This window comes from Streptomyces sp. NPDC054872, assembly GCF_053610705.1.
Map to the genome: position 1 here is coordinate 342432 of NZ_JBSGYY010000002.1, position 115012 is coordinate 457443.

Annotated in this window: 98 protein-coding genes, 3 tRNA genes and 1 pseudogene (2 of these 102 only partly in view); 59 read left to right on the top strand and 43 right to left on the bottom strand. The window is 70.0% G+C overall.

Translation table 11 applies throughout. The annotated features are described in order from the left end of the window. Together ACWGIH_RS03660 and ACWGIH_RS03665 are read right to left on the bottom strand one after the other, a co-directional pair. Nucleotides 1-858, bottom strand: the 5' portion of a protein-coding gene (locus ACWGIH_RS03660; RefSeq protein WP_453444449.1) for an acyl-CoA dehydrogenase family protein. 390 nt of this gene lie to the left of the window's left edge; 858 of the gene's 1248 nt are visible here — the first part of the coding sequence; it begins with the start codon at nt 856-858; its stop codon lies off the left edge, out of view. 43 nt (nt 859-901) lie between these two features. Next, nucleotides 902-1381: an SCP2 sterol-binding domain-containing protein gene (locus tag ACWGIH_RS03665; protein ID WP_453444451.1), complete on the bottom strand. Its 480-nt coding sequence runs from the start codon at nt 1379-1381 to the stop codon at nt 902-904. 69 nt (nt 1382-1450) lie between these two features. Between ACWGIH_RS03665 and ACWGIH_RS03670 the strand changes: the two genes are divergently transcribed. The 3 genes from ACWGIH_RS03670 to ACWGIH_RS03680 all read left to right on the top strand — a co-directional run bounded on the left by ACWGIH_RS03670 (nt 1451) and on the right by ACWGIH_RS03680 (nt 6279). Then, nucleotides 1451-2176 carry a TetR/AcrR family transcriptional regulator gene (locus ACWGIH_RS03670; RefSeq protein ID WP_453444453.1) on the top strand — a complete coding sequence of 242 codons (726 nt, stop codon included), beginning with the start codon at nt 1451-1453 and terminating at the stop codon, nt 2174-2176. Between the two features lie 175 nt (nt 2177-2351). After that, nucleotides 2352-4274 (top strand): AMP-dependent synthetase/ligase, encoded by a 1923-nt coding sequence (locus tag ACWGIH_RS03675; RefSeq protein WP_453444454.1) that lies wholly within the window; start codon nt 2352-2354, stop codon nt 4272-4274. A gap of 79 nt (nt 4275-4353) precedes the next feature. Next, nucleotides 4354-6279 carry a GMC oxidoreductase gene (locus ACWGIH_RS03680; RefSeq protein ID WP_453444530.1) on the top strand — a complete coding sequence of 642 codons (1926 nt, stop codon included), beginning with the start codon at nt 4354-4356 and terminating at the stop codon, nt 6277-6279. A gap of 432 nt (nt 6280-6711) precedes the next feature. On the opposite strand, the gene ACWGIH_RS03685 is transcribed toward ACWGIH_RS03680, so the two are convergent. From ACWGIH_RS03685 to ACWGIH_RS03705, 5 genes are read right to left on the bottom strand one after another with little or no spacing between them, the layout of a single operon-like run. Next, complete coding sequence (locus ACWGIH_RS03685) at nt 6712-7092, bottom strand: hypothetical protein (RefSeq protein WP_453444455.1); 381 nt, start codon at nt 7090-7092, stop codon at nt 6712-6714. Next, nucleotides 7092-9041: an AAA family ATPase gene (locus ACWGIH_RS03690; protein WP_453444456.1), complete on the bottom strand. Its 1950-nt coding sequence runs from the start codon at nt 9039-9041 to the stop codon at nt 7092-7094. Before ACWGIH_RS03690 ends, ACWGIH_RS03685 begins: the two co-directional genes overlap by 1 nt. After that, a complete protein-coding gene (locus ACWGIH_RS03695) occupies nt 9028-9252 on the bottom strand; it encodes a hypothetical protein (RefSeq protein WP_453444458.1) in 225 nt (74 codons plus the stop codon). The genes ACWGIH_RS03690 and ACWGIH_RS03695 overlap by 14 nt, the downstream gene beginning before the upstream one ends. Continuing rightward, nucleotides 9245-11380 carry a DEAD/DEAH box helicase family protein gene (locus ACWGIH_RS03700; protein WP_453444460.1) on the bottom strand — a complete coding sequence of 712 codons (2136 nt, stop codon included), beginning with the start codon at nt 11378-11380 and terminating at the stop codon, nt 9245-9247. Before ACWGIH_RS03700 ends, ACWGIH_RS03695 begins: the two co-directional genes overlap by 8 nt. After that, nucleotides 11380-12009: a hypothetical protein gene (locus tag ACWGIH_RS03705; RefSeq protein ID WP_453444462.1), complete on the bottom strand. Its 630-nt coding sequence runs from the start codon at nt 12007-12009 to the stop codon at nt 11380-11382. Before ACWGIH_RS03705 ends, ACWGIH_RS03700 begins: the two co-directional genes overlap by 1 nt. Before the next feature lie 180 nt (nt 12010-12189). Here ACWGIH_RS03705 and ACWGIH_RS03710 point away from each other — a divergent pair, with 180 nt between their 5' ends. Both ACWGIH_RS03710 and ACWGIH_RS03715 read left to right on the top strand, forming a co-directional pair. Further along, nucleotides 12190-13302, top strand: a complete 1113-nt coding sequence (locus ACWGIH_RS03710) for a DNA-methyltransferase (protein WP_453444463.1) — start codon at nt 12190-12192, stop codon at nt 13300-13302. Between the two features lie 991 nt (nt 13303-14293). After that, on the top strand, nt 14294-14845 hold the full coding sequence (locus tag ACWGIH_RS03715; RefSeq protein ID WP_453444464.1) for an HD domain-containing protein: 552 nt from the start codon (nt 14294-14296) through the stop codon (nt 14843-14845). On the opposite strand, the gene ACWGIH_RS03720 is transcribed toward ACWGIH_RS03715, so the two are convergent. Further along, on the bottom strand, nt 14846-15316 hold the full coding sequence (locus ACWGIH_RS03720; protein ID WP_453444466.1) for an NUDIX hydrolase: 471 nt from the start codon (nt 15314-15316) through the stop codon (nt 14846-14848). 35 nt (nt 15317-15351) lie between these two features. After that, complete coding sequence (locus ACWGIH_RS03725) at nt 15352-16083, bottom strand: XRE family transcriptional regulator (protein WP_453444468.1); 732 nt, start codon at nt 16081-16083, stop codon at nt 15352-15354. A 168-nt stretch (nt 16084-16251) separates the two neighbouring features. Here ACWGIH_RS03725 and ACWGIH_RS03730 point away from each other — a divergent pair, with 168 nt between their 5' ends. From ACWGIH_RS03730 to ACWGIH_RS03805, 16 genes and pseudogenes are all read left to right on the top strand, one after another. Next, nucleotides 16252-16599 (top strand): SCO3933 family regulatory protein, encoded by a 348-nt coding sequence (locus ACWGIH_RS03730; RefSeq protein WP_453444470.1) that lies wholly within the window; start codon nt 16252-16254, stop codon nt 16597-16599. 6 nt (nt 16600-16605) lie between these two features. After that, complete coding sequence (locus ACWGIH_RS03735) at nt 16606-17958, top strand: FtsK/SpoIIIE domain-containing protein (RefSeq protein WP_453444472.1); 1353 nt, start codon at nt 16606-16608, stop codon at nt 17956-17958. 88 nt (nt 17959-18046) lie between these two features. Beyond that, on the top strand, nt 18047-18322 hold the full coding sequence (locus ACWGIH_RS03740) for a hypothetical protein (RefSeq protein ID WP_453444473.1): 276 nt from the start codon (nt 18047-18049) through the stop codon (nt 18320-18322). Between the two features lie 5 nt (nt 18323-18327). After that, nucleotides 18328-18516 carry a hypothetical protein gene (locus tag ACWGIH_RS03745; RefSeq protein WP_453444475.1) on the top strand — a complete coding sequence of 63 codons (189 nt, stop codon included), beginning with the start codon at nt 18328-18330 and terminating at the stop codon, nt 18514-18516. 3 nt (nt 18517-18519) lie between these two features. Beyond that, nucleotides 18520-18705 (top strand): hypothetical protein, encoded by a 186-nt coding sequence (locus ACWGIH_RS03750; RefSeq protein WP_453444476.1) that lies wholly within the window; start codon nt 18520-18522, stop codon nt 18703-18705. Between the two features lie 73 nt (nt 18706-18778). Further along, the gene (locus ACWGIH_RS03755) at nt 18779-18922 is read left to right on the top strand and encodes a pRL2-8 (protein ID WP_453444531.1); all 144 of its coding nucleotides are present in this window, start codon (nt 18779-18781) and stop codon (nt 18920-18922) included. An 86-nt stretch (nt 18923-19008) separates the two neighbouring features. Continuing rightward, nucleotides 19009-19632 (top strand): DUF2637 domain-containing protein, encoded by a 624-nt coding sequence (locus tag ACWGIH_RS03760; RefSeq protein ID WP_453444477.1) that lies wholly within the window; start codon nt 19009-19011, stop codon nt 19630-19632. Between the two features lie 12 nt (nt 19633-19644). Further along, nucleotides 19645-19800 (top strand): hypothetical protein, encoded by a 156-nt coding sequence (locus ACWGIH_RS03765; RefSeq protein WP_453444478.1) that lies wholly within the window; start codon nt 19645-19647, stop codon nt 19798-19800. Between the two features lie 26 nt (nt 19801-19826). Beyond that, nucleotides 19827-20150, top strand: coding sequence for a SpdD-like protein (locus ACWGIH_RS03770; RefSeq protein ID WP_453444480.1), 324 nt, complete (start codon nt 19827-19829; stop codon nt 20148-20150). 91 nt (nt 20151-20241) lie between these two features. Beyond that, nucleotides 20242-20430 carry a hypothetical protein gene (locus tag ACWGIH_RS03775; RefSeq protein ID WP_453444481.1) on the top strand — a complete coding sequence of 63 codons (189 nt, stop codon included), beginning with the start codon at nt 20242-20244 and terminating at the stop codon, nt 20428-20430. Beyond that, on the top strand, nt 20423-22132 hold the full coding sequence (locus ACWGIH_RS03780) for a DNA cytosine methyltransferase (RefSeq protein WP_453444482.1): 1710 nt from the start codon (nt 20423-20425) through the stop codon (nt 22130-22132). The genes ACWGIH_RS03775 and ACWGIH_RS03780 overlap by 8 nt, the downstream gene beginning before the upstream one ends. Nucleotides 22133-22134: 2 nt before the next feature. Then, entirely contained in the window at nt 22135-22533 is a 399-nt protein-coding gene (locus ACWGIH_RS03785) for a hypothetical protein (RefSeq protein ID WP_453444484.1), read from the top strand. Next, nucleotides 22526-23893: pseudogene (gene repSA, locus ACWGIH_RS03790) on the top strand (replication initiator protein RepSA). The gene ACWGIH_RS03785 and the pseudogene repSA overlap by 8 nt, the downstream one beginning before the upstream one ends. Continuing rightward, entirely contained in the window at nt 23890-24087 is a 198-nt protein-coding gene (locus tag ACWGIH_RS03795; protein ID WP_453444486.1) for a helix-turn-helix transcriptional regulator, read from the top strand. Before repSA ends, ACWGIH_RS03795 begins: the two are co-directional and overlap by 4 nt. Continuing rightward, nucleotides 24087-24353, top strand: coding sequence for a hypothetical protein (locus tag ACWGIH_RS03800; protein WP_453444488.1), 267 nt, complete (start codon nt 24087-24089; stop codon nt 24351-24353). Before ACWGIH_RS03795 ends, ACWGIH_RS03800 begins: the two co-directional genes overlap by 1 nt. Next, a complete protein-coding gene (locus ACWGIH_RS03805; protein ID WP_453444489.1) occupies nt 24328-25524 on the top strand; it encodes a tyrosine-type recombinase/integrase in 1197 nt (398 codons plus the stop codon). Before ACWGIH_RS03800 ends, ACWGIH_RS03805 begins: the two co-directional genes overlap by 26 nt. Before the next feature lie 174 nt (nt 25525-25698). On the opposite strand, the gene ACWGIH_RS03810 is transcribed toward ACWGIH_RS03805, so the two are convergent. Next, a tRNA-Arg gene (locus tag ACWGIH_RS03810) sits at nt 25699-25771 on the bottom strand. Between the two features lie 307 nt (nt 25772-26078). On the opposite strand from ACWGIH_RS03810, the gene ACWGIH_RS03815 reads away from it, so the two are divergent. The 7 genes from ACWGIH_RS03815 to ACWGIH_RS03845 all read left to right on the top strand — a co-directional run bounded on the left by ACWGIH_RS03815 (nt 26079) and on the right by ACWGIH_RS03845 (nt 35227). Further along, entirely contained in the window at nt 26079-27749 is a 1671-nt protein-coding gene (locus tag ACWGIH_RS03815; protein ID WP_453444491.1) for a dynamin family protein, read from the top strand. Nucleotides 27750-27754: 5 nt separating this feature from the next. Beyond that, nucleotides 27755-29698 (top strand): GTPase, encoded by a 1944-nt coding sequence (locus ACWGIH_RS03820; RefSeq protein WP_453444493.1) that lies wholly within the window; start codon nt 27755-27757, stop codon nt 29696-29698. Between the two features lie 199 nt (nt 29699-29897). After that, a complete protein-coding gene (locus ACWGIH_RS03825) occupies nt 29898-30383 on the top strand; it encodes a single-stranded DNA-binding protein (RefSeq protein ID WP_453444494.1) in 486 nt (161 codons plus the stop codon). 423 nt (nt 30384-30806) lie between these two features. Further along, nucleotides 30807-32192, top strand: a complete 1386-nt coding sequence (locus ACWGIH_RS03830) for a Cys-Gln thioester bond-forming surface protein (RefSeq protein ID WP_453444496.1) — start codon at nt 30807-30809, stop codon at nt 32190-32192. 227 nt (nt 32193-32419) lie between these two features. Next, entirely contained in the window at nt 32420-34084 is a 1665-nt protein-coding gene (ettA, locus tag ACWGIH_RS03835) for an energy-dependent translational throttle protein EttA (protein ID WP_453444497.1), read from the top strand. A 13-nt stretch (nt 34085-34097) separates the two neighbouring features. Beyond that, nucleotides 34098-34544 carry an acyl-CoA thioesterase gene (locus ACWGIH_RS03840; RefSeq protein WP_453444499.1) on the top strand — a complete coding sequence of 149 codons (447 nt, stop codon included), beginning with the start codon at nt 34098-34100 and terminating at the stop codon, nt 34542-34544. Further along, entirely contained in the window at nt 34541-35227 is a 687-nt protein-coding gene (locus ACWGIH_RS03845) for a hypothetical protein (RefSeq protein WP_453444501.1), read from the top strand. Before ACWGIH_RS03840 ends, ACWGIH_RS03845 begins: the two co-directional genes overlap by 4 nt. Before the next feature lie 33 nt (nt 35228-35260). Here ACWGIH_RS03845 and ACWGIH_RS03850 read toward each other — a convergent pair whose 3' ends face one another. Beyond that, nucleotides 35261-35674: a globin gene (locus tag ACWGIH_RS03850; protein ID WP_361835995.1), complete on the bottom strand. Its 414-nt coding sequence runs from the start codon at nt 35672-35674 to the stop codon at nt 35261-35263. Between the two features lie 168 nt (nt 35675-35842). On the opposite strand from ACWGIH_RS03850, the gene ACWGIH_RS03855 reads away from it, so the two are divergent. After that, the gene (locus ACWGIH_RS03855; RefSeq protein ID WP_453444502.1) at nt 35843-36817 is read left to right on the top strand and encodes a methyltransferase domain-containing protein; all 975 of its coding nucleotides are present in this window, start codon (nt 35843-35845) and stop codon (nt 36815-36817) included. Between the two features lie 18 nt (nt 36818-36835). Here ACWGIH_RS03855 and ACWGIH_RS03860 read toward each other — a convergent pair whose 3' ends face one another. From ACWGIH_RS03860 to ACWGIH_RS03920, 13 genes are all read right to left on the bottom strand, one after another. Then, on the bottom strand, nt 36836-38113 hold the full coding sequence (locus ACWGIH_RS03860; RefSeq protein WP_453444503.1) for an FHA domain-containing protein: 1278 nt from the start codon (nt 38111-38113) through the stop codon (nt 36836-36838). Between the two features lie 133 nt (nt 38114-38246). After that, nucleotides 38247-39590 carry a VWA domain-containing protein gene (locus tag ACWGIH_RS03865; RefSeq protein WP_453444504.1) on the bottom strand — a complete coding sequence of 448 codons (1344 nt, stop codon included), beginning with the start codon at nt 39588-39590 and terminating at the stop codon, nt 38247-38249. A 92-nt stretch (nt 39591-39682) separates the two neighbouring features. Then, the gene (locus ACWGIH_RS03870) at nt 39683-41062 is read right to left on the bottom strand and encodes a PP2C family protein-serine/threonine phosphatase (protein WP_453444505.1); all 1380 of its coding nucleotides are present in this window, start codon (nt 41060-41062) and stop codon (nt 39683-39685) included. 2 nt (nt 41063-41064) lie between these two features. Continuing rightward, nucleotides 41065-43659: a tetratricopeptide repeat protein gene (locus ACWGIH_RS03875; RefSeq protein ID WP_453444506.1), complete on the bottom strand. Its 2595-nt coding sequence runs from the start codon at nt 43657-43659 to the stop codon at nt 41065-41067. Beyond that, nucleotides 43656-44975: a hypothetical protein gene (locus ACWGIH_RS03880; protein WP_453444508.1), complete on the bottom strand. Its 1320-nt coding sequence runs from the start codon at nt 44973-44975 to the stop codon at nt 43656-43658. The genes ACWGIH_RS03875 and ACWGIH_RS03880 overlap by 4 nt, the downstream gene beginning before the upstream one ends. Before the next feature lie 39 nt (nt 44976-45014). Beyond that, nucleotides 45015-46028 (bottom strand): glutamate ABC transporter substrate-binding protein, encoded by a 1014-nt coding sequence (locus tag ACWGIH_RS03885; protein ID WP_453444509.1) that lies wholly within the window; start codon nt 46026-46028, stop codon nt 45015-45017. 17 nt (nt 46029-46045) lie between these two features. After that, nucleotides 46046-47509 (bottom strand): hypothetical protein, encoded by a 1464-nt coding sequence (locus ACWGIH_RS03890; RefSeq protein ID WP_453444532.1) that lies wholly within the window; start codon nt 47507-47509, stop codon nt 46046-46048. Nucleotides 47510-47794: 285 nt separating this feature from the next. Beyond that, complete coding sequence (locus ACWGIH_RS03895; protein ID WP_453444533.1) at nt 47795-48772, bottom strand: N-acetylglucosamine kinase; 978 nt, start codon at nt 48770-48772, stop codon at nt 47795-47797. A gap of 2 nt (nt 48773-48774) precedes the next feature. Beyond that, complete coding sequence (locus ACWGIH_RS03900) at nt 48775-50040, bottom strand: 6-phospho-beta-glucosidase (protein WP_453444511.1); 1266 nt, start codon at nt 50038-50040, stop codon at nt 48775-48777. An 8-nt stretch (nt 50041-50048) separates the two neighbouring features. Then, nucleotides 50049-50960, bottom strand: a complete 912-nt coding sequence (locus ACWGIH_RS03905; RefSeq protein WP_453444513.1) for a carbohydrate ABC transporter permease — start codon at nt 50958-50960, stop codon at nt 50049-50051. Nucleotides 50961-50966: 6 nt separating this feature from the next. After that, nucleotides 50967-51902 (bottom strand): carbohydrate ABC transporter permease, encoded by a 936-nt coding sequence (locus ACWGIH_RS03910; RefSeq protein WP_453444515.1) that lies wholly within the window; start codon nt 51900-51902, stop codon nt 50967-50969. Between the two features lie 11 nt (nt 51903-51913). After that, the gene (locus tag ACWGIH_RS03915; protein WP_453444517.1) at nt 51914-53254 is read right to left on the bottom strand and encodes an ABC transporter substrate-binding protein; all 1341 of its coding nucleotides are present in this window, start codon (nt 53252-53254) and stop codon (nt 51914-51916) included. A gap of 60 nt (nt 53255-53314) precedes the next feature. After that, entirely contained in the window at nt 53315-54472 is a 1158-nt protein-coding gene (locus ACWGIH_RS03920; protein WP_453444518.1) for an ROK family transcriptional regulator, read from the bottom strand. Between the two features lie 305 nt (nt 54473-54777). Here ACWGIH_RS03920 and ACWGIH_RS03925 point away from each other — a divergent pair, with 305 nt between their 5' ends. Continuing rightward, nucleotides 54778-56709 (top strand): serine/threonine-protein kinase, encoded by a 1932-nt coding sequence (locus tag ACWGIH_RS03925; protein WP_453444520.1) that lies wholly within the window; start codon nt 54778-54780, stop codon nt 56707-56709. Between the two features lie 14 nt (nt 56710-56723). Here the strand turns inward: ACWGIH_RS03925 and ACWGIH_RS03930 are convergent, their stop codons facing one another. Continuing rightward, entirely contained in the window at nt 56724-57806 is a 1083-nt protein-coding gene (locus tag ACWGIH_RS03930) for a mechanosensitive ion channel family protein (protein WP_453444521.1), read from the bottom strand. A 266-nt stretch (nt 57807-58072) separates the two neighbouring features. On the opposite strand from ACWGIH_RS03930, the gene ACWGIH_RS03935 reads away from it, so the two are divergent. After that, nucleotides 58073-58609: an HNH endonuclease gene (locus ACWGIH_RS03935; RefSeq protein ID WP_190080400.1), complete on the top strand. Its 537-nt coding sequence runs from the start codon at nt 58073-58075 to the stop codon at nt 58607-58609. A 66-nt stretch (nt 58610-58675) separates the two neighbouring features. On the opposite strand, the gene ACWGIH_RS03940 is transcribed toward ACWGIH_RS03935, so the two are convergent. Continuing rightward, nucleotides 58676-61639 carry a beta-N-acetylglucosaminidase domain-containing protein gene (locus tag ACWGIH_RS03940; protein ID WP_453444524.1) on the bottom strand — a complete coding sequence of 988 codons (2964 nt, stop codon included), beginning with the start codon at nt 61637-61639 and terminating at the stop codon, nt 58676-58678. Between the two features lie 407 nt (nt 61640-62046). Here ACWGIH_RS03940 and ACWGIH_RS03945 point away from each other — a divergent pair, with 407 nt between their 5' ends. From ACWGIH_RS03945 to ACWGIH_RS03955, 3 genes are all read left to right on the top strand, one after another. Further along, nucleotides 62047-62283: a hypothetical protein gene (locus ACWGIH_RS03945; protein ID WP_160505071.1), complete on the top strand. Its 237-nt coding sequence runs from the start codon at nt 62047-62049 to the stop codon at nt 62281-62283. Between the two features lie 576 nt (nt 62284-62859). Further along, nucleotides 62860-64977 carry a 4-alpha-glucanotransferase gene (malQ, locus tag ACWGIH_RS03950; RefSeq protein WP_453444534.1) on the top strand — a complete coding sequence of 706 codons (2118 nt, stop codon included), beginning with the start codon at nt 62860-62862 and terminating at the stop codon, nt 64975-64977. Nucleotides 64978-64997: 20 nt separating this feature from the next. Next, nucleotides 64998-65237: a hypothetical protein gene (locus tag ACWGIH_RS03955; RefSeq protein ID WP_365816897.1), complete on the top strand. Its 240-nt coding sequence runs from the start codon at nt 64998-65000 to the stop codon at nt 65235-65237. Between the two features lie 92 nt (nt 65238-65329). Here ACWGIH_RS03955 and ACWGIH_RS03960 read toward each other — a convergent pair whose 3' ends face one another. Further along, nucleotides 65330-65941, bottom strand: a complete 612-nt coding sequence (locus ACWGIH_RS03960) for a TetR/AcrR family transcriptional regulator (protein WP_453452581.1) — start codon at nt 65939-65941, stop codon at nt 65330-65332. A gap of 99 nt (nt 65942-66040) precedes the next feature. On the opposite strand from ACWGIH_RS03960, the gene ACWGIH_RS03965 reads away from it, so the two are divergent. The 3 genes from ACWGIH_RS03965 (at nt 66041) to ACWGIH_RS03975 (ending at nt 69653) form a co-directional block, all read left to right on the top strand. Next, nucleotides 66041-67534: an FAD-dependent monooxygenase gene (locus ACWGIH_RS03965; protein WP_453452579.1), complete on the top strand. Its 1494-nt coding sequence runs from the start codon at nt 66041-66043 to the stop codon at nt 67532-67534. A 202-nt stretch (nt 67535-67736) separates the two neighbouring features. Then, a complete protein-coding gene (locus ACWGIH_RS03970) occupies nt 67737-68681 on the top strand; it encodes a DMT family transporter (RefSeq protein ID WP_453452578.1) in 945 nt (314 codons plus the stop codon). A gap of 51 nt (nt 68682-68732) precedes the next feature. Next, nucleotides 68733-69653, top strand: a complete 921-nt coding sequence (locus ACWGIH_RS03975; protein ID WP_453452576.1) for a LysR family transcriptional regulator — start codon at nt 68733-68735, stop codon at nt 69651-69653. A gap of 253 nt (nt 69654-69906) precedes the next feature. On the opposite strand, the gene pepN (ACWGIH_RS03980) is transcribed toward ACWGIH_RS03975, so the two are convergent. After that, a complete protein-coding gene (pepN, locus tag ACWGIH_RS03980; RefSeq protein ID WP_453452574.1) occupies nt 69907-72474 on the bottom strand; it encodes an aminopeptidase N in 2568 nt (855 codons plus the stop codon). 227 nt (nt 72475-72701) lie between these two features. On the opposite strand from pepN (ACWGIH_RS03980), the gene ACWGIH_RS03985 reads away from it, so the two are divergent. Next, entirely contained in the window at nt 72702-73949 is a 1248-nt protein-coding gene (locus ACWGIH_RS03985; protein ID WP_453452572.1) for a flavin-dependent oxidoreductase, read from the top strand. A gap of 177 nt (nt 73950-74126) precedes the next feature. Next, entirely contained in the window at nt 74127-74630 is a 504-nt protein-coding gene (locus ACWGIH_RS03990; RefSeq protein ID WP_453452571.1) for a DUF1203 domain-containing protein, read from the top strand. Here ACWGIH_RS03990 and ACWGIH_RS03995 read toward each other — a convergent pair. Further along, nucleotides 74627-75484 carry a LysR family transcriptional regulator gene (locus ACWGIH_RS03995; protein ID WP_453452569.1) on the bottom strand — a complete coding sequence of 286 codons (858 nt, stop codon included), beginning with the start codon at nt 75482-75484 and terminating at the stop codon, nt 74627-74629. The genes ACWGIH_RS03990 and ACWGIH_RS03995 overlap by 4 nt on opposite strands. Before the next feature lie 89 nt (nt 75485-75573). Here ACWGIH_RS03995 and ACWGIH_RS04000 point away from each other — a divergent pair, with 89 nt between their 5' ends. After that, a complete protein-coding gene (locus tag ACWGIH_RS04000) occupies nt 75574-76818 on the top strand; it encodes an MFS transporter (protein ID WP_453452567.1) in 1245 nt (414 codons plus the stop codon). On the opposite strand, the gene ACWGIH_RS04005 is transcribed toward ACWGIH_RS04000, so the two are convergent. Continuing rightward, on the bottom strand, nt 76808-77824 hold the full coding sequence (locus ACWGIH_RS04005) for an aspartate-semialdehyde dehydrogenase (RefSeq protein ID WP_453452565.1): 1017 nt from the start codon (nt 77822-77824) through the stop codon (nt 76808-76810). The genes ACWGIH_RS04000 and ACWGIH_RS04005 overlap by 11 nt on opposite strands. A gap of 183 nt (nt 77825-78007) precedes the next feature. On the opposite strand from ACWGIH_RS04005, the gene ACWGIH_RS04010 reads away from it, so the two are divergent. Together ACWGIH_RS04010 and ACWGIH_RS04015 are read left to right on the top strand one after the other, a co-directional pair. Further along, nucleotides 78008-78544, top strand: coding sequence for a sigma-70 family RNA polymerase sigma factor (locus ACWGIH_RS04010; protein ID WP_453452563.1), 537 nt, complete (start codon nt 78008-78010; stop codon nt 78542-78544). A 2-nt stretch (nt 78545-78546) separates the two neighbouring features. Further along, nucleotides 78547-79293: a hypothetical protein gene (locus ACWGIH_RS04015; RefSeq protein WP_453452561.1), complete on the top strand. Its 747-nt coding sequence runs from the start codon at nt 78547-78549 to the stop codon at nt 79291-79293. A 75-nt stretch (nt 79294-79368) separates the two neighbouring features. On the opposite strand, the gene ACWGIH_RS04020 is transcribed toward ACWGIH_RS04015, so the two are convergent. Both ACWGIH_RS04020 and ACWGIH_RS04025 read right to left on the bottom strand, forming a co-directional pair. Next, on the bottom strand, nt 79369-82671 hold the full coding sequence (locus tag ACWGIH_RS04020) for a S8 family serine peptidase (RefSeq protein WP_453452340.1): 3303 nt from the start codon (nt 82669-82671) through the stop codon (nt 79369-79371). Between the two features lie 168 nt (nt 82672-82839). Beyond that, nucleotides 82840-83388 (bottom strand): CGNR zinc finger domain-containing protein, encoded by a 549-nt coding sequence (locus tag ACWGIH_RS04025; RefSeq protein ID WP_453452339.1) that lies wholly within the window; start codon nt 83386-83388, stop codon nt 82840-82842. Between the two features lie 127 nt (nt 83389-83515). Between ACWGIH_RS04025 and ACWGIH_RS04030 the strand changes: the two genes are divergently transcribed. The 5 genes from ACWGIH_RS04030 (at nt 83516) to ACWGIH_RS04050 (ending at nt 88763) form a co-directional block, all read left to right on the top strand. Continuing rightward, entirely contained in the window at nt 83516-83968 is a 453-nt protein-coding gene (locus ACWGIH_RS04030) for a VOC family protein (protein WP_453452338.1), read from the top strand. 109 nt (nt 83969-84077) lie between these two features. Further along, entirely contained in the window at nt 84078-84965 is an 888-nt protein-coding gene (locus ACWGIH_RS04035; protein WP_453452337.1) for a pyridoxamine 5'-phosphate oxidase family protein, read from the top strand. A gap of 18 nt (nt 84966-84983) precedes the next feature. Beyond that, entirely contained in the window at nt 84984-85439 is a 456-nt protein-coding gene (locus tag ACWGIH_RS04040) for an NUDIX hydrolase (RefSeq protein WP_453452336.1), read from the top strand. Nucleotides 85440-85685: 246 nt separating this feature from the next. Next, on the top strand, nt 85686-87467 hold the full coding sequence (locus tag ACWGIH_RS04045) for a TIGR03767 family metallophosphoesterase (protein WP_453452335.1): 1782 nt from the start codon (nt 85686-85688) through the stop codon (nt 87465-87467). 114 nt (nt 87468-87581) lie between these two features. Beyond that, nucleotides 87582-88763 (top strand): serine hydrolase domain-containing protein, encoded by a 1182-nt coding sequence (locus ACWGIH_RS04050; protein ID WP_453452334.1) that lies wholly within the window; start codon nt 87582-87584, stop codon nt 88761-88763. Nucleotides 88764-88856: 93 nt separating this feature from the next. Here ACWGIH_RS04050 and ACWGIH_RS04055 read toward each other — a convergent pair whose 3' ends face one another. Together ACWGIH_RS04055 and pepN (ACWGIH_RS04060) are read right to left on the bottom strand one after the other, a co-directional pair. Then, a complete protein-coding gene (locus tag ACWGIH_RS04055) occupies nt 88857-89912 on the bottom strand; it encodes a hypothetical protein (protein WP_453452333.1) in 1056 nt (351 codons plus the stop codon). A 222-nt stretch (nt 89913-90134) separates the two neighbouring features. Beyond that, complete coding sequence (gene pepN, locus ACWGIH_RS04060; protein WP_453452332.1) at nt 90135-92708, bottom strand: aminopeptidase N; 2574 nt, start codon at nt 92706-92708, stop codon at nt 90135-90137. A gap of 163 nt (nt 92709-92871) precedes the next feature. Here pepN (ACWGIH_RS04060) and ACWGIH_RS04065 point away from each other — a divergent pair, with 163 nt between their 5' ends. Next, entirely contained in the window at nt 92872-93528 is a 657-nt protein-coding gene (locus ACWGIH_RS04065; protein WP_453452331.1) for a mycothiol-dependent nitroreductase Rv2466c family protein, read from the top strand. Between the two features lie 353 nt (nt 93529-93881). Here the strand turns inward: ACWGIH_RS04065 and ACWGIH_RS04070 are convergent, their stop codons facing one another. From ACWGIH_RS04070 to ACWGIH_RS04080, 3 genes are all read right to left on the bottom strand, one after another. Beyond that, nucleotides 93882-94532: a superoxide dismutase gene (locus ACWGIH_RS04070; RefSeq protein WP_453452330.1), complete on the bottom strand. Its 651-nt coding sequence runs from the start codon at nt 94530-94532 to the stop codon at nt 93882-93884. Nucleotides 94533-94710: 178 nt separating this feature from the next. Continuing rightward, entirely contained in the window at nt 94711-96165 is a 1455-nt protein-coding gene (locus ACWGIH_RS04075; protein ID WP_453452329.1) for an amino acid permease, read from the bottom strand. A gap of 135 nt (nt 96166-96300) precedes the next feature. Beyond that, nucleotides 96301-97695, bottom strand: coding sequence for an amino acid permease (locus ACWGIH_RS04080; protein WP_453452328.1), 1395 nt, complete (start codon nt 97693-97695; stop codon nt 96301-96303). Between the two features lie 266 nt (nt 97696-97961). On the opposite strand from ACWGIH_RS04080, the gene ACWGIH_RS04085 reads away from it, so the two are divergent. Next, the gene (locus ACWGIH_RS04085) at nt 97962-98540 is read left to right on the top strand and encodes a biotin transporter BioY (RefSeq protein WP_453452327.1); all 579 of its coding nucleotides are present in this window, start codon (nt 97962-97964) and stop codon (nt 98538-98540) included. Here the strand turns inward: ACWGIH_RS04085 and ACWGIH_RS04090 are convergent. Continuing rightward, nucleotides 98530-99861 (bottom strand): FAD-binding oxidoreductase, encoded by a 1332-nt coding sequence (locus ACWGIH_RS04090; protein ID WP_453452326.1) that lies wholly within the window; start codon nt 99859-99861, stop codon nt 98530-98532. The genes ACWGIH_RS04085 and ACWGIH_RS04090 overlap by 11 nt on opposite strands. Before the next feature lie 159 nt (nt 99862-100020). On the opposite strand from ACWGIH_RS04090, the gene ACWGIH_RS04095 reads away from it, so the two are divergent. Then, on the top strand, nt 100021-101067 hold the full coding sequence (locus ACWGIH_RS04095) for a serine/threonine-protein kinase (RefSeq protein ID WP_453452325.1): 1047 nt from the start codon (nt 100021-100023) through the stop codon (nt 101065-101067). On the opposite strand, the gene ACWGIH_RS04100 is transcribed toward ACWGIH_RS04095, so the two are convergent. Beyond that, nucleotides 101064-102545 (bottom strand): amino acid permease, encoded by a 1482-nt coding sequence (locus ACWGIH_RS04100; protein ID WP_453452324.1) that lies wholly within the window; start codon nt 102543-102545, stop codon nt 101064-101066. The two genes, ACWGIH_RS04095 and ACWGIH_RS04100, sit on opposite strands and share 4 nt — an antisense overlap. Nucleotides 102546-102741: 196 nt before the next feature. On the opposite strand from ACWGIH_RS04100, the gene ACWGIH_RS04105 reads away from it, so the two are divergent. Beyond that, nucleotides 102742-103227, top strand: coding sequence for a ribose-5-phosphate isomerase (locus ACWGIH_RS04105; RefSeq protein ID WP_453452323.1), 486 nt, complete (start codon nt 102742-102744; stop codon nt 103225-103227). A 126-nt stretch (nt 103228-103353) separates the two neighbouring features. After that, on the top strand, nt 103354-104190 hold the full coding sequence (locus ACWGIH_RS04110; protein ID WP_453452540.1) for an Fpg/Nei family DNA glycosylase: 837 nt from the start codon (nt 103354-103356) through the stop codon (nt 104188-104190). Between the two features lie 40 nt (nt 104191-104230). On the opposite strand, the gene ACWGIH_RS04115 is transcribed toward ACWGIH_RS04110, so the two are convergent. Further along, a complete protein-coding gene (locus ACWGIH_RS04115) occupies nt 104231-105460 on the bottom strand; it encodes a GNAT family N-acetyltransferase (RefSeq protein ID WP_453452538.1) in 1230 nt (409 codons plus the stop codon). Between the two features lie 129 nt (nt 105461-105589). Here ACWGIH_RS04115 and ACWGIH_RS04120 point away from each other — a divergent pair, with 129 nt between their 5' ends. Beyond that, complete coding sequence (locus tag ACWGIH_RS04120; RefSeq protein WP_453452537.1) at nt 105590-106750, top strand: PP2C family protein-serine/threonine phosphatase; 1161 nt, start codon at nt 105590-105592, stop codon at nt 106748-106750. Here ACWGIH_RS04120 and ACWGIH_RS04125 read toward each other — a convergent pair. Further along, nucleotides 106736-107917: a cation:proton antiporter gene (locus ACWGIH_RS04125; protein WP_453452535.1), complete on the bottom strand. Its 1182-nt coding sequence runs from the start codon at nt 107915-107917 to the stop codon at nt 106736-106738. The genes ACWGIH_RS04120 and ACWGIH_RS04125 overlap by 15 nt on opposite strands. A gap of 327 nt (nt 107918-108244) precedes the next feature. Here ACWGIH_RS04125 and ACWGIH_RS04130 point away from each other — a divergent pair, with 327 nt between their 5' ends. From ACWGIH_RS04130 to ACWGIH_RS04140, 3 genes are all read left to right on the top strand, one after another. Then, nucleotides 108245-109021, top strand: a complete 777-nt coding sequence (locus ACWGIH_RS04130; protein WP_453452542.1) for an ABC transporter ATP-binding protein — start codon at nt 108245-108247, stop codon at nt 109019-109021. A gap of 40 nt (nt 109022-109061) precedes the next feature. Further along, nucleotides 109062-111515, top strand: coding sequence for an FtsX-like permease family protein (locus ACWGIH_RS04135; protein ID WP_453452533.1), 2454 nt, complete (start codon nt 109062-109064; stop codon nt 111513-111515). Between the two features lie 235 nt (nt 111516-111750). Further along, nucleotides 111751-112212 (top strand): HD domain-containing protein, encoded by a 462-nt coding sequence (locus ACWGIH_RS04140; RefSeq protein WP_453452531.1) that lies wholly within the window; start codon nt 111751-111753, stop codon nt 112210-112212. On the opposite strand, the gene ACWGIH_RS04145 is transcribed toward ACWGIH_RS04140, so the two are convergent. Then, the gene (locus ACWGIH_RS04145; RefSeq protein WP_453452530.1) at nt 112209-113471 is read right to left on the bottom strand and encodes an acyltransferase family protein; all 1263 of its coding nucleotides are present in this window, start codon (nt 113469-113471) and stop codon (nt 112209-112211) included. The two genes, ACWGIH_RS04140 and ACWGIH_RS04145, sit on opposite strands and share 4 nt — an antisense overlap. A 630-nt stretch (nt 113472-114101) precedes the next feature. Here ACWGIH_RS04145 and ACWGIH_RS04150 point away from each other — a divergent pair. Next, complete coding sequence (locus ACWGIH_RS04150; protein WP_160505028.1) at nt 114102-114296, top strand: hypothetical protein; 195 nt, start codon at nt 114102-114104, stop codon at nt 114294-114296. A 136-nt stretch (nt 114297-114432) separates the two neighbouring features. Here ACWGIH_RS04150 and ACWGIH_RS04155 read toward each other — a convergent pair. After that, nucleotides 114433-114503: transfer RNA gene (locus tag ACWGIH_RS04155), tRNA-Gly, on the bottom strand. Between the two features lie 156 nt (nt 114504-114659). On the opposite strand from ACWGIH_RS04155, the gene ACWGIH_RS04160 reads away from it, so the two are divergent. Both ACWGIH_RS04160 and tig read left to right on the top strand, forming a co-directional pair. Continuing rightward, nucleotides 114660-114736, top strand: a tRNA-Pro gene (locus tag ACWGIH_RS04160). A 126-nt stretch (nt 114737-114862) separates the two neighbouring features. Then, nucleotides 114863-115012: the 5' portion of a trigger factor gene (gene tig, locus ACWGIH_RS04165; protein ID WP_453452528.1), read on the top strand. It continues 1239 nt past the right edge of the window; only the first 150 of its 1389 coding nucleotides appear in the window; it begins with the start codon at nt 114863-114865; the stop codon falls past the right edge of the window.

The window sequence follows — 115012 nt, forward strand, 5'->3', positions numbered from 1 at the left end:
CCGCGCGATGCCGAGCGCCTGCGCCCCCACCGTCGGGCGGCTCACCTCGAAGGTCGCCATGGCCGCCTGCGCACGGCCTCCGGAACCCCCCTTCGCGCCGCTCCCGGAACCCGCCCCGGCCGCTTCACGGGCGCGCGCGAGCCGGGAGTCGAGACGCTCCTTGCCGCCGAGCAGACAATGCCCGGGCACGCGTACGTCGTCCAGGAAGACATCCGCGGTGTGCGAGGCCCGCAGCCCCAACTTCTTGATCTTCTTGGCGCCTTCGAGACCGCGGGTGCCGGGCGGCACGATGAAGGCCGCCTGCCCCCGCGAGCCCAGTGCCGGATCGACGGAGGCGACCACCACATGGACGTTCGCGATGCCGCCGTTCGTGATCCACGCCTTCTGGCCCGACAGGGTCCACTCGTCGCGTGCCTCGTCGTACGTCGCGCGCGTCCGCATCGCCGACACGTCCGAGCCCGCGTCGGGCTCGGAGACGCAGAACGCCGCCACCTTGGGGTCGTCCTCGTCGCCGAAGCACTGCGGCACCCACTCGGCCAGCTGATCCGGCGTGCCCGCGGAGAAGATCCCGGCCACCGCGAGCGACGTGCCGAACAGGGCCATCCCGATGCCCGCGTCGCCCCAGAACAGCTCCTCGTTGGCGATCTGCAGCGAGAGCCCGCTGGGGTCGCCGAACAGGTCGGCCAGGGACTCGAACCCGTACAGGCCGATCTTCGCGGCCTCCTGGATGACGGGCCAGGGCGTCTCCTCGCGCTCGTCCCACTCGGCGGCCGCCGGCCGCACCACGTCGGCGGCGAAGCCGTGCACCCAGCCGCGCAGATCCCGCTGTCCCTCGGTCAGTTCGAGCGAGAAGGCCATCGTGTGTTCCCTTCCGGAAGTCGGTCGGCTCAGGCTGTGCGGGTCAGGCCTTCGGGATGTCGAAGTAGCGGGTCAGACCGGCGGCGAACGCCACATCGCCCACGATCTTGAGCTTGCGCATCATGAACATCGTCACGGGGCTCGCGTTGCCGGAGACCAGCTTGAGGAACTCGGCGTCGGCCATCACGAGCGTGACGCGCGGCTCGGCCTCCGAGCGGCCCTCGCGGACGGCGCAGGTGCCCTCGGAGATCTCCGTCTCGTAGACCGCCTCGGCCGCCTCGTCGACTCCCGTGACCTTCCAGCGGATCAGCGCCTCGGCGGTCCCCGCGGTCTCCGGCTTGAACTGCCGGCCCATCCGCCCGAACACCTCTTGCAGGACGCGGGCGCGCAGCTCGGGGTCCTGGGCGATCGCGGTGATCTCCTTGCCGGAGAGCCCCTTCACGATCTTCGCGAACTCCTCGGGCGTGACGCTCGCGAAGTCCAGTCCGGCCAGGCCCTCGGGGCCGCCGATGCCGTCCGCCATGGCGATCTCCTTACTCAAGAGTAAACTTACTAAAGGGTAAGGTAGCCCCGAGTCTGGGAGGCTGCAAGGGTGACGGTCAACGGGAGAACTGAGGGACGACGGAAGCGCGTTCCGCGCCAGGAGCGCGAGCAGCAGATCATCGATGTGGCGGTGACGGTCTTCGCCAAGCGCGGCTATCACGCCGCGTCCGTGGACGAGATCGCCGAACTGGCCGGGATCTCCAAGCCGATGGTCTATCTCTATCTCGACTCCAAGGAGGGGCTTTTCCTCGCCTGCCTGCGGCGCGAGGCCGACCGCCTGGTGGCCGCGTTCCAGGGCGCGGCACGGGCCGGTGGCGGGGCACCCGAACTGCGCCTGTATGCCGGCCTTTCGGCGTTCTTCGCCTTCGTCGCCGAGCACCGCGACAGCTGGGTGGTGCTGCACCGCCAGGCCTCGGAACTGAGCGAGGCGATCGCGTCCGCCGTCGCCGACGCGCGGCGTGCGGTGATGGCGGAGGTCGCGGGACTGGTCTGGGACGGCATCGCGCAGAACCCCGGTGGGTCCCAACTGGACGACGAGGACGCCGACTTCGTGGCGCACGCGCTGGTTGGCGCGGCGGACTCGCTCACCGACTGGATGGGCGGCCATCCGGGCCAGTCGCCGGAGGGGGTCACCCTGCGGCTGATGAACATGGTGTGGGTGGGGATGGGCCGGGTCCTCGAGGGCGAGGTGTGGGTGCCGGGGGAGGAGAGGGTGCCGGGGGAGGAGAAGGCGAGGAGTGCGCCAGAACGTCGGCCCGCGCCCTCGGCAGAGTGAACGCCTTTGTCATCAAGGTTTGTCATCAAGGTGAGCGCCGCCCGGTGATTTCTCCGCTGCACGCCCCATTGAACTTTCCCTACGCTTGAGTAAGTTGACCTCCCAGTAAGTACGCACCGCATCACCTCTGCACGACCTCCGCACGTCAGTTGGTAGCCGGGAGCCGGGAGCCGTCATGGGCGTACGCAAAGATCTGAAACGGGCGCAACGCCACCGTGGCCTCGCCGAGCGCGCCACGGTGGCGATCGTCAGGGACGAGCACGGCACCGTGCGCGAGGCGCGCACCGCCCGGCTCGCGGCGAAGCCCACCGCGGGCAGCACCGCCGACATCCCCTTCACCAACGCCGCCGAGGCACCCGGCGCGGTCGTCCTGCGCCGCAAGCGGGGCGACCAGTGGCGTCCGGTCACCGCGGCGGCGTTCGCGCACGAAGTCACCGCCACGGCCAAGGGGCTGATCGCGGCCGGGCTCCAGCCGGGCGGCCGGGTCGCGCTGATGTCCCGTACGCGGTACGAGTGGGCCGTACTGGACTTCGCGATCTGGGCGGCGGGCGGGCAGACCGTGCCCGTGTACGCCACATCGGCGGCGGAACAGATCGAGTGGATCGTGCGGGACTCCGGCGCGACGCTGCTGATCGCGGAGACGGCGGAGAACGTCGCGACGGCCGAGGCGGCGGTCGGGGGCCTCACCGAGCCGCCGCGCCTCCTCTGTGTCGACGAGGGAGCCCTGCGCGAACTGGCCGACGCGGGCGCGGAGTTGTCCGACGAGGAGGTGACCAAGCGCAGGTCCGCCCTCACCCCGGACTCGATCGCCACCATCTGCTACACGTCCGGCACGACCGGCAAGCCCAAGGGCTGCGTCCTGACCCACGCCAACCTGCACGCCGAGGCCGCGAACACCGTCGACCTGCTGCATCCCATCTTCAAGGAGATCACGGGGCAGGTCGCCTCCACACTCCTCTTCCTGCCGCTGGCCCACATCCTCGGCCGCACCATCCAGATCGCCTGCATGCTCGCCCGCATCGAACTCGGCCACTGCCCGAGCATCAAGCCGGACGAACTGCGCCCCGAACTGCGCTCGTTCAGGCCGACGTTCGTCGTCGGCGTCCCGTATCTCTTCGAGAAGATCCACGACACGGGGCGCGCGACCGCGGAGAAGATCGGACGCGGCGCGTCCTTCGACCGGGCCGAGGGGATCGCGGTGCGGTTCGGCGAGGCGTATCTGAACAAGTTCCTGGACAAGAGCGCCCCCGGCCCCTCGATCGGCCTCCGCCTCGGCTGGGCGCTGTACGAACTGCTCGTCTACCGCCGCATCCGCAAGGAGGTCGGCGGCAGGCTGCGCTACGCCATCAGCGGCGGTTCACCCCTCGACCGGCGCCTCAACCTCTTCTTCTACGCCGCCGGGATCATCATCTACGAGGGGTACGGCCTGACGGAGACCACGGCCGCCGCGACCATCACGCCGCCGCTCAGGCCCCGCCCCGGCACGGTGGGCCTTCCGGTGCCCGGCACCGCCGTGCGCATCGCGGACGACGGTGAGGTGCTCATCAAGGGCGGCATCGTCTTCGGCTCGTACTGGAACAACCCGGCCGCTACGGACGCCGTGCTGCGGGACGAGTGGTTCGCCACCGGGGATCTGGGGGCCCTCGACGGCGACGGCTATCTCACGATCACCGGCCGCAAGAAGGACATCATCGTCACGTCCGGGGGCAAGAACGTCTCCCCGGCGATCCTGGAGGACCGGCTGCGCAGCAGGGCGCCGGTCGGGCAGTGCATCGTGGTCGGCGACAACCGTTCGTACGTCGCCGCTCTCATCACGCTGGACCCGGAGGCCGTCGAGCACTGGCTCGCCGTGCGCAAGCGCCCGAAGGACACGCCGCTCGCCGAACTGTGCCGGGACCCGAAGATGATCGCGGAGATCCAGAAGGCCGTGGACTACGCGAACAAGGCGGTGTCGCGGGCGGAGTCCATCCGGAGATTCTCCCTGGTCGAGGGCGAGTTCACCGAGGACAACGGCCTGCTCACGCCGTCCCTGAAGATCAAGCGGCATGCGGTGGTGGCGGCGTACGAGGGCGAGATCGAGGCGCTCTACGGTGAGTGAGGCGCCGCGGGTCTCCGAGGCCCGTCAGGAGGGGCAGGGTTCCGGAGTCCCTCAGGAAGCCCACGACTTCGACGTACTGGTGGTCGGATCAGGCTTCGGCGGTTCAGTGGCCGCCCTGCGCCTGACCGAGAAGGGCTACCGCGTCGGCGTCCTGGAGGCGGGGCGCCGCTTCACCCGCGAAACGCTGCCCACGGACTCCTGGGACCTGCGGAACTATCTGTGGGCCCCGGCCCTCGGTCTCTACGGCCTCCAGCGCATCCACCTCCTGCGCAACGTCATGGTCCTCGCCGGCGCCGGGGTGGGCGGCGGCTCGCTGAACTACGCGAACACCCTCTACGTACCGCCGCCCGCCTTCTTCCGGGACAAGCAGTGGGCGGACATCACCGACTGGCAGGCGGAACTCGCCCCGTACTACGACCAGGCGCGGCGCATGCTCGGCGTACGCCAGAACCCGACCATGACCGAGGCGGACGAACACCTGCGGGCCGCGGCGGACCGGATGGGCGTGGCGGACACCTTCCGGCTGACGCCCGTGGGGGTGTTCTTCGGCGACGGGGTGGATGCGGGGGGTGGTGTCTGCGCGGGCGGGGCGGACGCAGGGGGTGATGTTTCCGCGGGCGGGGCGGCCGCGGGCGGCGCGGCTGCTGGGGTCGGTGGCGGTACCGGCGGCGCCACCGGCTCCGGTCCTTCAACGGCCGGGGAGCGCGCGGAAGTTCCCGACCCGTACTTCGGCGGGGCCGGCCCCGCACGGGCGGCCTGCACCGAGTGCGGATCGTGCATGACGGGCTGCAAGGTCGGCGCCAAGAACACGCTCACCGAGAACTACCTCTACCTGGCCGAGCGGGCGGGCGCGGAGATCCGCGCGATGACGACGGTGGTCTCGGTGCGGGAGGTGGCAGGGGGCCACGAGGTGGTGACCGTCCCCACGACCATGCGCCGCAAGGCCGCACGGCGGGACCGCAAGGGGCGGCGCACCGTCCTGCGCGCCCGCCACGTCGTCCTCGCGGCCGGTACGTACGGGACCCAGACCCTCCTGCACCGCATGAAGGACGACGGCACCCTGCCCCGCATCTCCGACCGGCTCGGCAGGCTCACCCGCACCAACTCCGAGGCCCTGGTGGGCGCGGTGACCTTCCCGCGCCGCTACCGCAAGAAACACGGCGCCGACCGCCCCCTGGACTTCACGCGAGGCGTCGCCATCACCTCGTCGATCCACCCGAATCCCACCACCCACATCGAGAACGTCCGCTACGGCAAGGGCTCCAACCTGATGGCGCTGATCTGCGTCCCGCAGTACAGCCGGAACCTCCCCAAGCCGCTGGCCGCGGTGCTGGCCTTCCTCACGCACCCGGTGCTCGTGGCACGGGTGGCATCGACACACCGCTGGTCGGAGCGCACGATCATCGGCCTCGTGATGCAGACCCACGACAACTCCCTCACCACACGGCTGGGACGCCGCCGCCTGCTGACGGCCGAACAGGGGCACGGCGCGCCCAACCCCGTGCACATCGCGGAGGGCTGGGAGGCGGCCGGCCTGGTGGCGGAGCGCATCAACGGCTTCGCCGGCACGAACCTGGGCGAGCTCCTCAACAAGCCGCTCACGGCGCACTTCCTGGGCGGCTGCCCGATCGGCGCATCGCCGGACGAGGGGGTGATCGACCCGTACCACCGCCTCTACGGCCACCCGGGGATCTCCGTGGTGGACGGCTCGGCGATCTCCGCGAACCTGGGCGTGAACCCGTCGCTCACGATCACGGCCCAGGCGGAGCGGGCCATGGCGCACTGGCCCAACAAGGACGATCCGGACACCCGCCCGCCCCCGGACACGCGGTACGCGCGCGTGCGCGCCGTCCCCCCGAAAACCCCCACGGTCCCGAAGGGCGCCTACGGGGAGCTGCGCCTCCCGGAGCAAGGGGCTTACGCCGCCGCTACCCACCGCCCGCTACGTTGCCCCGACCAGCAAAAAAGGCCCTCCGGGGTGGAGGGCCGACCTGGGCTGGACTGAAGCGCCCCCGGCAGGACTCGAACCTGCGGCCAAGCGCTTGGAAGAGGCTGATTGAGATCACTGTTGTGTCCCCGACGACCTGGAGTTTCTGGGGATCTCAGCGCAAGACCTTGACGGCTTCGACACGTATTCGACCGAGCGGTTCCGAAAGATCGATCGTCTCTGGGCTAGCAGGGTCCCGTGGAGCGGCATGCGTCACCAAGCCACAACGTCAGTCTCATTGTTGTGAAGCAGCCAGCTCATAACGCTTGCGTAGCGTCGACGGCCGCAGAGAACGTGAACATCAAGAAAGGGACTGTGTTCCGAATGCACCTAGTAGTTTCTCTGGGAGCTCGAGGCACGCCGCAGGAAGGCTGTGGCGTGCTCGAATATATTGGGGCATCAGCACCATGGTCTGAGTTACCTGCAGATGGCAGATGACGAAAGTCAGCGTCAGCCGTTCGGTCTGTCGACGAGATCGCCCATGCTGCCGATCTCTCCTGTCGACCAATGTTCGCTGAGTAGAAGCAGCCCTTTGTTCATCAAGATCTCCACGGCCCGGTAAGGCTCCGCGATGACAGCGGGCTCGGGATAGTAGATCTTGACGGTCTCGGCCATTAGACCGTCAGGGTCAAGGCCACCAGTGTCGTAGTTACTCCCGCCGCGCGTACCAGCGGAGCGGTCCAGGTCGACCTGGTTCTCAATCGCATAGGCGAAACCGAGGCGCACTCGGTCCGCCAACTGCGTCTTCTCCGAGATTCCCAGCCAGTGGATCAGGTCAGAGGCGGCCTGCGACGCCTCGATGGTGAGCGAGATGTTCTTGAGATCAGACATCAGACAGCTGCCCTCCGGCGCTCAATAACCGTGTGCTTGGAGCTTCGCCGATCCAACTGGTACTCCGCGACCAGATTGCTGCCTAGCGCCTGGAGCGCAGCGCCTCGATCAAACTCCCCGTCGAACGAGAGGAGGATCACCTGTCGCGCCATTCGTGGCAGAGCCGCGACGACGTGCGCAGTGTTGTCGGTATCCAGGCGACCGAATGGGTAATCCATGACTACTGGCCCTCGTACCGCAGCGCTATCTTGGAGTGCGGCAATCAACGACAAGGCTACAAGGTGCTCGTAGCCCGCCGACCGTCTTACTGTTTCGCCATCCTTGTCAAGGATCTCGAGCCCGTAGCTGTCGGTGATGCGGAGCCCCACGTAGTCGGGTTCGGACGCCAGGACACGAAAGATGTCCGAGGCGTGCCTTTCGACGCGTCGACGAAGCTTCGTTCTGTAGGCATCGATCGAGGCGCTGAACAGATCGCGGAGTCGTTGGGCCACCTGGTCCTTCAGCTCAACGGTGCGGTTGGGGGCCACCTGCTTCCGGAGCCGCCGCTTAAAGTCTTCAATGTCGACTTCCTTCTTGCGGATCAGTTCTCCGAGATCCGCTAGGCGACCTTGATCCCGCTCGATTCTGCTATGACGCTCAAGGCGTTCGTTGGCCAGCGTGCGCACTTGCTCCTCGCTCTGGCCAATCTCGTCAATCTCCTGTCGCAGCTCTGCGATGTCACCGAGCAACTCCTCCTTCTCAAGTCGCACTTGCCGAAGGCCGGCGTCATGTCGTTCGATGAGGCGAACGTCTTGTTGTGCGAGAGTCTGAAGAGTGCGGCGTTTGGCCCGGAGTTGCTCCAAACGGGTCTGTACGTCCTCTTGATGTCCAGTTGATGCGGTTTGCTTGATTCTCTCTGTCAGTTCGGCATGCAAGGTTGATGGGATCTCGCGACGACAGGTCGGGCAGTCGTTTGATGTGTGCAGATGGGTCAGATCTCGCATGGCGGCAGCGGCTTCGCTGAGCTCGGCCTCCGCTATTGATACAGCGCTGTCTACTTCGGCGAGACGTTCGGTTGCGGAACGAGCCAGAACGGCTTTCCATAGGTCTACAGATAGCTCATCAAGGTCGGCTACCGCCTTCTCCTCCCGGGCTTCTACCCCCGAGATCTGCACTACCAGCTGATCGATTTTTCCGAGGATGTGCTGGGCTTTTTGTTGCTCGCGCATCAAGGCATCGAGATCAGCGATTCGACTCTGATCCGCCTCGATTTGGGATTCGATTTCTCCCTGGTCCCTCTGGAGGCGGTCGCGGACTTCTTGGGCCTCCTTGAGGGCTAGGCCCATACGGTTGGTCTCGTCGTTGGCGGCGTACTGCTCGCTCATCTGTTTCGATGCTGCGCGCGAAATTGCTACGGCATCTGCTTTTGCATTGCTGACGATGGGGATCCCGAGGACTCGTTCGATGCTCCGTTCTAGTTCAGTACCCTTTTCGCTCCCAGGATCAAGTAGTTCTTCGTATTGGCGAAGCAGCTCACCGTCGAACAGGAAAAACTGGCTCACCGATTCCGGAGCGATCATTTGGATGATTCTCTTGGAGTCATCCGGAGACAGCACCTCCCCGTCGCGCTGCAAGATGACGGATTCATTCGGTTGCGCGGCCTCGTCGTACCGTCGGATAAGGCGGTAGGGAAGGCCATTTTCGTGGAAGTCCAGTACTGTTTCGAATGCTCCCGCGCCACCTGCCTCCTTCCGAGCCTCCGTGTTTACGAGGCCAGAGGCTTCTTCGGCGCCACTACGGCCATGAATCTCTCCGTATAGCGCGTACCGGAAGGCGTTGTGGAGAGTGGTCTTACCGCGACCGTTAGGTCCGTAGACGATGTAGACCCCACGGTCGCTAGAGAAGGCCATCTCCTGGCGTCCCCGATAAGGTCCGAAGTCCTCGACTGTGAGTCGATCAAGAGTCAACATCAGATACCCCCTCCGTAGATGCCCGTTGGCTGACCCACCGGTTGACGATCTGTTCAGTCCGCTTGCGGGCTTCGCTGTGGTCTTCGGCGAACTGGTGCTGTACCTGAAGGATTTCGCTGACTAGTTCAGGGTCCAGGTCGGGATAGCGTTCTTTCCGGACCTCCTCCACAGTCGCCAGCAAATCTGCTGTCTCCTCGCTCTGATCAGGCATCTACTTCCCCCTCATCGTCCTCAACACCCTCCGGTCGGATCTCATCAAGCTGACTGAGAGACAACCCCATCGATACCCACTTGTCTTCCAGGGTCGAAACGGAACTCTGTGTAATACTCCAACCAGCGAATTGAATTGCCCGTGATAGCTCGCCAACGACTAGAGGCCACGATGGATCATCCCTCTGTGTGGTTTCAGGTAGAACCAATACGTCGATTAGCGTGGCTACGGTCTTGTTAGGGGAGCGGCGAAGGATCCGCCCTCTTCGCTGGATGAATTCGCGGGGATTTCGTGAACTGGCCAAGATTAGGGCATGTGAGGCCGATGGGATATCTACACCCTCATCGAGGCACTTGATCGCTACTATAATCCCACCGCTGATGTCGAAAAGCTTCAGTGTGGCATCTGAGTCCCCGCGCATCTGGCTGTGGTACTCAAGAGAAGGAATCCCGCGGGCTGAGAGCGCCTGCCGCACGAGGGACATTTGGTCCTGGTTATCGCAGTAGATGAGCCACTTTTGATCTTTTTCGGGGCGATAGTGCTCTGTCACGAGGTCGGCAGCTCGCGATACCTTGAGGGCCGCGCCCTTGGCGATACGGGACCGCTCGATGAGCTTACGGTGCAATTGGTCCTGAGTCTGGGGTGCTGCGCCAGATGTGTGGGCCATGGCGTACCGCTGCCGGATTTCGCTGGTCAGGCGGTCCCAACGTTCTTTCTCGTCCTCCGTCAGACTTACCCAGGACGGGTGGTATACGTACGGGGCCAGTACGCCGTCGTCCAGAGCATCTTTCAATGTGTACCGGTGGATAATGCCACCAAAGTAGTTGTCGACCGCAGACGTGCCTTCTGGGTCGTGGGCCCGTTCTGGTGTGGCGCTCAGCCCAAGACGCCAAGGGGTTTCCAGCCACTCGAGGATTGTGCGGAACCGGGGGCTGCCCAATCGATGTGCCTCGTCGGCGATGGTGAACACCTTGCTAGCTACCGGTCGCAGCTGAGCCCGAAATGCAGGGCTGGACGCCGTGTTGAGGACTGCGATCAAGACGTGCTTGCGTCCAGGACGACTGGACTCAACGGCAGCACGGAGTGCACCGCTGCGACTCCAGCGGTCGTGTCCTCCACCTGCCAGCACTGGGCGGGCTCCGAGTAGTTCATGAACCTGCTTCGCCCACTGATCTAGTAGCAGGCGGGAGGGCACGAGGATCAGTGGCGTCAGGTTCTGCTCGAGGGCGAGGCCGGCAGAGTAGAGACCGGTGATTGTCTTGCCGGATCCCGTGGCATGGGCTAGCAGTCCGGAGTGCTCGCGAGTTTCCCATGCACGAACTGCGGCGCGCTGATGCTCGCGGAGTTGGATGCCTCCGAGCGTGAACTCCTCCGGGGGCCGACGGTCGGTGCGCCCTGTGGTGACGTCGCGTAGCAGGGCAGTGAGGTCGGTATCTTCCGCGACATGCTCGAGTTCTTCTCTGATTTCACTAGGGAGGCCGATGACCGTGACGCCAGGGACGACTCCTTCCCAAAGCCGTTCGAAGCGAGCGACGGCATGGCGGGCCCGCTCGGCATCACGGCCGCCCTCCCAGGACGGCCAAACATCGATCGATTCGATGTTGCCATTGGGCGAGAGACCGAGGTAGCTCTCATTGGCAGAGCCACGGAAACCTACGACTTCTCCTTCGGTGTCAGCGAAAAGCCCTACTTTATCGTGGAACATCCTTTTGTTGTTAATGGATGCCTTCGGTGTTACGCGGGCCAACTTGACCTCTAGTCGCCCTGCAGCGACCAGTGCAGCCAGCAGACGGGCGGTGTCGGCGTGAGAAGAGCGAAGAAGCTGTGCGAGTTCTCCTCGCAACTTCATGACGAGCTCAGCGTCGTCACGCACTTCGTATCCGTAAATGAGGCTTTCGGCGTCAGATGTGCTCAGCCTAGGAGAGCACAAAATGCGCATGGAGCCTGAGTTTCCTAGGAAGAAGGTCTCAAGTCCGGACTGAATCAGATGGAACGCTGTTGAGCTGAAGAATCCGGTGATTCGGTGATAGTGGGACGCCTCGCGCAGGCATGGTTCATAGAATTCTTGGGGGATGTCGTCGGTATCTGTAGTGTATTCAGTGCGTAGGCTGCCAAGGTCTCTGAGCATCAGAACAACCCCTCACACATTGTTTCGTTGCTCAGGTCGATTCGCAGGCTAAGTGCCTCCGCGAGCCGATGAGGGCGGGCGGCAACGATCGTCTCGGTCAACTTGCCATGAAGTCTACGAGAGCCGTGTGAGATATCCTTCGCGAGGGCACTCCACACGATTTCAGGCGGAGTTTGGACATTCTTAGAGGATCCAAAGCCGCCGTTCAGGTCGTGTAGGTCGGCGTCCCACAAGATGAACAAATTCCAGTCGGGGTGGTATCCCATGGCTATCGGCCGAATGTCGTCAGTTCGGTCGAACCAGCGCCGCTTTTCCTGTGGAGACGCAGGCCTGCCATCGCGCGTCACACCCACAGATAACTGGATCTTGAACGTCCCCGGCTGACGTTCCGACGGGTGTTGCGTCGCCGTGTAGATGTAGAAGCGGAGCCGTGGGGGCAGCGGCGAGGCCAGATCAAGGACGAGCGGCTTGTGTCTCAGGGCTTCGTCAGGGGGGACCGCATCCACAGCAGGCCCCAGGGCGCGGACGAGCACGCGATGCAAGTAGCCGCTGGTGAAGTTCTTGGCAGGCCGATACCGCTCCTGAAACTCGTCCTCCGGCATCGTGAACCAGCCGGGCGTCGTTGCCACCACGCCTCCCCCTTGTCTGCAACCCTACTGTCCGTCGTCGACCATGTACACGGTCTCAGACGCCACTGACATCGGGCTTGGCTCGAGGGGTTCTGCCTGATCCGAGGTGTCGCAACGGCGCTTAGCGGCCCCGGCGGCCGCTATAGTGTTGAGGGTTGATCGGTTGCGGAGGGGCTCTACATGCAGGACATCCTTAATCGCCTGCGGTCGGGTCGCGTCTGCTACACCACGCCGCACGGCGCGCAGTTCACTGGTGACAGCTTGGAGCTGCTCGGAGAGCTACCGGCGAACAGTGTCGACCTCTTCATGACGAGTCCTCCCTTCCCTCTTCTGCGCAAGAAGGCTTACGGGAACAAGGATCAAGAGGAGTACGTGGCCTGGCTCGTGAAGTTCGCGAAGCTGGCGAAGGATGCACTGAAGCCCACCGGTAGCCTCGTGATCGACATTGGTGGCGCTTACCAGCAAGGCGAACCAGTGAGGTCGCTACATCAGTTCCGTGCGCTGCTCGCGTTTGTTGACGATCTTGGCTACTTTCTCGCTGAAGAATTCTATTGGTACAATCCTTCTAAGCTGCCGTCGCCTATTGAATGGGTAAATAAGCGCAAGTATCGTGCGAAAGATGCCGTCAATACGGTTTGGTGGCTCTCGAAAACCGAGCGCCCAAAGGCTGATGTTGGTAAGGTTCGCGTACCTTACTCCAAATCCATGCAGCAGCTACTGAAGGATCCTGCGGCCTATTATAGGCCAAAGGATAGGCCGTCTCAGCACACTATCGGCAAGGCGTTTGGTGTCGATAACGGCGGTGCGCTTCCTTCTAATTTGCTTGACATTCCTCTCTTGGTTGAGGATCTGCTTGAGATTCCCAATTTGCTTGAGCTTCCTAATAGTCAGTCCAATGATGCATACCTCCGCACATTGAAGGTAATGGGGCAGTCGGGGCATCCTGCTCGATTCCCGATCAAGCTACCCTCGTTCTTCATTAAAATGCTGACCGATCCGGGAGACGTCGTTGTCGACTTCTTTGGAGGGTCGAACACGACTGGTCGAGCTGCGGAAGACCTGGGTAGGAACTGGCTCTCGTTCGAGCTGGACCCCGCATACGCTGCTCTCTCTGCTGTGCGCTTCATGGAGGGCCAGGACCCCAAGGTCATACAGCGAGCCGTGAAGAAGATCGAGAGCGGCACCACGCTTGAGTTGACAGACGTATCCACTGAGCCGAGCAAAGAGGCTGAGGCGCCTGCCAAGCCGAAGGGTAATGCTGCCTCAACTCAGCTGAGTATTGATGCTGACTGAGGAAGCAAATTCCCCGATCTCCTTGTCTCGGCAGTACCAGTAGGGACATAGGCTGACTGAAGGTTTGGGTAACTGCGCCTCCGAATCTGCTCACATCCTGTCGAAATCGCGACTGTCGGTCGCTGAGGGGTCGGGGAGAGAAAGCGGGTGGTCGGTGGAGCGGCTTTGGGCTGGAGCTGCTTTGGGGCGAGGGATCATGGCCCCTTAAGCTGGCCGCGAGTCGGGCAGGTAGTGGACCTGCCCGCTGGTGCTCGACGTGGGGCCATGATCTTCGAGGCTCGCCCCAAAGTGGCTGCCTAAAGCCGCGGGGCCGACCGGATTCTGCCACGACGGGTTTCCCCATCTCTCAAGGGTGTGTCCGCGGTCGGCTGGTGCCCCGTGCGGTGGTCAGCGGGCCATAGGAGCCCGTGAATCTCGGCAGCGTGGGACCGCCGACCAGCGTCACCCCGATCCGGCCTCATCGGTAAACCCAAAGCGTCTTTTCCTGCCCTTTCCGTCCCCGCTCAACCATGCCCCGTGCTGGTCTTTCGCCCCCTTTGTGGGCGCGGGCGGGCGACGGCGCGCGGTTCCGCTGGCGGAGACATGGCGGGGCCGTGCGGCGGCGTCCGCCCGGCGCCGCCGCGCTGTGCGCGGCACTCGATTCCTTGAGATCGATGGATGACTCGTCATCTGTGGCGCGGGCTTGTGGCATTGAGGAGGGCTGGCCTGCGCCTGCGCACGATCAAGTTCGCCTGTGCTCTTTCCCCTTCAGAAGCCGGATCGGGGTGGCGGTGGTCAGCGGCCTGGCGCGGCCAGTGATTCACCGGGGCGCCATTGGCGGATGGGTTGGCAATTTTCCACGAGCAGGAGCGGCACCGGCCGGCGAGCGGAGCGAGCCCTTGATGATGTAGGGAAAGTTTGTCCGCGCTGGCCGATCGGAGACGCGCGAGGTGATCGGGGAGCGTTGATCGCGGGCTGTTGGCCAGCCGGGCGCTCCGCTACGGTGCGAATCATGCCTACTGCACTGGACACGCCTCGGGGTGCTGCGGAGCTGGCCGAGTCTCTGTTGCCTCAGCTCGGGAACCGTTGGCTGCACACTCAGGCCGTTGCAGCTCGCGCCCGGGAGGTGGCTGTTGCTGTGCCGGAGACTGAGCGCGAACTCCTGGAGGCGGCTGCCTGGTTGCACGACGTCGGCTATGCGCCGGAACTGCGTGAGACGGGGTTCCATCCCCTTGATGGTGCTCGGCACCTGGAGGCGCTGGGGGCTCCTGGCAGACTTGTGCGGCTGGTCGCGCATCACTCTGGCGCGGTGTATGAAGCGCAACAGCGCGGACTGGCAGACGAGTTGGCCATGTATGAGCGGGAAGACTCCTCGCTCCTGGATGCCTTGATCTACGCCGACATGACCACGGGGCCTGCGGGACAGGCCTTCGAATTCGACCGTCGCATGGACGAGATCCTCGACCGCTACGAACCGGACAGTGCGGTGCACATCGCGATCACCAAGGCGCGTCCGTATCTGGCGGCCGCTGTCGAGCGCACTCGGGCACGTCTCGGCAAGTGATCAGCCGATGTACGGCGTGGGCAGGTCGGCCAAGCCGTGCTCGATTCGCATCCGCATGGACGGGTGGATGTTCAAGTCGGGCAGTGTGCTCGGTTCGACGAACGCGACTTCCTTGCTCTCGCTGCTCGTGCGGAGTTCGCCGCCGGTGATCCGGGCCGTGAAGCAGATGGAGAACTGTTGGCGCACCTCGCCGTCGTCGTAGGCCATGACGTGGCCTGGGTTGGTGTAGATACCGACCAGTCCCGTGACCTCGACGTCGATGCCGGCCTCTTCCTTGGTCTCTCGTACCGCGGCGTCGGCGGCTGACTCTCCGACCTCGACACCGCCTCCGGGCAGGGCCCACAGGTTGTTGTCCGTCTTGTGGATCAGCAGGACTTCTCCGGCGTCGTTGACGGCGACGGCGACCACTGAGGGGACGATGCTGTTCGCCTTGGGGGCGTTGGGATCATTCACGTAGTCGATGCGGGCCATGGATCCAGCGTCGCACGCTCGGCCGACGAGCAGGTCTACGCAGGACGTCCGTGCTTCCACGCGTAGTCGAAGCTCTTCATGTAGTGCCGGAACGTGCGGCCGCCGGGAAGGTAGCGGAAGTGTAGAACGGGGTTCTGACCGGCGGGAGCTCCGAGTACGTGAGGGTTGACCAACATGTCGTCGTCGAAGCGGTAGATCGAGTTGTAGAGGATCGTGTCGTGCAGGCGGATGTCGAGTCCGGGTGTGGAGGCGACCGCCTTCAGGTAGCTGTGAGTTATCCGGGCTCGCGCTGCCAGGTTCTCGCCGATGCCCTCTTCCTCGCCGCGCTGGCGGATCATCGCTGAGTCCGGGTCGCCCAACAGGATGCGTACCTCCGCACCGGCCCCGGCCTTCTCGGCTAGTTGCTCCGGGAGATCCGGGTTGCTGTCGAAGAGGAACAGGCCCGCGTAGACGAGTACTTCGATGTGGCTCTTCGTGCCTTCGAGCAGGGAAGGCCACAGGGACGTTGGTACGGCGCCACGGTGTGGGTAGAACGTGACGAGCTCTGAGGCGCTTGCGGTTTCGACCTGCTTCTCGATGGTCGGCCAGAGGTAGACCTCGTCGACTCCGAGGAAGCTCGCCGTGGTCCAGCGGTGCCGACGGTGCGGGGTGCGGTCGAGTGTGATCCAGCGTTCTACGCTCTTGGGGTCCACTTCGACGCGTTCGGCCACCGACTGGATCGTCTCGTCTGCTGCTGAAATTGCTGCGCGTAAGCGTTCGTTGGGCATGTCCGCGGTCCTTCCATGAGGTTCGGACGCCTAAGGACGTTTTACTCCTTCCGGAGACGTCCCTCAACGTCCTTCTGGACCGAGATGCGTCCACCCCGTGTCGCGCTTCCCTGATCTGGTCGCCGTACTGGCGAATCTCAACTCGGCGCTAGATCAGTAGGAAAGACGATGCGTCAGATCCCTGTGGACACCGCCGCGATGACGGTGATGTTGATCCAGGAACCGGAGACGAAGGTGAAGAACCGGGAGACCGGTGAGATCGCCACCGACCGGACCTCGGGCAAGACCCTGTACAACGTGAATGTGGCGGTGATCGTGGACGGCCGCCCGGACGCCGTGACGGTCGTGGTCGCCGAGGACGGCCTCCAGCCCGACCTGGTGCCCGGCATGGCGGTGGAGCTGCCCGGTCTGGTGGCGCGCCCGTGGGAGAACGACTTCGGGCACGGCATCAGCTACCGCGCGATCGCGGTCACCGCGAAGAACCTGACCCCGGCCGGCTCGAACGGCAAGGGCTGATGAGTGATGACCGAACTGTTATGGCTCGTCATCGCGTTGGTGGTGCTCGCGCTGATCGCGCGGGCCAAGGCTCCGGCCGTGTACTGGGTCCTGTTCGGTCTGCCGCTCGCGCTGGCGCGGGTGTTCTTCCCTTACCGGCAGACGATGGAAGCCTGTGAGCTGACGGTGACCCCGGCCTGGTGGAAGGTGTTCGCCAAGAAGACCATCAGTGCCGAGGTGGCGCGGCCCCGCATCCCTCGGGTGCACGGCATCCGTCCGACCGCGACCGGCGTGCGGCTGCGGATCAAGCTTCCCGCCGGGCTGATCCCGGAGGACGTGACCAAGGCTGCTGAGCGGCTGCGGCACGCCTGGGCGGTGCACTCGGTGCATGTCGTGGAGGCCAAGCCCGGTTTCGTGTCGGTGCGGCTGATCGCCTTCGACATCCTCGCCAAGGTCCGCATGCCGCGTCGGCTCGCTTCGGGCCCGTTGTCGGCCGTGGTCGCGCTGCGCGAGGACGGACTCCCGTACGTGCGCGACTACCAGGAATCCCCGCACGGCCTTACGCTCGGTGCGACCAAGTCGGGCAAGTCGATGTTCCAGCGCTGCTTGATCAAAGCCCTCGCGCCGTTGCGCGTGGCCCTGGTCGGGATCGATTGCAAGCGCGGAGTCGAGCAGAGCCCCTTCGCGCCCCGGCTGACCGCGCTGGCCACCACCCCCGACGAGGCGGACGGCCTGCTCGATGCCCTGGTCGGTGAGATGGAGGACCGCTTCGACCTGCTCTGCCTGCACCAGGGGATCGCACCGGATACCCCGCTCGAGGACATCACTTCCGACATCTGGGGCTTGCCCGCCACGGTGCGGCCGGTACCGATCGTTGTCCTGGTCGACGAGATCGCCGAACTCTTCCTCGTCGCCTCCAAGGTCGACACCGCACGGCGCGATCGCATGGTCACGCAGTTGGTGCGGCTCGCCCAACTCTCCCGCGCGGTCGGCATCCATCTGGAGATCGCCGGACAGCGCTTCGGCTCGGAGCTGGGCAAGGGAGCGACCGCGCTGCGCGCGCAATTGACCAACCGGGTCACGCATCGCTGCAACGACAAGCAAACCGCCGAAATGGGGCTCGGCGACATCAACGACCTCGCCGTCCAGGCCGCGACCGCGATCGCCTCCGAGCGTGCCGGGATGGCCGTGGCCGGGGACTCCTCCGGTAACTGGACACGGGTCCGTACGCCGAAGACGTCGATCGGTGACGTGGCCGCCGTGTGCCGACAGTTCGCCCACCTCACCCCGGAGATTCCGGCTCTGGCCGCCTACCGGCCCGCCGCGCTACTGCCCGAGTCGGCTCCTGCCACGGAATCGGCCCCGGCTCCCGCGCCTTAGTTCGTAGATCCCGTCTGCGGTCGGCGTGACCGCCTCGCGCCAGATCCCTACCCCTGCCATGTCCGACATCCCGAAGGAAGGCCCGGTCATGAGCCTGTCCGCCTCGTTCCACCCCACCGCCGACACCACGATCCGGTGCCACACCTACGGCACCGAACACGCCCCGATCATCGCCCTCGACGATGCCGGTCAGGTGCTGTGCGTCTCGCTCTTCGACTCCACGTCGACGGCCGACCACCGCGCCTTCACCCGCGACCTGCTCGCCGCCGTGTCCGAGTACGCCGCTGCGGTTGAGGAATGGGCCACTGCCCAGGACGCTCTCGCGACCGACGCCGCTCGCATCGACGTATCGAAGGCGGGCTGATCGTGATGTGCGACTACTGCGACGACTTCAACCGCACCGTGGTGATGCTCGGCGACCTGTGCCTGTACACCGAACGACCCGGCGCCGAACAAGAGTTCGCGGACGTCGTCGGAAGTGCGCTGGCGCTCTCGCTGCCCGAGGACGGCACCTCACCCGGCAATGGGCCTGCTGGCGAGTCCGGTCCGGAGGGGTGAGCCATGGCTGCTCCGCGCCGCAAGAAGCCCCCGTCTGCTCCCGCCGAACCGGCCAAGTGCCCGACCTGCAAGGGCGCCGGAGAGGTCTCCGTCTCCGTCCGCGTCGGACGCAAGCGCGAGACCACCACTGACCAGCAAACCGGCCTGTGCCTGGCCTGCCTGGGCACCGGCGTCGCACCACAGGGCTGAACACCCGAGATCGGCACGAGAGGAGTTCGTGATGAGCCTGTTCGGTAACCCACCGCGCACCGCTGGAAGGACCCTGTCCGTCCCCAAGGGCGAGTGCCCGCAGTGCTGGCGGCACGCCTACGACCCATCGGTGCACCGAGGACTCGGCCCTCGGCAGGACTGCCCGCAGTGCGTTGACCACATGGTCAACGGCTGTCCCGGTATCAATCGTCGCTGACCGCGTCGCCGTGACGGGGCGGTCAGGCTTTCCCGGCCCCGCCCCGCCCGGCGCACACCTCATACCTCTCAAGGAGGTGGCGAGAAGTGAACCGCCAGTTTCACCCGGACGGGGTCTTGGTGCAGGCCGTGATTGCCGGTGCGCTGTCCTTCGCCCACCTGCACGACATCGCTGAAGCGGCCGGGCAGACCGGCTGGAAGGCCTGGGCGTATCCGGTCTCTGTCGACCTGCTCCTTGTGGTCGCGTGGCGACGGCTTCGCACCGGGCGCACGCCGCGTCTGGCGTGGTGTTGGTTCCTGGTCGCCTTGGCCGCCTCTCTCGGTGCGAACGTCGCCACCGCCGGATTCCTCGACCTCGACCACGCTCCCGCGTGGCTGCGGTTCCTGGTCGCCGGCTGGCCCGCGCTCGCCTTCCTCGGCGGCACCCTGCTCGCCCACCAGCCCGAGAACGAATCCCCACACGTGCCGGACCAGGCGCCCGTGGCTCCGGCACCCGCACCGGAACCCCACGTGAGGCTCGATGTGCCCGAGCAGGCACCTGCCCTGCCCGCACGACCGGTGCCCGTGCCCCCGGCTCTGGTGGAACGCGCCCAGAAGATCGCCGACGCCCACCGGTCCGCGACCGGTGACGCGATCGACGCCGACACTCTGCGCGCCCGACTCGGCGTACCCGCCCCGATGGCCGAGTGCCTGGCCGCCCAACTCACCTGAAGGGAAGCGGCTATGGACGTTCCGCTGTGGTTCTTCGTCCTGTGCGTCGGCGTGCTCGGCATCAAGCTCGTCCGCCTGCCCTGGTGGCTGATCGCCGCCCTGCTCCTCGGCGGCTACCTCCTCGCCGCCAGCCCGCTCGCCCCCGTCATCAATCCATTCCTCAACTAGCCCGGTCCGAGAAGGGAGTTCCACCCATGTTCAAGCCCACGATCCCCGTCAACCCTCAGCCCACCGGAGAGACCGTGTCGACCATCACCACTCTCGGCGCCGTCGTGCCCCACGACACCGCTCATCCGGTCTGCGGTTGCCAGCACCACGTCCCGGCCACGGCCCGGCCCTTCGTGCGGCTCACCCCTGGCGCGCTCGCCCTGCTCGTCGGAGGCGGCATCACCGCCGTCCTGGTGGTCGGCGCCGTGCTGGTCTCCATGCTCCTTGCGGTCGCGATCACCGCCGGTGCGCTCGCGGTCGTCGCGCTGGTGGTCCGCTCGATCCTCACCACGGACACCCGCCGCCGCTGACCGGCCCCGGAGCGGTCTCAACCGCCAAGTCTCGCCCGCTCCGGAGCCGTGCCTCCTGCCCGAACCAAGAGATCCGGAAGGAAGAACCATCATGGCCCAGGACAGCCCTGCCCGCGCCCGTATCTGCCGCAACTGCGACGGCTTCGCCTCGGTCAAGGTCACCTTCGGCGGACGCGACGCCAGCGGCAACCGTCGTTTGATCACCGCCCGCTGCCCCGCCTGCCAGGGCACCGGTATTGCTCGCCGTACCGCGCGCATCACGGCGGTGGCCCATGTCTGACCTCACGCCGACCCATGAGTTGCCTGGCATCCGCATCGGCCTGCGCTCACCTGACGACGAGCCGTTCGCCGACTACGTCTGCGGTGGCTGCGGCGCGACCAACCAGGCCACCGGAGTCGAGGACGTGAAGGCGTTGGTGCAGCTGGGAGCGCCATCACGGCCCCGCCCATGCGAAGGGGGCGGTCCGATGATGCGCCGTGCTGCGACGTCCCGCCCGACCTCCATCCACCTTTTCTGCGGCGCGGGCGGGGACTCCGACGGGTTCCGGCGGGCCGGCTTCGACGTCGTCCTCGGCGCCAACCACTGGAACCGCGCAGTCGAGACCCATGCCGCGAACTTCCCCGAGGCCGAACACCTCTGCGTCGACCTCGACCACTACGACATGCGTCGCCTGCCCAAGGCCCGTGTCCTGGTCGGATCACCGATCTGCACCGAGGGGAGCCCCGCCGACGGCGTATCGCGCCCCAAGACCCGCCAGATCCCCGGCCAGTTGGACCTCCTGGAAGAAGGCCCGATGGCTGATGCGGCCTGGGAGCGCACCAGGGCAACCGCCTACGACATCCTGCGCGCCGCCGAGGTACACAACTTCGACGCCGTGATCTGCGAGAACGTGCCGCGCTTCGCGACCGCCTGGCCGCTGTTCTCCTGGTGGCTGCACGGCATGGAGATCCTTGGCTTCCGCCACCAGGTCATCTCGGTCTCCGCCGCCCATGTCGGCGATCCTGTCGACAACCCGCACGCTCCGCAGTGGCGGGACCGGATCTTCATCGTCTTCACCCGCCGCGAGATGCGCGCCCCCGACCTCGACGTCCGCCCGCTTGCCTGGTGCCCCGTATGCGATCAGGACGTAAGCGCGGTGCAGTCCTGGCGCAACGGCCGGAAGATCGGCAAGTACCGGCAACAGTACGACTACCGCTGCCCCCACACTGCCTGCCGCCACCGGCTCGTCGAGCCGTATGTCCGACCGGCCGCCGCCGCAATCAACTGGGCCGACCCCGGCATCCGCATTGCCGACCGCGCCGCGCACGGCCGTGGCCCCCTCGCCGCCTCTACCCTCCGCAAAATCAAGCTGGGACTGGCCAAGCACCGCGTCCCCGCCGTGATCACGGTCAACCACTCCGACCAGGGCGACGGCCGCGCCGTCCCCGCCACCGCTGCGCCCCTGGCGACCCGGACCGTGCGTATCGGTGACGGCGTCGCGATCCCTCCGCTGCTGGTTCCGGCGGGCGGAAGCTGGAACACCGAACCCACCACCGTGGCCACTCCGATGCGGACCCGGACCACCCGCGACAGCGAGGCCCTGTTCGTGCCCGCGCCGTTCATCACGGAGCACCGGGGCGGCGGCTCCACCACCCGCGCGATCAGCGACCCGCTCGGCTCGATCACCGCCGGAGGCAACCATCACGGCCTCGTGACCCCGTACCGCAAGGGCGGCCCGACCACGACAGCCGTGCCGCTGCACACGATCGCCACCCGCGAATCCGCCGGAGTGGTCCTCCGCGCCGACCACACCCTCGACGAGATCGACATCGAGGACTGCTACTTCCGAATGCTTTCCCCGCGCGAGCACCTGCGCGCCCAGCGCTTCACCGACGACTACACCGTCCTCGGCCATGGCGGCGAGCAGACCAAACAGGCGGGCAACGCGGTCCCCGCGAACGTCGCCCAGTGGATCGCCTCCCGGCTGCTGGAAGTGCTGTGACCATGTCGGAAGTCCGCGCGCTGACCCTGTGGCAGCCCTGGGCCTCGTGCATCGCCTACGGCCCGAAACGTATCGAGAACCGGCGCTGGGGGACTGACTTTCGGGGCTGGATCCTCATCCACGCAGGACACACCCTAGACCGCGACGCGTACGAATTCCCTCTGGCCCGGCCCTTCCTCAAACGCCCGCAACCACGGGGCGCCATTCTCGCGGTCGGCCGACTCGTCGACTGCCACCCCGGCGACGGCTACTGCACCCTGTGGTCCGCCCCCGGCCAGTGGCACTGGAAGTTCACCGACATCCGCACCCTGCCCGACCCGCTGCCCTGGCCCGGCGCACGAGGTCTGTGGGCCCCCACCCCACATCTCCTCGCAGCACTACGGGAGGTGGCCCGTGCCTGAGACCGGCACGCTCGACCCGATCGTCTTCACCGATCTCCTGCGGGTTGCCTACGCCCCGGACTTCGACGCATGGCGCGAGCAGATTCGCCGCACCGGAGGCTGCGCCAACCCCATCCACCTGACCGGCTGGACCGTCACCCAAGACAAGACCACCGGCACCGTGCTGCACCACACCGCCTCCGGCGAACAGCCCGGCGGTCGGCTCCGCATCGCCTGCGGCAACCGCCGCGCCACCCGCTGCCCGCCCTGCGCCTACCTCTACGCCGGAGACGCCTACCACCTGGTGCGCGCGGGCCTGTCCGGCGACGACCGCATGAACATCCCCGCCACCGTGCGCGAGCGTCCTCGCGTCTTCGCCACCCTCACCGCGCCTTCCTTCGGCCGGGTCCACAACGTCCCCGACACGGGCTCCGGTCGCTGCCACTGCGGCACCTGCCATCGCGAAGACGATCCCGCCCTCGGCACCCCGCTCGATGTGGAGTCGTACGACTACGCGGGCGCCGTGCTCTTCAACAATCACGCGGGCGAACTGTGGCACCGATTCGTCAACCGCCTGCGCCGCCAACTCGCGTCGGCCGCAGGCCTCACGCAGGTCGCGTTCCGGGAGACGGCCCGGCTGTCGTTCAACAAGGTCGCCGAGTTCCAAAAGCGCGGAGCGATCCACTTCCATGCGGTGATCCGCATCGACGGGCCCGACGGACCGGATACGTCCCCGCCGCCCTGGGCAACCGTCGATCTCCTTGCCGACAGCATCCGAGAAGCCGTGGCCCACCCTTACGTCAGCGTGCAGTTACCCGCTTCTGGTGACCAGCCGGCCCGGCTTCTGCGCTGGGGCAAGAAGCTCGACGTACGGCCCATCACCGCCTTCGGCACCGACGACATCAGCTAAGGCAAGGTCGCCTCCTACGTCGCCAAGTACGCCACCAAAGCCGCCGAGGAGACCGGGGCCCTGGACCGGCGTATCGGTGAACTCGCCGAACTCGACCGCGCCCACGTGCCCGACCACACCTGCCGCCTGATCCGCGCCTGCCACGACCTTGACCCGCTCTACCCCGAACGACGCCTGTGGGCCTGGGCGCACATGCTCGGCTTCCGCGGCCACTTCCTGACCAAGTCCCGCTGCTACTCCTCGACGTTCACGGCACGGCGACAGGTCCGTGCCGACTACCGCGCCCAACAGCAACGTGAAGCCCTCGGCCTGCCCGACCCGGACACCACCCTCGTCCTCGCCGACTGGCGCTACGCCGGCCACGGCCACACTCCCGGCGAATCTGCCCTCGCCGCGAGCATCGCTGAGGACATCCGAGTCAACCGCGAAACCGCTCGCGAAGCCTTATCGAGCGAGGGCTGTACGTCATGACCACAAAGGCACGTTCACGCGCGATGCTCACCCTCGCTGAGGTCTGCGAAGAGCTGCGCATCTCGCGCTCGACCTTCTACGACTGGCGGGCCAAGCGGCGCGCTCCTCGCTGCATCAAGCTCCCGAACGGGGATCTGAGGATCCGGCGCAGCGACTTCGATCTGTGGCTCGACGATCGGGAGGACGCTCGCTGATGGACGGGATGGAGACGACGTACAACGTCAAGGTCTACAAGATCCTGACCTACAAGGGCGCCAAGAAGACCACGTACACCGTGCGTTGGATGGTTGCTGGCAGGCGCTGGCGCCAGCCCTTCGACACGGTCGCGCTCGCTGACGGCTTCCGCTCCGAGCTGATCCAGGCAACGCGCAAGGGGGGAGGCGTTCGTCGTCGCGACCGGGCTCCCGGTGTCCCACCGGTCCAAGTCGGCCGCGATGAGCTGGTACAAGTTCGCCGTTGAGTACGTGTACGCCCGGTGGGCCCAACTCGGCGGCAATAGTCGCAAGAACATGGCCAGGACGCTCATGGCGACGACAATCGCTCTCCTGCGCTCCCAACCGGCGCACATCGACCCGGTGGCCCTGCGCACGGCACTGCGCGAGTGGGCGTTCAACGCGAATCGTCGGCCGGAAGCCCCACGGGACGTGGCGACCATCCTCCGCTGGGTCGAGCGGAACTCGCTGTCGGTCTCGGTCTGGGAGGACCCGGAGCAGGCGGAGGACGTCCTCCGGGCCCTCGACACCCGCCTCGACGGCAAGCAGGCGGCCGCCTGGTCCCGCAAGCGTCACCGTCGCGTCCTCAACGTAGCCATGAAGTACGCCATCCGTCGGCGCATCCTGCGGACCAACCCGCTGCCCAAGGGCCGGGACTCGGGGATGGCCACCACCAGGACCACGGGCGCCGTCGACAAGCGCTCCTTGCTGAACCCTGAGCAGGCGGCGGCACTCCTCGGCTGGATCCGTCGTCGACCGCGGGGAGGTCCTCGGCTGCACGCCTTCTTCGCCACGCTGTACTACTGCGCGCCCCGCCCCGAAGAGGCCGTGGCCATGCGCGTGTCGGACGTCCGGTTACCGGCCGCAGATGACGCCGATCAGTGGTGCGAGTTGCTGATCCACCGGGCGACTCCGGAGGTCGGCAGGCAGTGGACGGACACGGGCGAGATCCACGAAGTACGCGACCTCAAAGGGCGGGCTGAAGGCGATACGCGCACCGTGCCCGGCCACCCTGCCCTGACCCGCATCCTGAGGGCGCACATTGAAGCCGAGGACCTCAAGCCCGGCGATCTCCTTTTCCAGGGCGAGAAGGGCGGCATCCTCGCCGGCTCCGTCATCCGCCGCGCCTGGCGCAGTGCCCGCGCCGCGGTACTCGCCCCGCACGTCTTCGACTCGCCCACCGGCAAGCGCGTGTACGACATCCGGCACACCCGCCTGACCAAGTGGCTCAACGACGGGATCCCGCCCGCACAGGTGGCCGACTGGGCAGGCAACAGCGTGCCCGTGCTGCTCGCCACGTACGCCCGATGTGTCGAAGGTCAACTGCCCGATTTGAAGAAGCGGCTCGAAGCGGCCGGAGATCTCCCCGAGGTCGAGACCGATGACGACACCGACCCGGCTTCCGATCACCGCGACTGATCGCCCCGAAAACTTCGACACGTATTCGACACGGCGACGTGCGGAAACCCGGTGACAGCCGGACGGTACCGGGTCTGTGCACTGATCGGCGGGGAAGCGGCCTGGGCCGCCATGCGTCGCCCAGCGGTCCTCTGACCAGCAAAAAAGCCCTACCGGAGTAGGGCCTTTTGAAGGCGCCCCCGGCAGGACTCGAACCTGCGGCCAAGCGCTTAGAAGGCGCCTGCTCTATCCACTGAGCTACGGGGGCCGGATGGTGGCCGGTGGCCTGGAGCCCGGGTGAGGACGAGCCGTGACCTTGCCGGGGACAAGGATAGGGCTCCCGGGTCCTTGTCCCTGGTGCTTCGCCTCCGCGGCACTATGTGGAGGTTCGGTGAAGCGGTCCTGATAATCGCAGGCAGGTGCGAATCTCGCATCGCTTTTGGCGTCTCACGCCCCGGGTGTTGTGCACTCGTTATGCCTGCGCCCCAGTCGCCCCTTCCATCCCAAGTGTCCGATCGGCGCGCAGGGGTGCCCATATGCTTCAGAAAGCCACCAAAATTGGGCATTCTTCACATGTGGTGACCTTGGACGTACGGCCTCAACTGCTCGACGCACTCTCCGCCCTGCGCGAGCGTGTCGCCGCCGCACGCTTTCCGCTCCCCTTGGCGGGGGCGCCACGCGCGCGTGCCAACCGGAACGAGCTCCTTGCCCAGCTCGACGACTACTTGGTGCCCCGCCTGCGGGCCCCCGAAGCGCCATTGCTCGCCGTGATCGGGGGTTCCACCGGGGCGGGCAAGTCGACCCTGGTGAACTCCCTCGTCGGGCGGCAGGTCAGCGAGGCGGGGGTGCTGCGGCCCACGACCCGTACACCGGTCCTCGTATGCCATCCGGAGGACCATCACTGGTTCGCCGGCATGCGCGTACTGCCCGACCTCACGCGCGTGTGGGTGCCGCGTCCGGAGCCTTCGGCCGGGCGGGACGAGGACGACGACAACGACGACCTGCTGCCGCTCGCGCCCGACGGCGAGCGCGCGCTGCGCATCGAGACCGCGGAGGCCCTGCCCCAGGGGCTCGCCCTCCTGGACGCCCCCGACGTCGACTCGCTCATCTCCGACAACCGCATCCTCGCCGCCGAGCTGATCTCCGCCGCCGACGTCTGGGTCATGGTGACCACCGCGTCCCGGTACGCGGACGCCGTGCCCTGGCATCTGCTGCGTACCGCCAAGGAGCACGACGCGACCCTCGTCACCGTCCTCGACCGGGTGCCGCACCAGCTGGTGGCCGAGGTGTCGCGGCAGTACGGGGCGCTGCTCCTCAAGGCGGGCCTCGGCGACGTGCCGCGCTTCACCGTGCCCGAGCTGCCCGAGTCCACGGGCGGTGGCGGGCTGCTCCCCGCCACCGCCGTCGCGCCGCTGCGAGCCTGGCTCACCCACCGGTCCCAGGAGCCCACGGCCCGCGCGCAGGCCATCGCGCGCACGGCACACGGCGTGATCCAGTCCCTCAACGTGCGGGTCCCGGAACTCGCGGGCGCCGTCGCCATCCAGTACGCGGCCGCACTGCGGCTCACCTCAGCCGTCGACGAGGCCTACGGACACGAGCACGCGCGCGTGCGGGAGCGTCTGCAGTCCGGCGCCGTCCTCGCGGGCGACGCGTTGAAGCGGTGGCGCAGCTATCCGCTGGACTGCGGCGCGGGTGAACTCCTCGACGCCGTCGCCGAGAGCCTGGAGGCGCTGCTGCTCTGCGCGGTGACCGCCGCCGACGAGCGCATCGACGAGGCGTGGCGGCGTGAGCCCGCCGCAGCGGCACCCGGGCTCGGCGACCGTGACCGGTCCGTTCAGAACGCCGAGAACGCCGGAAGCGCCGAGAGCGCCGAGCACCGTATCGGGATGGCCGTACGGCGCTGGCGACGCATCCTGGAGGAGTACGCGGAGGACGAGGTCCGCGGGCTCGACCGCATCGAGAAGAACCTCGTGCCCGACCCCGAAGTGGTGGCCGCCCTGCTCGCCACGGCCCTGCTCGGCGGTGACCGCGGACGCTCGGCGGGAGAGACGCTCGCCGAGCGGATCGGCGCCCAAGGAGCGCTCCGGCTGCGGGACCGGGGCGGACGCCTGCTCGCCACCTACCTGGACAACGTCCTGGACGCGGAGCGCGAACGGCGCCTCGCCCCCCTCGACAGCCTCGACGTGAATCCCGAACCCCAGGCCGACCTGATCGCCGCGCTGTCCGTACTGCAGAAGGAGAGGTGACCGCGGTGACTGCCGTCACTGATCACACCGAGCACGAGCGCGACGAGCCCCCCAAGGAGCCGCCGAACCCCGAGGGCGCCGCCGGGGAGCCCCGTGGTGACTCCGAAGTCGTCTGGGACGACGGGCTGATCGCGCGGCGCGGCGGTGCCACACGAAGCGGCTCCGCCCAGGTGACGAGGGAGGGCGCCGACGCGTACGCCCCCGCGGAAACCCCGTCCGCGGCACCCTCCGGCGCGCCGTCCACTACGCCATCCGGCGCTCCATCCGGTGCTCCTTCCGGTACGTCATCCGGTGCGTCATCCGGTGCGTCGTCCGGTACGTCGTCCGGCGTTTCGACCGCCTACGAAGGGCCCCTGCGCGCCCGGCTCGACGCCCTGCGGGAGCTCGTCGGGCTCTCTCGCACCCGGCTGGACAGCGCCACGCTCGCCGAGGCGGGCAGGGTCCTGGACGAGGCCGCCGCCCGGCGCAGGCTCTCCGGCAGGCACACCGTGGTCGCCATCGCGGGCGCCACGGGGAGCGGCAAGTCGACGCTCTTCAACGCCCTCGCCGGCGTGACGATCTCCGACACGGGCGTCCGCAGGCCCACCACGGCGGCCCCCATCGGGTGCAGCTGGACGGATGGCGCGGCGGGGCTCCTGGACCGGCTCGGCATCCCCGGACGGCTGCGCAGACGCCCGCTCCAGGGACCGGACCTGAACACCCTGGAGGGGCTCGTTCTGATCGACCTGCCCGACCATGACTCGGCGGTCGGGGAGCACCGCGCGCACGTGGACCGCATCCTCGCGCTCGTCGACGCGGTCATCTGGGTCGTCGACCCGGAGAAGTACGCCGACGCGATGCTCCACGAGCGCTATCTGCGGCCCATGGCCGGGCACGCCGAAGTCATGTTCGTCGTGCTCAACCAGGTGGACCGGCTTCCGGGCGACGCCGCCGACCAGGTGCTCGACGACCTGCGACGGCTGCTCGACGAGGACGGCATCGCACTGGGTGAACACGGCGAACCCGGCGCCACCGTGCTCGCCCTGTCCGCGCTGACCGGCGACGGTGTCGGCGAACTCCGTGACTCCCTCGGCCAGTTCACCAAGGAGCGGGGCGCCGCCGCCCGGCGGATCGCGGCCGACCTGGACGCCACCGCCGACCAGCTGTGGCCCGTGTACGCGGCCGGGGCCGGATCGCACGGGCGCGGGGGCCGCACGTGGATCGGGCTCAGCGAGGAGGCGCGCGAGGAGTTCGCCGACCGGCTCGCGGAGGCGGTGGGAGCGGCCGCGGCCGGGCAGGCGGCGGAACGGGCGTGGCGGCGCAACGCGGGCAAGGCGTGCGGAACGCCGTGGCTGCGGCTGTGGCGTTGGTACGAGGCCCAGCGCTCGCCACGGGGCATCGGCTGGCCGGTGGCCCAGGCGCCCGCGGACGAGGAGGCAACGGCTCGCCAGCGTGTCGAGCAGGCGGTGCGCACGGTGGCCGACGAGGCCGCCTGGGGGCTGCCGCAATCCTGGGGGCAGGCGGTGCGGGAGGCCGCGGTGCGCGGCGCGGAGGGGCTGCCCGAGGCCCTCGACGAGCTGACGGTGTCGGCCGGGGTGCCGGAGGGGAAGCCGCCGCGGCCCGGGTGGTGGCCGGTCGCGGTCGTCGCCCAGGCGGCGATGACGCTGCTCCAACTCGTGGGCGGGCTCTGGCTGGTGGCGCAGATCATCGGGGTCGCCGCGCCGAACCTGGGGGTGCCGGTGCTGCTGATGCTGGCCGGCATCGTGGGCGGCCCCTGCGTGGAGTGGGGAAGCCGGATGGCGGCACGGGGGCCCGCGCGGCGCTACGGCCTGGACGCCGAACGGCGGTTGCGGGAGGCAGCCGCCGGGTGCGGGCGTGGGAGGGTCCTGGATCCGGTGGCCGCTGAGGTGCTGCGGTATCTGGAGGTGCGGGAGCAGTACGTGCGGGTGACGGGGGCGGTGGTCGGCTGAGCGGGGGATGCCTCACTGGGACGCCTCACCTGGATCTCTCACCTGGACGTCTCACTCCGTCGGGTGAGGGAGTTTTCCACAACTGCCCGGTAGACCACAGGGCTCAGCGGGGATGCCCCGACCGGTCCACCCTGAGATCGAAGCCGCGGGACCGACCGCCGCGGCGGCGGAAGCAGAGTGGACGAGGGAGGGGTTCGGCATGAACGAGACCTTGGTGACGGTGGTGGGGAACGTCGCGACGACGCCGGTGTTCCGGGAGCTGCCCTCCGGGCCGGTGGCGCGGTTCCGGCTCGCGGTGACGGCGCGTTATTACGACGCGGGGCGCAACGTCTGGGCGGACGGCCACACCAACTTCTTCACGGTGTGGGCGAGGCGCTCGCTCGGCGCGAATGTGCAGGGCTCGCTGACGATCGGCGAACCCGTCATCGTGCAGGGCCGGTTGAGGGTGCGCGACGAGGAACGGGGCGGTCAGCACTGGACGTCGGCGGACATCGACGCGACGACCGTCGGCCACGATCTCTCGCGCGGGACGGCGGCTTTCCGGCGCGTGCTCAAGGCCAATGGGGCACTTACGGATCCTGCGGCGGCGCGCGAGCGGGGACTGAGCCACGATCCCGATCCCGGGCACGGAGCGACGCCCGAGTCGATGCCCGAACCGATGCCTGAGCCCGAGCCGGTGGGGTGATGGGCCGTCAGAGGGTGCGCGACCGATGTGCGGCTTATCGGCGAATGGGGGCCGTTGATTTGTCGATAAGCCTGGTTCTGAAAGGTTGTTGGCGATAACGATTCCGAGTCGGATCGGTTATCGAACGGCAGGACGGGGGACCGTGCTGTGCCGCGTCCCTAGGATGCCGAAGGTAGCTCACGGGGCAGTTGGTAGTGGATGCCACGCAGGTGGCAGGTGATTCTGCCCCTTCAATCTGCTGGCGGGACCACCCCCCTCGACGTGAACGGGTCCCGTCCGGAGGGGAATTCTGTGTCTTTTGCACGTTCAGTGGTTGCGGCGTTCTCGGCGTTCTCGGCGGTCCCGGCACTTTCGCCGCTGACCGGGGGCCGTGCGTGCTCTGCCCCGTCCCGGGGGAGACGGGGCGCCGCGCGTCTCGCCGCGGTGACGCTGGCGACCGGGGCCCTCGCGGCGGGCGCGATAGCCACCGCGGGTCCCGCCGCCGCGGAGGAGGTTCCGCAGCACCAGGGCGGAGCCGTCGCGACGCTGGGCGGGCTCCAGACGTACGACCAGGCCGTCATCCGTGAGAACGGGACGAGCCAGCAGGTGCCCGCCGGGCTCTTCGAGATGTCCGTGGACGGCGGCGGCACCCTGCAGTCGTACTGCGTCGACATCCAGAACCCCACGCAGAAGGACGCGAAGTACCAGGAGACCCCCTGGAGCGGCACTTCGCTGGGCAGTAACAAGGACGCGGGCAGGATTCGCTGGATCCTGCAGAACTCCTACCCGCAGGTGAACGACCTCGCAGCGCTGGCCCACAAGGCGGGTGCCCGGGCGCTCACCGAGCAGGAGGCGGCCGCCGGCACCCAGGTGGCGATCTGGCGCTACTCGGACGGAGCCGAGGTGGACGCGGTCGACCCGCAGGCGGAGAAGCTCGCGGACTACCTCTACAAGAACGCCCGCGGCGCGGCCGAGCCCAGGGCCTCGCTGACCCTCGACCCGCCCGCGGTCTCCGGACGCGCGGGGGAGCGGGTCGGCCCGGTCACCGTGCGGACGGACGCGGACGCCGTGTCCGTGACCCCGCCCGCGGACGCGGCGACCAGCGGCGTGAAGATCATCGGCAAGAACGGCAAGCCGGTCACCTCCGCGGCCAACGGCAGCCAACTGTTCTTCGACATCCCCGAGGACACCCCGGACGGCTCGGCGGCACTCACCGTGCAGGCGTCGACCACGATCCCGGTCGGCCGCGCCTTCGCCTCCGAGACCCGGAGCCAGACGCAGATCCTCGCGGGGTCCAGCGAATCCACGGTCTCCGCGACGGCGAGCGCGACCTGGGCCAAGAAGGGCGCGATACCGGCGCTGTCCGCCGAGAAGAACTGCGCCGAGAGCGGCGTGGACATCACGGCGAGCAACAAGGGCGACCGGCCGTTCACCTTCCGGCTCATGGGCCTCAAGCACACCATCGAGGCCGGTACCTCGCGGACAGTGACGATCCCGCTGCAGGAGGATCAGGCCTACGACTTCACGATCAAGGGCCCGAACGGCTACGAGAAGCGCTTCAAGGGCGTGCTCGACTGCCGTACCGAGGCCAGCGCGATCGGCAACAAGGCGGAGCCGGTGTCGGACCCGAGCCCCGCGTCGGCAGGCGGCACCAGCACGGGCGTCGGCGACCTCGCGGAAACGGGCGGCTCGAGCGCGACCCCGATGATCGCCGGAATAGCGGTCCTGATGGTGGTACTGGGCGCGGCGGCCATGTTCTTCCTCCGCAAGAAGCCGGACCCGACCGGCACCAGCACCAGCACCGGCACGGAACCGTCGACCGAGGCCTGAGCAAGAACCAAGGCGAGCCCCGAAAAGCGAAGCTCAAGACGAGCGCCCGGCAGTCCACGACTACCGGGCGCTCCCCCGTTGCGTGACAGCCAGTACCGGCTCAACTACCCAAGCGGCCGGTGAACGTCCAGGTCACGGCCCCCCAGCCATACTGGTTTCCCCCGGTAGGTGGACGTCAGGCAAGATGGGGTGTATCTGCCCACACACTGATTGCCGGACGGTTTCTCTTGGCTGAGTACATCTACACCATGCGCAAGACGCGCAAGGCGCACGGCGACAAGGTGATTCTTGATGACGTCACCCTGAGCTTCCTGCCTGGCGCCAAGATCGGTGTCGTGGGCCCCAACGGCGCCGGTAAGTCCACGGTGCTGAAGATCATGGCCGGGCTCGAGCAGCCGTCCAACGGTGACGCCTTCCTCTCGCCCGGCTACAGCGTCGGCATCCTCATGCAGGAGCCGCAGCTCGACGAGTCGAAGACGGTCCTGGAGAACGTCCAGGACGGCGCCGCCGAGATCATGGGCAAGCTCAGGCGCTTCAACGAGGTCGCCGAGCTCATGGCGACCGACTACTCCGACGCGCTCATGGAAGAGATGGGCAAGCTCCAGGAGGACCTGGACCACGCCAACGCGTGGGACCTCGACGCCCAGCTCGAGCAGGCCATGGACGCGCTCGGCTGCCCGCCCGGCGACTGGCCCGTCACCACCCTCTCCGGTGGTGAGAAGCGCCGCGTCGCGCTCTGCAAGCTCCTCATCGAGGCGCCCGACCTGCTGCTCCTCGACGAGCCCACCAACCATCTCGACGCTGAGTCGGTGAACTGGCTGGAGCAGCACCTCGCCAAGTACGCCGGTGCTGTCGTCGCGGTCACTCACGACCGGTACTTCCTCGACAACGTCGCCGAGTGGATTCTCGAGCTCGACCGCGGCCGCGCCCACCCCTACGAGGGCAACTACTCCACCTACCTGGAGAAGAAGGCCACGCGTCTCAAGGTCGAGGGCCGCAAGGACGAGAAGCGCGCCAAGCGCCTCAAGGAAGAGCTCGAGTGGGTGCGGTCCAACGCCAAGGGGCGCCAGGCCAAGTCCAAGGCGCGTCTGGCGCGCTACGAGGAGATGGCCGCCGAGGCCGACAAGATGCGGAAGCTGGACTTCGAGGAGATCCAGATTCCGCCGGGCCCGCGGCTGGGTTCGATCGTCGTCGAGGTCGAGAACCTGTCGAAGGCCTTCGGCGACAAGGTGCTCGTCGACGACCTGAGCTTCTCGCTGCCTCGTAACGGCATCGTCGGCATCATCGGTCCGAACGGCGCGGGCAAGACCACGCTGTTCAAGATGATCCAGGGCCTCGAGGAGCCGGACTCCGGCAGCATCAAGATCGGCGACACGGTCAAGGTCAGCTACGTCGACCAGGGCCGCGCCAACATCGACCCGAAGAAGACCCTGTGGGCCGTCGTGAGTGACGAGCTCGACTACATCAATGTCGGTCAGGTCGAGATGCCCTCGCGGGCGTACGTCTCCGCCTTCGGGTTCAAGGGCCCGGACCAGCAGAAGCCGGCCGGTGTGCTCTCCGGTGGTGAGCGCAACCGCCTCAACCTGGCGCTGACCCTCAAGGAGGGCGGCAACCTGCTCCTCCTCGACGAGCCGACGAACGACCTCGACGTCGAGACCCTGTCGTCGCTCGAGAACGCGCTGCTCGAGTTCCCCGGTGCGGCCGTGGTCATCTCCCACGACCGGTGGTTCCTGGACCGAGTCGCCACCCACATCCTCGCCTACGAGGGCGAGTCCAAGTGGTACTGGTTCGAGGGCAACTTCGAGTCGTACGAGAAGAACAAGGTCGAGCGTCTGGGCGCCGACGCGGCCCGTCCGCACCGTGCCACCTACAAGAAGCTCACCCGAGGCTGAGACCGGGACTGACATGAGTCGGCATATTTACAGCTGCCCCCTCCGGTGGTCGGACATGGATGCCTTCGGGCACGTCAACAACGCCGTCTTCCTGCGGTACCTGGAAGAGGCGCGGATCGACTTCATGTTCCGGCTCGCACCCGGGGATGGCAGCCCGTCGTTCGCGGGCGGGTCCGTCGTGGCCCGCCATGAGATCGACTACGTACGGCCGTTGGTCCACCGGCACTCGCCGGTGACCATCGAGTCGTGGGTGACGAAGATAGGCGCGGCCTCGCTCACCATCTCGTACGAGATCAAGGACCCCGAGCAGGTGTACGTGCGGGCCTCGACGATCGTCGTCCCGTTCAACCTGGAGGCGCAGCGCCCGCGGCGGATCACCGCCGAGGAGAAGGCCGTTCTCCTGACCTACATGGACGACGACGGCGATGTCGCCGGGAGTTCGGAGGCGCTCGTCGCATGACGGCGCAGCTGCACTTCGCCGACGCCGGGGAGGCGGGGGACCTCGCCGCCTTCCTGGCCCGGCTCATCCACTACGACAAGGCCGCGGCGGTCCGTCTTCAGGCGGCCGGTGACACGCTCGCCGTGTTCGGCAGGCCGCCGTCGTTCGAGGTGCTCGCCATCCGTACGGCGCGGCTCGCGAAGCCGTACGAGTACGGGATCGAGTCCTCACTCGATGTCACCGTCTCCGCCGGTGAACTCCTCGAATGCGTGGGGGAGTCGGCCCAGTCCGCCGAGTCGGCCGGGGTGGCCTCCGTGCCGCAGGCCGTCACCGGGCCGCCGTGGGCCGGGGTTCTTCCGCCGCGCGGCGGCTGGCAGCCCGAGCCCGGACTTCCGCACGTGGACGCCGTGCGGGGCCTCGTGGCGGCCGCGGTCGCCGAATTCAAGTCCCGCGTCGAGGAGTTGCCGCAGGAGCGGCGGGTCCGGGCCGAGCTCGACCGGCTGGGCCGGGAGATCTGGGCGCGGACCATCGGGGACACGGGCCTGCCCGTGCGGGCCGCGCATGCCGCGCAGGCCCTGGGGTTCCTGCGAGGGGACGCGCTCGACCTGCTGTCCTCCGGACCGTGGCTGCGGCTGCGCACGAACTACGGGTCGATCGCCGTGCGCCGGGCCGGTGTCGGCGGCCTCTCGGTGACGCCGGCCTGAGGGCCGGGCCACCGGAAGAGGCGTGCCGGGCCGTCAGCCCTCGGAGTTGACCATGGACGCCGCCGCGTACGTCAGGTAGTTCCACAGCGTCCGCTCGTGCTCCTCGGAGAGCTTCAGCTCCTCCACGGCGGCACGCATGTGCTTCAGCCAGGCGTCGTGCGCGGCCCTGTCGACGGTGAACGGGGCGTGGCGCATCCGCAGCCGGGGGTGGCCGCGGTTGTCGCTGTACGTGCGGGGGCCGCCCCAGTACTGCATCAGGAACAGCGCGAGGCGCTCCTCGGCAGGGCCCAGGTCCTCCTCGGGGTACATCGGTCGCAGCAGCGGGTCCTCCGCGACCCCCTGGTAGAAGAAGTGCACCAGGCGCCGGAAGGTCTCCTCGCCGCCGACCTGTTCATAGAAGGTCTGCTCCTGAAGCGTGCCGCGCGGGATCTCTATCACACCGTCCATGGTCTCAGACGGGGCGACCGAGGACGGAAGACTTAGGACCGCCCCCTTCCGGGAACGGGCCCGCGGCCTGCGCACCGGGACCGATCTCCTGCGCACCGGGACCGATCTCCTCCGGATCGGTACGTCCTGCCGCTCGCATCGCGGGCCATACCGCAGCACAGTGGCTCTATGGGACCCACAGTCGACCCGCTGATCGCCGCCGAGGCCGGAGCGGCCCTGGTGCGCGAGATCGAGGCAGGCGGCGCCTGGGCGCGGGACCCCGGACTGCGCGCGGCCTTCGAACAGGTCCCGCGGCACCTGTTCGTGCCGTACTACTACGTCACGTCGTCGGGCGGCGGCTACGAGCGCCTCTGGGGCGAGGACCCCGACCCCGGGCGCCGGGCACGCTGGCTGCGCGGCGCCTACGCGGACGCCCCGCTCGCCACCCGCGTACGCGACGGAGAGCTCCTCTCGTCCAGCAGCCAGCCCTCCCTGATGGCGAAGATGCTGGACGAGCTGGATCTGCGGGACGGGGACTGCGACGTCCTGGAGATCGGGGCCGGCACCGGCTACAACGCGGCCCTGCTCGCCCACCGGGTCGGCCAGGAGCACGTCACCACCGTCGACCTGGACCCGGAGATCACCGAGTCCGCACGGCGGCATCTGACGGCCGCCGGATACCACCCGGCCGTGGTCACCGGTGACGGAACCGCGGGGTGCCCCGAGCGTGCCCCGTACGACCGGATCATCGCGACCTGCACCCTGTCCTCGGTGCCGCGGCCCTGGCTGGCCCAGTGCCGTCCCGGCGCGCGCATCCTGGCCCCGCTGGCCACCGGCCTGATCGTCCTCACGGTGCGGGACGCCGAGCACGCCGAGGGCCGCTTCCTGCACACCCCCGCGTACTTCGTGCCGCTGCGGGGCGGCGGCAGAAGGGCCCCGCACGAGCAGCACCTCGGGGGGCTGCCGCGCAAGGCCCTGCAGAACGAGCTCTTCCGCTTCTTGCTGGAGCTGACCGCGGGCAGCCTCGACCCCTACGAGGCCCTCGCCCTGTGGCAGCGCGAGGACCGGCCGGTGCGCGAGCGGTTCGGGGTCACCGTCAGCGGGCCGCACGAGTGGGCCTGGCTGGACGACCCCGAAGGGCCGTACGCCTGGCCACTCGCCTGAACCCTCGGGACGCGTCCCTCAGCTGTGCCGGATCGTGATCGTCGTCCAGGCGCCCACGTGCACCCGGTCGCCGTCCTGGAGCGGCACGGGCACGAACGGCTGGATGGGCTCCTCGCCGTTGTTGACCGTGGTGCCGTTGGTCGAGTTCTGGTCGACGACCGCCCAGCTGCCGTCCGGCTGCTGGACGAGGACCGCGTGCTGGTGCGAGACGCCCGGGTCCTCCGGCGGCACCGACAGGTCGATGTCCGGGGTGTCACCGGTGGAGTGGCGGCGGCGGCCGATGGTGATCTGGTTGCCGGCCAGCGGGCGCTGCTGCTCGGGCGAGTACGCGGGCAGGTTCAGGCCCGACGCCTCGGGGCCGCTGCGGTGCATCATCGCCATGAAGTACTCGCGGTCCGGGCCGATCGTCGCCGACCAGGTGACCGTGCCGGTGCTGGGACCGGGCACCGCCTGATAACCGGGCGGGCCCTGGGGCGCCTGTGTCTGCTGCGGCGGCTGCTGGCCCTGCGACCGGCCCCACTCGCCCTGCTCGGGCGCCTGCGGGGCACCGGGAGCCGGAGAGGACTGAGAGGGCGGCGGGAGCATCCAGTCGTCGTCGCCGCCGAAGGACGGACCGCCGGGACCGGGCTGCTGCGGCTGCGGAGGCGGCGGGGTCCCCGTCTCCTGCGGGAACGCGGGCGGAGCCGGCGGACCCTGCTGCTGGAACGACTGCGGGGGGCGGCCCGACGGGTCGCCGCTGTAGGGCGGCGGGGGAGCCTCGCCGCCGTACGGCGGGGGCGCCTGACCGGACGGGTTGCCGTTGCCGAACGGCGGGATCGGCTCGGCGGGGCGGTTCATCTGCGAGGGCCGCGAGCCCTGGTAGCCGAACGGGTCCTGGCCGGGCTGGGTGCCGTGGGGCTGCCCGCCGGGCGGCTGCTGGAACTGCTGCGCCGGGTTCGGCGCCGGGTTGGGCGCCGGCGGGTGCGGGGCGGCCGGGGTGTACGAGGTGGCCGTGTTCGTCAGGAAGTTCCAGCGGCACTCCTCGCAGAACGGCGCGTTCGCCTCGCGGGGCGTGCGGCACTGCGGGCAGAGCTCGGGCTCGGCGGCCTGGTCCGGCACAGCCGACAGGTGCGAGTGGCCCGGGGCCTGCTGGGGGTATCCGTATCCGGCGTCCTGGCCGGGCCCCGGCGGCGGGTAGCCATAACCGGGCGCGGCCGGGGGCGGCGGGGGCGGGGGTACGGCACCGGCCATGCGGTGACCGCAGACCTCGCACCAGTCGTCGGAACCCGACTGGTGTCCGTTCGGGCAGGTCGGCATGTCGGCGCTTCCCCCTCTCCTTCTCCGGCCCAGAAGGCCGTACGTGCTGCTGTGGGGCTACTGATGGTCCTGCTGCGGAGCTACTGCTGAGTATGGGTGGTGCTACTTCTTCACGCTGCTACTTCTCACGCTGCTACTTCTTCACGCGAACGGTCTTCGTCGACCGCGTCTCGAGAGTCATCTCGTCGGCCTCGGCGACCCTCGCCTTCAATCGAACAGTACCTGCCACGGCATCGACCACGTCGACCACCTTCGAAAGCAGCTTCGCGGTGTCCTCGTTGCCCGAGGCGCTGGCGAGCTGGACGGCACGGCCCAGTTTGGCCGTGGCTCCGTCCATATCTCCCGACTTGCGCGCATCGAGGCCCTGCTGGATCACCTGGGCCAGTTCCGCCTGGCCCGTGTAGTGCGCCACCTGCGGATTGATCGACGTCGATGCGGTCATGTCATCCGTCCACACGGCCCGCACCAGTCCCTGCGAGAGCGTCTGGGCGCTGCCGTCCGGCTGCGGCACGATCAACGAGACACGGGCCGCGAGCATCTCCTGGCCGAGCTCGGCGTTCGGCACCTCGACACAGACGTGGTAATCGCGGGACTCGTCGCCCCAGGACCCGGTGGGATAGTCGCCGGCGCGCGGCCCCGCCTCCGTGCGACGGTCGGTCAACTCCTCGACCGTGGGCGCCACTTGCTTGACGAACTTGATCTCCGCGCCCAGCGGCGTCCACAGCCGCAGGCTGACGTCGGCGACCTCCTTGCCCATCGCCGCCTCCATCATCTGCGTGAAGTCGGCGGCAAGACCCGAGGGGTCGGCGACGATGTCGGCGGTGCCGAGCAGCGCGGAGGCGATGCCGGTGACCTCCTTGACCTCCCAGTCGGTGCCGACACCGCGGGCGTCGCAGGTGAAGCGGCCCGCGCAGGCGTCGAGGGAGGCCTGCAGATCCTCGGGTGACTCGTGTTCGTTGCGGCCGTCCGTCAGCACGATTCCGTGCCGGATGGAGACATCGGCCGAGGCGAGCAGCCGGTCGGCCAGGCGCAGCCAGGTGCCGATCGCCGTGCCGCCGCCCGCGCTGAGCTTGCGCAGGGCCTGCTTGGCCTGCTCCCGGGTGGCCGCGTCCGCGACCGCGAGGCCGCCGTTGCCCGGGTAGACCTCCTTGGCGACATGCGTGCCGCCGATCACCGCGAAGTGGACTCCGTCACGTACGGCGTCGATCGCGGCGGCCGTGGCGTCACGGGCGCCGCGCATCTTCGTCGGCGGGTAGTCCATCGAGCCCGAACAGTCGACCATGATCGCCACGGCCGCGTCCGGGGTCTGCCCCGCCGAGTAGAGGTGCGGGGCGCTCACCGCGGTCCCCACCGTGCCGCCGCCCGTCGAGGTGACCGTGGCGATCGCGTTGACCTCGCGGCCGCCCTCCGGCAGGTACTCGTTCTGATAGACGTCGACCGAGAACTGTGGCACGTTCGACTTCGAGAAATTGGCCATGGATCCCTGCTCCCCCTAGACGTTCCCACCGGCTTCCCCAAGCCGGTGGGTGACAAGTGCGCATGGGCGGCCCCCTGTTCGGGGGGCTTCCACTAGGCCGATCCTGCCCCTTGCGGCACGACACGGAACGGCAGAATCGCCACTGTTACGTTGTCGTGGCCCCCGCCGTCCAGTGCGTGGCCGACCAGGACCTGGGCGCTGTGCAGCGGGCGCTGGGCGGAGTCCACGGGCACGGCCCGTGCCATGTCCTCCACCGCTTCCGCGTAGTTCCAGAGCCCGTCGGTGCATACGACCACTACACCCGCACGGTCCGGCTTGAAGGAAGCGGTGTGCGGCTCGAGTTCGTACGCGTCGGCGCCGAGCCACCCCGTGATGGCGTGTGCGCGCTCGTCCGCGTACGCCTCCGCCTCGTTCATCAGACCCGCCGCCACCATCTGCGCGGCCCACGAGTCGTCCTCGGTGAGGCGGGCGGTCGGGCCGCTGCGGTCGTCGGGGACCCAGTAGGCACGGCTGTCGCCGACCCAGCCGACGACCAGCAGGCCACCGGCGGCGATCGAGCCGACGAGGGTGCACGCGGGGGCGTTCTGGTGCGGGGAGTGCTCCCTGGCCTGAGTGGGCTCGGCGGCAAGGGCGTTGACGGCGTCGGACGCCGCGAGGATCGCGTCGTGCATGGCCTGCTGCGGGTGCGTGCCGCGCGGCAGCGCGGCGAGCAGCGATTCGTTCGCCGCGCGCGAGGCGGCGAGTGAGGCCTCGTCGGGGCGGGTCGCGGACGAGACACCGTCGCAGACGATCGCGACGACGGCGGGGGATCCGTCCGGCAGCGCGGTCGACGAGATGGCGAACGCGTCCTCGTTGCGGTGGTGGCGAAGGCCGCGGTCGCTGACGGCGGCGACCGCGTCGAGCTCCTGCTCCATGTGGTCGCGCTCGCGCGGCTGCGCGTGCCCGCAGTTCTCGCAGTAGCCGTCCGGGTCCACGCGGCCCGAACGGCACGCCACGCAGAGCTTGGTGCCCGCGGCCGGCGTGGGGTCGGGCAGGGCCGTGCGGGGGTCGGCGGGCTCCGGCTGGGCGCCGGGGGCCGGCAGGGGGTACTCGTCCGGCTCGGCGGGGCGGGCCGCGGGGGCGTCCGTGCGAACCTCCCCGGCGTTCGGGGAGAGCGCGCCGCCGGACGACTCGGTGACCGGCAGATCGGTGGGCAGGTGCGCGGGCACCGGCATGTCGGAGCTGTCCACGTCCGGGGCTACGGGCCACTGCGACGACGCGCCGGAGGACGGTGCGCCGGAAGACGGTGCGCCGGAGGTCGGCGCCGGCGACGAGCCGTTCATCGCGACGGTGGGGCGGTCGTCGGACCCGGCCGGCTGCGCCGACAGGTCGTGACCGCACGCGCCGCAGAACAGGTCACCCGCTTCCAGCGGCTCTTCGCAGCCGGGGCACGTGGAACCTGCCCCGGCAGTCTGCTGGTGCATCTGCGACATCTTCACACCCACGTCCGAGGGCGGAAACGGTTGGCCCGCTCCACCAGTTCGATCCTTTCCTCGCCACCCTGTGCGAGCCGGGCAAGCGTTCGGTACGAGCGCTCCAGGCCGAACCGGAGGCCGCGCTCGTCCAGGTCGCTGCCGAGCAGCACGGTCCGCGAGCCGCTCGCCGGTGCAGCGGGTGCTGCCGGCGGGGCGGAAGCGTGACCAGGGTGCCTACCGGAGAGTACCCAGTCCAGCGCGGTGCCGAGGACCTCGGTGGAGAGCCGCTCGCGCCGCACCGCGTCGAGGCCGAAGCCCGCGAGGGCCTCCACCTGGCCCGCAGCGGCCGTCAGATCGTCGAGGAAGAGCGCTCCGGGTGACGGCGCGGTGTCCGACGTCATACGGTGCCGCAGCCTCGCCCGCACCGCCGCGACGCGGGCCGCGGTGTAGTGGATCGAGGCCTCCGGGACCGACTCCAGGGTGTGCACGGCACCGCGCCGGTCGCCCGCGGCGAGCTGCACCCGGGCCAGGCCGAACGCCGCGCTGACATAGCTCGGGTCGGTGGCCCACACGAGGCGGTAGTACTCGGCCGCGTTGTCCAGTTGCTCCAGGACCTCCGCGCAGACGCCCAGGGCCAGCTTGGGGGCGGGCTCGCCGGGGAACGCGTCGTACACCGCGTCGAAGGACAGCGCCGCGCTCTCGTGGTCGCCGGTCGCCAGCGAGGCGACGCCTCGGTACCAGACCACCCGCCAGTCGTCCGGATGCTGTGTCTCCAGCTCGGCCAACGCCCTTGCGGCGGGCTCCGGTTCACCCATGGCGAGGCGGGCACGCAGCCCGCGCAGCCGCAGCTCCACCGAGTCGCTGGGCGCGGCACGCAGCGCGGTGATCAGCTCGGCGGGCGCGGAGGCCATGAGTCCGGCGAGGAATCCGGCGTTCGAGTCGTCCGGGTCGACGCGCGGCACCGGCAGGGCGAGCGCCGTCGCGGGGGCGTCGAGCGGCCGCACGATCCGGGCCGGCGGCGCCGCGGGCGGCACGGGCGGTGCGGCGATCGCCGGGGTGCCGTTGGCCGAGCCCCGGCCGTTGCCCGCCGTCAGCTCGGCGCGCCCCTTGCGTCTCCCCGGGGGCAGCACACGCACCCCGAAGTGCGATACGTCACCCGTCAGTTCGGCGAACAGCTCCGTGTCCGTGACCTTCACCTCGGGCCCGAACAGCGTGGAGAGCGCGGGTCGCGGCCGCCCCGTCTGGAGGGCCACGACCTCTCTCAGGACACCGGTGAGCTGCTCCGCCATCTCCTGCGCCGAGGCGAACCTGCGGGCCGGGTCCGGGTCGGTGGCGCGGACGAGGAGGCGGTAGAACGACTCGTACGTACGGAAGACCTCGATGTTGTCGGGGTCCGGCAGGGAGTCCACGAAGACGTTCGTGTAGCCCTGGAAGTCGAAGGTGAGCACGGCCAGGGTGCGCGCCACCGTGTAGAGGTCGGAGGCCACCGACGGGCCGAGCTCGGCGACTTCGGGGCCCTGGTAGCCGACCGTGCCGTAGATCGCCGACTCTTCGTCGTCCATGCGGCGGACCGCGCCCATGTCGATCAGCTTGAGCTGGTCCTCGGTCTGGATCGCGTTGTCGACCTTGAAGTCGCAGTACAGGAGATTGCGGCTGTGCAGGTGCCCGAGGGCCTCAAGCGCCTCGATGCCGAACGCGCAGGCCTGCTCCACGGGCAGCGGGTCGCGCTTGCCCTGCGCCGTACGGCGTTCGTTGGCGATCTCCTTGAGGGACTTGCCGCCCACGTACTCCATGACGATGTAGCCGTCCATGGAGCCCGTGCGCTGGTCGAGGTGCTCGACGAAGTTGTAGATGCGGACGATGTTGCTGTGCTCGATCTCGGCGAGGAAGCGGCGCTCGGAGATCGCGGCGGCCATCGCGTCCTGGTCACCCGTGTCGAGCAGGCCCTTGAGGACCACCCAGCGGTCGGAGACCGCGCGGTCGACGGCGAGGTAGACCCAGCCGAGACCGCCGTGCGCCAGGCAGCCCACGACCTCGTACTGGCCGTGCACGATGTCCCCGGAGTTCAGCTTCGGCACGAACGAGTACGGGTGGCCGCACTTGGTGCAGAACCCCTCGGTGCGGCCCGGCCGGTCGCCGCGCGCGCGGCCCACCGACGCCCCGCAGTCGGAACGGGAGCAGAACCGCTTCCGCTCGGGAACCTCGGGGTTCTTCTGCACCGCCTGGCGCGGATCGGGGCGCGGCACCTCGGGCACGAGCACCAGACCCACGCCGAGCCTGCTGCGGGCGGACGAGCCGGCGGAGGGTCCTGAGCTGCGCACCGAGACCGAGCGGGACGTGGAGCTGCCGGACAGGGAGCGCGAGAGCCGCCCGGACACCGATCTGCGCGAGGACTGGGACCGCGACGAACGGGACGACGCACGCGAACTGGACCGGGAGCTGCTGCTGCCCGACCCCTTGCCGCCGCCGGTGATGCCGGTCGGGGGAGAGGACACCAGGCCGGTCGGTGAGACGACCGGGGCCAGGCCGCAGGTGTCGCAGTACAGCTCGCCGCCGCCCACGTCCTCGTACGACCCCGTGCATCCGGGTCGCTGGCACTTCTGCTGCTCGCTCATGCTTCCCCCCTCCGGTCGGTGGGACCGCCCTGTTGCGGGACCCTCGATGCGAGGACCTCGGCCGCCGCCTGCTGATAACGGAGCACCGCCTGTTCGGCGACGCGCAGATCGCAGGGCGCGCTCCACAGCATCCGGCGCGCCGCGTCGTACCGCTCGACCAGGAGCGGGTCCTCGGCGTGGCCCAGGCGGGAGACCTTCGCCTTGTAGGCGTCCAGGCGGCCGCGCAGCTCCGCGCGGACCGCGAGGGGCTGGGTGACGGCCGTCAACGACTCGCGGGCGCGCATCAGTTCGTCCTCGGCCTTCTCCTCGAGGGACTCCAGGAGCGGCGAGAGCCGGTGCCACTGGGCGTGTCTGCGGTAGTCGGACGCCATCGCGAGCTGTTCCTGCAGCGCGGTCGAGGGACCGCTGACGGCGGGCACCTCGGACGCCGCGATCTTCGCGAGGACCTCGCCGCGCGCCGAGCGTGCCTCGGCCAGGGTGCGGTCCGCGCGCGAGAGCACGTCACGCAGCCTGCCGAGCCGCAGCTCCGCGTCCTGCCGGACGGTGAGCACCGCGTCGATCTCGCGGCGTACGTCCTCCAGGGCGCGGGCCTCGCGGTCGTACCGCTCGGTGTGCGGACGGCCGCCGCCGGGGGCCGAACTGCCCTTCGCGGGCTGCCAGAAGGCCAGCGGGTCGGACACCACCTGCTCGCGCAGGAGCGTCAGCTCCGACGTGATCCGCTCCAGGTCGTCGCCCGCCGGATGCTCACCCGGGCGGACTCCCACGGAGTGGGCGAGCCGGCGGGTGCGGTGCAGCTCGGCGGCCAGGAGGTCGATCCGGGCGGGCAGCGCGGACCAGACCGCGTCGGCGGCGACGACCATGTCGAGCGAGTGCGCGTACAGGTCGTTCATCCGGGAGACGAGGTCGATGAGCGTGAAGCGCTCGGTGAGCTTGGCGGGTCCGGTGATCGAGGCCGACGGCGCGGGGGCGGCGCCGCCGGCGACGGTGACGCTCTCACCGCGCAGCAGCTCGGTCAGCTCCACCAGATCGTCCCGGTTGGGCCAGCGTCTGCGGGCCCGCACCTCGTGCGCCGCGCGCAGGGCGGCGGCGTACGCGTCGAAGTACGTCCAGAGCAGGGTGATCCGTTGTTCGGTGGACTGCCAGCGCTCCTGTGTGGTGCCGGTGAGACCGGCGCCTTCGAGGAGCCTGCGGCCCGCGTGATCCTGGAGGGCGAGCAGCGAGGTCTCGATCGCCTCGTGCTCTGCGTCGAGGCGCGCCAGCGCACGGTCCACCTCGTCCCGGTCCATCACCGGACCGGGGGGTCCCGCGACGCTCATCGATCACCTCTCCGCTCTGCGTTGCCGTGCATGTCGTGATCAGTCGCTGTACTTCGGCGCGGGCGGCCCCGCCGATGTGCCGAGTGCCGGCTTCAGCCACTGGTCGTAACTCTTCTGCCAGCCGCTCTCGCGGTAGTCCTCGAGGACTTGGTTGACCCGCCGCACCAGGTCGTCCTCACCCTTCTCCGGCTTCTTCATCGCCACGCCGTAGTACTCCGTGTTGAGCGGTGCGTCGCCCTTGAGCTCGACCGTCGGGTCCTGCGCGGCCTGGCTCGCGGCGAGCGCGCTGTCGGTCACGACGGCGTCCACCTCACCGAGCTGGAGCCTTACCAGGCAGTCGAGTTGGTTGGGCACCGTGGTACCGATGTCGGCATCCAGGCCCTTCTTCTTGAGCTCCACCAGCTGGGCGAGTGCCGTGGAGCCCTTCGCGGAGCAGACCTTCTTGCCGTCGAGCGAGTCGTCGAACCCGGTGATGTCCGACGACTTGGGGGCGAGGACCTGCTGGCCGGTCTTGAAGTACGCGGTGGAGAAGGAGACTTCCTTCTCGCGGTCGCAGGTGATCGTCATGGTCCGCACGACCATGTCGACCTGGCCGCTCTGTATCGCCTTCACGCGCTGGTTGGTGGGGATGGCGCGGAAGAGCACGGCGTCGCGGTCGCCGAGTATCTCCTCGGCGATCTTGTGCGCGAGGTCGATGTCGAAGCCTTCGAGCGTCGCCGTCTTCTTGTTCGGGTCGCGGTAGCCCCAGCGGTAGCTGTTCTGGTCGACGCCGACGATGAGCTTCTTGACGGGGCGGTCGCGGATGGCGTCGATCGTCGGGCCGTCCTTGCCGGAGGGGGAGAGGCTCTCCTCCGGGGTCTCGCACTCCTCGGCGCGCGCGGGCGCGGCCGCGGAGGAGCCCCGGGAGGCGGCCTGGCCCTCGCCGTTGCCGGGCCCTGCCGCGCCGCCGGCCTCCGGCAGCACGAGCACGAGGGAGCCCGTGAGCGCGCAGGCCACCGCCATGGCGGCAGCTCCGCCCCAGCCGCGCATCCTCGCCAGTCCTCGCGTACGCATCGTCCGCTCGCCCCCTCTCACCTGTACTCCGACAGCCTGCGGCCGACGCCGAGCACGGCGCCCGCGGCGGCGAGCACCGCGAGCACGGCGGCGCCGACCGGGAGACCGCTCATCGCTCCCTTGCCGTCCTTCGCCGCCTGCTGGAACTCGCCGCGCTCGTGCGTCAGCGCGTCTTCGAGCGCGTCGTCGACATTGTCGAAGCACTCACCGGTGGGCTCGTCGCTCTTGTCACCGACGACCTTGGCGAGCGCTCCCTTGTAGTCGCCCGCGTCGTCGCTGTCCCGCGCGGTCTTGTGCCGGTCCTTCCAGACCGACACGTTGTCCGCGGCCGCCTTGACGGGGTTCTTGCCGGACGTGTCGTCGGCGATGGCCGCGGCCTTGCCGAGCAGACCGCTGTCGGCGCTCCCGAGCTGCTTCATCTGCGCCTGGTAGGCGACGTCGAACTTGTCCTTGATCTCCTTGTCCGCGCCCACCTCGACGGTCTCCGCGCCCCGGCTGACCAGCGTGAGGTTCTCGTTGCTGCGGGCCTTGAGGGAGCTGATGCGGGCGTCGTTCAGGACGTTCAGGGACTCCACGCCGTGGTCGTACGAGTCGTTGAGCCCCGAGCGGGCGAAGGTGTGACCGACGACGAGCCAGAGGAGGACCACCGTGGACGCGGCGGTCGCCGCGACCAGGCCGTGGTTGAACACCCGGTTCGTGCGGCGGTAGTTGCGGCGCTGGGCCCAGAACAGGGCGCCGAGCGCGAGCAGGCCGAGGGCGATGGCGAACCAGGGGTACGGCTTCGCGTCGTCGTAGTCCGCGTTCAGCCGCTGCTTCTCCGCGGTGTAGAGCTGCTCGGCGGCCGGGAGCATCTCGGTCTGCATCTTGTCGTTCGCGTACCGCAGATAGGCGCCGCCGAGGGGCAGGCCCTGGCGGTTGCTCGCGCGGGCACGCTCGATCAGGCCGGTGTACTCGGGGAGCAGCTTGTTCAGCTTGCTCACCGATGCGGCGGCCGACGAGCCCGAGCCGGCGTTCGACGCGGCGTTCGCCAGCTTCTCGGAGGCCCGCTCGATGTCGGCCTTGTACCGGTCGCGCACCGCGGAGGGCTCCTGACCGCCCGCCAGGAAGCCGCTGGAGGCGGCCGTGTTGGCGTCGGCGAGGGAGCGGTAGATGGCGGCGGCGTCGTCGCTCAGCGGCTGGCTGCGGTTCAGGACGCTGTCCGCGGCGGCCGCACGGTCGGACATCTGCCAGGTGGTGATCGCGCCGAACGCCACGACGAGCAGCGCCAGGAAGGCGCCGATGATCCGCAGCTTCCCCGGTTCCGTCGTCGCCGCCGCGCGCAGCCGGTCCCGGCCCTCGACCCACGCGGGCCTGCGGGGCGCCGCGCCCGGCGCGGCCTGCGCGGACGGCGTGAGGTCCGGACGTGCCTGCGGCGGGACGACGGGCACCGTCGGCGCGGCCTGTCCCGGCGGCGCGGCGCTGCCGTTCGGCGGGTATGTCACCTCGACCTCGACCTCCCCCTCGGTCATCGGACGTTCACTTCCGCCCTGCGTGCGCGGTGCGGGAAGAAGTGCACGGCGGCAAGTATCGCCGCAGAGGCCGATATCCGCACAGGTCTTGACTGGATCTTGTTCTGATCACTGCGTCGGGAGACCTGTCCGGATCATGCGAATCCTGTCCGGATCAAGCGAAGATCGCGCACCACCCCTGCCCTTGAATACGCGATTCGGTGCGGATCGGTTCCCTGCCGGGCCGATGAACTCCGGACAGAGGTGCTCGGACGCCCCTCAGGAAGCTCCCGCCTCGTAATGAGCCCGCACGCGCGCGTGCACGTCGGTGGGCGCCCCCACCTGGTCGAGGCCGAGCAGCGCCGCGCCGAGCACGGGGCGGGCGACGACCACTCCGGCCACCGCCTTGGGCGCCCGGTCGGCGAGCAACGACCGCACCCGGTCGTCCAGTTGCGGGTGGCGGGCGGCGAGGACGCTGCCGCCGAGGAGCACCGGGGTCTCCTCGCCGAGCAGGTCGAGGCGCTCCAGGGCCACCGTCGACATGGCGACGACCTCGTCGGCCATCCGGTCCACCAGGGCGCGTGCCACCGCGTCGCCCGCCGCCGCCGTCGCGAAGAGCACCGGCGTCAGCTCGTGCCGCCGTACGGGGGCGATGGAGCCCAGGTGCAGGGCCTCGATCAGCGCGTACATGGAGGGCAGGCCGAAGTGCGCGGGCAGTGTCTCGCGCAGCGCGGTCGCGTCGCCGCGGCCGTCCTCGGCCCGCGCCGCGTACCAGAGGGCCTCCTCGGCCAGGCCGCCACCGCCGCCCCAGTCGCCGGATATCCGGCCGATGGCGGGGAAGCGCGCCGTGCGCCCGTCGGGCAGCATGCCCACGCAGTTGATGCCGGCCCCGCACACCACGGCGACGCCCCGCGGCTCGGCGTCCTCCAGAAGGCCGGCCCGGAGGATGGCGAAGGTGTCGTTGCGCACGTCGACGGAGGATCCCCACGTGCGGCGGCGCAGGGCTGCCGCCAACTCCCGCTCCTCGACCGGGAGATCGGCGTTGGCGAGGCAGGCGGACACATGCCCCACGGAGTCGGTTCCGGCCTCGGCCAGAGCCCGTTTCACCGCCTCCTCCAAGATGTCCACCGCGGTCTCGACCCCTACCTGGGGCGGCTGGAACCCGCCGCCGCGGGCCGCGCCGACGACGGTGCCGTCGGCCGCGATCACCGCGACGTCGGTCTTGCTGTTGCCCGCGTCGATCGCGAGCACGCTCATGCCTACGCCCACGCCAGGTGCTCCCGGTTGTGCGCGATGAGGCTGTCGGTGAGCCGCTCCGCGTACGCGTACTGGCCGACCAGCGGGTGGGCGAGCAGTGCCTTGAACACGCGGTCGCGGTCGCCGTGCAGCGCGGCCCGGAGTGCCAGGTCCTCGTAGCCGGTGACGTTCGCGATGAGCCCCGCGTACAGCGGGTCGAGCTCCGGCACCGGCAGGGGCTTGGCGCCCGTGCCGTCGACCGTGGCCTGCACCTCGATCACGGCGTCGTCCGGCAGGAACGGCAGCGTGCCGTTGTTGACGGTGTTCACCACCTGGTACGGGCTGCCGCCGTTGCCGAGCAGCGAGGCCGCCAGGTCCACGGCCGCCTCCGAGTAGAAGGCGCCGCCGCGCTTGGCGAGCAGCTCCGGCTTCTCGTCAAGGGTCGGGTCGCCGTACATCTTGAGCAACTCCCGCTCCATCTCGGCCACTTCGGCGGCGCGCGACGGCTTGGTCCGCAGCTCCTCCACCACGGCGTCGTGCTGGTAGAAGTAGCGCAGGTAGTACGAGGGCACGACGCCGAGCCGGTCGACGATCTCGCGCGGCATGCGCAGGTCGGCGGCGACCGCGTCCCCGTGCTCGGCGAGCAGCTTGGGCAGGATGTCCTCGCCGCCCGGACCTCCGAGACGTACGCCCGTCTCCCAGGTCAGGTGGTTGAGGCCCACGTGGTCGAGGTGCACCTGGCCCGGCGCCACGTCGAGCAGCTTGGCGAACTTGCGCTGGAAGCCGATCGCCACGTTGCACAGGCCGACCGCCTTGTGGCCGGCCTGGAGCAGCGCCCGCGTCACGATGCCCACGGGGTTGGTGAAGTCGATGATCCAGGCGTTCGGGTTGGTGCGCCGTACGCGCTCCGCGATGTCGAGGACGACCGGGACCGTGCGCAGCGCCTTCGCGAGGCCGCCCGCTCCCGTGGTCTCCTGGCCGACGCAGCCGCACTCCAGGGGCCATGTCTCGTCCTGGTTGCGGGCGGCCTGACCGCCGACGCGCAGCTGGAGCAGGACCGCGTCGGCGTCCGCGACGCCCGCGTCCACGTCGGACGTGGTCACGATGCGGCCGGGGTGCCCCTGCTTGGCGAAGATGCGCCGTGCCAGGCCCCCGACGAGTTCGAGGCGGTCCGCGGCGGGGTCGACGAGGACGAGCTCCTCGATCGGCAGGGAGTCCCTCAACCGTGCGAATCCGTCGATGAGTTCGGGTGTGTAGGTCGACCCTCCGCCGACCACTGCGAGCTTCATATCGGTTCTCAGCCCTTTACTCCGGTGAGGGTGACGCCTTCGACGAAGGCCTTTTGTGCGAAGAAGAAGATGATGATGACCGGCGCCATCACGAGCAGCGTCGCCGCCATGGTCATGTTCCAGTTGACGCTGTGGGCGCTCTTGAAGGATTCCAGGCCGTAACTGAGCGTCCAGGCACCGGGGTTCTGGGCCGCGTAGATCTGCGGCCCGAAGTAGTCGTTCCAGCAGTAGAAGAACTGGAAGAGCGCGATGGCGGCGATGCCGGGCTTGGCCATCGGGACGACGATCTTGACCATCGTGCGGAACTCGCCGCACCCGTCGACCTTGGCCGACTCGATGTACTCCTTGGGAATGGTGAGGAGGAACTGCCGGAGCAGGAAGATCGAGTACGCGTCGCCGAACGCCATCGGGATGATCAGTGGCCACAGCGTGCCCGAGAGGTGGAACTGCTGGGCCCACACCAGATACATCGGGATCACGATGACCTGCGGCGGAAGCATCATCGTGGAGATGACGAGCAGCATCGCGGTGCGCCGGCCGCGGAAGCGGAACTTGGCGAGCGCGTACGCCACGGGGATCGCCGAGCAGACCGTGAAGAGGGTGCCGAGGCCCGCGTACAGGAGCGAGTTGCGCCACCAGTCCAGGAAGCCCGGGGTCTCGAACACGGCCTTGTAGTTGGACCAGTGCCAGGAATCGGGCCACAGGTCGCCGCTCATCGCCTGCGCGTCGCTCATCACCGACGTCAGGAAGACGAAGACGAACGGCAGGACGAAGAGCAGCGCCACGGCTATCGCCACGCTGTGCACGGCGATCCAGTGCAGGGCCCGCTTGCGGCGGGCGCGGGCCGCGGCCGGACCGCGCTGTTTCCCGGTGGCGGCGGGGGCGGGCGTGGTGGGTGCGGTGAGAGTCGTGGTCGTCATGAGTCCTCAGTCCTCCGCCGAGAGCAGCCCGGAGCGCTTGCGCATCAGGAGCAGCGTGACGGCCATGGCGATGGCGAAGAGCACGAGCGAGAGCACGCACGCGGCGCCGGTGTTGAAGTTCTGGAAGCCCATCTGGTAGACGAGCTGGGGGACCGTGAGGGTCGAGTGGTCCGGATAGCCGGGCTGGATCACCGAGCCGGGGCCGATGTTGACACCGGAGGCGACCTTCCCCGCGACCAGGGCCTGCGTGTAGTACTGCATGGTCTGCACGACGCCCGTGACCACCGCGAACATCACGATGGGCGTGATCGCCGGCCAGGTGACGTAGCGGAACTTGGCGAACGCTCCGGCGCCGTCCAGATCCGCGGCCTCGTACTGCTCCTTCGGGACGTCGAGCAGCGCCGCCATGAAGATGACCATGAGGTCGCCGATGCCCCACAGGGAGAGCAGCACGAGCGAGGGTTTGGCGGTGTCCGGGTCGTTGAACCAGTTGGGCCCGGAGATCCCGACCGTGCCCAGGATCTCGTTCACCGGGCCCGTGCCCGGGTTGAGCAGGAAGACGAAGGCGACGGTGGCGGCCACAGGCGGGGCGAGGTACGGGAGGTAGAAGGCGGTGCGGAAGAGCCCGGGGCCCGTCTTGATCTTCGTGATCAGCAGCCCGAGCGAGAGCCCGAAGACCACCCGCAGGGCCACCATGATCACGACCAGCCACAGGGTGTTCCACAGGGCGGGACCGAACAGCGGCATCTGCTCGAACACGTACTTCCAGTTGCGGAGGCCCACGAACGAGGGCTCCTTGATCTGGTTGTAGTGCATGAACGAGAAGTAGACGGTGGCGATCAGCGGGTACGCGAAGAAGACGCTGAAGCCCACGAGCCAGGGGGAGAGGAAACCGAGCGTGCGCAGTCTGCGGCGCGCGGGACGGGAGAGGGTCATGGCCATGGCGGGGGTCCTCAGCTCTTCGACTGGAGGGTGTCGGCGTCGATCTGCTCGTCGAGCTTCTTCAGGCCCTTGCGCAGGTCGCCCACGCGTCCGGCCTCCACGGAGTAGCCGAAGTCCTGCAGCGAGACGACATAGGCGCCGCCGTTGACGGAGGGCGGGAGGGCCTCGCTGTGCTTGTTCTCCAGGATGTCGAAGAAGGTCCGGAACGTCGGATCGGCGTCCAGGTCGGGGGACTTGAGCGCCGCGAACGTGGAGGGCACGTTGTGGATGGCGTTCGCGAAGTTCACGACCTGCTTGGTGTCCGCGGTCAGGAACCGCACCAGTTCCCACGCGGCGTTCTGGTGCTTGCTGCTGTGCGCGATACCGGCGACGGTGCCGGTGATGTAGCCGCGCCCGTAGGTGTCGGCCTGGTCGTCGGGGACCGGCAGCGGGGCCACGCCCCAGTCGAACTTCGCCTTCGCCTCGTCCAGCATCAGGCCGCGCCACTCGCCGTCCAGGTGCATGGCGACCTTGCCGGTCAGGAAGGCGTTCTGGCTGGACATCTCGTCGCCGAAGGTCAGCCGGAACCGCTCCAGGTCGTCGAAGCCGCCCTGTGCGGCGGCGAGTTGCCGGGCGGTCTTGAAGAACTCGTACGTGGCGGGATCGTCCGCGAGCCGCGCGTCGCCGTCGGCGTCGAAGTACTTCGGCCCCCACTGGGCGAAGAGGCGGTCCGGACTGTTCTGGTAGAAGCGGAAGTTGGGCAGATACCCGACCTGCTTGTACGAGTTCCTGCCGCTGCGCACGGTCAGCTTCTCGGAGACCTCTTTGAACTCGGACATCGTGCGCGGAGGCCGCGTGATCCCCGCCTTCTTGTAGGCGTCCTTGTTGTAGTACATGCCGAAGGCGTCGGCGAGCAGCGGCAGGGCGCACTGGTTGCCCCGGTAACTGGTGTAGTCGAGAAGCGTCTTGGGGAAGACCTTCTCCTTGTCCAGACCGGTCTTCTTCATGAACGGGTCGAGGTCCGCCCACATCCCGGAGTCGCAGTACTGGCCCACGTTGTTGGTGGTGAAGGAGGACACCACGTCCGGGGCCTTGTCGCCGCCCGCCCGCAGGGCCTGGTTGACGGTCTCGTCGGAGACGTTGCCGGTGGCCTGCACGTCGATGTTCGGGTGCAGTTTCTCGAAGCGGGCGATGCTGTCGTCGACGGCCTTGACCTCGCCGGGTGTCGACCAGCCGTGCCAGAACTTCAGGGTGACCGGTGCGGTCGGGTCGTCGTTCGCGCTGCCGACGCTCGGGTTGGCGCAGCCGGAGAGCAGGAGACCGGCTGCGGCGAGCGCCGCGGACGCGCAGGTGGGCATGCGCCATCGCGGCATGGCGGACTTCCTTTACGGGGAGGGGAGGTGAGGTGGGGGAGGTGCGGGGGCCGGGCCGGCTCAGGCCGTGTCGAAGACCTGGTCGCGGGCCTGGGTGAGAGCCGAGCGCAGGGCGCCGGTGAGGATCGGGTCGCCGTCGAGTTCACTGATGCGGATCTGCGGGCGGGGGATCGCGAGCCCGGTCAGCTCCTCCTCGACCCGGGCGCGCAGCTTGTCGCCGCCCGCCTGGGCCACCGAGCCGGAGAGCACGACGAGTTCGGGGTCGACGACGGCGACCACGGCGGCGATGCCGGTGGCGATCCGCCGGGCGACCTCACCGAGCGCGGCGTCGTCGGCCATGACCTGCGCCAACGTCGCCCCACCGCCGGTGAGTTCCCGCACGACGTACGCGGAGACGAGGCTCTCGAAGCCGCCACCGCCCCCGCCCCGCGTGTCACCGCGCAGCAGCGGAGCACCCGGCAGCGGCATGTAGCCGATCTCGCCCGCACCGCCGGTCGCGCCGCGCAGCAGGGTGCCGCCGAGCACGATGGCGGCACCGACGCCTTCGTCGAGCCAGGTCAGCACGTAGTTGTCGTGATCCTGGGCGGCGCCCTCGTACTGCTCGGCGACGGCGGCCAGATTCACGTCGTTCTCGATGACGACGGGGGTGCCGAGGACGGCGGCGAGATCGTCGCGCAGCGTCCTCGAGTGCCAGCCCGGCAGGTGCGGTGCGTACCGCAGGGCGCCGGTGTGCGGGTCGATGGCGCCCGGGGTACCGATGACGGCGGCCCGCAGATCCTCGTGCCCGAGCCCCGCCTGGCGCAGGGCGCCGTCGACGGCCTCCGCGACGAGCTGGGCGGTGCGGTGGCGCACGTCCTCGGCGACGGCTTCGGCCTCCACGCGCTCCCTGCCGAGGACGGTGCCCGTGATGTCGGCGACGAGCGCCGTGATCCCGGTGGGGTCGGCGGACAGCGCGGCGACGTGGCCGGCGCCCGGGTCGATCTCGTACAGCAGGGCGTTGGGCCCCGGCCGTCCGCTCAGGCTGCCGGTGGTGTGCACGAGCCCGGCCGCCTCCAGGCGCCCGAGGAGCTGGGAGGTGGTGGGCTTGGACAGCCCGGTCAGCTCGCCGATGCGGGTGCGGGTGAGGGGGCCGTGCGCGACGAGGAGGTCCAGCACGGCCCGGTCGTTCATGGCACGCAGGACGCTCGGGGTGCCCGGAGTGCTGCCCGCTGCTGCCATGACGTCACCTTACTTTTGGCCGGCCGCTAACTGTTAGGAAACTTTCCAATTCGTGAGGACGGTACGACCGGCGCGAAGAGGGCGTCAATAGCGGACGCCTCCGCGGCAACCAAGTCGTTACCTGGCGGGACGGGCGTTGCACAGGGTGCACTTGAGGCGCTCGGCCGGAAGGTCCGCAGCGGGCCGGGAACTCGACCTGACCGCCGCTCAGTTGCGGGGCACCGCGCTTCACCGGAGAGATCTCCGGCGCATATCCTCACGTCTGTTCGACCGACCAGTCAGGACAACCGGGGGACAAGACCACCATGAGCAGTGCGACCGGCGGGGGCCACGCCGACGAGGGTGCCGGGGGCCCCGAGGACACCGAGGGAGGCATCAAGCCGCTCACGGCGGGCGATCCGCCCCGGATAGGGCCCTATCTTTTGCTCGGGCGGCTCGGGGCGGGCGGAATGGGGCGGGTCTACCTCGCCCGTTCCGAGAGCGGCCGCACCGTCGCGGTGAAGGTCGTCCACGAAGAGCACGTCACGAACGCCCAGTTCAGGGCTCGTTTCCGCCGGGAGATCGACGCCGCGCGGCGCGTCGGCGAGCGCTACACCGCGCCCGTACTCGACTCGGACCCGGACGCCGGGCATCCCTGGGTGGCCACGGGGTACGTCCCCGGCCTCTCCCTCGAACAAGTCGTACGCGGCCATGGTCCGCTCCCGGCGGCGTCCGTCCACGCCCTCGCCGACGGCCTGCTGCACGCGCTCCAGGACATCCACACGGCCGGGATCGTCCACCGCGACCTCAAGCCGTCGAACGTGATGCTCACCGTCGACGGCCCCCGCGTCATCGACTTCGGCATCGCCCGCGCCATGCGGACCTCGTCCGTCGAGTCGCTCCTGACCAGCACCGGCATGGTCATCGGCTCGCCGGGCTTCATGGCCCCCGAGCAGATCCGCGGCCAGAGCGCGGGCCCCAGGAGCGACGTGTTCACGCTGGGCTGCGTGCTCACGTACGCGGCCACGGGTGTCCTGCCCTTCGGGCACGGGGTCACCAACCAGCACGCCGTGATGTACCAGATCGTCGAGGCCGAACCCGATCTCGCCAAGGTGCGCGACGACGGACTGCGTACGCTCATCGGCCGCTGCCTGGCCAAGAACCCCGACGAACGTCCGACCGTGGACGAGCTGTTGGCAGACCCGGAGCGGACCCGCCCCTTGCCGGCGGCGTCGTGGCTGCCCGCCGATGTCGTGACGCGCCTCGCCCAGCAGGCGGCCCGGCTCCTGGACGCGGAGGCGGCGGCGCCGGTGCGCGAGGAGGCGCCGCCCGCCGCCGAGGTCCCCGACCGGGAGACGGCGCGGCTGCGCGCGGAGCCGGGCATTCCCGAGGTCGTGGCGGTGGCCGCGTCCGGTGACGCCCCGGCGGGCACCGCCGCCGAGGAGAGCAAGCGGGCCCGGCGCCGCCGCCCGCTGTTGATCGGGCTCCCGGTGGTCGCCGTCCTCTCCGTGGGAGGCGGCACGTTCGTGGTGATGCAGCCGTTCGGCGGCGACAGCGGCGACCAGGCGTCGCCCCCGTCAAGCAGCTCCCCGGCGGCGCCGGGCCAGGACGCGTCCCCCAGCGGCTCAACGGCCGAGGACGGCAAGGGGGACAAGGGCGGCGAGGGCAAGGGCGACGAGAAGGGGGAGAAGGACGAGAACGGCACGGACGGGGCGGACGGCAAGGACGGGGAGAGCGCGGCCGACGGCCGAGGCGGAGAGGACTCCAAGGGCTCCGCAGGCTCCTCGGACAGTGACGCGGGCTCCGGCGAGGGCGGCGGCACGTCACCCGGAGGCTCGTCCGGCAGCGACTCCGACGCGGGCTCGTCGAGCGGCGCGGGCTCGGGTGACTCGGGTTCAGGGTCCGGTTCCGACGGGGGAGGCTCGGACAGCGGGGGCGCCGTCCCGTCGTTCTTCGCCGACACCTGGCGGTTCGGCGGCGACTACAACATCGGTCAGCCGGACAAGGTGACCATTTCCGGGAGCGGCTCCGTCCGCCTGGTCCTCGACCAGCAGACCGCCTGCACGTACGCCGCGAAGGTGACGTCGACGACGAGCCAGGGCAGCCGCATCAACGTCGGGACGGCCAGCTTCGTCGGGAACAGGCCCGCCTACTGCCACCCGACGCTCGACCCCTCGTACTTCACCATCAACGGCAGCGGCATCCAGCACAACGTGGGCCCCTCCCACGGCGAGGGGTACTACTACAAGCGGGCGTGAGGCCCCCGCCGCCGCTACTTCGACAGGTTCGGCGGCGGGGTTATCGGGGAGGCGGCCAGGGACTGCGGGGAGGTCGCCGACGCGTAGGCCGACGGGGCCGCGACGGCTGCCGACGGGTCCGCCGCCGCCTCCTCCATGGCCTGGAGCGGGAGGCCGCCCACGATGCGGATGCCCGCTTCGTCGAAGGCCCGCTTGATGCGCCAGCGCAGCTCGCGCTCCACGCCGAGGGCGTTGCCGGGCATCGTCTTCGCGGAGACGCGTACGACCATCGAGTCGAGCAGGACGCTGTCCAGGCCGAGGACCTCCACCGGGCCCCACAGGCGCTCGTTCCACGGCTCGTCCTTGGCCATGGCCTCGCCGACCTCGACCAGCTTCTCCTTGACCTTCTCCAGGTCCTCGTCCGGGCGGACGGTGACGTCGACGCCCGCCGTGGACCAGCCCTGGCTGAGGTTGCCGATGCGCTTGACCTCGCCGTTGCGGACGTACCAGATCTCGCCGTTGTCGCCGCGCAGCTTGGTCACGCGCAGGCCCACCTCGATGACCTCGCCGGACGCCACGCCCGCGTCGATCGAGTCGCCCACGCCGTACTGGTCCTCCAGGATCATGAAGACACCGGAGAGGAAGTCCGTGACCAGGTTGCGGGCGCCGAAACCGATCGCCACGCCCGCCACACCCGCCGAGGCGAGCAGCGGGGCGAGGTTGATCTGGAATGTGCCGAGAATCATGAGCGCGGCGGTGCCGAGGATCAGGAACGACGCCACCGAGCGCAGCACCGAACCTATGGCCTGCGAGCGCTGGCGGCGGCGCTCCACGTTCACCAGGAGGCCGCCGAGCGCGGTGCCGTTCACGGACTGGGCCGTGCGGTTCATGCGTTCTATGAGCTTGGTGATCGAGCGCCGGATGACCACGCGCAGGACGATGGCCACGGCGACGATCAGCAGGATGCGGAGCCCGATGCCCAGCCACGCCGACCAGTTCTGCTCGACCCAGCTCGCTGCGTTCGTCGCGTGCTCCTGGGCGTCTTCCAGGGTCGGGGGCTTCGGCGTCGGCTTGTCGTCCGGGTCCGTTCCGGCTGCTGACAGGACGGACAGGAACACGGCAGGTACCTCCAGGCATAGCGGCCTGCCCAGGAGATGCACCGGGCAGAGACACCACACTAACGGGGCATTGTGTGTGGATCGTTGTGATGTTCGAGGGAGAGACGGTGCTCACCTGGGGAAGATGAGGGTGTGGTCCATGTGTGGTCGAAAACACTCCGAGCCCGTTACGAGCACATGGTGGCGCTTGGACCAGGCATGAGGGGAGACTGGCTACAGATCGTCCCGGCGCGAGCCACGCGCCGCCGGCGTAATAGGAGGCATCCGTGCCGCACGTCCTGGTCCTCAATGCGTCGTACGAGCCTCTGGGCGTCGTACCGCTCCGCCGCGCGCTCGTCCTCGTCCTGGAGAACAAGGCTCTCTGCCTCGAGGAATCCGGCGCCTTCATGCACAGCGCAACGCGCACTGTCCCCGCACCCAGCGTGGTCCGCCTCAAGCGGTTCGTCCGGGTCCCTTACAGGGGGCCCGTTCCTCTGACCAGGCGGGCGCTCTTCGCCCGCGACGGCGGTCGGTGCATGTACTGCGGTGGCGTCGCAACCAGCGTCGACCACGTCATTCCGAAGAGCCGTGGCGGTCAGCACGCCTGGGAGAACGTGGTGGCGTCCTGCCGCCGCTGCAACCACACCAAGGCGGACCGTCATCTCCTGGAGCTGGGGTGGCGCCTGCGTCACAAGCCCGCGCCGCCCTCGGGGCTCGCGTGGCGCATCATCGGGACCGGGCACAGGGATCCGCGCTGGCTGCCGTACTTGCAGCCGTTCGGCGCGGACGACGCGATGGCCCGGATCGACGGCATTTCTGCCTAGTAATCGATCCGGGCTTTGTTGTACGTGGCCGCCGGCACGGGGCCTGTGCGTGGCCGTCGGCCGCCGTCAGTCCCCGGCGGCCGCGGCCACGGCGTACGCCTCCACCGACCAGAGCGAATAGCCGAAGCGTGTGGCCCGCTTGTCGCCCTGGACGCGGATGTAGCGGGTGTCACGGGCGTCCATGCGGACCGTCTCGCGGCCTCCCTTGCCGTCCTTGACGGTGGCCGCCGTGCGCCAGGTCTTGCCGTCGGCGGAGGTCTGCACGCGGTAGCCCGCCGCGTACGCGTCCTGCCAGCGCAGGACGACCTGGCCGAGCCTGACCGGCTCCGCGAGCTCCAGCTGCCACCAGGCGCCGTCCTCCACCGGCGACGACCAGCGGGTCTTCGGGTCGCCGTCGTTGGCGCCCGACGCGGGGAAGTCCTTCGTCTCGTCGCCCGATGACGACGCCTTCGCGCCGCGCGCCAGGTCGGGGCCGTCCGTGCGGGGGTAGGCGCGGACCGAGACCGTGCGGGTCTGGCCGTCGAAGGTGACCGGGATCTCGTACGTCCCCGCGCGCGTGCCCGTGGGGACGGTGACGTCGACCGGGACGTCCACACGCGTGCCGCGCGGCAGCGTCGACTTCTCCGGGGTGCGCACCTGGACGCCCTTGGGCGCCTTCGCGGTGACGCGGCCCTCTACGTCGCCGGGGCGCAGGGACGTCAGCTCCGCGGTGATCCGCTGCGGGCCGCCGCCGATCTCCACGTCGGCCTCGGTGCGGGCCAGGGAGAAGCGGGCGGCGGGGGAGTCGGCGTACCAGGGGACGACGTGGCGGACGGTGCCCTCGGTGACCGTGACACGGACGGCGTCGGCCCGCAGGGCGGTGTCCCCGGACTTGGCGGACCCGGAAGGCTTGGCCTCGGTGAAGCCCGTGCCGGACAGGGCGCCGACGCGGCGCCAGCCCTCGCCGGGGATGTGCGCCTCGATGCTGCCCTTGGTACCGGGGTCGGTCAGCGCCGTCACCGCCGTGAGAGGGCGGGCGCGGGGGGTCCGAACCGTCGCGCGGTCCGACGCCTCATCACCGTCGAGCCCCGCCCACGATCCGTACGCCTTCTGGGCCCGCGTCAGGAAGGGGGCGAGGACGCCCTTGCCGACGGTCACGCGGGAGGCCTTGAGGTCCTTCTGGAGGCCCGACAGGGTGCGCGAGGCGCGCCAGGCGGCGGCGCCGTCGCCGGTGGACTGCGCGCGCAGCATGTCGACCGCCGTCTCGCCGGCCTCCCCGTAGCGAGCCAACTGCTCCACCCAGGGCCCCACCTCGGTGTCGAGGTCGCTGTCGGCGAGGCGCCGCGGAGCCTCCTTCATGACGGTGAAGGCATCCCGCAGGGCCTGGCCCGTCTTCTCGACGCGGGCGGTGTCCGTCGTCGTGCGCGCCCGCCAGAAGTCGTCCATGAGCGGACGCAGGTACGCCGATTCGTCGGCGCTGAGGACGGACGAGGCGTCATTGCCCGCGAGGGCCCGCAGGGCGCCCCGGGCCTTCGCGTCACCGCCCGAGAGGTCGTCGATCGCGGCGAGCCAGGACTCGTGCGGGCGGTAGGCGCGCGGGTTCCACGCGTAGTCGGCGGCGGTGAACAGCGGGATGCGCGAGGCGGAGGGCTGCTCCATGGCGTTGCCGAGCAGCGCCGCGGAGCCGGTGGCCACGGCGGGTTCACGGCCGGTGTAGGGGCCCAGGAAGATACGGTCCTGCGCGAAGTCGTTGACGGGGTAGTTGTCCATCGTCACGAGCGGGTGCGAGCCGAACGCCTTCCGGACGCCCGCCAGTTCACGCCCGGTGATGGTCTTGGGGACCACGCCGACGCCGGTCCACGCCACCTCGACGCGCTCATCGAGCTCGGCCGCGATGGCGTCGCGGTACTCCGTGGAGCCGTTCTGGTAGTACTCCGTGGGCATCAGCGAGAGCGGCTTCGCGCCGGGGTGGCGCTCGGCCAGATGCGCGGAGACCGCGTTGGCGACGCGCGCCTGCGCCTTCGCGGCGGCATCGGGCCCCGAACCGAAGGCCTCGGCGTCGGCTCCGCAGTGCCACTCGCTGTAACTGACGTCCTGGAACTGCAGCTGGAAGGCGCGTACGCCCAGGGCCCACATCGCGTCGATCTTGCGGTTCAGGGCCTTGATGTCCTTGTCGGACGACATGCACATGGCCTGGCCGGGGGCGACGGCCCAGGCGAGCGTCACGTGATTGCGCTCGGCCCGCTCGGCCAGGGCGCGGAAGTCGGCGCGCTGGCCGGCGGGGTACGGCTCGCGCCAGCGCGCCTGGCGGTAGAGGTCGTCGCCGGGCGCGTAGAGGTAGCGGTTCTGCTTCGTGCGCCCCATGAAGTCCAGCTGGTCCAGGCGCTGCTCGCGGGTCCACGGGGTGCCGTAGAACCCTTCCGTCATGCCGCGGACCGCGGTGCCGGGCCAGTCGCGGATCTGGACCCCGGGGACGGTGGTGCCGCCGGCGCGCTCGGTGAGCAGCTGGCGCAGGGTCTGTACGCCGTGGAAGAGGCCGTCGCTGCCGGCTCCCGCGAGGGCGATGGTGTCCTGGCCGCCGATCCGGCCCACCGCGAGACGGTAGCCGCCGGAGGGGAGGTCGCCGCGGGCGCGGGCTCCGAGGGTGCGCAGCGCCTGGTCGGCGCCGATGCCTTCGGCGCGGATGACGAGCTTCCCGCCACCCGCCGGGAGCTGGTCGCCGTCCTTCACCTCGGTGATCTCGCCGGCGCCCGCGTCGCGGAGCAGGGCGCGCAGGGCGTCCATGGCGTACGGATCGGGATCCTTGCCGGTGGCAAGCACGACCTCGTCGGTGACGGTGACCGGGGTCCCGGCCGCGGTCATCGACTGGGGGCGGGGCCAGACCGGGGGGAGGGTGCCGTCACTCTCCCGGTCGTCGTCCGGGGAGGTCGCGGGGGTCCCGGGCTTTCCGGGGAGGCCGGGGGCGGCGACGGCGCCGGGGGCGCCGGAAAGTGCGCCCGCGATGACGGCGACGGCGATGGCCGCCGCGCCTTTCCTGCGCCGCAGTTGCACGGCCCTCTCCTCGCGTCCTTCATGCCGGTGATCACGTGTGGTGCGTCTGTTGTCTCAGGGTGTCACTGAGCCCACCACTCGCGTGGTGGGGGTGTCAACGGGCGTGGGTGTTGTGGGGGTTTTCTTCCCTGTGACATACGCGGGTTCGCCGTCGCACGCGTGGGTGGTTTCGGTGTCGAGGTCCGGCGGGGCTGGAATGTATCGCCCGGGTGGGGGCAGAGACGGGGGTACCGAAGGTGGAGGGAAGAAGGTGAGGGAAGGAAGATCTTGCGTTCGACCCCCCACTCAGGGAAACGAATGTGAGTGCGCGCACGTTCATACAACGGATATGTCTGCGATCCCGTGCACTGGGTAGGGCTGCCGAAGAACCTGCCCCTGACATCTGCCCCCTGACCAAGGAGCTCTACGTGCCCGCTTCCGCGAATCTTCTTCTTTCCGCTCTCTCCAAACAGGTCTCCGGCCCGGACTCGGGCCTCGACGGATCCTGCTCCTGCGGCTGCCTCGAGCCGCCCCTGACCAGCGAGCCCCCGCTGGCCGACGCAGCACCCCTGACCAGCGAGCCTCCGCTCGCCGACGCCGCCCCGCTGACCAGCGAGCCCACCTCCACCGGCACCGCGTCGGGTCTGGCCTACATGGGGGTCTAGATGGCCCGATCCGGAGCGACCGGCCCCACCACCGGGCCCACCGATCCCACCGGACTTTCCCGCCTCGCCCTCCTGTACGGCGTGGCGACTTCTTACTCCCCGTCCCCGGACCGCACGGTTCCGGCCACCGACGCCGCGGTGATCGCGGCCCTGGCCGCCCTGGACGTGGACGCGAGCACCCCCGAGGCGGTGCGGCGCGCCCTCACGGCCCGCGAGGCCGAGCTGAGCGCCCGCCTGCTGCCTCCGACGGTGGTGCTGTGGCAGGGCGGCCCCGAGACGCCCCCGCCCTGGGCCGGGTTGCCCCCCGGCACACGGGTGAGCGTGGAGACGGAACGGGGCGAGCGCTTTGAGTGGGAGCTGCCGGGGGCGGGCCCGTCGGCCCCGGGCTTCGGAGAGAGGGCCTCGAGGGACGGGGCCTTCGCGGGTACGGCCTCGGTGGACAAGGCCCTCGCGGATACGGCCTCGGTGGACAAGGACACGGGGGGCGCCGTCTCCGGGGGCACGGGCTCCGGGAGTGCAGCTTTCGTTGGAACGGCTTCCACGGACACGGCCTCTGCGGACACGGCCTCCGCGGGCATCTTCGCCGCGGGTGCGGCCTCCGTGGACTCCGCCTCAGGCAGTGCGGCCTCCGTAGAAGCCGCTTCCGCGGGCACGGCCTCGGTGGACACCGTCTCCGCGGGGTCGGCGTCCGGGGGCGCCGCTTCCGGGAGTGCGGCTTCCGTAGGCACCGCCTCCGTGGACACCGCCTCAGGGAGTGCGGCCTCCGTAGAAACCCCCTCCGCAGAAACCCCCTCCGCGCCGTCGGCGCCGGCAGCGGAGCCTTCGGGCAGTGGCCCGGCGGGCCAGGGCGGTCGTGGTCGGGGCGGCGAGGCGCGGGGCGCGGCCGTGTTGCCGCTCGGTGTGCATCGTGTCCGCGTCACGACCCCGGGTCCCGAAGCCCGCACGGCCGTCGCGCATCTCGTCGTTGCCCCGCACCGGCTGCCGCCCCCGCACGAGAAGACGTACGGGATTCTCGTCCAGCTCTACTCCCTCCTCTCCCGCCGCTCCTGGGGCATGGGCGACCTCGGTGACCTCGCCGAGCTCGCGGCCTGGTCCGGGCGGGCCCTGGGGGCCGGATTCGTGCAGGTCAACCCCCTGCACGCGGCGGTTCCGAAGCCTTCGGACGGGCCGTCCGACCCCTCCCCGTACCGCCCCTCCTCGCGCCGCTTCCCCGACCCCGTGCACCTGCGGATCGAGGACATCCCCGAGTACGCGCACCTGGACGGCGAAGCCCGTGACGTAGCCGCGAGCCTCACGAGGCAGGCCGCCGCTCTCCGTGAATCCGTCCTCCAGCAGGGCCAGTTGATCGACCGTGACGCCGTCTGGGCGCTCAAGGTCCAGGCCCTGGAACTGATCCGCGAGGTCCCGCTGGGCCCCGGCCGGCGCGCCGCCTACAACGACTTCCTGGCCGAGCACGGAGAGGACCTCGAGGACCACGCCACGTGGTGCGCGCTCGCCGAGCGGTACGGCCCCGACTGGCACACCTGGCCGGCGCCCCTGCGCGACCCCGCGTCCCCCGAAGCCGCCCGTGCCCGCCGCGCGTTGATGGACCGCGTCGACTTCTACTCCCGCCTGGCCTGGCTCACCGACGCCCAGCTCGCCGCCGCGCAGCGCTCCGCACGGGACGCGGGCATGGCCATCGGCCTCGTGCACGACCTCGCGGTCGGCGTGCACCCGGCCGGAGCCGACGCGTGGGCGCAGCGACGGCACTTCGCCGCGGGCATGTCGACCGGCGCGCCGCCGGACGCGTTCAACGCGCGCGGCCAGGACTGGGGCCTGCCGCCCTGGCGTCCCGACCGCCTCGCCGAGTCCGGCTACGCCCCGTACCGCGCCCTCCTGCGCGCCCTGCTGCGCCGCGCGGGCGCGATCCGCATCGACCACGTCATGGGGCTCTTCCGGCTCTGGTGGGTCCCGGAGGGCCGCGCGCCCACCGAGGGAACGTACGTCCGGTACGACGCGGAGGCCATGCTCGCCGTCCTCACCCTGGAGGCGCACCGCGCGGGCGCCCTCGTCATCGGCGAGGACCTCGGCACCGTCGAGTCCGGCGTCCGCGAGACCCTGGAGCGGCGCGGCGTGCTCGGCACCTCCGTGCTCTGGTTCGAGCGGGACTGGGCCGGCACGGGTCGGCCGCTGCCGCCCGAAAGCTGGCGCGCGGACTGCCTGGCCACCGCCACCACCCACGACCTGCCCTCCACCGCGGCCCGCATCACCGGCGAGCACGTGCAACTGCGGGACAGGCTCGGCCTGCTCGCCCGCCCCGCGGCCATCGAGCGGGCCGAGGCGGCGGCCGATGTGTCGGAGTGGCTCGCGCTGCTCTCCCGCCTCGGGATGCTGCCCGGCGGCGGCGGACACGAGCAGGAGGAGATCCGCGCCGTCCACCGTTTCCTGCTCGCCACCCCGGCCCGCATGATCGGCGTCTGGCTGCCGGACGCGGTGGGCGACCGCCGCCCGCAGAATCTCCCCGGCACCTGGGACCAGTATCCGAACTGGCGGCTGCCGATCGCCGACGCCGAGGGTCGCCCCGTCACCCTGGAGGAACTCGCCGCGTCACCACGCGTCCACGCGTTCATGGACGTGTTCCGTACCCGCGAAAGGACCCGCGGCAGGACCCGCGAAAGGACCCGTACGGCACCCCCGGGCGCGCGGCCCGTTTAGCGGTTCGCTACGTTGGCACCGTGGACAAGAAGAATGCCCTGCGCGCCGGCGCCCTGGCTTCCGGTACGACGCTGATGATGCTGCTCATGTCGTCCCCCGCGCTCGCGCTCACGCGCGACGACGGCGACGACCCGGGTCCCGGCCTGAGCGTGATCGACACCCTCGGCCTCTATGTCGTGGCGCCCATCGTGCTGTTCCTGGTGATCGCGGGCCTCGTCATGGTCGGTGACAAGTCCCGCAAGCAGGAGAAGAAGGGCTGACGCCGGCCCCTTCGCTTCCAGAGTTCTCCGTAGGGGGCTCTTTGCCGGTGTACGTACGCGTACGTATACCGGCAAAGAGCCCCCTACGTGCGTCATGGCGTCGCGGCCGTGAGATACCGCTGCACCGTCGGCCCGACCCAGTCCGCCATCTCCTCGGCGGACAGCGCGACCGCGGGCGGGAACCGCAGCACGTAGCGGGTCAGCGCCATGCCGAGGATCTGTGAGGCGCAGAGCCCGGCCCGCTTCGGGGCCTCTGCCGGATCGGGGCAGACGCGGCGTGCGACCGGCAGCAGCTGGTCCTTGAAGATGCCCTGCATCCGCTCGGCGCCCGCCGTGTTCGTGATGCCGACGCGGAGCATCGCCGTCAGCACGCCGTCCTTCTCCCACACGTTCAGAAAGTGCGTCACCAGGGCGCGCCCTACGGCCTCTTGCGGCACCGCCGCGAGATCGGGCAGGAGCAGGTCGATGGCGCAGGCCGCCGCGAACAGGCCCTCCTTGTTGCCGTAGTAGCGCATCACCATCGACGGATCGATCCGCGCGTCTTTGGCGATGGCGCGGATGGTGGCCCTTTCATAGCCGTCGGAGGCGAACCGCTCGCGGGCGGCGGCGAGGATCGCGCCGCGTGTCGCGTCGGAGCGGCGGGGCGGCGCCGGGGGTCCCCCGACGGCTGTCCGGGTCGCTGAATCGGGTGCACTTTCGGTCATGCCAACAAGCGTAGGCCAACATGTGTTGACAGTCCATGACGGCAGTCCTACGTTAGCCAACAAGCGTTGACCAACAGCTGTTGGCACAAGGAGGCCGTCATGAACGGAACACAGGACACGACCGGCACCGCGAGCCCCGCTGTGATCGTCGTCGGCTCCGGACCCACCGGGCTCCTGCTCGCCGGGGACCTGGCAGCCGCGGGCGTCCCCGTCATCCTGCTCGAAAAGCGGCCGCACGAGATCAGCAACCTCTCGCGCGCCTTGGTGCTGCACGCCCGCACCCTCGAACAGCTCGACGCGCGCGGTCTCGCCGACGAACTGGAGGCCAAGGGCCGGACGCTCGACCGCCTGCGCCTCTTCGCCCACCTCGACGTGGGCCTCGACAAGCTGCACTCGCGCTACAACCACCTCCTGGTCCTGCCGCAGTACGAGGTGGAGCGGGTCCTCGAGCGGCGGGCGATCGCGGCCGGTGTCGACTTCCGCTTCGAGTGCGAGGTCACCGGACTCACCCAGGACGCGGACGGCGTGAGCCTCGAAGTCCGGGGTCCCGACGGCGAGTCGAGCACATGCAGGGCCGCGTACGTCGTCGGCGCCGACGGCCTGCACAGCCCGGTCCGCAAAGCGATCGGCCTGCCCTTCCCCGGGAAGTCCGCCATCCGCTCGCTCGTGCTCGCCGACGTGAAGCTCGCGGAGAAGCCCGCGTCGGTCCTCACGGTGAACGCGGCCGGGGACGCCTTCGCCTTCGTCGCCCCCTTCGCCGACGGCTACTACCGCGTCATCGGCTGGAACCGCGCGCACAACGTCCCCGACAGCGAGCCCCTCGACCTCGAAGAGGTCAAGGAGATCACCCGGCTCGCGCTCGGCCGCGACTACGGCATGCACGACGCCCGCTGGATGTCCCGCTTCCACAGCGACGAGCGCCAGGCGCCCGCGTACCGGGTCGGCCGGGTCTTCCTCGCCGGGGACGCCGCGCACGTCCACACCCCGGCGGGCGCGCAGGGCATGAACACCGGACTGCAGGACGCGGTGAACCTGAGCTGGAAGCTGGCGGCGGCGGTCCAGGGCCGCGCCTCGGACGGCCTGCTGGACACCTACCAGTCCGAACGGCACCCCATCGGCAAGGCGGTCCTGCGCAGCAGCGGCGGGATCGTGCGGCTCGCGATGGCCAAGCGCCCGTGGTCGATCGCGGGCCGCGCCGTCCTCGCGTCCTTCATCGACGTCGTGCGCCCGGTCCGCGAGAAGGCGATCGGTCAGATCACCGGCATCGGCTACCACTACCCCGCCCCGAGGGGCGCCCACCGCATGACCGGTCGCCGCGCGCCGGACATCGCGCTCAGGGAGGGGCGGCTCTACGAGACGCTGCGCGCGGGCAGGTTCGTGCTGATCGCTCCGGAGGGCGCGGAGTACAAGGAGGGCGACGGAGCGGGGCGCGCGGTGGTGGCGCACTGGGCGAGCAGCCGGCGTACGACCGTGCTGGTCCGCCCCGACGGGTACGTGGCGTGGGCGGCGGACGAGGCGGAGGCGGGGGATGTGTGGGCGGCGCTGGGGGAGTGGGGTGCGCTGGAGGAGCGGGGTGCGGAGGTCGCGGTTTGAGGGGTCCGAGGGTGACGGGCGTCGACTATCGAAAATATTAAGTACAACTTAAAAGAGTCCTCGAAAAGATTCGATGGACCTGATGGGTGCGGGAGTGTGAAGGTAGTCCCGCAACCAACCAAGTGATCCCCGCCGGGTGGTGTGTACCCCGGCGGGGATCGTGCGTTTCCCGGGATGCCCGGGAGAGAGGCAAGGGATATCAGTGACAGTCCTGGACCGGACGACTCCCCTTCACACCGCGTCGAGGCCGACGGCGGGCAAGGCGCAGCGGGCCGTGGGCCCCATCGGCCTCGGTCTCGCCCTCGCGGCGCTCGCCACCGTCGTCTGGTCGGGCAGCTTCGTCACCTCGCGTGCCCTCGCCGACAGCGTGCCGCCCGTGCAGCACGCGTTCTGGCGGTGGGTCATCGCGATCGTGGCGGTGGCACCCTTCGCGGTGCGCCAGACGTGGCGGCAGCGGGCGTTGCTCCGCAAGCACATACGCTTCCTGCTCCTCGCCTCGCTCCTCGGCGTCACCATCTACAACACGCTGGTCAACCAGGCCGGCGTCACCACCACCGCGGGCAACATGGGCATGATCATGGCGGCGTCGCCGGTCCTGATGGCGGTGTACGAACGCCTCGGCGGCGCGAAGCTCGGGGCGCGCCGGGTGACGGGCATGCTGATCGCCTGCGCGGGTGTCCTGGTCCTGGTGTCCGGGGGATCGCTCTCCATGGACTTCGCGGTGGGTGACCTGTGGATCATCGCGGGGGCCGTCTCCTTCGGCTCGTACAGCGCGCTGCTCAAGCGGAAGCCCGTGGAGATCGGCGGACTGCCCTTCCTCTTCGCGACGTTCGTGCTCGGCGCGCTGATGCTGCTCCCGGTGTTCGTGGTCAGCTTCGTGGTCCAGGGCGGCTTCGAGCCGACCGTCGGGACGGTCTCCCCGCTCCTGTACGTGGGTGTCGTGTCGTCCGCGATCGCCTTCTTCGCCTGGAACAAGGCCATCTCGATCGTCGGCGCCGCGCGTGCCGGGGTCATCTACTACCTCCAGCCGGTGTGCGTCGCCCTGCTCTCCTTCGCGGTGCTCGGCGAGGCGATGGGATGGCTGCAGGTGCTGTGCATGGGCCTGATCCTGGGCGGGGTCGTGCTGGGCGCGGCGCGCGCGAAGTAGCGGGTGCGGGCGGTGGGATCCGCGCTCGTGACCAGTCGGTACGTTGACTCCATGAGCGAGTGGGACATCAAGAAGCTGCAGATCCTGCGTACGTTGAGCGAGCGGGGCACGGTCACGGAGACGGCGCGGACGCTGCGGATGACGCCGTCGGCGGTGTCGCAGCAGCTGTCCAACCTCGCCAAGCAGCTGGGGGTGCCGCTCCTCGAGGCACACGGGCGGCGGGTCCGCCTGACGGACGCGGCGCACCTCGTACTGCGTCACGCGGAGGCGGTCTTCGCCCAACTGGAGCTTGCCGACGCGGAGTTGGCGGCGTACGCGCAGGGTGAGGCGGGGGAGGTGCGGGTCGGGGCCTTCTCGACGGCGGTGCCCGCGCTGGTCGTTCCCGCGGTGCGGGAGCTGCGGGCCGCGGCGCCGGGGATCTCGGTGCGGGTGCGCGAGGTGGAGGCGGCGGAGGCGTACGAGCTCCTTGCCGCGGGGGAGGTGGACGTGGCCCTCTCGCTCGCGGTGACGGCGCCGGCCGCGGCGGACGCGGACACGCGCTTCACCCGGGAGTCACTGCTCGCGGACCCGCTGGACGTGGCACTGCCGGGGGAGCATCCGCTGGCGGCGGCGGAAGGGCTCAGGCTCGCTGATCTGGCCGGGGAGCCGTGGATCTTCGGGGGCAGCGGGCCCTGGTCGGAGATCACGCGGGCGGCGTGCGAGGGGGCCGGGTTCACGCCCGAGCAGGCGCATTCCGCCTCCGGCTGGACGGCGATCCTCGCGATGGTGGAGGCGGGGATGGGGGTCGCCCTGGTCCCACGGATGGCGGCGGTCCGCCGTGACGGGGTGGTGATGCGGGAACTGTCCGCCGACCGCCCTCGCCGCCATGTGGTGGCGGCGGTTCGCCGGGGGGCGGCGGGGGGAGCGGGGGTCAGCAGGGTCTTGTCGGCGCTGCGCTCTGCGGTTCCCCTGCGGGGGGCTGGGGCGGAGTAACCCTGCGGGGCGGGGACGGGGGCGGAGTATCTCTGCACCGGGGGTGCGCTGTGGCTCCGGGGCTGCCCGGGCCCCTGGCCTGCGATCCGCCACCCCCTTTCCCGCGCTCCGCGCGGATCTTTCCCACCCACCCGCCCGATCCCCCCGTAGCTGCGGGGTAAACGGGTGGGTGGGTGGGAGGCATTCGCCGCGGAGCGGCGGGCTGGTAACCGAGGCCGGCGGAGGTGGAGAGGACGCCGGCCTCGGTGGTGGGCTAGGCGTCCGCCGACTGTGCTCGCAAGGCCCTTTCCACGCCTGCCCTGGACTCCGTGATCAGGCGGCGCAGGGCCGCCGACGGGGAGGACGAGGCCAGCCACGTGTCCGTCGCGTCCAGCGTGGCCTGGGACACCTGGAGCGACGGGTACAGGCCCACCGCGATCTGCTGGGCCATCTCGTGCGAACGGGAGTCCCACGCCCCCTTGACCGCCGCGAAGAACTTCTCCGTGTACAGCGCGAGGAGTTCACGCTGGTCCGTCTGGACGAAGCCGCCGATCACGGACTCCTGGATCGAGTTCGGGAGCTTGTCGGACTCGACGACGGAGGCCCACGCCTCCGCCTTCGCCTCCGGAGTGGGCCGCGCAGCCCGCGCCGAGGCCGCGTGCCGCTCGCCCGCGGCCGTCTTGTCACGGTCGAGCTCCGCCGCGATCCCGGCCTCGTCGAGCCGGCCCGTCGCCGCGAGCCGGTGCACGAAGGCCCAGCGCAGCTCCGTGTCCACCGCGAGGCCCTCGATGGCCTGCTTGCCCGACACCAGCTCCTCGAGCAGCGCCAGCTGCTCCTCCGTACGCGCCGTCGACGCGAACGCCCGCGCCCACGCCAGCTGGTGGTCGCTGCCCGGCTCCGCCGAGCGGAGGTGCGAGAGCGTCGCCTCCGTCCAACGGGCCAGCGCCTCGTCCCGCCCCGCCGGAGCCGCGTACAGCTCGAGGGCCAGCTTCACCTGACGATGCAGGGACTGGACGACCCCGATGTCCGACTCCTTGGCGATGCCGGAGAGGACCAGGGAGAGGTACTCCCGCGTCGGCAGTTCCGCGTCCCGCGTCATGTCCCAGGCCGAGGCCCACGACAGCGCCCGCGGCAGGGACGCCTCGAAGTCACCGATGTGCTCCGTCACGAACGCGAGCGACTCCGCGTCCATGCGGACCTTCGCGTACGAGAGGTCGTCGTCGTTCAGGAGGATCACCGCGGGGCGCTTGCGGCCCACCAGCTCGTCCACGGCGGTCAGTTCGCCGTCCACGTCCAGCTCCACGCGGTCCGTGCGCAGCAGCTTGCCGCTCGCCTCGTCGAGGTCGTACAGGCCGATCGCGATCCGGTGGGGACGCAGCGTCGGCTCGCCCTTCGCGCCCGCGGGAAGCGCCGGGGCCTCCTGCTTCACCGCGAACGACGTGATCCTGCCGGACGTGTCGACGTCCACCACCGGACGCAGGACGTTGATGCCCGCCGTCTCCAGCCACTTCTTCGACCAGGTCTTCAGGTCACGCCCGCTGGTCTCCTCAAGGGCGCCGAGCAGATCGGACAGCCGCGTGTTGCCGAACGCGTGCGCCTTGAAGTACGCCTGCACGCCCCGGAAGAACTCGTCCATGCCGACGTACGCGACGAGCTGCTTCAGGACGCTCGCGCCCTTCGCGTACGTGATGCCGTCGAAGTTGACGAGCACGTCGTCGAGGTCGCGGATGTCCGCCATGATCGGGTGCGTCGAGGGAAGCTGGTCCTGGCGGTACGCCCACGTCTTCATGGAGTTGGCGAACGTCGTCCAGGAGTGCGGCCAGCGCGAGTTCTCCGCGTACGCCTGGCAGGCGATGGACGTGTACGTGGCGAACGACTCGTTCAGCCACAGGTCGTTCCACCACTCCATCGTCACCAGGTCGCCGAACCACATGTGGGCCAGCTCGTGGAGGATGGTCTCCGCGCGCGTCTCGTACGCCGCGTCCGTCACCTTCGAACGGAACACGTACTGGTCGCGGATGGTCACCGCGCCCGCGTTCTCCATCGCGCCCGCGTTGAACTCCGGCACGAAGAGCTGGTCGTACTTGGCGAAGGGGTACGCGTAGTCGAACTTCTCCTGGAACCAGTCGAAGCCCTGCCGGGTGACCTCGAAGATCGCGTCCGAGTCGAGGAACTCGGCCAGCGAGGGACGGCAGTAGATGCCGAGGGGAACCGACTGGCCCCCAGGACCCTCGTATGAGCTGTGGACCGAGTGATACGGACCGACGATGAGCGCCGTGATGTACGTGGACATGCGCGGCGTGGGCTCGAAGACCCAGACGTCACCGCTGGGCTCGGGGGTCGGCGAATTCGAGATGACCGTCCAGCCGGACGGCGCCTTCACGGTGAACTGGAACGTCGCCTTCAGGTCGGGCTGCTCGAACGACGCGAAGACACGGCGCGCGTCGGGCACCTCGAACTGCGTGTAGAGATAGGCCTGTTGGTCGACGGGGTCGACGAACCGGTGCAGGCCCTCGCCCGTGTTGGTGTAGTCGCAGTCGGCGACCACCTTGAGTTCGTTGGGCCCCGCCTCCAGGTGCTTCAGCGCGATGCGCGCGTCACGGAAGACGGCGGCGACGTCCAGCGAGTGGCCGTTCAGGACGATCTCGTGGACCGCGGGGGCCACCAGGTCGATGAACGTCTCGGCGCCCGCCTCCGCGGAGTCGAAGCGCACCGTGGTCACCGACCGGTAGGTGCCGCCCTCTTGCGCGCCGGAGAGGTCGAGGTCGATCTCGTACGAGTCAACGGTGAGCAGCTTCGCCCGCTGCTGCGCCTCTTCGCGGGTCAGATTGGTGCCGGGCACGCGGTCATCTCCTCAGGAACGTCAGGTACGACTTGTGGCGTTTCCGGCCATCCTTCCACGTGGGTCCGCGGACGTGACCGGGCATGGTCCATGGACCGCCACGCGGCATTGTTCGCGGGCCGGGGTGCCGCTAGCATCCGCGCGTCGACACACGCCCCGGGGGGAGCGTCCATGGGAATCCGACGGTCACCGCGAACTGCGCGATTACCCGGCGCGGGGTGCGCCGCATGATCGACGTACTGGTCGCGGGAGCGGGTATCGGCGGGCTCACCACCGCGCTCAGCCTGCACGCGGCGGGCATCGGGGTCCGAGTCATCGACGCGGTGGACGCGCTGCGGCCCGTCGGCGTCGGCATCAACCTTCTGCCGCACGCGGTGCGGGAGTTGACGGATCTCGGCCTCGGCGCCGAACTCGCGGCCACGGCCGTGCCGACCGCCGAGACGATCCACTTCGACCGGCACGGCAACTACATCTGGGGCGAGCCGCTCGGCCTCGCGCGCGGCCACCACTGGCCGCAGTACTCCCTGCACCGCGGCGCGCTGCAGCTGATCCTCCTCGACGCGGTGCGCGACCGCCTCGGCGAGAACGCCGTCCAGACCGGGACGGCCTTCGTGCGGTACGCGGAGCCGGAGGGGTCGGGGGCGCTGCGGGTGACCCTGCGGGACGTGCGGCGCGGGCGCGAGTTCGCCGTGCCCGTGCGGGCCCTGGTCGGCGCCGACGGCCTGTACTCGGCGGTGCGGGCCCGGCTGCACCCCGGGGAGGGGCCGCCGCTGTGGAACGGCATCCGGATGTGGCGGGGCGTCACCGAGTGGGACCCGGTGCTCGGCGGCCGTGCGATGGCGTTCGCGGGCAGCAACGCGACCGCGAAGCTCGTCGTCTACCCGATCTCGCGGGAGGCGGAGACGCGGGGGCGCGCGCTGCTCAACTGGGTGGCCGAGGTGCGTTTCCCGGTCCACCACCACGGGTCGCCAGGACCGGTGGACTGGAACCGTTCGGGACGCCTCTCCGACGTCCTGCCGCACTTCTCCGGGTGGCGGATCGGGGATCTGGACGTGCCCGCGCTCCTGGCGGCGACCGGGTCGACGGCGCGGATCCTGGAGTACCCGATGGTGGACCGTGACCCGCTGCCGTGGTGGGGCCGCGGATCCGTGACCCTGCTGGGCGACGCGGCTCATCCGATGTACCCGGTGGGGTCGAGCGGCGGCTCGGAGGCGGTGCTCGACGCGCGGGCGCTCGCGCGGTGCGTGGCCCTTGCCGGGGCGGACCGGGCGGCCGGGCTTCGCGCCTACGAGGCGGAGCGGTGGGGGCCCGCCAACGCGGTGGCGCTCGCCAATCGGGCGATGCCGGTGGACGAGGTGCTGCGGACTGTGGCCGAGCGGGCTCCGGAGGGGTTCGCGCGGGTGGAGGATGTTCTGACGGGGGAGGAGCTGGCGGGGCTGGGGGAGGGGTATCGCAGGATGCGGGGCTGTTGGTAGGGCTTCCTTTTCCCCCGCCCCGCCCCTTCCCGGCTGTAACTGGGCGGCTTCGCCGCGCTGGGGCTCCGCCCCGGACCCCGGTCCTCGAACGCCGGACGGCTGGACTTCCCCGGGCCGGGGAAGAGCAACGTCTGAATTCCGCCAGCCCCACCCACCCCCGCGCGCGACCCTCGACCCATGACCGCGACGACCTACGCCCCGCTTCCCATCGACCCCACCGCCCTCAAGCAACTCCGCATCACCGACGACGCGGGCCGCCCCTGCGAGCCCTATGTCGACGCCGAGGGAGGCGACCCCCTCCGCTGCTGCCTGCGTCCCGTAGCTCCCGGCGAACGCGTCGCCCTCGTCTCGTACGCGCCCCTGCGCCGCTGGGCCGGGCAGACCGGCGCCACCCCCGGTGCCTACGACGAGCAGGGCCCCGTCTTCATCCACGCCGAGGAGTGCGAGGGCCCCACCACGGGGGACGGCTACCCCTTCGCCCGGCCGGGAGCCCTGCGCACCATCCGCCGCTACAACGCCGGGGGCCGCATCGTCGGTGGCCGCCTGATGGAGATCCCGGACCCGGCGACGCAAGGCTTCGACGCCGCCTTCGCGGAGGCCTTCGCCGACCCGGAGGTCGCCCTCGTGCACGTCAGGGCCGTGGAGTACGGCTGCTTCCACTTCGAGGTGCGCCGACCCTAGGGTCCCCCCACCGCCCGCGCGAACGCCCGCACCCGCTCCGTCTCCGCGTCCCTGTGCCACACCATCCCGAGGACGGAGTCCGGTACCCCCTCCACCGGCACGAACGTGACGTCACGCCGCCCGTGGTACTCCGCCGTGGGGCGGCACAGCAGCATCGCCCCGCGTTCGGCCGCCACCAGCGTCAGCCCCTCCTGGAGGGTGCGCACCTGTGGCGCGGGCACCGTCGAAGGAGCGTGCGCCGCGCGCCAGTACGCGGGTGCCGGGGCCGTCGCCGAGATCAGCGGGGTCCCGGCCAGCTCGGCGGCACGCAGCGACGCGCGGCCCGCGAAGGGATGGCGTACCGACACCGCGACCGTCTGCTGCTGACGGGAGAACAGCGGGCCGAGCACCAGGTCGGACTCCTCGACGGGCAGCAGCACGATCGCCGTGTCCACGTCCCCGTGCCGCACCGCCCCGAACGGGTCCGCGAACGGCACCTCCACGATCTCCGTCACGCAGCCCGGATGCCGCTCCTGGAAGTCGGCGATCGCCCGCATCAGCCGGGCGTCCGCCGTCCCCTGGAAGCCGATCCGCAGCCGCCCGGTGACCCCCCGTGCCGTCTCCCGGGCCGCGTCCACCGTGGCGCTCAACGCCTCGTAGGCCGGGCGCAGTTCGGCGAGGAAGCGCTCGCCCGCGGGAGTCAGCCGCACCCGGCGGCTCGACCGCTCCACGAGCCGGGTCCCGATCCGCCGCTCCAGGTCCCTCAGGAGCTGGCTGACGCGGCTCTGCGAGACGTAGAGCCGCTCGCCCGCGCGGCCGAAGTGCAGCTCGTCGGCGAGCGCGATGAAGCACTCCAGCTCCCGTATCTCCAGCACCGGCGCCCCCTCATCGATGAGCCTCGCTCATTCAAGGATGAGATCTTCGCCGTTGTTCCCGACAGGGCCTCGGGCGAAGGCTTGACCTCATGAAAGCCACCTCGACCCCACACTCCGAACCCGCCCGGCCGCAGCGTTCCCTGCCGCTCTCCGTCCTCACCGTCGCCGCCACCACCTTCTCCGTCGTCACCACGGAAATGCTTCCGGTCGGCCTCCTCACCTCCCTCTCCTCGGGACTCGGCGTGTCCGACGGCGCCGCGGGCCTGACCGTCACGCTGCCCGGCGTGGTCGCGGCGCTCGCCGCCCTGCTGCTGCCCGTCGCCGTGCGGCGCGCCGACCGGCGGACGGTGCTGTGCGCCTTGATGGTGCTGCTCGCGGCCGCCAATCTCCTGTCCGCGCTCGCGCCCGCCTTCGGCGTGCTGCTCGCCGCGCGGGTCCTCGTCGGGGTCTGCATCGGAGGCGTGTGGGCGATCGCGGCCGGGCTCGGCGTACGGCTCGTGCGCGAGGAGGCCGCCGGACGGGCCACCACCGTGATCTTCAGCGGAATCGCCGTGGCGTCCGTGCTCGGCGTCCCCGCCGGTACGTTCCTCGGTGAACTCGCGGGCTGGCGCTGGGCGTTCGCCGTGATGGGGGCCTTCGCGCTCGCGGTCGCCGGGCTGCTCGCCGTCGTGCTTCCCGCACTGCCCGCGTCGGCGGCGGTACGGCTCGGCACGTTCCCCGGGCTGCTGCGGAACGCGCGGCTGCGGGCGGGGCTCCTGGTGGTGCTGCTCCTGGTGACCGGGCACTTCGCCGCGTACACCTACGTACGACCCGTCCTCGATCGGGTGCCCGACCTCGGCGTCGGGCTGATCAGCGGGCTGCTCCTCGTCTACGGGGTCGCGGGCATCGCCGGCAACTTCGCGGGCGGCGCGCTCGCGGCCCGCGACCCGCGCCGGGCGCTGCTCGCCCTCTCCGCGGGACTCGCCGCCGCGGTCCTGCTGCTCGGGCCCGCGGGCGGTTCGCTTGTCGCGTCGGTGGCGCTTCTCGTCGGGTGGGGCCTGGCCTACGGCGGGGTATCCGTCTCCACCCAGCAGTGGGTCCTGGCCGCCGCGCCCCGCGCCCGCGAGGCGGCCTCGGCCCTCTTCGCCGGGGTGTTCAACGCGGCGATCGCCCTGGGCGCGCTGACCGGCGGCCTGGTCGCGGACGGCCTCGGGACCACGGACGTGCTGTGGCTCGGGGGCGGACTCGCGGGGCTCGCGCTGCTCGTCACCGCGTACGCGACGGGGGCGGGCGCCGACCAGATGTCAGTGCCCGCCCCCCACGGCGTACGTACCGGGAAGCGCGTCAGCCCTTGAGCTCGGCCGCCACCAGCTCCGCGATCTGCACCGCGTTCAGCGCGGCGCCCTTGCGGAGGTTGTCGTCGGAGATGAAGAAGGCCAGGCCGTTCTCCACCGTCTCGTCGTTGCGGATACGGCCCACGAAAGCGTCGTCCTTGCCCGCGGCGACCAGCGGGTTCGGGACCTCGGTGAGGACGACGCCCTCGGCCGTGCCAAGGATCTCGGTGGCGCGCTCGGGGCTCAGCGGACGCTCGAAGCGGGCGTTGACCTGGAGGGAGTGCCCGGTGAAGACCGGCACGCGGACGCAGGTGCCGGAGACCTTGAGGTCCGGGACCTCAAGGATTTTGCGGGATTCGTTGCGGAGCTTCTGCTCCTCGTCGGTCTCGTTCAGGCCGTCGTCGACGATGGAGCCGGCCATCGGCAGGACGTTGTACGCGATCGGCGCCACGTACTTGTTCGGGGCGGGGAACTCCGTCGCCGAACCGTCGTGCGTGAGCTTGGGGCCGTCGTCGCCGACCTTCTTGACCTGGTCGAACAGCTCGTCGACACCGGCGAGACCCGAGCCGGAGACGGCCTGGTAGGTCGCCACGACCAGCGCGGTGAGCCCGGCCTCCAGGTGCAGCGGCTTCAGGACCGGCATGGCGGCCATCGTCGTGCAGTTCGGGTTGGCGATGATGCCCTTGGGGCGGTTCGCGATCGCGTGCGGGTTGACCTCGGAGACGACCAAGGGGACCTCGGGGTCCATCCGCCAGGCCGAGGAGTTGTCGATCACGACGGGGCCCTGCGAGGCGACCTTCTCGGCCAGCGCCTTGGAGGTGGCGCCGCCCGCCGAGAACAGGACGATGTCGAGGCCGGTGTAGTCGGCCGTGGAGGCGTCCTCGACCGTGACACCGTCGAGCTGCGAGCCGGCCGAGCGGGCCGAGGCGAACAGGCGCAGCTCGTCCACCGGGAAGTCCCGCTCCACGAGGATCTTGCGCATGACCGTGCCGACCTGACCGGTGGCTCCGACGATTCCGACCTTCACAGGGACTTCCTCCGTATGTGCATGGGCATAGGCATTGGCCTGTGCGTTCCATCATGCGTCTGTCCACGGCCGCCTTGTCCAATCCATTGTCCGGAGTTCGGGATGTCACATTCCCGCGGACCCGCGTCGAACGTTTCGGCCGCTCCCGGCGTCCTAGGGGAAACGCGGGGACGGGAGGGTGTCTTGCTGCGCGGAAAAACGCGACGGGACCGGCGGGTCCATGAAGGACGGTCCGATCCGCTCGACGCGGCCCAGGAGGACCGGGTGCGGGCGGTGCTCGCGCTCGGCGGTGTGCCGCACGCGGATCTGCCCGACGGTGTCCAGCAGGTCAGGCTCAAGCTCCTGGAGCGGGCGGCGGACGGGCGGGACGCGCCCCGGGACGTGTCCGCGTGGGCGGCGGTGGTCGCCTCCAACCTCGCCATGGACTGGCACCGGGCGCGCCGCAGGCAGGAGCGGCTCGGTGAGCGGCTCGCCGTGCTGTGGCGGGAGGCGACGGACGAGGACGGGGCGGAGTCACGGGCCCTCTCGATGGCCGTGACCCAGGGCCTCGACGCGCTGCCGGACACCCAGCGGCAGGTCGTCGTCCTGCGTTTCTACGCCGATCTGCCGGTCCGGGCCATAGCGGACGAACTGGGCATTCCGGAGGGCACGGTCAAGAGCAGGCTGCACACGGCGGTACGGGTCCTGCGGACGCGGCTGCACGAGGGCGAGGTGGTGTGAGGGTGTCCGAGGACGCATACGAGGAGCGCGGCGGGTACCACGCGCTGATGCTCGCCCTCACGGACGAGCCGCTGCCCGAGGCCCCGGGGCAGGACCCGGAGCTCGCGGCGGAGCACGCCGCGGCCGTGGCGGATGTCGCACTGCTCCGGCAGCACATCGGGGCGGCAGGCCGCGCGCTCGCGGCTCCCGGTCCGGTACCGGTACCGGAACCGGACCGGCCGGTGACGGTACGTCCCGCGGGCGTCCGGCGCCGGCGCGTCACGGTGGCGCTGGGCCTCGCCGCGGCCACGGCGGCCGTCTCGCTGATGGGCGGGGTCGCCTGGCTCGCGGTCGAGAGCGGGGGCGGCATCAACAAGAGCGCCGACTCCGACGCGGCCAAGGGGGCGGCACCGGAGGAGGCCGGGGGCGGGGTGGCGGACCAGAGGGCCGGGGCCTACGTGCTCTGTGCCCGGCTGATCGTCGAGGGCACGGTGAAACGGGTCGAACCGGTGCCCGGCGGCGTCCAGGAGCGGATCGTCCTGGACGTGACCCGCTACTACAAGCCGAGCCGAGGGGACGAGCAGATCACGTTCGTGATGGACGTGGACGTGGACCCGCGCCTGCGGCCCGGCGACCGGACGTTGATCGGCATCCCGAAGGGGGAGGTGTCGCCGGACATCTGGTCCGGCAACAAGGCGGACGTCGCCAGGGACCGGGCGTGGATCGAGCGCGAGCTGCGCCAGAGCAAGGGCAAGGAGACGACGTGCTGAGCGGGGGCCGGTCACGCACGTCGGCCGGGCCGGAGACCTCCGGCCCGGCCGACGTTCACGGCAGGAAGGGGACCGCTACGGGGTGACCTTCTCGATGAGCACGCTGCCGGTACCCGCGACCGTGCCGCGCCCGTTCAGGAGGGACACCTCGCCGAACAGCTGACGTCCCTCGGCCGCGGGCGCGTCCGCCGCGACCTCGGCGGACACCTGGGCCGACGCACCGTTCGCCAGCTTCACCGGTGCCGACTCGTCGACCTTCACCGAGCCGAGCGCGCCCGAGAAGAAGACGTCACGGTAGTCGTACGCGGTGGTGCCGGACGGGATCGAGTAGCCGGCCACCTCGATCTCGTACGTGCCCGCCGCGGGCTTCTTGAGGCTGACCGACTCCTCGGAGTCGCCGTCTGCCGACGAACCGACGACCGCCCCGTCCTTGGAGACCGACAGGTCGAGGTCGGCGGCGGTGTCCGCGGGCGAGCCGATGGTGACGTCGAGCCGCTCCGCGCCCTCGGGCACGACCACGGTCGTCGTCTGCGTCTCACCCTGCTTGATCGACGGCTTCGCCGCCTTCGCGGAGCCGAGCGGGCCGCCCTTCAACTTGCCGTCCACCGCGGCGAAGTCGTTGGTGACCTTCCAGGAGACGGGCGCCGGAGTACCGACCTTCGCCTCCGGCACGGTCTGCACGGCGGGGTCGAAGGAGACACCCAGCGCGGAGACGTCCAGCTTGTAGGGGTTGTCAAGGAGCGGGGACGTCCTGCGCGACTCGACCTCGATCTCCCACACGCCCGGCTGCGGCTCGGGGTACGAACGCAGGTCGGGGCGGCAGGTGTTGGCCGGGTTGTCGTAGTTCGCGTAGCAGGTGAGCGACGACGTCGAGTCGACCGGGACACCGTAGGGGTGCACCGCGATGAACCGCGTCTGGCTCTTGTCCTTCAGGCCGCCGAGCGCCACCTCGAGGGACTTGGCGCCCTTGGGGACCGTCACGAAGTACGACCGGGTGCTGTTGCGCTGCACGGAGTCGGACGCCGAGAACGTGTACGCGGGCTTGGCCAGCGGCTTCGAGACGACGACCGTCGACATGATCTGCTGGTCGATGCCCTCGGAGCGCTCGTCGTCGACGGTCAGGATCGCGCTGTGCAGACCGGCGGACTTGGCCTTCGCCTGGACCTTGACGGTGACCGGCTTGTTCAGCGGCAGCGTGACGGCGCCCTTGCCGAGCAGTTCGAAGGTGCGCTCGTGGTTGTTGACCAGGTCCAGCTCGTGGCGGATGCCGCGGTCCGGGCCCGAGGTGCGGGTGATCGTGACGTCGTACGTCCGCTTCTCGCCGGTCTTCAGACCGCCCTCGCGGTCGTGGATGCCGGTGCCGGGCTTCTTCAGCTCCTGCTCGAGGGCGGTGTCGACCGGGGCCTGCACCGTGTAGGTGTGCGCCTTCGCGTCGTCCTCGATGGCGTTCCAGGCGTCGACCACGTTGATCAGGCCGGTGCCCTGCGCGTACGCCTGCTCGCCGCTGATGCGGTCCGCGGTCGAGGTCAGCGCCGTGCGCAGCTTCGCCGGGGTCAGGTCGACGTCCTCGCGCTTCGCGGCGGAGAGCAGCAGCGCCGACGCGCCCGCGGCCTGCGGGGACGCCATCGACGTACCCTGCAACATCGAGTAACCGGCGGGCAGTTGGTAGCCCGCCTCGGCGACCGGGGAGCCCGGCAGCCAGGTCTGCGTGGTGTTGATGGCCGAGCCGGGCGCCGAGATGATCGGCGCGAAGCCGCCGTCCTCACGCGGACCGCGCGAGGAGAAGTTCATCATCGCGTACTTCTTCTCCACGGCGGAGCCGTAGTTGGCGGCCCAGGTCTCCTTGGAGATGGAGGCGCCGACGGAGATGACCTTGTCCGCGAGGCTGGGGTCGCCGATGGTGTTCGCGCCGGGGCCGGAGTTGCCCGCGGAGATCACCAGCTGCACGCCGTAGGTGTCGATGAGGCGCGTGTAGAGCGCGGCACGCGCGTTGTTGCCGTCGTTCAGCGCGGGGAGGCCGCCGATCGACATGTTCACGATGTCGACGCCGCGCTTCGTCACGAGGTCGATCATGCCCTCGGTGAGCGCGACGTTCGTGCAGCCGCCGGTCCAGGTGCAGGCGCGCGAGGAGACCAGCTTGGCGCCGGGCGCCGCGCCGTTCATCTTGCCGCCGAACAGGCCGTTGGCCGCGGTGATGCCCGCGACGTGCGTGCCGTGCTCGGACTCGATGACGCCGATGTTGACGAAGTCGGCCTTCTTGCCGACCCAGTCGCCGCCGTACGGGTCGGTCGGCACGTCCTTGCGGATCTCGACGACGAACGGGACACGCTCGACGACGTCGGTCGCCGGGTCGTCCTTGCCGAAGTAGGCGACCTGGTGGCCGTCCTTGTACGGCTTCATCGTCTCGTCGTCGGTGAAGTCGTTGTTGTCGTTCAGGTCGATCCGGACGGTGCCGGCGGCCGGGTCGTACAGGACGCCCCAGCTGTCGGTGGTGTCGCCGTCGCGGTTGATGTCGCCCTTGGCGTCGCCGCCGGTGGTGGCCGACTCGCGGAAGCGGTTGACCTGGAAGGTGCCCGCGGGGGCCTTCCACGTCTCGCTGTCCCAGGTGAAGACGGGACCCGTGACGGGGTTGGTCATCCGCCGCCAGGTGCCGTCGGCGTCCACGATCGGGTCGGTCGCGGTCACCCAGTCGGTGATCTTCCGCTCGCCCGTGGTGGTCTTCTGGAGCGCCGGGTGACCGAGGTCGACGCCGGAGTCCAGGATGCCGATGGTGGTGCCGCGGCCGTCCGCCTTCGGGTGCTTCTTCACGAAGTCGACGGCGCCCGTCTCGAAGGACGGGTTGTACGGGTTCTTCGCCGGGGTGTCCTTGCCGGGCCCCGCGTACGGTTCCGCGGCGCCCTCGGCCGCCTTCTTCGCGCCCTTGGCGCGGTCCGCGGCGGGCGTCGGGTCGTCCAGTTCGATCTCGTGCCGCAGGTCGATGCCCTGCACGGACGACAGCTTGCCCGCCGCCTCGATGGCGGCCTCGGCCTTGCCGGTGGGCACGGTGGCGCGTACGTAGCCGAGCTTGTCGTACGTCCGGCCGACGGAACCACCCTTGACGGCGTCGAGCTGGTCGGCGACCTGCTCGGTGGCGCCCGGCGCGGTGGCGACCATCATCGTGACGGTCTTCTCGCCGTCCGCCTGCGCTTCGGCGAGGAGGTCGGCGTCGGCCGAACCCAGCTTCTTCGCGGCGGACTTGGGGGTGGTCTGGCCCCCAGGATCCCCGGGGCCCCCGTCGGCCGCGAGGGCCATGGGTATGGGCCCGGCGGCGGAGAGCGCGGCGGTCAGGCCGACGGCTATCGCGAGACGGGTCGTGCGTCTAGCACTGGATCTGTGCATCAGCATCCCTGTACGTAAAGGTCGAAAAGGTCCGGAATCCGGAACCGGATGACCGCTCAGCTTTACGTAAGTGACAGCTGTTTGGGGAGAGTTGTCGGGCCGCGATCGTCGCGTGACGCAATCCCGCCATGCGCCATCGGCGACATAGCGGGTGATTTTCCCCGGGATCTAGGCCTCGCGGCCCCGCGCGTAATGGCGCGAGGCCTTCGCCCGGTTTCCGCAGGCGGCCATGGAGCACCACCGGCGCGTGCCGTTCCGCGACGTGTCGAAGAAGTGCAGGATGCACGCCTCGTGGGCGCAGGGCCTGATCCGGTCCGGCGCGGCGGCGAGCAGCGTCAGGTAGTCCCGTGCCGCCAGCCAGGCCGCGCCCCACGCCGGGTCCCTGAACTCGGGTTCCTCGCCCGGACCTTCGGCGGACAGGGTCGCGCGGATCCGCCCGTGCCCGAGGATCTTGTTGACGCGGGCGATGCCCGCGTCGGCGTCCGGACCGTCCACGACGGCGGAGATCGCGTCACGCGCCCGCAGCACGTTGTGCAGGGTGGCCTCGTCCGCGCCGAACCGGTCGCCGAGTCCGTTGGCGGCGAGCCAGACGGTCAGCCCCTCGGTGTCGGCCAGCAGGTCCTGGCGCACGCCGTCCGCCATCCATCGGGTGTTGAGCAGGTCGAGGGAGAGTGGCTCGCCGACGAGTGGACGAGGGTCGCGGGGTGCGGCGGTCATGGTGACTCCCTTCGAGGCTAACCAGTAAAGGTTACGTGACCGGTTGACGCTCTCGATGTCTAACCAGTAAAGTCACATTCAACGGTTAGCCCGCGTGGGGCGGGCCACCGTCGACAAGGGGAGAGTCATGACCGCGACCAGCACACTCCGCACCGGCCACGTCGGTCTGAACGTCACGGACATCGAGCGCTCGCTCGCCTTCTACCGCGACGTCATCGGCTACGACGTGCTCGGCGAGGGCAAGGAGGAGGGCCGCAGATTCGCCTTCCTCGGGCAGGACGGGACCCTCGCGCTCACGCTCTGGCAGCAGGCGGACGCGGCGTACGAGGCGCGGAACGCCGGGCTGCACCACCTGGCGATCGAGGTCGAGAGCGTCGACGAGGTCCGCCGGTACGAGAGCGCCCTGCGCGCGTACGGCGTGGAGTTCGCCTACGAGGGGGTCGTGCCGCACGGCGAGGGCGCCGCGTCCGGCGGCATCTTCTTCCACGACCCGGACGGGACACGTCTGGAGATCTTTTCGAGCGTGGGCGCCTCGGGCCGGGCTCCGGTGCCCGCTGCGCCCACCTGCGGGTTCTTCTAGCCCCTGACGCGGCCGCTGGGCGACGGAATGTCACTAGTCGGCCGCGGGTTGTCTCTGGCTGGTCGGGCAGTTCCCCGCGCCCCTTCGGGGGCACTACCGCAGGAGTGACATGACCCCGCACACCCCGTACCACCACGGCTCCCGCGCCGTTCAGGATCTCGTCGGCGTGCGGGAGCTGGCCGACCACGTGGGGCGGTCCATCGGTGACGGCATTCGCCCCGTCGCCGCCGCCTTCCTCGAACTCCAGCCCATGCTGGTGATCGGCGGCGCCGACCCGGCGGGCGCCGTCTGGGCCTCGCTGCTCACCGGCGAACCCGGGTTCGTGCGGGCCACGGGGCCGCGCCAGATATCCGTCGCGGGCGGCCTGCGCCGGGCCGACCCCCTGGCGCGGGCCCTCGCCCGGGAGGCCCCGGTCCCCGTGGGCACCATCGCCCTTGACCCCCGCACCCGGCGCCGCATGCGCCTGAACGGCCGGGCCCGCCCGACTCCCCGGGGCTTGGCGATCGAGGCCGACCAGGTCTTCTCGAACTGCCCGAAGTACCTCCAGAAGCGGGAACTTCCGGAGGGTGCCGCGCCGGCCCGCCCGTCCGCTCCCCGCCACGGAGTGAAGCTCACCGGCGACCAGCGCGCGTTCATCGCCGAGGCGGACACCTTCTTCCTTGCCACGGTCCACGCCGAAGGCGCCGACGCCAGCCACCGGGGCGGCAACCCCGGCTTCGTCCAGGTCCCTTCCCCCTACGAACTCACCTGGCGGGACTACCCCGGCAACTCCATGTTCCTGTCCCTCGGCAACCTCGCCACCGACCCCCGCGCCGGGCTCCTCTTCCTCGACTGGGTGACGGGCACCACCCTCCAGCTCACCGGAACCGCCCGCACCGAGTACGGCGACGACGGGATCCGCACGGTCCGCTTCACCCTCACCGAGGTGGCGGAGACCCTCTGCGCGAGCCCCTGGAGCTGGACCACTCCGGAGTACTCCCCTGCCAATCCCAGGTAAGAGGACTAGCGTCACTCTGTGCACAAAGAGCTCCGGGTGGCGGCCTACGCCGTATGCGTGCAGGACGGGCAGTTGCTCCTCGCTCGCTGGGTGGCGGGCGACGGCAGCAAGCGCTGGACGCTGCCCGGCGGCGGGATGGACCACGGGGAGGATCCGTACGACACGGTGATCCGCGAGGCCGACGAGGAGACGGGGTACGCCATCGAGCCCCGCGCGCTGCTCGGCGTCGACTCGCTGCGCCGCCGCTACCCGCGCAAGCTCGGAGCCGTCGCCGACTTCCACGGCCTGCGGATCGTCTACGAGGCGCGGATCACCGGCGGCGAGCTGCGTCACGAGCAGGACGGTTCCACCGATCTCGCGGCCTGGCACGCGCTCGACGCCGTCGCCGGGCTCGACCGGGTCGGCCTCGTCGACATCGGGCTCGACCTGTGGCGGACCCGGCCGGCCGACGGACACCTGGCGGCGCCCTCCTGAGTCTTTGCAGGGCCTCCCCTTCCCCGGAAGATGAACATGGAGTGACCGCCTCCTCTCGTCCTGGAGAGGGGTGCGTGACCGCGGAGGGTGCCTGATGATCCACGTACCGTGATCGGCGTTGCCCGTTGCGGTCTCGTTAACGTGCAGGTCATCCCGGATGCCAACGATCCAGTAGAGCGGGAAATTCGCCTGGTGCGCAGTTCCCGCGACCACTGCCGACGCGTCCGCAATCGGGGAGACCGCGCCATGTCGCGCACACGCTCTGTCGCCACCGCCGCCCAGTCCGCCGCCCACACCGCCCTGTCCGCCGTGGACCGCCGCGCCTTCCTGGCGACCACCGGAGCCGTCTCCCTCTCCGCGGGCATCGGCTATGCCCTGCGGCCCGGCACCAGCCATGCCGCCCCCAGCAGACCCGCCCCCGTCGCGCTCTCCCGGCAGGCGCCCGCCGCGCCCCTGGCGCCCTACCGGGGCGGCACCACGCTCGGGGCCGTCGCGACCCCGCGCGGCGTCTCCGGCTACCGGCGGCTCGGCGACGGGCCCGCCTGGGACCGGGTGGTCCGCGGCGACCTCGCCGCCGCCAAGAACGGCCGCGAGGGGCGGCGCACCTCGCTCGCCGCGTTCGTCCAGTTCACCGACCTGCACCTGGTCGACGTGCAGCATCCCCTGCGGTACGAGTACCTGCGGGCCCAGACCGCGAGCGCGTGGCGGCCGCAGGAAGCCCTCTCCGTGGTCGGCGCGGTCGCGCTCGTCGAGCGGGTCAACGCGCTGCGCGGGGCGCCCGCCACCGGCTCGCCGCTGCACTGCGTGGTCACCACGGGCGACAACACCGACAACAACTCCCGCTCCGAACTCGACTGGTTCCTCAAGGCCATGAGCGGCGGGCGCATCAACCCCAACACCGGTGACCCGCGCCGCTACGAAGGAGTCCAGGACAGCGGCCTGAAGCTGTACTGGCACCCGGACGACGACCTCCGCGACTCCGACAAGGCCCTGGGCTTCCCGCGGGTCGACGGCTTCCTCGACGCCGCGCTCCGCGAGGTCAACAGCCCGGGCCTCGGCCTTCCCTGGTACTCGACCGTCGGCAACCACGACGCGCTGCCCGGCGGCTGCTGGGGGCCAGGAGACTCGTACTTCTCCGAATTCGCCGTAGGCGGACGGAAGTTGATGTCCCTCGACGAGCCGCGCGGCGCCGCCCTGTGGAAGGCCGTCAAGAAGGGCCGCGACCCCAAGGGCGCGCAGTTCAAGGAGCTCCTGAAGAGCGAGGCGCGCCGGATGCGCTCGGTCACCCCGGACGAGAGCCGCGCGCCCTTCACCCCCGCCGAGTACGTCCGGGCCCATCTCGACCCGGCGTACAAGGGCCACGGTCCCGCCGGGCACGGCTACACGCAGGAGAACCTCGACGCGGGCACCCAGTACTACTCCTTCCGCATCAGTGAGGACGTACTCGGCATCAGCCTGGACTCGACGGACCCCGGCGGCCACTACGAGGGCTCGCTCGGCACCGCCCAGATGGACTGGCTGGAGCGGGAGCTGAAGGCGAACGAGGAGAAGGACGGCGGCGGTTCGTACGTCATCGTCTTCAGCCACCACACCAGCCGGACCATGCGCAATCTGCGCCAGGACCCGGCGCGCCCGCGCGAGGGCAGGCACGGCGGCGACGAGATCATCGCCCTGCTCGCCCGCCACCGTTCCGTCCTGGCCTGGGTCAACGGACACAGCCACAAGAACGACATCACCGCGCGCCAGACCCCGGACGGCTCCTTCTGGGAGATCTCCACGGCCTCGCACATCGACTTCCCGCAGCTGGCCCGCGTCGTGGAGCTGAGCGACAACCACGACGGCACGATCTCCCTCTTCACCACCCTCATCGAGTCGTCGGCCCCGCACCGCACGGATTACGCCGATCTTTCCCAGACCGGTCTCGCCGCGCTCTACCGCGAGCTGTCCTTCAACGCCCCTGGTGCCAAGCCCGCGCTCGGCGGTGAGCCGGGCGACCGGAACACGGAACTCATCCTCAAGAAGGGCTGAAACCAGCTCAACCCGTGTGAGTCGGTCAACCTCCTCACCCGACCCGCGAGTCCCTCCGGCCGTCCGAACGGCGTGAACAGGTTCGTGAACAGGTTCGTGAACAGAGGGGGAGACATGTCGGCAGCACGCAGGAGAGGGCTGACGGGCGTGGCCGCGGGGGTGGCCATGGCGGTCACGGCGGGGGCGTTCGCGGCACCCGCGTTCGCCGGGGCGTCCGGGGGCGGGCACGGCGACCGGCACCGGGCGACGCAGCGGGCGATGGAGGCCGCCGTCAACGACGAAGCGCCCGGCGTGACGGTCCAGGTGAAGGACCGGCACGGAACCTGGGACTCGGCCGCGGGCATCGGTGACGTCGAACGGCAGAGCCCACGGGGCGCCCACGACCACTACCGCGTCGGCAGCATCACCAAGACGTTCGTCGCCACGGTGGTGCTCCAGCTGGTGGCGGAGGAGAAGCTGAGCCTCGACGACAAGGTCGGGCGGTGGCTGCCGGGCGTCGTCGAGGGCCACGGCCACGACGGGGACAGGATCACGGTCCGCCAGCTCCTCAATCACACGAGCGGCATCTTCAACGTGACGGCCGACGCGGGCTTCCGGGACAAGGTGTTCACGGAGAAGTTCCTCGCACACCGCTACGACACCTGGACACCCGAGCAGCAGGTCGCCGTCGCCATGCGCCACGAGCCCGACTTCGATCCCGGCAAGGGCTGGCACTACTCCAACACCAACTACCTTCTCGCCGGCATGATCATCAAGAAGGTGACGGGGGAGTCGTACGCCGACGAGATCCAGCGCCGCATCATCAAGCCGCTCAAGCTGCGTGGCACCAGCGTGCCGCCGAGCACGGAGCACGCGATGCCGGAGCCGAGCTCGCGCGCGTACATGAAACTGTCCGACGCCCCCGACGCCCCCGACGCCACGACCCACGACGTGACGGAGCTGAACCCGTCCCTGATGGGCGCCTCGGGCGGGATGATCTCCGACTCGGCGGACCTGAACACCTTCAACACCGCCCTGCTGCGCGGCAAGCTCCTGCCGAAGAAGCAGCTCGCCGAGATGAAGAGGACGGTCCCGCCGCAGGAGGGCGACGACAAGGAGGGGTACGGGCTCGGTCTCGTGAAGCGCACGACCGAGTGCGGCACGGTCGTCTGGGGGAACGGCGGCGACGTCCACGGTTCCACGTCGATGATGCTGTCGACCGAGGACGGCCGCCACGCCATCGCCGAGAACTTCAACGCGATGGAAGGCGACTTGTTCGCGGTCCTGAACGCGGAATTCTGTGCGAAGGGGAAGTGACGAGGGCGTCGGACCTTTCGCACACGCGAGAGGGGCGGAGCCGTCGTGCGGGCCCCGCCCCTCTCGCTCCCCTCCTGGCAGCGCCGTCACGCGCTACCTGGGCAGCACCACCACGTACGCCGCCGGCTCACGGTCGCCCGACGCCATCAGCGCGGTCCGTACGACCGTCGCCTGCTGTTCCAGCGACTCGCGCAGCTTCTTCGGCGTCAGGTGCACGACGGTGATGCCGAGCCGCTCCAAGTGCTCCCGCTTGCGCGCGTATTCGGACCACAGCGCGTCGTCGTCCTGCCGGAACCCCTGCCGGGGCGCCCGGGTGTCCAGTTCGACGGCGACGGCCAGGTCCGGCCAGTAGGCGTCGACGCCCCCGAGGTGGGGCCCGCCGGGCAATCGCAGGTCGACGTTCCACAGCGGATCGGGCAGGCCGTGCTCGGTGACCATCCGGTACAGCCGGTCCTCCGCGATGGCCCGCCCCTCGGCAAGCAGTGAGTCCACCGCGTCCACGACATGCGGCCGGGTGAGCAGCTTCGCCTGGTTCAACTCCCGCACGACGGCCGCCGGTTCGCAGTGGCCGCCGCGCACCGCCTCGGTGAGCAGTCTGCGCACAGCGGCCGCGTCGGTGAGCCCCGCCACGGCGTCGGCCAGCGCGCGCGGCACCGGGGCCACCGGAACTCCGCCGATCTGTACGGCGGTCGGCAGGGCCGGGGACCGCACGAGGCGGGTGAAGCCGGTGGAGCGCAGCCGCCGGGTGCGCGGGATCAGGACGTCGATGCGGTCCAGGGAGAGCAGTGGGGGAGCCGACGAGAAGCGGTGCAGGGCGAGCGCCGCGAGCCCGGTGATCAGCGCGTCGGCGTACGGGGCGTGGGGCTCGCCCGCGCCGGGCTGGGCGGGCACCGTCCTGGCGGCCTTGGCCGGCGGCCGCCCGGCGAACAACAGGGCGCCGTGCAGGCGCTCTTCACTGGTCGGCGGCCCCGGGTGCAGCAGGCAGACCCCCGGGAGCAGCTGCTGCCAGGGACCTTCCGGGCGGCAGTGGGCGGCGACCTCGGCGGATGAGATGCCGTGGGCGCGGAGCTGGGCGGTGCTCATCACTCGGCGCTGGACATCGGCGAGGTGACGCAGGGGGCGGGGGGAGAGCGGGGTGTTGTGGTTCATGACCGGGCCATTCCCGCTGCTGATCCACCCCCTAACCGCTGTTACACGCCCGTCGACATAACCGGACAACCCCGCACTAAAGTGCAGACGTTCGACTGCCGAAAAGGTCCGTTTGTGCGCGGTACGTGCCGACGGCCGCTCCACCCGTCGTGGGCGCGCCGCCGAGGCTGCCGAGCAGCGACGGCGGCACGCCCACCCGAGGTGTCCTGCGAGGCCGGTGTCCTACGAGGCCGCGGCGTCGCAGGCCTGCGCCCGGAGCGAGCGCGCGAGGTCGTCCCGCGCCTCCAGCACGAGCCGCCGCAGGGCGGGCGCGGCCGACTCGTGCGAGGCGAGCCACAGATCCGTCGCGTCCAGCGTCCCCTGGTCGTCCTGGAGGTGCGGGAAGAGTCCCCGCACGACGTCCATCCCGATCTGGATGGACCGCTCGGCCCACACCCGCTCGATGGCGGCGAAGTACCGGGGGGCGTACGGAGCGGTCAGCTCCCGCTGCGAGGACTGCGCGAAGCCCGAGATCGTCGCCCCCGCCAGCGCGTTCGACAGGGAGTCGGACTCCACCACGGAGGCCCACGCCTGCGCCTTCACCGCCGCGGAGGGCCGCGCCGCCAGGCACCGCACCTGATGCCGCTTGCCCGAAGCCGTGTCGTCGCGGACCAGCTCGGCGGCGAGCACCCGCTCGTCGGCGACGCCGTGCGCGGCCAGCGGGCCGAGGAAGGACCAGCGCAGCTCCTGGTCGACGTCCAGGCCGTCGATCTTGGCCGTGCCTTCGAGGAGGCCCTGCAGCAGCTGCAGATCGGCCGCGGACGAGGCCACCGCGGCGAAGAACCTCGCCCACGTCAGTTGGTTCTGGCTGCCGGGCTCCGCGATCCGCAGCTCCCGCAGCGCGCCCTCGGCGAGCGCGCGCCCGCCCTCCTCGCGCCACTCGGGGGCCGCGTAGAAGGTGAGGGCCGAGTCCGCCCAGGTGTGCAGCATCTGAAGGACACCGATGTCGCTCTCGCGTCCCGCGAACCGCAGCACCAGACCGATGAAGTCCCGCGCGGGCATCAGCGCGTCCCGCGTGAGGTTCCACAGCGCGGACCAGCACAGCGCGCGGGCCAGCGGGTCGGTGATGTCGCCGAGGTGCGCCCGCAGTGTGTCGAGGGAGTTCTCGTCGAAGCGGATCTTGCAGTACGTCAGGTCGTCGTCGTTGACCAGGACGAGATCCGGGGCCTCCTCGCCGGAGAGCTCGGACACCACCGTGCGCGGTCCTTCGACGTCGAGCTCCGCGCGTGCGTACCGCGTCAGCTCGCCCTCCGGCGTGCGGCGGTACAGGCCCACCGCCACGCGGTGCGGCCGCAGTTCGGGGTGCGACTCGGCGGCCTCCTGGAGCACGGAGAGCTCGGTGATCCGGCCCTCCGCGTTCAGAATCACCTGCGGCGTGAGGGAGTTGACCCCCGCCGTCTGCAGCCAGGACTGCGACCAGGACGCCATGTCGCGCCCCGAGGTCTCCTCCAGGACCGACAGCAGGTCACCGAGCCGGGTGTTCCCGTACGCGTGCCGCTTGAAGTAGCGCCGGGCGCCTTCGAGGAACGCGTCACGTCCGGCGTAGGCGACGAGCTGCTTCAGGACGCTCGCGCCCTTGGCGTACGTGATCCCGTCGAAGTTCAGCTTGGCGTCCTCCAGGTCACGGATGTCGGCCGTGACGGGGTGCGTGGAGGGCAGCTGGTCGGCGCGGTAGGCCCACGCCTTGCGGTTGTTGGCGAAGGTGATCCAGCCGTTGGTGAAGCGCGTCGCCTCGGTCATCGAGAAGGCGCCCATGAAGTCGGCGAAGGACTCCTTGAGCCACAGGTCGTCCCACCAGCGCATGGTGACGAGGTCGCCGAACCACATGTGCGCCATCTCGTGCAGGATGACGTTGGCCCGGCGCTCGTACGACGCCTGGGTCACCTTGCCGCGGAAGATGAACTCCTCGCGGAAGGTCACACAGCCGGGGTTCTCCATCGCGCCCAGGTTGTACTCCGGGACGAAGGCCTGGTCGTACTTGCCGAAGGGGTAGGGGTAGTCGAAGTTGTCGTGGAAGAAGTCCAGCCCCTGCTTGGTGACCAGGAAGACGTCGTCCGCGTCGAAGTGCTTCGCCAGGCCCTTCCTGCACATCGCGCCGAGCGGGATGTGCAGCGTCGTGCCGTCGTCGAAGGTGCGGCTGTAGGAGTCCGTCACGTAGTGATAGGGACCCGCCACGATCGCCGTGATGTACGTCGAGATCGGCTTCGTCTCGGCGAACTTCCATACGCCGTCGGCCGGTTCACCGGTGCCGTTCGACCAGACGTGCCATCCCTCGGGCGCCTGCACCTCGAAACGGAAGGGCGCCTTCAGGTCGGGCTGCTCGAAGTTGGCGAAGACGCGGCGCGAGTCCGCGGGCTCGTACTGCGTGTAGAGGTAGACCTCGCCGTCCTCCGGGTCGACGAAGCGGTGCATGCCCTCGCCGGTGCGGCTGTAGGCGCACTGGGCGTCCACCACCAGTTCGTTCTCCGCGGCCAGGTCCTCCAGCGAGATCCGGGTGCCGTCGAAGACCTCGGACGGGTCCAGGTCCTTGCCGTTCAGGGACACCGCCGTGACGCTCGGGGCGATCAGGTCGGCGAAGCTCGTGGCGCCGGGGTCGGCGCAGCGGAAGCGCAGGGTGGTGACGGAGCGGAACGTGCGCGGCTCCTGGTCGCTCTCGCCGATCGCGGAGCGCAGGTCGAGAAAGACCTCGTACCCGTCGACGGACAACAGCGCGGCCCTCTCCTGGGCCTCGTCGCGGGAAAGATTCTCACCGGGCACGGGCGGTACTCCCTTGTACTCGCATGTGGAAGTCGTGGATCGCACGACCTGTACGAATGTCTACGATCCTCGCATGTGCCCTCAGCGGGCGGTATCGGGGAATGCCCGGGTAGATCACTGACGTTCCCCTGGCCAAGCGCGCACGCATTCCCTAGGGAGAGACATGTCCGAGAACGGCAAGTCCGGTAAGCCCAGCAAGACCACAGCCGACTTCTGGTTCGACCCGCTGTGCCCGTGGGCCTGGATGACCTCGCGCTGGATGCTCGAGGTGGAGAAGGTCCGCGATGTCGAGGTCCGCTGGCATGTCATGAGCCTCGCCGTGCTGAACGAGGACCGGCTCGACGAGCTGCCCGAGGAGTACCGCGACATGCTGGAGACGAAGGCCTGGGGCCCGGTCCGCGTGGTCATCGCCGCCCAGCAGAAGCACGGCGACGAGACCATCGGCGAGCTCTACACCGCCCTCGGCACCCGCTTCCACAACCTCGGCGAGGGCCCGACCCGCGAGGCGATCGTCTCCGCCCTCAAGGACGTCGGCCTGCCCGAGGACCTCGCGGACTACGCGGACTCGGACGAGTACGACACCCAGCTGCGCGCCTCCCACCAGGAGGGCATCGACAAGGTCGGCCAGGACGTGGGCACGCCCGTCATCGCGGTCCCCGGCGCGGACGGCGAGCAGGTCGCCTTCTTCGGCCCCGTCGTGACGCCGGCCCCCAAGGGCGAGGCCGCCGCCAGGCTCTGGGACGGCACGCTCCTGGTCGCGTCCACGCCGGGCTTCTACGAGATCAAGCGCACGCGTACGCAGGGGCCGATCTTCGACTGAGTCAGAGGAAGGACTCGGGGAGGCGACGGCCCTTTCCCTGGTTGAGGTGCGGCTGAACCCAAAGGCACCCCGCACCCTCGCAGCGCCAGTGGCCCTGTGCCTCGGTCCGGGTCATCAGCGTGGCCAGGTAATCCTCCTCGCCCCGATTGACGGGCCGGAAGTCCTGCGGTTTGCCCCCGCAGGTCGGGCAGTGCCTGGAAGCTGTCGCCATGGCCATACCGTCCCCCGGAACCCCGCATACCGAAAGACCCCCGTGAGTCACGTCCTCACGGGGGTCTTCCGTCCATCCGCCTGCTTCGGTGAAGGTTGAGAAGACGATCACGAGGCAGGACGTTCTCAGGGGGCCGATCGCCTCACGGGGCCAGCAGGAGGCTGTTCACGCGCTGCTTCGCGGCCTCGTGACGCCTGGCCACGTCCTGCCAGTTGACGACGGCCCACATGGCGTCGATGAAGTCCACCTTCTGGTTCTTGTACTGCAGGTAGAAGGCGTGCTCCCAGGCGTCGAAGACCAGGATCGGCGTCGAACCCTGGCCGACGTTGCCCTGGTGGTCGTAGACCTGCTCGACGATCAGGCGGTTGCTGAGCGGTTCGTAGGCGAGCACGCCCCAGCCCGAGCCCTGCGTGGTCGCCGCGGCCTTGGTCAGCTGGGCCTTGAACTTGGCGAAGGAGCCGAAGGACTCGGTGATCGCGTCGGCGAGGTCACCGACACCGTCGGCGGCGAGCGGTTCGCCGCCGCCACCGTCCTTCGGGCTGTTCATGTTGTGCCAGTAGATGCTGTGCAGGATGTGGCCGGAGAGGTGGAAGGCCAGGTTCTTCTCCAGCCCGTTGATGGCGCCCCACGTCTCCTTGTCGCGCGCCTCCTCCAGCTGCTCAAGGGTGTCGTTCGCGCCCTTCACGTACGCCGCGTGGTGCTTGTCGTGGTGCAGCTCGACGATCTGGGGGTTGATGACCGGCTCGAGCGCCGCGTAGTCGTACGGAAGTTCAGGAAGCGTGTAAATGGCCATGTCCGAGCCCTCCGACTGCTGCTCTGCTGTAGTGCAACGCTTATTGCAACCTATATGCAAGTGCAGGCTAGCAGCAGGAGTGGGGTGGAGTTGATCAGCCCTTCGTCCTAGGACCGGAGGCCGGGGAGAACGCGAGAGGGCCCCGAGTCGGTCGACTCGGGGCCCTCTCGCGGTGCTGTTACTCGCCGGCGACTGCCGCCGGCTCCTCCGCACTCTTCTTCTCCGCCGTCTTCTGCCGCACGAAGCCGATCACCGCGAGCACCAGCGTCAGCGTTCCCGTGGCCAGGAGCTGCTTGCGGGTGTCGGGCTGTTCCGTCATCAGGTAGAAGATGTACGCCATCGCGGCCAGGGCGATCCACGTCAGGAACGGGTACGCCCACATCTTCACGACCAGCTTCTCGGGCTCCTCGCGCTCCGTCCTGCGGCGCAGGATCAGCTGCGAGACGGCGATGAAGATCCAGACCACCAGGATCATCGCGCCGATCATGTTCAGGAGCCAGGGGAAGACGTCGTCCGGGCGCCAGTAGCTGAGCAGGACGCAGACGAAGCCGAAGACCGAGGAGGCGAGGACCGCGAGGCGCGGGACGCCGCTGTGGACGCGGCCGAGCACCTTGGGGCCCTGGCCGCGCGCGATCAGGGAGTACGACATGCGCGAGGCGCCGTAGATGTTGGCGTTCATCGCGGAGAGCAGGGCGATCAGGACGATGACGTTCATGATCTGTCCGGCGCCGGGGATGCCCAGGTGGTCGAGCGTGGCGACGTACGGGCCCTTCGCCACGACCTCCTTGTTGTCCCAGGGGAGCAGCGTGACGACGACGAGCATCGAGCCCACGTAGAAGAGGGCGATGCGCCACATCGCCGTGCGCACGGCCTTGGCGACGCTCTGGACCGGCTTCTCGGACTCGGCCGCCGCGATCGTGACGGTCTCCAGACCGCCGTACGCGAAGACGGACGCGAGCAGGCCGATGATCAGGCCGTCCGTGCCGTTCGGCATGAACCCGCCCTCACCGGTGAGGTTGGCCGTGCCGGGGGCGGAGACGTCCGAGCCGGGCAGGATGCCCAGGATCGCGAGCACGCCGATGCCGAGGAAGAGCGCGATCGCGCCGACCTTGAGCGCGGCGAACCAGAACTCGAACTCGCCGAAGTTCTTCACGGCCGTCAGGTTGGCCCCGCAGAACACCAGCATGAAGAGGGCGACCCAGGCCCACTCGGGGCTGTCGGGGAACCAGCCCACCATGATCTTCGCGGCACCGATGCCTTCGAGGCCCACGGCGACGCAGAGCAGGAACCAGAAGCCCCAGCCCGCGGTGAAGCCCGCCCACGGGCCGATCGCCCGCTCGGCGTGCACCGAGAAGGAGCCGGAGGCCGGGTTCGCCGCCGACATCTCGCCGAGCATGCGCATCACGAGCATGACGAGCGCGCCGGAGATCGCGTAGGCGAGGACGATCGAAGGGCCGGCCGCGGCGATACCGGCCCCGGAACCCACGAAGAGGCCCGCTCCGATGACGCCGCCGAGGGCGATCATGGAGAGATGGCGCTGCTTGAGGCCGTGCACGAGCGGCGAATCGACCTTGGGGGCCTCGTCGGGTGATGCGCCGGGCGATGCGTCCTGGGGGGTGGACGTCCGAGACATGGGCGTGCCCTGTTCAGTAGCCGAGACGGGGGAGAGAGCGGCCCACAGTCTGAAGTCCGGTACCGCTGACAGGGAACACCTGACCGCTATACGGACACGACGCTCACACTTTGTGAAGGTGTGGGCACTGGATGTTCACGCGCGTTTCCTGCGCGCCTCGCGCCACTCCCGTAGCCCCGCGACCGCGAGGACGAGACCCGTCGCGCCCGCCGACCACAGCAGCTGCGGCCGCGCCGTGTCGTCCGTCAGCATCAGGCCGAGCACGGCCGCCATCGCCGCGAGCGCCGCCCATGTCAGGTACGGGAACGCCCACATCCGCAGGACGAGCCGCTCCGGTGCCTCGCGCTCGATGCGGCGGCGCAGCCTCAGCTGCGAGACCGCGATCAGCGCCCACACGAACAGCAGCACGGCGCCGACCGAGTTGAGCATGTAGAGGAAGACCGAGTCGGGCCACTTCAGATTGAGCACGACGGAGACGAAGCCGAAGGCCACCGAGGCGAGCACCGCCCGGCGCGGCACCCCGCCGCCCGACACCTTCAGGAGGGCCTTCGGTGCCTCGCCGCGCTCGGCGAGCGAGAAGACCATCCGGGACGAGCCGTAGAGGTTCGCGTTCAGCGCCGAGAGCAGCGCCACGAACACCACGATGTTCATGATCGTGCCCGCGGACGGCACCCCGATCGAGTCGAGGACCGTCACATACGGACTGACGCCCGCCTTCTGGGCCGTCCACGGCAGCACCGTCACGATGACCAGCATCGAGCCGACGTAGAAGAAGAGGATGCGGTAGACGGCGCTGCGCACGGCACGGGACACCGAGCGCACCGGGTCGTCGGACTCGGCGGCCGCGATCGTCACGACCTCCAGACCGCCGAAGGCGAAGACGACGGCGAGCACGCCGGACGTCACGCCCTCCCAGCCGTGGGGCAGGAAGCCGCCGTGCCCGGTGAGGTTGGTGAGGCCCACGGGATCGGTGTCCGGCAGGACCCCGAAGATCGCGAGCAGCCCGAGCACCAGGAACGCGACGATCGCGAAGACCTTCAGGGCGGCGAACCAGAACTCGAACTCGCCGAAGTTCTTCACCGCGGCGAGGTTGGCCGCCGTGAACACCAGCATGAAGATGAGGACCCAGGCCCACTGCGGTACGCCCGGCGCCCAGCTGTTGGCGATCTGCGCGGCGCCGGTCGCCTCCACGGCGAGCACGACCACGAGCAGGAACCAGTAGAGCCATCCGACGCTGAACCCCGCCCAGCGGCCGAGCGCACGCTCGGCGTGCACGGAGAACGACCCGGACGCGGGCATCGCCGCCGACATCTCGCCGAGCATCCGCATCACGCACATCGCCAGCGCGCCGGCGATGAGGTACGAGACGACGATCCCGGGCCCGGCCACGGCGATCCCGGCACCCGAGCCGACGAAGAGCCCGGCCCCGATGACGCCGCCGAGCCCGAGCATCGTGAGATGCCGCTGCTTGAGGCCACCGCCGAGCGGCTCGGGTTCCGTCGCCGTCGTGGGCGGGGGTGCGTCGTGCATGGTGCTCAGGCTGCTCTCGGGCTCACAAAGACTTTGGCGGGAACCTACAGTCTCCCCGGGCAGGAGCTCCCCGCGCAAAACGGCCCCCTGCGGCCCCCACCTCAGTGACGCGCATCACGCCCCCCGCAGGGGTACGCCCCGCGCTTTGTGCAGAGCCCACCACTGGGGCACCCGGCACCTTGTCGCCCACCGCCGGTGAAAGGCGCCCCCGCCTGAGATAGCGTCGCGGGGTCCCACCTGCCCGTCCCAGAACCCGCGGAGTCCCGATGAGCATCGCCGCCGTCTCTTCCCGTCCCGGCCAGGTCCTCGCGGACCTGCTGCCCGCGTCCCGCGCGAAGGACGCGGCCTTCGTCCTCGGCGGCGCCGCCCTCACCGGCATCGCGGCCCAGATCGCCGTGCCCGTCCCGGGTTCGCCCGTGCCGGTGACGGGACAGACTTTCGCCGCCCTCCTCGTCGGCACCGCCCTCGGTGCCCGCCGCGGTTTCCTCTCCCTCGCCCTGTACGCCCTCGTGGGCATGGCGGGCATGCCGTGGTTCGCGGAGGCGGGTTCGGGTGTCGCCGCGCCGTCCCTCGGCTACGTCCTCGGCATGCTGCTCGCCGCCACCGTGGCCGGTGCCCTCGCCCGCCGCGGCGCCGACCGTTCCGTCCTGCGCACCGCGGGCACGATGGTCCTCGGCTCGGCGATCATCTACGCGGTCGGTGTCCCGTACCTCGCCGCCGCGACCGGGATGTCTATGACGCAGGCCGTCGCCGCCGGACTCACGCCCTTCCTGATCGGCGACGCCCTCAAGGCCGCGCTCGCGATGGGCGCGCTGCCCACGGCGTGGAAGTTCCTCAACCGGTAGCACCCACGCCGTAGTTCCGCCTGAAGAGGTTCGCCGGGTCGTACGTGGCCTTCAGCCCGGCGAGCCTCTTCCGCGTTTCCGCGTCGTACAGGCCATCCGCCCGGCCCCCGGCGGCGAAGGCGAAGTTGAGCAACCGCCCCTCGCCCGCGAACAGCCCGAACGCCCGCGCCTGCACCGCCCGCACCGCGTCGAGGTCCGTGCCCTCCAGCGGCGAGAGCACCCGCACCAGCCACCCCGCGTCCCGGTACGGCACCGCGTTGCCCGCCGGCTTCGCGAGGGCCCCGCCCAACTGGTTGATCTGCACGACGTGCATCTTCTCGGCGGCCGGACCGGTCAGCGCGAACAGCTCCTCCGCCGCCGCCAGGTCCAGTTCCCGTACGACCACGCTGTCCCCGTAGTAGGAGTGCGGGAAGTCGGGGTCGCTGTGGATCGTGTGGCTCTCGGTGTACGGCATCTCCCGCAGCGAGTCCGACACCATGGGCCCGATCTCCCGCAACGGCGCCACGAGCCGCTCGGCCGCCGCCTCGGAGCCCGTGTACGCGACGCGCACCGTGACGAGATAGCAGCCCCGCAGATGGGGCGGCAGCTGCGGGATGTCGGGGTAGACGAGCGCCGCCACCGACGAGGTCAGCTCGTCCGGCACCGTCCGCGTCCACGCCTCGTACGCCCGCAGCACGTGGCCCGGATCCACCGCGCGGCCGTCGAACTCGATCGCCCCGCCGTACAGCCGCTCCACCGGCACAAGACCCATCTCCAGGGCCGTCACCACCCCGAGGTTGGCGCCGCCGCCGAGCAGCCCCCAGAAGAGCTCGGGCTCGCTCTCCGGCGTGACGTGGCGCCGGCTGCCGTCCGCCGTGACGACGTCGAGCCACCGGACGTGGTCGGCCGCGTATCCGAACTCCCTCGCCAGGATGCCGAGTCCACCGCCCAGCGTGTACGAGACGGCGCCCACGCCCGGTGCCGAACCGTTCAGCGGTGCGAGGCCGTGCGCCGCCGCGGCCTCGACGACCTGGCCCCAGCGGACGCCCGCGCCGACGGTGGCCGTGCGCGCGCCGGCATCGATCAGGACGGAGTCCATCCGCCGGGTGCTGATCAGCACGCCGCCCTCCGAGGCCCCCGGAAGCCCGTGCCCGGTGGCCTGGACCCCGACGGGCAGGCCCGCCCGCGCGGCGTACGACACCGCGGCGATGACGTCATCGGCGCCCCCGGCCCCGAACACGATCGCGGGGCGCTGCGCGAAACCGGTCTGGAAACCGGCGATCTCCTCGTCGTACCCGTCGTCGCCGGGCCGGAACACGAGTCGCTGATCGGTGAAGTCCACGGTGATCCTCCAAGGAGTGCTGCTGACGCGTCAGAGACTCCCCGGAAAACCTGACATCCCCCGTCAAGTTTTCCGGACCGTTCCCGGCCCTCGGGAAACCACCCTCGGGAAAATCCGGGAACTGTGCTGTCATGAAAGGGGACTTGGGGGTGGACGCCCATGCCGGAGCTTCGCGTGGTGGCGGGCCGCTATCGCCTGCTCGACGTCATCGGCCAGGGCGGCATGGGCCGCGTGTGGCGGGCGTCCGACGAGCTCCTCGACCGCCGGGTGGCGGTGAAGGAGATGCGGGTCGACGAAACCTTCGAGGGCCCCGACGCGGAGGGCGCCCGGGTCCGCAGGGAACGCGCGCTGCGCGAGGCGCGGGCCATCGCGCGGATCGACCACCCCGGTGTCGTACGCGTCCATGACGTCGCGGAGGAGGACGGCCGCCTCTGGATCGTCATGGAACTGGTCGACGCGCGCTCGCTCGCACGGTACGTCGACGAGGAGGGGCCCCTGGACGAGCACGCGGCGGCGCGCCTGGGCCTGGCCCTGGTGGCGGCGCTGCGGAAGGTGCACGCGGCGGGCGTCGTGCACCGCGACATCAAGCCGGAGAACATCCTGCTCGGGGCCGGGGGACCAGCCGACCGGGTCGTCCTCACCGACTTCGGCATCGCGGCGCTCCAGGACACCGGCCGTCTCACGCAGACGGGCCTGCTGGTGGGCTCGCCCGAGTACATGGCGCCCGAGCGGATCTCCGGCGCCGAGCAGGGGCCGCCGTCGGACCTCTGGTCCCTGGGCGCGACGCTCTGCACGGCGCTGCGCGGCAGCTCACCGTTCGTCCGCGCCTCGGCCCTGAACACACTGGTCGCGGTCCTGCACGAGGCGCCCGAACTGCCGCCGGAAGCAAGCGGGTTACGCCCCCTCCTGACGGCACTGCTGGCCAAGGAGCCGGCGCGCAGGCCGGGCCTCGACGAGACGGAGGCGGCCCTGCGGGCGGTGCTCGCGGCACCCGCGCCATCGCCGCGTCTGCCGGGCGACCGCACCCGGCCCGACTGGCGGCCGCACGTGCTGACCGCCGTGGTGCTGCTGGTCGCGGCCGCAGTGGCGGCCGTCATGTTCTTCACGGCGCGCGATCCGGGCGGCGGCGGCTCGCCGGGCCCGAGCACGCCCGTACCGACGGTGGCGGGTACGTCGACCGCGCCACCGCCGGACGGCACCGGCTAGGCGTCGACGCTTGTGCCGGCGGTGTCGGCCGTGTCGGTCTCGACCTCGGCGCGGGGCCGCACCTTCTCCCGGATGAGGGAGAACGCCACCACGAACGCCGCGGCGAGCAGCGAGAGCAGCACCTGCTTGCGCCCGGTCTCGTCGGTCAGCATGTAGACGAGCACGAACGAGATCATCGCGATCGTGACCCAGGTCAGGTACGGGAAGAGCCACATCTTCACGACGAGCTTCTCCGGCTGCTCGCGCAAGATGATCCCGCGCATCCGCAGCTGCGTGAACGCGATCATCAGCCAGACGAACAGGGCCACCGCGCCCGAGGAGTTCAGCAGGAAGTCGAAGACGGTGTCCTTCCACTGGTAGTTGAACCAGACGGCGACGAAGCCGAACACGACGGACCCGAGGATCGCGGCCTGCGGCACACCGCGCTTGTTGGTGCGCGCGAAGGCCTTGGGCGCGTCACCCCGCCGGCCGAGCGAGAAGGCCATGCGGGAAGCGGTGTAGAGGCCGGAGTTGAGGCAGGAGAGCACGGCCGTCAGGACGATGACGTTCATGACCTGACCGGCGTGCGGGATGCCGATCGAGTTCAGCGCGGCGACGTACGAACCGTCCTTGACGATCGACTTGTCGTTCCACGGCAGGAGCGTGATGACGACGAAGATCGAGCCCAGGTAGAAGACACCGATACGCCAGATGACGCTGTTGGTGGCCTTGGTGACGGCGCGCTGCGGGTCCTCGGACTCACCGGCGGCCAGCGTGACGATCTCGGAGCCCATGAACGAGAAGACGACCATGAGCACGCCGGTGAGGATGGCGCCCGCGCCCTGCGGCATGAAGCCGCCCGCGTCGGTGAGGTGCGCGAAGCCGGCGCCGGGGTTGTCGGAGCCGGGCAGCACGCCGAAGACGGCGAGCAGACCGATGATGACGAAGCCGCCGATGGCGACGACCTTGATCCCGGCGAACCAGAACTCGAACTCACCGTAGGAGCCGACCGAGACGAGGTTCGTCGCGGTGAGCACCACCATCACGATGAGCGCCCAGCCCCACTGCGGGACGTCCGGTATCCACCCGTTGAGGATGACGGCACCGGCGGTGGCCTCCACGGCGAGCACCACGACCCAGAAGAACCAGTAGAGCCAGCCGATGGAGAAACCGGCCCAGCGGCCGAGCGCCTGGTCCGCGTAGGTGGAGAAGGAGCCGGAGGTGGGCCGTGCGGCGGCCATCTCGCCGAGCATCCGCATCACCAGGACGACCATCGTGCCGACGAGGGCGTACGACACGAGGATGGCGGGCCCGGCTGCGGCGATGCCGGAGCTGGAGCCGACGAAGAGGCCGGCTCCGATGACGCCACCGATGGCGATCATGGAGAGGTGGCGGTTCTTCAGCCCGGCCTGCAGGCCGTCACCGGTGTCTCCAGACTGCGAATCCCCAGGTTCGATGGGGTTGCGGTCTGCCTTCGCAAGGGAGGGTTGCGAGGTCATGGACGAATCCTTAAGTTCTCGGGTCACGAGCCCCCGCATTCAAACTCAGGGGTGAACGTGACGGAAGTCCCGACTCCGGATCGTTGTATTCCGGCCCGATGGCTCAGACCTTGTGGGTCAAAGGCCCAGACCAGGGTGGCCGCGGTCCGGCCCCCGGACGCCGCTACCCGCCCCGCGACGTGCCACACTCAGACGCATGCGCGTGTACCTCGGCTCGGATCATGCCGGCTACGAACTGAAGAACCACCTGGTCGAGTGGCTCAAGAGCCACGGCCACGAGCCCGTCGACTGCGGGCCCCACATCTATGACGCCCAGGACGACTACCCCCCCTTCTGCCTCCGCGCCGCGGAGAAGACGGCGGCGGACCCCCAGTCGCTCGGCATCGTGATCGGGGGCTCCGGCAACGGGGAGCAGATCGCCGCGAACAAGGTGAAGGGGGTGCGGGCCGCCCTCGCCTGGAGCGAGCAGACGGCCGCGCTCGGCCGCGAGCACAACGACGCGAACGTGGTGTCGATCGGCGGCCGGATGCACACGCAGGAGGAGGCGACGAAGTTCGTCGAGATCTTCCTGTCGACGCCGTACTCGGGTGAGGCCCGTCACACTCGGCGGATCGACATGCTGTCGGCCTACGAGACCACGGGCGAGTTGCCCCCGATCCCGGCCGGCCACCCGCAGCAGTAGCGAGGCCCCGGGGCTCCGCCCCGGACCCCGCTCCTCAAACGCCGGAGGGGCTGGATTTTCAGCCCGTCCGGCGTTTGAGGACGAGCCCTCAAGGCGATTTGCCCGTACCCACCCCCGGAGGGACCCGTGCCGGAGGGGCACACCATTCACCGCCTCGCGGACGACCACCGCGCCCGCTTCGAGGGCCGGGGCTCCCTCCGCGTCACCAGCCCCCAGGGCAAGTTCTCCGACAGCGCGGCCCTGCTCGACGGCCAGGAGATGGACACCGCAGAGGCCCACGGCAAGCACCTCTTCCTCGGCTTCGCCGACACCGGCTGGATCCACGTCCACCTCGGCCTCTTCGGCAAGTACGCCGTCGGTGAGACCCCCGCACCGCCGCCCACGGACACCCTTCGCCTGCGTCTCCTGAACGACACGTACTACTCGGACCTCCGCGGCCCCACGACCTGCGCCCTCATCACGGACGAGGAGAAGCAGGCGATACACGAGCGCCTCGGCCCCGACCCGCTGCGCCCGCAGGACGACCCGGACAAGGCCTACGCCCGCATCTCGCGCAGCCGCACCACCATCGCCGCGCTCCTCATGGACCAGAAGGTCATCGCGGGCGTCGGCAACGTCTACCGCGCCGAGGTCCTCTTCCGGCACGGCATCGACCCGTACACCCCGGGCAAGGAGATCCGCCCCGCCCTGTGGACGGCGATGTGGGAGGACCTCGTCGCCCTGATGCGCGAGGGCGTGCGCCTCAACCGCATCGACACCGTCAGGCCCGAGCACACGCCGGAGGCGATGGGCCGCGCGCCGCGCGTGGACGACCACGGCGGCGAGGTGTACGTGTACCGCAGGGCCACCATGCCCTGCCACATCTGTGGCGGCGAGATCCGCACCGCCGATCTCGCCGCCCGCAACCTCTTCTGGTGCCCCAAGTGCCAGCGGCCCCGCAGGTCCCGCCGCAAGGACGGCTGAGACCCACGGCGCGGCTGAAGCCCCGGCCGAAAGCCCCCGGCTAGAAGCCGTGCGGCAGCCACGGCGCGGTGTCCGAGCCGAAGGCCGTCGTGGCCTCCGCCAGTGCGCCCGGCCGCAGTTCCCGTACGCGGCCCGCTGCCGCGAGTGACGCCAGGGACACGCCGCCGAGATAGGCGGAGCCCAAGTCCCGTACGGACAGGGCGAGATCGGCGTCGTCGTCCGTGCGCTCGCAGGTCGCGTCTTTCAGATCGCCGCTGAGCCGCCAACGGCCCGCGTTCCAGGGGCAGAAGGCGTCCTCCACGTCGAGGACCAGGTTCACCGGCGTCCGGTAGGTGCGTGCCGCGAGGGCGGCCCCCACCTCCACCAGGCGCACGTGGAGCGAGTCCTTCACCTGCATCCGGCAGCGCCGCACGTCCGAGACGAGCTGGAACACCGCGTCGTCCGTCGGGCGGTTGTGCACGTCGATCGTCGACGTCAGGTCGATGCCGAAGAGGAACCGCCACAGCGCCGCGTACGCGGCGGGGTCCTCGGCCTCCAGGTCGCGCAGCCGGACCGTGCCGTTGGGGCCCGCCGCGTCCCACTCGGGCTTCACGTGGAAGCGTGCGTACCCGACGAGCTCCCCGTCGCGCTTGGCGACCACGCACTGCAGCGGTGACGAGCCCTGCCGCTCGCTCTCCGGGTCGAGCAGCCCGAGCCGGTCCCAGCCGGGCTGCCTGGCCAGCATCCCCGGCCGCTCGGTCACCCGTCGCGCGTACAGCGCCTCGCACGCCTCGTGGACGTCGGCGGGCTTGGCGTACCGAAGGCGTACGTCATCCGTACCGGCCGGCACCGTCAGGCGTACGCGTGAGGTGTCGATCTCGGCCTTCGTCGCGAACGTCGCCGCGCCGTACCCGAACCGTCCGTAGATGACGGGCTCGGAGGCCGTGAGCACCGCCAGGCACTCGCCCTTCGCCCGTACGTCGTCGAGCTGGCGCCGCATCATCGACGTCAGGATGCCCCGCCGCCGGTGCGTCGCCGCGACGCTGACCATCGTCACTCCGGCCGCCTCCACCAGGGCACCGCCCGGCACGGAGAGGCGGAAGCTGAACGCGCCCGTCGTGCCGACGCAGCTCTCGCCCTCCCAGGTGCCGAAGAAACGGTCGAACTCGGTCAGGGCGTTCCAGAGCTCATGCTCTTCCCTGGCTTCGGCGACGCCACCGAAGGCGAGCTCCAGGGTGCCGTAGTACTCGTCCCAGTCTTCCTGCCGCAACTCCCGCATTTCCGTCGTCATATGCCATGCCTACCAGGGCGAAGCGGGCGGAGCGACAGGATTTACGCGGCCTGACAGCATGCCCCTGACGGGGGACAACCGGCACCTCCCGTGCGAAGTGCCTGGCCCGGTGGATAGGGTCCGGGAGCAATGGACGGCAGTCGAGCGGAAGCCGAGACGTTTACAGCCCGGATGAAGAAGCGGATCCACCGGGCTCGCATAGGGCTGCGCAAATCCGGGGTCGACTACTTCCGGGGCGACGGCTCGGACTGGATCGCGCTCGCGGGCCTGCTCGTCACCATCCCGGTGATCACCTTCTGCACCCTGGTCAACCCCGTCTGGTGCGCGCCCGCCGCGCTCGTCCTGCCCATCGTGGCCGGCGGCCTGCTCCTGAGGCCCTCCAGCCTGCTCGCCCTGTACGCGACGGCGGCCGCCGCGCTCATCGTGGAGTCCGTCCAGCTCGGCCCGTACACCGAAGGGGGCTCGCGGGTCACGCCCGGAGTGGTCCTCGTCGTCGCGGCCTGCGGCTTCTTCGGGCTGATCATCGCGCAGTTCCGCAGCCGGGTCGGCGTGCCGTGGCGCGGCGGCGGAACGATGCTCTTCGACCTGCGTGAACGCATCCGCGTACAGAGCAAGTTGCCGAAGCTGCCTCGCGGCTGGCACCGCGAGATGGCCCTGCGGCCCGCGGGCGGCCAGTCCTTCTCCGGGGACTTCGTGGTCGCGGCCCGCACGAACGGCGGCCGCACCCTGGAGGTCGTCCTCACGGATGTCTCCGGCAAGGGCATGGACGCGGGCTCCCGTGCCCTGCTTCTTTCGGGCGCCTTCGGCGGCCTGCTCGGCTCGCTCCCGCCGCACGCGTTCCTGACCGCGGCCAACGGCTACCTCCTGCGCCAGGACTGGGACGAGGGCTTCGCGACCTCCATCCACCTGGTCCTCGACCTGGAGAGCGGCGACTACGAACTCTTCACGGCGGGCCACCCGCCGGGCCTCCAGCTCAGCGCGGGCAGCGGCCGCTGGGAGCAGAAGGCCGCCGAGGGACCGCTCCTGGGCGTGTACGACGGGGCGCAGTTCGACCCGGTGAAGGGCTCCCTGCGCCCGGGCGACGTCCTGATGCTCTTCACGGACGGTCTCGTCGAGACCTCCGACCGGGACATCAGCGAGGGCATCGACCGCCTCACCGGGGAAGCCGACCGCTATGTGGCGGGCGGCTTCCACGGTGCCGCGTGGCATCTGATCGAGGCGGTCGCGAAGGACGTCAACGACGACCGGGCGCTGCTGCTGATCTGCCGGGAGCCGTCAGCGGGCGCCTGACAGCTCGGGTTCCGGTTCGCGTACGACATCGCGCCCGCCCGGCAGGATCCGCGCCAGCCACTTCGAGCGTCCCGCGGCCAGCGGCCCGAGCACCGCGAGCAGCAGCACGTACCCCGCGATGAACGGCGAGAGCCGGTCGTCGAGGCCCGCGGTGGCCGCCATGGTCGCCAGGATCAGGGCAAACTCGCCGCGCGCGAGCAGCGTGGTGGAGATGTTCGCCGCGGGCCCCGCCCCGAAGCCGTAGATGCGCGCCGCGCCGAGTCCCGCGAGGACGTTCATCAGCAGCGTCACGGCCACGGCGGCGAGCACCGGCCAGAGCACCGTGGGCAGGTCGCCCGGGTCGATGGAGAGGCCGAAGCCGAAGAAGAAGATCGCCCCGAACGCGTCCCGCAGCGGGTGCACCAGCTTGCGGACGCGCTCGCCGGAAGCCGTGCTGCCCACCATCAGGCCGACCATGAACGCGCCGATCGCGTCCGCGACCCCGAACCACTCCGAGACCCCGGCGACGAAGACCGCGGCCCCGAGGAAGGAGATGACGAGCAGTTCGTCGTCCCGGGTGTCCATGAGCCGCCCGACGACCTTCGTGCCGAAGCGCGCCACGAGGGCGAGCAGCAGCAGGAAGCCGAACGCCTTGCCGCCGTCCATGACGGCCGCCGCGAGGCTGTCGGCGCCGGACAGGACGGGCTGCAGCGCCGCCAGGTAGAGCGCGACGAAGATGTCCTCGACGACGATGATGCCGAGGATCGGCTTCGTCTCCGGATTGCCGAGCCGTCCGGTGTCGACGAGCACCTTGGTGACGATCGCGGACGACGAGATGCCGAGCACCCCGGCGAGGACCAGAGCCTCGGAGGTCCCCCAGCCGAGGGCGAATCCGAAGCCGAGGCCCGCGCCGACGTTCAGCGCGAGGTACGTCCCTCCGGCGAGGGCCATCTTGCGGCCGCCCGTCTTGAGGTCGTCCATGTGGAACTCGAGGCCCAGGTAGAAGAGCAGAAGCACCAGGCCGAGCGCCGAGAGCATCTCCAGGTCGTGGGGGTCCGAGAGCAGGACCACGCCGGGAGTGTGCGGGCCGAGGAGGATCCCGGCCAGGATGAAGAGCGGAATGGTGGGGAGTCCGATGCGGCCGCCCACGCGGGCCAGCACCGCGGCGGCGAGAAAGGCGCCGCCCATGGCTATCAGGGTGTCTGCGTGTCCGATGGGCCCGTTCCTCCTGGTGATCGGCGACGCACCCACCGCACACGAATGGCAAAGGGGGCGTCAAGGAAGCGTCAATAGTTAGCTTACCAAACGACCTCGGCGGCGCCCGGAAAGGGCAAACGTCCGCTCCCTGCGGGGGATACCCCCACCCCCGATTCGCCGGGGAACCTCATGGTCCACAGAACCCCCGGATCCGTACGTTCGAGGCATCACCTACGGAAGGCGGAGAGGGCCATGGGGCTGCGGCGCAAGAAGCGATCCGAAGGTGCCGGGGAAACGGCCGGGGGAGTGCTGCCCCCGATGCCGGGCGAGGCCCCCCGCGGCACCGAATGGGCAGTGGAACTGCACGGCGTACGACGCAGGTACGGCAGGGGTTCCGGCGCCGTACACGCCCTCAGCGGCATCGACCTCGCCCTGGAACGCGGCAGCTTCACCGCCGTCATGGGCCCCTCGGGCTCCGGCAAGTCCACCTTTCTGCAGTGCGCGGCCGGACTCGACCGGCCCAGCGAGGGAACCGTCCGCCTGGGCGGCACGGAGATCACCTCGATGAGCGAGAACAAGCTGACCGCGCTGCGCCGCACCCGCCTCGGCTTCGTCTTCCAGGCCTTCAACCTGCTGCCCTCGCTGACCGTCGAGCAGAACGTCCTCCTGCCGATGCGCCTCGCGGGCCACCGCCCCGACCGGCGCAGGGCCGCCGACCTGCTCCGTCGCGTGGGCCTCGGCGCCGACAAGCACAAGCGCCGCCCCGGCGAGCTCTCCGGAGGCCAGCAGCAGCGCGTCGCGATCGCCCGCGCCCTGGTCACGGACCCGGACGTGATCTTCGCGGACGAGCCGACCGGCGCCCTGGACACCACCACGGCCGCCGAGATCCTCACCCTGCTCCGCTCGGCCGTCGACGGCATGGGAGCCACGGTCGTCATGGTCACCCACGACCCCGCCGCCGCGGCGTACGCCGACCGGGTCCTCTTCCTCGCCGACGGCGCGGTCGTGGACCGCGTCGAACGGGCTTCGGCGGCGCAGATCGCGGCCCGCATGACGGCGCTCACGGCACCGGCGTACGCGACAGCGGCGGCATAGCCCCGCGTCCCCGCCCCTTTCACGACTCCGGAGAATCCCCATGCCCAACGGCCTCGCCCGCGCCGCCGTCCGCTTCAAACCCGCCGCCTTCGTGGGCACGTTCGTCGCGCTGATGATGGCCGCGCTGATCGTGTCCGCCTGCGGCATCCTCCTGGAGACCGGGGTACGCGCATCGGTGCCGCCCACCCGGTACGCGGGCGCCCCCGTGGTGGTGGCCGCCGACCAGCGCGCCCACTTCGTGGCGGGCAGCGGTGACAGCCGCTCCGAGTCGAACACGCCCCTGCCCGACCGGGCCCGGATCGACAACTCCCTGGTGGCGAAGGCGGGTTCGGTGCCCGGAGCGCGCACGGCCGTCCCGGACGTCACCTTCCCCGTGCAGTCCGGCGGCAAGGAGGTCACCGCGCACGGCTGGGGCTCCACAGCCTTCACCGGCGAGAAGCTGAGCGCGGGCCGCGCCCCGCACCCCGGCGAGGTCGTACTCGCCGCGCCCGGCACGGCCGTCGGCGAGCACGCCACGCTCACCACGGCGGACGGCCCGCGCGACTTCCGGATCTCCGGCACCGTACGAGATCAACAGGGCGCCCCCACGGCCTGGTTCGCCGACTCCGACGCCGTACGCCTCTCCGGCCACCCGGGCCGCGTCGACGCCGTCGCCGTCCTGCCCGAGCGAGGCGTCACGGACGCCGCCCTCAAGGCCCAGGTGGCACACGCCGTCGGTGGCAAGGCCGATGTCCACACCGGCGACGACCGCAGCGAGGCCGAGGGCTCCGAACTCGCCTACGCACAGGAGATGCTCACCGGTCTCGGCGGCTCCTTCGGCGGCATCGCGGCGCTGGTCGCCATGTTCACCGCGGCAGGCACCGTGGCGCTCTCCGTCGGCCAGCGAGCCCGCGAGTACGCGCTCCTGCGGGCCATCGGCACCACACCCCGGCAGATCCGCCGCACCATCGCCACCGAGTCCCTGCTCGTGGCGCCGCTGGCGGGAGCGGTCGGCGTCCTGCCCGGAATCGCCCTGGCCGCGTGGTGGTTCGGCCAGCTCAAGGACAAGGGCGCGATCCCCGAGGCCCTGGACCTCTCCGTCTCGTTCATCCCGCTCGTCTCGGCCGTCGGCGTCGCCGTGCTCACCGCGCTGGTCTCCGGCTACCTGGCGGCCCGCCGCCCCTCCCGCATCAGGCCGGGCCAGGCCCTGAGCGAGTCCTCCGTGGAACGCCTGCGCTTCGGCTGGATCCGTACGCCGCTGGGGATCGCGGCGGCCGTCGGCGGCTGCGTCCTCGCCAAGATCGCCTCCTCGATGACGGGGGACGACGCGGCCAACGTGGCGCTCGGCATCGTCATGCTGTTCATGCTCGCCGTGGCCCTGCTCGGCCCGCTGGTCGCCCGCGCCTGCGCGGCCCTGTTCGGACTCCCGCTGCGCGGCGCCGGCGCGTCCGCCTCGCTCGCCGCGGCCAACTCCCGTACGAACGCGCGCCGGCTGGCGTCGGCGATCACCCCGATCGTCCTCGCCATGGCGTTCTCGTCGACCCTCGTCTTCATGCACACCAGCGAGGACCGGGTGGCGGCCGACCAGCAGCGCGAGGGCATCACGGCGGACCACATCGTCTCCGCGTCGGGAGCGGGGGCGACGCAGGGCGGGGTCTCGAAGGCGGGGCGGGCCCCGGGCGTCACGTCAGCGGTGGGCCTGCTCAAGACCTCCGTCCTGGTGCCGGTGGGCTCGGGCGCCGACCGCTGGCTGGAGTCGGCGTCGACGCAGGGCATCACGGGCTCACCCCGTGACCTGGCCGAGGTCCAGGATCTGGGCGTCAGGACGGGCACGATGAACTCGCTCGGCAAGGGCGAGATCGCCGTCGACGCGAAGCTGGCGGACTCCGCGAACGTGCGGACGGGCGAGCGCATCGCCCTGCGCATGCCCGACGGCACGAAGGCGACACGCAAGGTGGTCGCCACGTACGGCCGGGGTCTCGGCCTGTCTCAAGTCACCCTCCCCGCAGCCGACTTGAAACCCCACCTGACCTCGTCGTTCTCCTCGGAGATCTGGACGAAGGGCAAGGCGCCGCAGGCCCTCGCGGCGCTCGGCACCCTCCAGGACCGCGACGACTACGCCACCGCGCAGTCCACGGACCGGGCGGTCAACGCCTGGGCGAACACGGTGATGGCCGCCGTGCTCGGCGGCTTCGCGGCGATCGCCGCCGTCAACACCCTGGTGATGACGGTCCTCGACCGCCGCCGCGAACTCGGCACGCTGCGCCTGATCGGCTCCACCCGGCGCCAGGTGATGCTGATGGTGCGGTGGGAGGCGCTCCTGGTCGCCGGCGCGGGCATCGTGATCGGCTCGGCGATCGCGATGGCGACACTGGTCCCCCTGGTGAACGGCCTGACGGGGGAGTCCCCTTACATTCCGCCGCTGGTCTACGGCTCGTTCGTGGTAGCGACCCTGGCCCTGGGCCTGGCGGCGACGGCGCTGCCGGCGAGGGCGGCGCTGAAGACGGGGGTCTGATTTTCCCCCACCCCGCCCCTTCCCGAAACTCGCTGCGCGAGGGCCTCCTCAAACGCCGGAGGGGCTGAAAGATCCAGCCCCTCCGGCGAGCGAGGGATTCGAGCCCGTCCGGCGTTTGAGGACGAACTCGGCGGAGCCGGTGATGACGGCACCCAAGGCCCCCGCGCCAGAGCGGCCCGCGGCAGAGCCGCAAGTGTCACAGCCGGGAAAGGGCGGGGTTGGGGAAGATCTCCCCATGAACCCCAGCCCCCTGCTGACCGTCCCCGAGGTAGAGGCAATCGCCCGCCGGGCCCACGCCACCCAGAAAGACAAAGCGGGCCGCCCCTACACAGAGCACCTGCAAGCCGTGGCGGACGGAGTCCGGACCCGAGGCGGCACGCCGGAACAGATCGCCGCCGCCTGGCTCCACGACGCCATCGAGGACAACGCCCTCACCGAGAAGTGGCTGCGGGACGCGCCTCTCACCCCACGTACGAAGGACATCGTGCGAGCCCTCACCAAGAGGGCGGGCGAACCCCCCGAGGCCTACGCCACCCGCATCCTCGAAACCCCCGGCGCCCGCCTGGTCAAGGAGGCGGACCTGGCCCACAACGCGGATCCGGCCCGCCTAGCGGAGCTAGACGGGCCGACCCGCACTCGCCTCACGGCCAAGTACGCCAACATGCGCGCCCTGTTGGGCATCCAGTCCCAGGGCTAGGAAGAAGCCTTGGCCCGCTCCCGGGCCAGGGCGGCGGCATCCCGCTTGAACGCCCACTCCATCTTCGGCTCCATGGCGAAGCGGAACATCCGCTGCACCGGAGGCGTACAGAGGAGCGTCACCACCGACGCGGCGATCAGCGACACGATCACCTGTCCGACAGGCGTGTGCATCCACGCGTAGTCGTCGAACCAGCCCCAGAAGCGCGAGCCCTTGGCCAGGAAGCCGTGCAGCAGGTAGCCGTACAGCGTGCCTGCGCCGAGGATCGTGAACCACATCTTGCGGCGCGGAACCCACGCGAAGAAGCACGCGGTCAGGATGGCGGAGCAGCCGAAGAGCGCCAGCGTCATGACGATGCCGGCCCACCACGGCGCACCCAACTCCTGTGCGCTGTCCCGGCGGTAGAACCAGGCCGACGTCATCCGCGGTCCCGCCCAGTACGCGAGCAGGAGCGCGCTCGCGAAGATCGGGACGGAGAGCAGCCGTACCTCGCGGCGCCGCACCAGCTGGAAGTACTCGGGCTTCATGAACAGGCCGAGCACGAAGAAGGGCAGGAACTGCAGCACGCGCTGCAGGTCCAGGTCGTCGCCGATGTCGGGCGAGACCGAGGCCAGTGCGGCGATGGCGAGCGCGAGCGGAATCGGCCAGCGGACCAGCTTCCACAGCGGGGTCGTCAGACGCCAGACGAAGAGCGCGACCAGGAACCAGGTGAGGTACCAGGGGTCGAGCAAGCTGATCGGCTGCGTCGGATCGTCGTCCGCGTAGCGCTTGAAGAAGGTGTACGCGACCTCGAAGAGGACGTACGGCACGGCGACGCCGGTCACCAGGCGCTTGAGCCGGTCGGACCGCATGTCGAAGCTGCGCGAGAAGTAGCCGGAGATGAGGATGAACGCCGGCATGTGGAAGGTGTAGACGGTCATGTACAGCGCCTCTGCGGCGCGGCTGCCGTCCGTCAGCGGCTCCCAGGCGTGCGCCATCGCGACCAGGACGATCGCCAGGTACTTGGCGTTGTCGAAGAACGCGTCGCGCTGCTTGGCGGGTTGACCCGTGGACGCGGGTCTACCCGTGGAGCCGGGGTGGCCCGTGGAACCGGAGGGGCCCGAGGAACCGGGTCGAGCGGTGGTGCCGGCCGGGGCGTGGGGAACGGTCGCGGCCATCGTGGACTGGGGGGCGCGGGGGCCGGGTACTCCGTCCGCGGGCACATGTGCCGGGGGGAGCGGCGCCCGGTGGCGGCCGTGCGGTTGGACCGAGTTCGTCACAGGCCCTCCCACCATGAGCTCGGTGGGACGATCCTGGACCGCACTGCGCCTGCGGGGATGGTGGCAGCGTGGAACATCTGAGGCACCCTAGCGTCGCTTGTGTGTATTCGTAAAACCCCCAACTCGGCTGTCTTCTCAATCACAGACGGATCAGGGGTATTGAAGTCCGGGTACCCAAAAATCATCGGAGTTGACATGGAGATTCACCTCCTGTCATCCCTAGTTACATCGGGTCGTATGCCCAGTACGTCACCACTCATCCCCCTTAAACGTCGCATAACGCCCGCAGGCGACTCTGGCGAAATGTCCGATTGATTGGGTCTTTGTGAAGCCGGTGGTGTGGGTCCGGCAACAATTCGAATTTCTGGCGAACGAGTTGTGTGGCGATGGAAACGATCAAGCCGAATTAGTGGCCGCGCGCGGCCTTCGAATTGCCGTGCGGAGGTGCGGTGTTCATGTGCCCCAAGGGCATCCGCGGCCGCCGGCCCCGCGTCGGGCGCGGGTGGCCCTGGCCGACGATGTGTCACCGGCCGCATACGGATGGCGTGTTGGTGGCACGATGGTCCTGGCGGGGGTGTGCGGGGTCGTACCCCCCGGGCCGGGGAGAGACCGACCTAGGGTGTGATCAGTGTGGCCATTTCGCTGTCAGTGGTGTTGCTGTTGGCGATCATCCTCATCGTGCTGATCCGCGGTGGATCGATCAAAGCGGGGCCCGCGATCGTCGCGGTGCTCTTCGGGTTCTTCCTCGCCTCAACCGGAATGGCCCCCTCCATAAACCGCTTCCTCAATGAGGTGGCCGAGACCATCAACTCGATCAGCTTCTGACGCGATCGGGGTGATCCACGAGGACGGCGCCGCGCGGCCCGCCTCCGGGCGGGCGCCTCGCGCTGCACGCGCGCACGAAACGCGTACGAAAAAGACCTCAGGCCCGGTTCCGGGGAACCGGGCCTGAGGCCACAAGAGCGGGTGACGGGAATCGAACCCGCGTAGCTAGTTTGGAAGACTAGGGCTCTACCATTGAGCTACACCCGCACAGCTCGCGCCGCACATCGAGGACACTGCTGGTCAGCGACCGCGGCACGGCAAGCATCGTAGCGGGTCGGACGCCCTCCCCGCACACCCCGTACGTACTCGCGATTAAGCGGGCGCCGCACTGCCTGGGTGCATGTACCCTACGTGTCGCACCGACGGGGTGTGGCGCAGCTTGGTAGCGCGTCCGCTTTGGGAGCGGAAGGCCGTGGGTTCAAATCCCGCCACCCCGACCAGCAAGATCTCCCTCACAAGATCGCATTGTGGGTCGGCTCCCGCTTGCCGTTACTATGCAAGCTGTGTGCCCGTGTGTCTCTGAGCCGGGCTCAATCCCAAGAAGTCAGCCCCAAGGAGACCGAACCGTGAAGAGCGCCGTGGAGACCCTGAACCCGACCCGGGTTCGGCTCACTGTTGAGGTGCCCTTCGAGGAGCTCAAGGACAGCCTCGACGCGGCCTACAAGAAGATCAACCAGCAGGTCACGGTGAAGGGCTTCCGCAAGGGCAAGATCCCG

Bases quoted from the DNA above. Each gene is read 5' to 3' on its own strand.
- ACWGIH_RS03665 (WP_453444451.1), bottom strand. From the start codon at position 1,381: ATGGCGGACGGCATCGGCGGCCCCGAGGGCCTGGCCGGACTGGACTTC.
- ACWGIH_RS03675 (WP_453444454.1), top strand. From the start codon at position 2,352: ATGGGCGTACGCAAAGATCTGAAACGGGCGCAACGCCACCGTGGCCTC.
- ACWGIH_RS03685 (WP_453444455.1), bottom strand. From the start codon at position 7,092: ATGTCTGATCTCAAGAACATCTCGCTCACCATCGAGGCGTCGCAGGCC.
- ACWGIH_RS03690 (WP_453444456.1), bottom strand. From the start codon at position 9,041: ATGTTGACTCTTGATCGACTCACAGTCGAGGACTTCGGACCTTATCGG.
- ACWGIH_RS03695 (WP_453444458.1), bottom strand. From the start codon at position 9,252: ATGCCTGATCAGAGCGAGGAGACAGCAGATTTGCTGGCGACTGTGGAG.
- ACWGIH_RS03700 (WP_453444460.1), bottom strand. From the start codon at position 11,380: ATGCTCAGAGACCTTGGCAGCCTACGCACTGAATACACTACAGATACC.
- ACWGIH_RS03710 (WP_453444463.1), top strand. From the start codon at position 12,190: ATGCAGGACATCCTTAATCGCCTGCGGTCGGGTCGCGTCTGCTACACC.
- ACWGIH_RS03715 (WP_453444464.1), top strand. From the start codon at position 14,294: ATGCCTACTGCACTGGACACGCCTCGGGGTGCTGCGGAGCTGGCCGAG.
- ACWGIH_RS03720 (WP_453444466.1), bottom strand. From the start codon at position 15,316: ATGGCCCGCATCGACTACGTGAATGATCCCAACGCCCCCAAGGCGAAC.
- ACWGIH_RS03725 (WP_453444468.1), bottom strand. From the start codon at position 16,083: ATGCCCAACGAACGCTTACGCGCAGCAATTTCAGCAGCAGACGAGACG.
- ACWGIH_RS03730 (WP_453444470.1), top strand. From the start codon at position 16,252: ATGCGTCAGATCCCTGTGGACACCGCCGCGATGACGGTGATGTTGATC.
- ACWGIH_RS03735 (WP_453444472.1), top strand. From the start codon at position 16,606: ATGACCGAACTGTTATGGCTCGTCATCGCGTTGGTGGTGCTCGCGCTG.
- ACWGIH_RS03740 (WP_453444473.1), top strand. From the start codon at position 18,047: ATGAGCCTGTCCGCCTCGTTCCACCCCACCGCCGACACCACGATCCGG.
- ACWGIH_RS03745 (WP_453444475.1), top strand. From the start codon at position 18,328: ATGTGCGACTACTGCGACGACTTCAACCGCACCGTGGTGATGCTCGGC.
- ACWGIH_RS03750 (WP_453444476.1), top strand. From the start codon at position 18,520: ATGGCTGCTCCGCGCCGCAAGAAGCCCCCGTCTGCTCCCGCCGAACCG.
- ACWGIH_RS03765 (WP_453444478.1), top strand. From the start codon at position 19,645: ATGGACGTTCCGCTGTGGTTCTTCGTCCTGTGCGTCGGCGTGCTCGGC.
- ACWGIH_RS03770 (WP_453444480.1), top strand. From the start codon at position 19,827: ATGTTCAAGCCCACGATCCCCGTCAACCCTCAGCCCACCGGAGAGACC.
- ACWGIH_RS03775 (WP_453444481.1), top strand. From the start codon at position 20,242: ATGGCCCAGGACAGCCCTGCCCGCGCCCGTATCTGCCGCAACTGCGAC.
- ACWGIH_RS03780 (WP_453444482.1), top strand. From the start codon at position 20,423: ATGTCTGACCTCACGCCGACCCATGAGTTGCCTGGCATCCGCATCGGC.
- ACWGIH_RS03785 (WP_453444484.1), top strand. From the start codon at position 22,135: ATGTCGGAAGTCCGCGCGCTGACCCTGTGGCAGCCCTGGGCCTCGTGC.
- ACWGIH_RS03795 (WP_453444486.1), top strand. From the start codon at position 23,890: ATGACCACAAAGGCACGTTCACGCGCGATGCTCACCCTCGCTGAGGTC.
- ACWGIH_RS03800 (WP_453444488.1), top strand. From the start codon at position 24,087: ATGGACGGGATGGAGACGACGTACAACGTCAAGGTCTACAAGATCCTG.
- ACWGIH_RS03805 (WP_453444489.1), top strand. From the start codon at position 24,328: ATGAGCTGGTACAAGTTCGCCGTTGAGTACGTGTACGCCCGGTGGGCC.
- ACWGIH_RS03825 (WP_453444494.1), top strand. From the start codon at position 29,898: ATGAACGAGACCTTGGTGACGGTGGTGGGGAACGTCGCGACGACGCCG.
- ACWGIH_RS03840 (WP_453444499.1), top strand. From the start codon at position 34,098: ATGAGTCGGCATATTTACAGCTGCCCCCTCCGGTGGTCGGACATGGAT.
- ACWGIH_RS03845 (WP_453444501.1), top strand. From the start codon at position 34,541: ATGACGGCGCAGCTGCACTTCGCCGACGCCGGGGAGGCGGGGGACCTC.
- ACWGIH_RS03850 (WP_361835995.1), bottom strand. From the start codon at position 35,674: ATGGACGGTGTGATAGAGATCCCGCGCGGCACGCTTCAGGAGCAGACC.
- ACWGIH_RS03855 (WP_453444502.1), top strand. From the start codon at position 35,843: ATGGGACCCACAGTCGACCCGCTGATCGCCGCCGAGGCCGGAGCGGCC.
- ACWGIH_RS03860 (WP_453444503.1), bottom strand. From the start codon at position 38,113: ATGCCGACCTGCCCGAACGGACACCAGTCGGGTTCCGACGACTGGTGC.
- ACWGIH_RS03865 (WP_453444504.1), bottom strand. From the start codon at position 39,590: ATGGCCAATTTCTCGAAGTCGAACGTGCCACAGTTCTCGGTCGACGTC.
- ACWGIH_RS03870 (WP_453444505.1), bottom strand. From the start codon at position 41,062: ATGTCGCAGATGCACCAGCAGACTGCCGGGGCAGGTTCCACGTGCCCC.
- ACWGIH_RS03875 (WP_453444506.1), bottom strand. From the start codon at position 43,659: ATGAGCGAGCAGCAGAAGTGCCAGCGACCCGGATGCACGGGGTCGTAC.
- ACWGIH_RS03880 (WP_453444508.1), bottom strand. From the start codon at position 44,975: ATGAGCGTCGCGGGACCCCCCGGTCCGGTGATGGACCGGGACGAGGTG.
- ACWGIH_RS03885 (WP_453444509.1), bottom strand. From the start codon at position 46,028: ATGCGTACGCGAGGACTGGCGAGGATGCGCGGCTGGGGCGGAGCTGCC.
- ACWGIH_RS03895 (WP_453444533.1), bottom strand. From the start codon at position 48,772: ATGAGCGTGCTCGCGATCGACGCGGGCAACAGCAAGACCGACGTCGCG.
- ACWGIH_RS03900 (WP_453444511.1), bottom strand. From the start codon at position 50,040: ATGAAGCTCGCAGTGGTCGGCGGAGGGTCGACCTACACACCCGAACTC.
- ACWGIH_RS03905 (WP_453444513.1), bottom strand. From the start codon at position 50,960: ATGACGACCACGACTCTCACCGCACCCACCACGCCCGCCCCCGCCGCC.
- ACWGIH_RS03910 (WP_453444515.1), bottom strand. From the start codon at position 51,902: ATGGCCATGACCCTCTCCCGTCCCGCGCGCCGCAGACTGCGCACGCTC.
- ACWGIH_RS03915 (WP_453444517.1), bottom strand. From the start codon at position 53,254: ATGCCGCGATGGCGCATGCCCACCTGCGCGTCCGCGGCGCTCGCCGCA.
- ACWGIH_RS03920 (WP_453444518.1), bottom strand. From the start codon at position 54,472: ATGGCAGCAGCGGGCAGCACTCCGGGCACCCCGAGCGTCCTGCGTGCC.
- ACWGIH_RS03925 (WP_453444520.1), top strand. From the start codon at position 54,778: ATGAGCAGTGCGACCGGCGGGGGCCACGCCGACGAGGGTGCCGGGGGC.
- ACWGIH_RS03960 (WP_453452581.1), bottom strand. From the start codon at position 65,941: ATGACCGAAAGTGCACCCGATTCAGCGACCCGGACAGCCGTCGGGGGA.
- ACWGIH_RS03965 (WP_453452579.1), top strand. From the start codon at position 66,041: ATGAACGGAACACAGGACACGACCGGCACCGCGAGCCCCGCTGTGATC.
- ACWGIH_RS03975 (WP_453452576.1), top strand. From the start codon at position 68,733: ATGAGCGAGTGGGACATCAAGAAGCTGCAGATCCTGCGTACGTTGAGC.
- ACWGIH_RS03985 (WP_453452572.1), top strand. From the start codon at position 72,702: ATGATCGACGTACTGGTCGCGGGAGCGGGTATCGGCGGGCTCACCACC.
- ACWGIH_RS03990 (WP_453452571.1), top strand. From the start codon at position 74,127: ATGACCGCGACGACCTACGCCCCGCTTCCCATCGACCCCACCGCCCTC.
- ACWGIH_RS04000 (WP_453452567.1), top strand. From the start codon at position 75,574: ATGAAAGCCACCTCGACCCCACACTCCGAACCCGCCCGGCCGCAGCGT.
- ACWGIH_RS04020 (WP_453452340.1), bottom strand. From the start codon at position 82,671: ATGCACAGATCCAGTGCTAGACGCACGACCCGTCTCGCGATAGCCGTC.
- ACWGIH_RS04025 (WP_453452339.1), bottom strand. From the start codon at position 83,388: ATGACCGCCGCACCCCGCGACCCTCGTCCACTCGTCGGCGAGCCACTC.
- ACWGIH_RS04030 (WP_453452338.1), top strand. From the start codon at position 83,516: ATGACCGCGACCAGCACACTCCGCACCGGCCACGTCGGTCTGAACGTC.
- ACWGIH_RS04035 (WP_453452337.1), top strand. From the start codon at position 84,078: ATGACCCCGCACACCCCGTACCACCACGGCTCCCGCGCCGTTCAGGAT.
- ACWGIH_RS04045 (WP_453452335.1), top strand. From the start codon at position 85,686: ATGTCGCGCACACGCTCTGTCGCCACCGCCGCCCAGTCCGCCGCCCAC.
- ACWGIH_RS04050 (WP_453452334.1), top strand. From the start codon at position 87,582: ATGTCGGCAGCACGCAGGAGAGGGCTGACGGGCGTGGCCGCGGGGGTG.
- ACWGIH_RS04055 (WP_453452333.1), bottom strand. From the start codon at position 89,912: ATGAACCACAACACCCCGCTCTCCCCCCGCCCCCTGCGTCACCTCGCC.
- ACWGIH_RS04065 (WP_453452331.1), top strand. From the start codon at position 92,872: ATGTCCGAGAACGGCAAGTCCGGTAAGCCCAGCAAGACCACAGCCGAC.
- ACWGIH_RS04070 (WP_453452330.1), bottom strand. From the start codon at position 94,532: ATGGCCATTTACACGCTTCCTGAACTTCCGTACGACTACGCGGCGCTC.
- ACWGIH_RS04075 (WP_453452329.1), bottom strand. From the start codon at position 96,165: ATGTCTCGGACGTCCACCCCCCAGGACGCATCGCCCGGCGCATCACCC.
- ACWGIH_RS04080 (WP_453452328.1), bottom strand. From the start codon at position 97,695: ATGCACGACGCACCCCCGCCCACGACGGCGACGGAACCCGAGCCGCTC.
- ACWGIH_RS04085 (WP_453452327.1), top strand. From the start codon at position 97,962: ATGAGCATCGCCGCCGTCTCTTCCCGTCCCGGCCAGGTCCTCGCGGAC.
- ACWGIH_RS04095 (WP_453452325.1), top strand. From the start codon at position 100,021: ATGCCGGAGCTTCGCGTGGTGGCGGGCCGCTATCGCCTGCTCGACGTC.
- ACWGIH_RS04100 (WP_453452324.1), bottom strand. From the start codon at position 102,545: ATGACCTCGCAACCCTCCCTTGCGAAGGCAGACCGCAACCCCATCGAA.
- ACWGIH_RS04105 (WP_453452323.1), top strand. From the start codon at position 102,742: ATGCGCGTGTACCTCGGCTCGGATCATGCCGGCTACGAACTGAAGAAC.
- ACWGIH_RS04115 (WP_453452538.1), bottom strand. From the start codon at position 105,460: ATGACGACGGAAATGCGGGAGTTGCGGCAGGAAGACTGGGACGAGTAC.
- ACWGIH_RS04120 (WP_453452537.1), top strand. From the start codon at position 105,590: ATGGACGGCAGTCGAGCGGAAGCCGAGACGTTTACAGCCCGGATGAAG.
- ACWGIH_RS04125 (WP_453452535.1), bottom strand. From the start codon at position 107,917: ATGGGCGGCGCCTTTCTCGCCGCCGCGGTGCTGGCCCGCGTGGGCGGC.
- ACWGIH_RS04130 (WP_453452542.1), top strand. From the start codon at position 108,245: ATGCCGGGCGAGGCCCCCCGCGGCACCGAATGGGCAGTGGAACTGCAC.
- ACWGIH_RS04135 (WP_453452533.1), top strand. From the start codon at position 109,062: ATGCCCAACGGCCTCGCCCGCGCCGCCGTCCGCTTCAAACCCGCCGCC.
- ACWGIH_RS04140 (WP_453452531.1), top strand. From the start codon at position 111,751: ATGAACCCCAGCCCCCTGCTGACCGTCCCCGAGGTAGAGGCAATCGCC.